The 114,340-nt window shown below is 69.6% G+C and carries 101 protein-coding genes, 1 pseudogene and 1 riboswitch (1 of these 103 cut by a window edge); of the genes and pseudogenes, 55 read left to right on the top strand and 47 right to left on the bottom strand.

What is annotated here, in order from left to right:
* Positions 1–424: 424 nt before the first annotated feature.
* From ACFY3V_RS35565 to ACFY3V_RS35645, 17 genes are all read left to right on the top strand, one after another.
* Positions 425–1,420, top strand: coding sequence for a YncE family protein (locus ACFY3V_RS35565; RefSeq protein ID WP_362907516.1), 996 nt, complete (start codon positions 425–427; stop codon positions 1,418–1,420).
* 256 nt (positions 1,421–1,676) lie between these two features.
* Positions 1,677–2,591, top strand: a complete 915-nt coding sequence (locus tag ACFY3V_RS35570) for a LysR family transcriptional regulator (protein ID WP_350945728.1) — start codon at positions 1,677–1,679, stop codon at positions 2,589–2,591.
* 338 nt (positions 2,592–2,929) lie between these two features.
* Positions 2,930–3,877 carry an ABC transporter permease gene (locus ACFY3V_RS35575; RefSeq protein WP_389779572.1) on the top strand — a complete coding sequence of 316 codons (948 nt, stop codon included), beginning with the start codon at positions 2,930–2,932 and terminating at the stop codon, positions 3,875–3,877.
* Between the two features lie 35 nt (positions 3,878–3,912).
* The gene (locus ACFY3V_RS35580) at positions 3,913–4,707 is read left to right on the top strand and encodes an ABC transporter ATP-binding protein (protein ID WP_362907510.1); all 795 of its coding nucleotides are present in this window, start codon (positions 3,913–3,915) and stop codon (positions 4,705–4,707) included.
* Positions 4,708–4,745: 38 nt separating this feature from the next.
* A complete protein-coding gene (locus ACFY3V_RS35585; protein WP_362907508.1) occupies positions 4,746–5,543 on the top strand; it encodes an ABC transporter permease in 798 nt (265 codons plus the stop codon).
* 45 nt (positions 5,544–5,588) lie between these two features.
* The gene (locus tag ACFY3V_RS35590) at positions 5,589–6,758 is read left to right on the top strand and encodes an ABC transporter substrate-binding protein (RefSeq protein ID WP_389779575.1); all 1,170 of its coding nucleotides are present in this window, start codon (positions 5,589–5,591) and stop codon (positions 6,756–6,758) included.
* A gap of 116 nt (positions 6,759–6,874) precedes the next feature.
* A complete protein-coding gene (locus tag ACFY3V_RS35595; RefSeq protein WP_362907504.1) occupies positions 6,875–7,678 on the top strand; it encodes an IclR family transcriptional regulator in 804 nt (267 codons plus the stop codon).
* A 34-nt stretch (positions 7,679–7,712) separates the two neighbouring features.
* On the top strand, positions 7,713–7,883 hold the full coding sequence (locus tag ACFY3V_RS35600; protein WP_362907502.1) for a hypothetical protein: 171 nt from the start codon (positions 7,713–7,715) through the stop codon (positions 7,881–7,883).
* A complete protein-coding gene (locus tag ACFY3V_RS35605; RefSeq protein WP_389779578.1) occupies positions 7,880–8,743 on the top strand; it encodes a nitrilase family protein in 864 nt (287 codons plus the stop codon). Before ACFY3V_RS35600 ends, ACFY3V_RS35605 begins: the two co-directional genes overlap by 4 nt.
* A gap of 120 nt (positions 8,744–8,863) precedes the next feature.
* Positions 8,864–9,427, top strand: a complete 564-nt coding sequence (locus ACFY3V_RS35610; RefSeq protein WP_362907498.1) for an amino acid synthesis family protein — start codon at positions 8,864–8,866, stop codon at positions 9,425–9,427.
* Positions 9,428–9,455: 28 nt separating this feature from the next.
* Positions 9,456–10,811 (top strand): aminotransferase class III-fold pyridoxal phosphate-dependent enzyme, encoded by a 1,356-nt coding sequence (locus ACFY3V_RS35615; protein ID WP_362907496.1) that lies wholly within the window; start codon positions 9,456–9,458, stop codon positions 10,809–10,811.
* A 49-nt stretch (positions 10,812–10,860) separates the two neighbouring features.
* Positions 10,861–12,276: a dihydropyrimidinase gene (hydA, locus tag ACFY3V_RS35620; protein WP_362907494.1), complete on the top strand. Its 1,416-nt coding sequence runs from the start codon at positions 10,861–10,863 to the stop codon at positions 12,274–12,276.
* Positions 12,277–12,302: 26 nt separating this feature from the next.
* Positions 12,303–13,310: an LLM class flavin-dependent oxidoreductase gene (locus tag ACFY3V_RS35625; RefSeq protein WP_350945739.1), complete on the top strand. Its 1,008-nt coding sequence runs from the start codon at positions 12,303–12,305 to the stop codon at positions 13,308–13,310.
* 3 nt (positions 13,311–13,313) lie between these two features.
* Positions 13,314–14,018, top strand: a complete 705-nt coding sequence (gene npdG / locus ACFY3V_RS35630; RefSeq protein ID WP_389779581.1) for an NADPH-dependent F420 reductase — start codon at positions 13,314–13,316, stop codon at positions 14,016–14,018.
* Positions 14,015–14,833: a carbon-nitrogen hydrolase family protein gene (locus tag ACFY3V_RS35635; RefSeq protein ID WP_389779583.1), complete on the top strand. Its 819-nt coding sequence runs from the start codon at positions 14,015–14,017 to the stop codon at positions 14,831–14,833. The genes npdG and ACFY3V_RS35635 overlap by 4 nt, the downstream gene beginning before the upstream one ends.
* A gap of 187 nt (positions 14,834–15,020) precedes the next feature.
* The gene (locus ACFY3V_RS35640) at positions 15,021–15,623 is read left to right on the top strand and encodes a winged helix-turn-helix domain-containing protein (RefSeq protein ID WP_389779585.1); all 603 of its coding nucleotides are present in this window, start codon (positions 15,021–15,023) and stop codon (positions 15,621–15,623) included.
* 587 nt (positions 15,624–16,210) lie between these two features.
* Positions 16,211–16,585, top strand: a complete 375-nt coding sequence (locus ACFY3V_RS35645; protein ID WP_350945743.1) for a nuclear transport factor 2 family protein — start codon at positions 16,211–16,213, stop codon at positions 16,583–16,585.
* A gap of 292 nt (positions 16,586–16,877) precedes the next feature.
* Here ACFY3V_RS35645 and ACFY3V_RS35650 read toward each other — a convergent pair whose 3' ends face one another.
* Positions 16,878–17,408 carry an ATP-binding protein gene (locus ACFY3V_RS35650; protein ID WP_389779588.1) on the bottom strand — a complete coding sequence of 177 codons (531 nt, stop codon included), beginning with the start codon at positions 17,406–17,408 and terminating at the stop codon, positions 16,878–16,880.
* Between the two features lie 255 nt (positions 17,409–17,663).
* On the opposite strand from ACFY3V_RS35650, the gene ACFY3V_RS35655 reads away from it, so the two are divergent.
* The 4 genes from ACFY3V_RS35655 (at position 17,664) to ACFY3V_RS35670 (ending at position 20,320) form a co-directional block, all read left to right on the top strand.
* Complete coding sequence (locus tag ACFY3V_RS35655; RefSeq protein WP_389779590.1) at positions 17,664–18,554, top strand: helix-turn-helix domain-containing protein; 891 nt, start codon at positions 17,664–17,666, stop codon at positions 18,552–18,554.
* Positions 18,542–18,754: a DUF397 domain-containing protein gene (locus ACFY3V_RS35660; RefSeq protein ID WP_389779592.1), complete on the top strand. Its 213-nt coding sequence runs from the start codon at positions 18,542–18,544 to the stop codon at positions 18,752–18,754. Before ACFY3V_RS35655 ends, ACFY3V_RS35660 begins: the two co-directional genes overlap by 13 nt.
* A gap of 27 nt (positions 18,755–18,781) precedes the next feature.
* Positions 18,782–18,994, top strand: coding sequence for a DUF397 domain-containing protein (locus ACFY3V_RS35665; RefSeq protein WP_389779594.1), 213 nt, complete (start codon positions 18,782–18,784; stop codon positions 18,992–18,994).
* A gap of 204 nt (positions 18,995–19,198) precedes the next feature.
* Positions 19,199–20,320 carry a glycosyltransferase family 2 protein gene (locus ACFY3V_RS35670; protein ID WP_389779596.1) on the top strand — a complete coding sequence of 374 codons (1,122 nt, stop codon included), beginning with the start codon at positions 19,199–19,201 and terminating at the stop codon, positions 20,318–20,320.
* A 171-nt stretch (positions 20,321–20,491) separates the two neighbouring features.
* Here the strand turns inward: ACFY3V_RS35670 and ACFY3V_RS35675 are convergent, their stop codons facing one another.
* The 6 genes from ACFY3V_RS35675 to ACFY3V_RS35700 form a co-directional block, all read right to left on the bottom strand.
* Positions 20,492–20,977 (bottom strand): hypothetical protein, encoded by a 486-nt coding sequence (locus ACFY3V_RS35675; RefSeq protein ID WP_350945749.1) that lies wholly within the window; start codon positions 20,975–20,977, stop codon positions 20,492–20,494.
* Positions 20,974–21,228, bottom strand: coding sequence for a hypothetical protein (locus ACFY3V_RS35680; protein WP_343974952.1), 255 nt, complete (start codon positions 21,226–21,228; stop codon positions 20,974–20,976). The genes ACFY3V_RS35675 and ACFY3V_RS35680 overlap by 4 nt, the downstream gene beginning before the upstream one ends.
* A 145-nt stretch (positions 21,229–21,373) precedes the next feature.
* The gene (locus ACFY3V_RS35685; RefSeq protein WP_389779598.1) at positions 21,374–21,904 is read right to left on the bottom strand and encodes a pyridoxamine 5'-phosphate oxidase family protein; all 531 of its coding nucleotides are present in this window, start codon (positions 21,902–21,904) and stop codon (positions 21,374–21,376) included.
* Between the two features lie 92 nt (positions 21,905–21,996).
* On the bottom strand, positions 21,997–22,185 hold the full coding sequence (locus ACFY3V_RS35690) for a hypothetical protein (protein ID WP_389779600.1): 189 nt from the start codon (positions 22,183–22,185) through the stop codon (positions 21,997–21,999).
* A 90-nt stretch (positions 22,186–22,275) separates the two neighbouring features.
* Positions 22,276–23,016 (bottom strand): aspartate/glutamate racemase family protein, encoded by a 741-nt coding sequence (locus tag ACFY3V_RS35695; RefSeq protein ID WP_389779602.1) that lies wholly within the window; start codon positions 23,014–23,016, stop codon positions 22,276–22,278.
* Positions 23,016–24,596, bottom strand: coding sequence for an NCS1 family nucleobase:cation symporter-1 (locus ACFY3V_RS35700; protein WP_350945753.1), 1,581 nt, complete (start codon positions 24,594–24,596; stop codon positions 23,016–23,018). The genes ACFY3V_RS35695 and ACFY3V_RS35700 overlap by 1 nt, the downstream gene beginning before the upstream one ends.
* Positions 24,597–24,820: 224 nt before the next feature.
* Here ACFY3V_RS35700 and ACFY3V_RS35705 point away from each other — a divergent pair, with 224 nt between their 5' ends.
* Complete coding sequence (locus ACFY3V_RS35705; protein WP_350945803.1) at positions 24,821–25,438, top strand: XRE family transcriptional regulator; 618 nt, start codon at positions 24,821–24,823, stop codon at positions 25,436–25,438.
* A gap of 135 nt (positions 25,439–25,573) precedes the next feature.
* On the opposite strand, the gene ACFY3V_RS35710 is transcribed toward ACFY3V_RS35705, so the two are convergent.
* The 3 genes from ACFY3V_RS35710 to ACFY3V_RS35720 all read right to left on the bottom strand — a co-directional run bounded on the left by ACFY3V_RS35710 (position 25,574) and on the right by ACFY3V_RS35720 (position 27,551).
* Positions 25,574–26,311 (bottom strand): SRPBCC domain-containing protein, encoded by a 738-nt coding sequence (locus tag ACFY3V_RS35710; protein ID WP_389779604.1) that lies wholly within the window; start codon positions 26,309–26,311, stop codon positions 25,574–25,576.
* 83 nt (positions 26,312–26,394) lie between these two features.
* Positions 26,395–26,538: a hypothetical protein gene (locus ACFY3V_RS35715; protein ID WP_389779606.1), complete on the bottom strand. Its 144-nt coding sequence runs from the start codon at positions 26,536–26,538 to the stop codon at positions 26,395–26,397.
* A gap of 206 nt (positions 26,539–26,744) precedes the next feature.
* Positions 26,745–27,551, bottom strand: a complete 807-nt coding sequence (locus ACFY3V_RS35720; protein WP_389779608.1) for a TetR/AcrR family transcriptional regulator — start codon at positions 27,549–27,551, stop codon at positions 26,745–26,747.
* A gap of 85 nt (positions 27,552–27,636) precedes the next feature.
* On the opposite strand from ACFY3V_RS35720, the gene ACFY3V_RS35725 reads away from it, so the two are divergent.
* From ACFY3V_RS35725 to ACFY3V_RS35740, 4 genes are all read left to right on the top strand, one after another.
* Entirely contained in the window at positions 27,637–28,617 is a 981-nt protein-coding gene (locus ACFY3V_RS35725; protein WP_389779610.1) for an ATP-binding cassette domain-containing protein, read from the top strand.
* Complete coding sequence (locus ACFY3V_RS35730; protein WP_389779612.1) at positions 28,614–29,432, top strand: ABC transporter permease; 819 nt, start codon at positions 28,614–28,616, stop codon at positions 29,430–29,432. Before ACFY3V_RS35725 ends, ACFY3V_RS35730 begins: the two co-directional genes overlap by 4 nt.
* 158 nt (positions 29,433–29,590) lie before the next feature.
* On the top strand, positions 29,591–29,815 hold the full coding sequence (locus ACFY3V_RS35735) for a hypothetical protein (protein ID WP_389779614.1): 225 nt from the start codon (positions 29,591–29,593) through the stop codon (positions 29,813–29,815).
* 2 nt (positions 29,816–29,817) lie between these two features.
* Positions 29,818–30,162: a DUF1036 domain-containing protein gene (locus ACFY3V_RS35740; RefSeq protein ID WP_362905387.1), complete on the top strand. Its 345-nt coding sequence runs from the start codon at positions 29,818–29,820 to the stop codon at positions 30,160–30,162.
* A gap of 207 nt (positions 30,163–30,369) precedes the next feature.
* Here ACFY3V_RS35740 and ACFY3V_RS35745 read toward each other — a convergent pair whose 3' ends face one another.
* The 8 genes from ACFY3V_RS35745 to ACFY3V_RS35780 form a co-directional block, all read right to left on the bottom strand.
* Complete coding sequence (locus tag ACFY3V_RS35745) at positions 30,370–32,790, bottom strand: penicillin acylase family protein (protein ID WP_389779617.1); 2,421 nt, start codon at positions 32,788–32,790, stop codon at positions 30,370–30,372.
* Between the two features lie 439 nt (positions 32,791–33,229).
* Positions 33,230–34,960, bottom strand: a complete 1,731-nt coding sequence (locus ACFY3V_RS35750) for a GTPase family protein (protein ID WP_389779619.1) — start codon at positions 34,958–34,960, stop codon at positions 33,230–33,232.
* A complete protein-coding gene (locus ACFY3V_RS35755) occupies positions 34,957–36,927 on the bottom strand; it encodes an ABC transporter (RefSeq protein WP_389779621.1) in 1,971 nt (656 codons plus the stop codon). Before ACFY3V_RS35755 ends, ACFY3V_RS35750 begins: the two co-directional genes overlap by 4 nt.
* A 262-nt stretch (positions 36,928–37,189) precedes the next feature.
* Positions 37,190–37,888: a response regulator transcription factor gene (locus ACFY3V_RS35760; RefSeq protein ID WP_386207601.1), complete on the bottom strand. Its 699-nt coding sequence runs from the start codon at positions 37,886–37,888 to the stop codon at positions 37,190–37,192.
* A 108-nt stretch (positions 37,889–37,996) separates the two neighbouring features.
* Entirely contained in the window at positions 37,997–38,554 is a 558-nt protein-coding gene (locus ACFY3V_RS35765) for a hypothetical protein (protein ID WP_389779624.1), read from the bottom strand.
* Positions 38,555–38,590: 36 nt separating this feature from the next.
* Positions 38,591–39,871, bottom strand: a complete 1,281-nt coding sequence (locus ACFY3V_RS35770; protein ID WP_362905397.1) for an ABC transporter permease — start codon at positions 39,869–39,871, stop codon at positions 38,591–38,593.
* A complete protein-coding gene (locus ACFY3V_RS35775; RefSeq protein WP_350945763.1) occupies positions 39,868–40,599 on the bottom strand; it encodes an ABC transporter ATP-binding protein in 732 nt (243 codons plus the stop codon). Before ACFY3V_RS35775 ends, ACFY3V_RS35770 begins: the two co-directional genes overlap by 4 nt.
* A complete protein-coding gene (locus ACFY3V_RS35780) occupies positions 40,596–41,741 on the bottom strand; it encodes an efflux RND transporter periplasmic adaptor subunit (RefSeq protein ID WP_389779627.1) in 1,146 nt (381 codons plus the stop codon). The genes ACFY3V_RS35775 and ACFY3V_RS35780 overlap by 4 nt, the downstream gene beginning before the upstream one ends.
* 147 nt (positions 41,742–41,888) lie before the next feature.
* On the opposite strand from ACFY3V_RS35780, the gene ACFY3V_RS35785 reads away from it, so the two are divergent.
* A complete protein-coding gene (locus ACFY3V_RS35785) occupies positions 41,889–43,790 on the top strand; it encodes an efflux RND transporter periplasmic adaptor subunit (protein ID WP_389779629.1) in 1,902 nt (633 codons plus the stop codon).
* Positions 43,791–43,986: 196 nt separating this feature from the next.
* On the opposite strand, the gene ACFY3V_RS35790 is transcribed toward ACFY3V_RS35785, so the two are convergent.
* The 4 genes from ACFY3V_RS35790 to ACFY3V_RS35805 all read right to left on the bottom strand — a co-directional run bounded on the left by ACFY3V_RS35790 (position 43,987) and on the right by ACFY3V_RS35805 (position 48,501).
* The gene (locus tag ACFY3V_RS35790; protein ID WP_389779631.1) at positions 43,987–45,387 is read right to left on the bottom strand and encodes an ATP-binding protein; all 1,401 of its coding nucleotides are present in this window, start codon (positions 45,385–45,387) and stop codon (positions 43,987–43,989) included.
* Positions 45,387–46,094, bottom strand: a complete 708-nt coding sequence (locus tag ACFY3V_RS35795) for a response regulator transcription factor (protein ID WP_362520582.1) — start codon at positions 46,092–46,094, stop codon at positions 45,387–45,389. The genes ACFY3V_RS35790 and ACFY3V_RS35795 overlap by 1 nt, the downstream gene beginning before the upstream one ends.
* Before the next feature lie 34 nt (positions 46,095–46,128).
* Positions 46,129–47,319, bottom strand: a complete 1,191-nt coding sequence (gene lhgO, locus ACFY3V_RS35800; protein ID WP_389779633.1) for an L-2-hydroxyglutarate oxidase — start codon at positions 47,317–47,319, stop codon at positions 46,129–46,131.
* A 156-nt stretch (positions 47,320–47,475) separates the two neighbouring features.
* Positions 47,476–48,501: an NAD-dependent epimerase/dehydratase family protein gene (locus ACFY3V_RS35805; RefSeq protein ID WP_350945772.1), complete on the bottom strand. Its 1,026-nt coding sequence runs from the start codon at positions 48,499–48,501 to the stop codon at positions 47,476–47,478.
* A gap of 426 nt (positions 48,502–48,927) precedes the next feature.
* Here ACFY3V_RS35805 and ACFY3V_RS35810 point away from each other — a divergent pair, with 426 nt between their 5' ends.
* The gene (locus ACFY3V_RS35810; RefSeq protein WP_362905414.1) at positions 48,928–49,305 is read left to right on the top strand and encodes an STAS domain-containing protein; all 378 of its coding nucleotides are present in this window, start codon (positions 48,928–48,930) and stop codon (positions 49,303–49,305) included.
* Between the two features lie 18 nt (positions 49,306–49,323).
* Here ACFY3V_RS35810 and ACFY3V_RS35815 read toward each other — a convergent pair whose 3' ends face one another.
* The gene (locus ACFY3V_RS35815) at positions 49,324–50,547 is read right to left on the bottom strand and encodes a hypothetical protein (RefSeq protein WP_389779636.1); all 1,224 of its coding nucleotides are present in this window, start codon (positions 50,545–50,547) and stop codon (positions 49,324–49,326) included.
* Between the two features lie 118 nt (positions 50,548–50,665).
* On the opposite strand from ACFY3V_RS35815, the gene ACFY3V_RS35820 reads away from it, so the two are divergent.
* Positions 50,666–51,634, top strand: coding sequence for an aldo/keto reductase (locus ACFY3V_RS35820; RefSeq protein WP_350945775.1), 969 nt, complete (start codon positions 50,666–50,668; stop codon positions 51,632–51,634).
* Positions 51,635–51,853: 219 nt separating this feature from the next.
* On the opposite strand, the gene ACFY3V_RS35825 is transcribed toward ACFY3V_RS35820, so the two are convergent.
* Together ACFY3V_RS35825 and ACFY3V_RS35830 are read right to left on the bottom strand one after the other, a co-directional pair.
* On the bottom strand, positions 51,854–53,398 hold the full coding sequence (locus ACFY3V_RS35825; protein WP_389779638.1) for an MFS transporter: 1,545 nt from the start codon (positions 53,396–53,398) through the stop codon (positions 51,854–51,856).
* Between the two features lie 92 nt (positions 53,399–53,490).
* The gene (locus ACFY3V_RS35830) at positions 53,491–53,946 is read right to left on the bottom strand and encodes a MarR family transcriptional regulator (RefSeq protein WP_350945778.1); all 456 of its coding nucleotides are present in this window, start codon (positions 53,944–53,946) and stop codon (positions 53,491–53,493) included.
* 451 nt (positions 53,947–54,397) lie between these two features.
* On the opposite strand from ACFY3V_RS35830, the gene ACFY3V_RS35835 reads away from it, so the two are divergent.
* Positions 54,398–55,054, top strand: a complete 657-nt coding sequence (locus ACFY3V_RS35835) for a hypothetical protein (RefSeq protein WP_389779641.1) — start codon at positions 54,398–54,400, stop codon at positions 55,052–55,054.
* Between the two features lie 306 nt (positions 55,055–55,360).
* On the opposite strand, the gene ACFY3V_RS35840 is transcribed toward ACFY3V_RS35835, so the two are convergent.
* Positions 55,361–55,531, bottom strand: a complete 171-nt coding sequence (locus tag ACFY3V_RS35840; RefSeq protein ID WP_389779643.1) for a hypothetical protein — start codon at positions 55,529–55,531, stop codon at positions 55,361–55,363.
* A 14-nt stretch (positions 55,532–55,545) separates the two neighbouring features.
* Between ACFY3V_RS35840 and ACFY3V_RS35845 the strand changes: the two genes are divergently transcribed.
* The 7 genes and pseudogenes from ACFY3V_RS35845 to ACFY3V_RS35875 all read left to right on the top strand — a co-directional run.
* Complete coding sequence (locus tag ACFY3V_RS35845) at positions 55,546–55,959, top strand: hypothetical protein (protein ID WP_389779645.1); 414 nt, start codon at positions 55,546–55,548, stop codon at positions 55,957–55,959.
* Between the two features lie 41 nt (positions 55,960–56,000).
* On the top strand, positions 56,001–56,879 hold the full coding sequence (locus tag ACFY3V_RS35850) for an AraC family transcriptional regulator N-terminal domain-containing protein (RefSeq protein ID WP_389779647.1): 879 nt from the start codon (positions 56,001–56,003) through the stop codon (positions 56,877–56,879).
* Positions 56,880–57,058: 179 nt separating this feature from the next.
* Positions 57,059–57,601, top strand: a complete 543-nt coding sequence (locus ACFY3V_RS35855; RefSeq protein WP_389779649.1) for a (2Fe-2S)-binding protein — start codon at positions 57,059–57,061, stop codon at positions 57,599–57,601.
* Positions 57,598–58,593 (top strand): FAD binding domain-containing protein, encoded by a 996-nt coding sequence (locus ACFY3V_RS35860; protein ID WP_389779651.1) that lies wholly within the window; start codon positions 57,598–57,600, stop codon positions 58,591–58,593. The genes ACFY3V_RS35855 and ACFY3V_RS35860 overlap by 4 nt, the downstream gene beginning before the upstream one ends.
* Entirely contained in the window at positions 58,590–60,716 is a 2,127-nt protein-coding gene (locus ACFY3V_RS35865; protein ID WP_389779653.1) for a xanthine dehydrogenase family protein molybdopterin-binding subunit, read from the top strand. Before ACFY3V_RS35860 ends, ACFY3V_RS35865 begins: the two co-directional genes overlap by 4 nt.
* Before the next feature lie 182 nt (positions 60,717–60,898).
* The gene (locus tag ACFY3V_RS35870) at positions 60,899–62,281 is read left to right on the top strand and encodes an MFS transporter (RefSeq protein ID WP_389779655.1); all 1,383 of its coding nucleotides are present in this window, start codon (positions 60,899–60,901) and stop codon (positions 62,279–62,281) included.
* Between the two features lie 105 nt (positions 62,282–62,386).
* A pseudogene (locus ACFY3V_RS35875) lies at positions 62,387–62,811 on the top strand (transposase); the annotation flags it as partial.
* Positions 62,812–62,848: 37 nt separating this feature from the next.
* Here the strand turns inward: ACFY3V_RS35875 and ACFY3V_RS35880 are convergent.
* Complete coding sequence (locus ACFY3V_RS35880; RefSeq protein ID WP_389779657.1) at positions 62,849–64,318, bottom strand: NCS2 family permease; 1,470 nt, start codon at positions 64,316–64,318, stop codon at positions 62,849–62,851.
* A gap of 131 nt (positions 64,319–64,449) precedes the next feature.
* Here ACFY3V_RS35880 and ACFY3V_RS35885 point away from each other — a divergent pair, with 131 nt between their 5' ends.
* Positions 64,450–64,710 carry a DUF2530 domain-containing protein gene (locus tag ACFY3V_RS35885; protein ID WP_350945781.1) on the top strand — a complete coding sequence of 87 codons (261 nt, stop codon included), beginning with the start codon at positions 64,450–64,452 and terminating at the stop codon, positions 64,708–64,710.
* Between the two features lie 157 nt (positions 64,711–64,867).
* Here the strand turns inward: ACFY3V_RS35885 and ACFY3V_RS35890 are convergent, their stop codons facing one another.
* Together ACFY3V_RS35890 and ACFY3V_RS35895 are read right to left on the bottom strand one after the other, a co-directional pair.
* Positions 64,868–68,143 carry a sacsin N-terminal ATP-binding-like domain-containing protein gene (locus tag ACFY3V_RS35890; RefSeq protein ID WP_389779659.1) on the bottom strand — a complete coding sequence of 1,092 codons (3,276 nt, stop codon included), beginning with the start codon at positions 68,141–68,143 and terminating at the stop codon, positions 64,868–64,870.
* A 190-nt stretch (positions 68,144–68,333) separates the two neighbouring features.
* Complete coding sequence (locus ACFY3V_RS35895) at positions 68,334–69,149, bottom strand: DUF3027 domain-containing protein (protein ID WP_389779661.1); 816 nt, start codon at positions 69,147–69,149, stop codon at positions 68,334–68,336.
* A 439-nt stretch (positions 69,150–69,588) separates the two neighbouring features.
* Here ACFY3V_RS35895 and ACFY3V_RS35900 point away from each other — a divergent pair, with 439 nt between their 5' ends.
* Positions 69,589–71,199 (top strand): MFS transporter, encoded by a 1,611-nt coding sequence (locus ACFY3V_RS35900; RefSeq protein WP_389779663.1) that lies wholly within the window; start codon positions 69,589–69,591, stop codon positions 71,197–71,199.
* Positions 71,200–71,227: 28 nt separating this feature from the next.
* Here ACFY3V_RS35900 and ACFY3V_RS35905 read toward each other — a convergent pair whose 3' ends face one another.
* The 3 genes from ACFY3V_RS35905 to ACFY3V_RS35915 all read right to left on the bottom strand — a co-directional run bounded on the left by ACFY3V_RS35905 (position 71,228) and on the right by ACFY3V_RS35915 (position 73,248).
* Positions 71,228–71,626 carry a cold-shock protein gene (locus ACFY3V_RS35905; protein WP_350945785.1) on the bottom strand — a complete coding sequence of 133 codons (399 nt, stop codon included), beginning with the start codon at positions 71,624–71,626 and terminating at the stop codon, positions 71,228–71,230.
* Positions 71,627–71,716: 90 nt separating this feature from the next.
* Positions 71,717–72,343, bottom strand: a complete 627-nt coding sequence (locus ACFY3V_RS35910) for an HAD family hydrolase (protein WP_350945786.1) — start codon at positions 72,341–72,343, stop codon at positions 71,717–71,719.
* A 392-nt stretch (positions 72,344–72,735) separates the two neighbouring features.
* Positions 72,736–73,248 carry a hypothetical protein gene (locus ACFY3V_RS35915; protein WP_350945787.1) on the bottom strand — a complete coding sequence of 171 codons (513 nt, stop codon included), beginning with the start codon at positions 73,246–73,248 and terminating at the stop codon, positions 72,736–72,738.
* Between the two features lie 1,688 nt (positions 73,249–74,936).
* Here ACFY3V_RS35915 and ACFY3V_RS35920 point away from each other — a divergent pair.
* The 4 genes from ACFY3V_RS35920 (at position 74,937) to ACFY3V_RS35935 (ending at position 82,498) form a co-directional block, all read left to right on the top strand.
* Positions 74,937–77,351, top strand: a complete 2,415-nt coding sequence (locus tag ACFY3V_RS35920; protein ID WP_389779666.1) for a helicase-associated domain-containing protein — start codon at positions 74,937–74,939, stop codon at positions 77,349–77,351.
* A 299-nt stretch (positions 77,352–77,650) separates the two neighbouring features.
* The gene (locus tag ACFY3V_RS35925; RefSeq protein ID WP_389779669.1) at positions 77,651–78,256 is read left to right on the top strand and encodes a hypothetical protein; all 606 of its coding nucleotides are present in this window, start codon (positions 77,651–77,653) and stop codon (positions 78,254–78,256) included.
* A gap of 97 nt (positions 78,257–78,353) precedes the next feature.
* Entirely contained in the window at positions 78,354–80,000 is a 1,647-nt protein-coding gene (locus tag ACFY3V_RS35930; protein WP_362905438.1) for a DNA repair helicase XPB, read from the top strand.
* Positions 80,001–80,473: 473 nt separating this feature from the next.
* Positions 80,474–82,498, top strand: coding sequence for a HelD family protein (locus ACFY3V_RS35935; protein WP_389779672.1), 2,025 nt, complete (start codon positions 80,474–80,476; stop codon positions 82,496–82,498).
* A gap of 40 nt (positions 82,499–82,538) precedes the next feature.
* Here ACFY3V_RS35935 and ACFY3V_RS35940 read toward each other — a convergent pair whose 3' ends face one another.
* The 7 genes from ACFY3V_RS35940 to ACFY3V_RS35970 form a co-directional block, all read right to left on the bottom strand.
* The gene (locus ACFY3V_RS35940; protein WP_389779674.1) at positions 82,539–83,585 is read right to left on the bottom strand and encodes a beta-propeller fold lactonase family protein; all 1,047 of its coding nucleotides are present in this window, start codon (positions 83,583–83,585) and stop codon (positions 82,539–82,541) included.
* A gap of 422 nt (positions 83,586–84,007) precedes the next feature.
* Positions 84,008–85,633: a chaperonin GroEL gene (gene groL / locus ACFY3V_RS35945; protein ID WP_350945793.1), complete on the bottom strand. Its 1,626-nt coding sequence runs from the start codon at positions 85,631–85,633 to the stop codon at positions 84,008–84,010.
* A 460-nt stretch (positions 85,634–86,093) separates the two neighbouring features.
* Positions 86,094–86,294 carry a cold-shock protein gene (locus ACFY3V_RS35950; protein WP_012895270.1) on the bottom strand — a complete coding sequence of 67 codons (201 nt, stop codon included), beginning with the start codon at positions 86,292–86,294 and terminating at the stop codon, positions 86,094–86,096.
* 358 nt (positions 86,295–86,652) lie between these two features.
* Positions 86,653–86,928 carry a MoaD/ThiS family protein gene (locus ACFY3V_RS35955; protein WP_350945794.1) on the bottom strand — a complete coding sequence of 92 codons (276 nt, stop codon included), beginning with the start codon at positions 86,926–86,928 and terminating at the stop codon, positions 86,653–86,655.
* Positions 86,929–86,950: 22 nt separating this feature from the next.
* Complete coding sequence (gene thrC, locus ACFY3V_RS35960) at positions 86,951–88,240, bottom strand: threonine synthase (protein ID WP_389779677.1); 1,290 nt, start codon at positions 88,238–88,240, stop codon at positions 86,951–86,953.
* A gap of 14 nt (positions 88,241–88,254) precedes the next feature.
* Positions 88,255–88,395, bottom strand: a riboswitch (SAM riboswitch).
* Positions 88,396–88,676: 281 nt separating this feature from the next.
* Positions 88,677–90,215, bottom strand: coding sequence for a S1 family peptidase (locus ACFY3V_RS35965; protein WP_389779679.1), 1,539 nt, complete (start codon positions 90,213–90,215; stop codon positions 88,677–88,679).
* A 309-nt stretch (positions 90,216–90,524) separates the two neighbouring features.
* Positions 90,525–91,082, bottom strand: coding sequence for an RNA polymerase sigma factor (locus tag ACFY3V_RS35970; RefSeq protein WP_350950281.1), 558 nt, complete (start codon positions 91,080–91,082; stop codon positions 90,525–90,527).
* 267 nt (positions 91,083–91,349) lie between these two features.
* Here ACFY3V_RS35970 and ACFY3V_RS35975 point away from each other — a divergent pair, with 267 nt between their 5' ends.
* The gene (locus ACFY3V_RS35975) at positions 91,350–92,774 is read left to right on the top strand and encodes a trehalose-6-phosphate synthase (protein WP_389779682.1); all 1,425 of its coding nucleotides are present in this window, start codon (positions 91,350–91,352) and stop codon (positions 92,772–92,774) included.
* 82 nt (positions 92,775–92,856) lie between these two features.
* Positions 92,857–94,050 (top strand): MFS transporter, encoded by a 1,194-nt coding sequence (locus ACFY3V_RS35980; RefSeq protein WP_389779684.1) that lies wholly within the window; start codon positions 92,857–92,859, stop codon positions 94,048–94,050.
* A gap of 13 nt (positions 94,051–94,063) precedes the next feature.
* Here ACFY3V_RS35980 and otsB read toward each other — a convergent pair whose 3' ends face one another.
* Together otsB and ACFY3V_RS35990 are read right to left on the bottom strand one after the other, a co-directional pair.
* A complete protein-coding gene (gene otsB / locus ACFY3V_RS35985; protein WP_350950278.1) occupies positions 94,064–94,843 on the bottom strand; it encodes a trehalose-phosphatase in 780 nt (259 codons plus the stop codon).
* A 261-nt stretch (positions 94,844–95,104) separates the two neighbouring features.
* The gene (locus ACFY3V_RS35990; protein ID WP_350950277.1) at positions 95,105–95,407 is read right to left on the bottom strand and encodes a DUF3263 domain-containing protein; all 303 of its coding nucleotides are present in this window, start codon (positions 95,405–95,407) and stop codon (positions 95,105–95,107) included.
* A gap of 119 nt (positions 95,408–95,526) precedes the next feature.
* On the opposite strand from ACFY3V_RS35990, the gene ACFY3V_RS35995 reads away from it, so the two are divergent.
* On the top strand, positions 95,527–96,333 hold the full coding sequence (locus ACFY3V_RS35995; protein ID WP_389779687.1) for an S-adenosyl-l-methionine hydroxide adenosyltransferase family protein: 807 nt from the start codon (positions 95,527–95,529) through the stop codon (positions 96,331–96,333).
* A gap of 499 nt (positions 96,334–96,832) precedes the next feature.
* Complete coding sequence (locus tag ACFY3V_RS36000; RefSeq protein WP_350950275.1) at positions 96,833–97,426, top strand: hypothetical protein; 594 nt, start codon at positions 96,833–96,835, stop codon at positions 97,424–97,426.
* A gap of 371 nt (positions 97,427–97,797) precedes the next feature.
* Here the strand turns inward: ACFY3V_RS36000 and ACFY3V_RS36005 are convergent, their stop codons facing one another.
* The 5 genes from ACFY3V_RS36005 to ACFY3V_RS36025 form a co-directional block, all read right to left on the bottom strand.
* Positions 97,798–98,811 carry an ABC transporter ATP-binding protein gene (locus ACFY3V_RS36005; RefSeq protein ID WP_389779689.1) on the bottom strand — a complete coding sequence of 338 codons (1,014 nt, stop codon included), beginning with the start codon at positions 98,809–98,811 and terminating at the stop codon, positions 97,798–97,800.
* Positions 98,795–99,832 (bottom strand): ABC transporter ATP-binding protein, encoded by a 1,038-nt coding sequence (locus tag ACFY3V_RS36010; RefSeq protein WP_350950273.1) that lies wholly within the window; start codon positions 99,830–99,832, stop codon positions 98,795–98,797. Before ACFY3V_RS36010 ends, ACFY3V_RS36005 begins: the two co-directional genes overlap by 17 nt.
* A 9-nt stretch (positions 99,833–99,841) precedes the next feature.
* The gene (locus tag ACFY3V_RS36015; RefSeq protein ID WP_350950272.1) at positions 99,842–100,786 is read right to left on the bottom strand and encodes an ABC transporter permease; all 945 of its coding nucleotides are present in this window, start codon (positions 100,784–100,786) and stop codon (positions 99,842–99,844) included.
* Positions 100,779–101,717, bottom strand: a complete 939-nt coding sequence (locus ACFY3V_RS36020; protein ID WP_350950271.1) for an ABC transporter permease — start codon at positions 101,715–101,717, stop codon at positions 100,779–100,781. The genes ACFY3V_RS36015 and ACFY3V_RS36020 overlap by 8 nt, the downstream gene beginning before the upstream one ends.
* A gap of 116 nt (positions 101,718–101,833) precedes the next feature.
* Complete coding sequence (locus tag ACFY3V_RS36025; protein WP_389779692.1) at positions 101,834–103,465, bottom strand: ABC transporter substrate-binding protein; 1,632 nt, start codon at positions 103,463–103,465, stop codon at positions 101,834–101,836.
* A 503-nt stretch (positions 103,466–103,968) separates the two neighbouring features.
* On the opposite strand from ACFY3V_RS36025, the gene ACFY3V_RS36030 reads away from it, so the two are divergent.
* The 4 genes from ACFY3V_RS36030 (at position 103,969) to ACFY3V_RS36045 (ending at position 106,789) form a co-directional block, all read left to right on the top strand.
* Entirely contained in the window at positions 103,969–104,910 is a 942-nt protein-coding gene (locus ACFY3V_RS36030) for an ABC transporter permease (RefSeq protein WP_362905459.1), read from the top strand.
* A 43-nt stretch (positions 104,911–104,953) separates the two neighbouring features.
* On the top strand, positions 104,954–105,760 hold the full coding sequence (locus ACFY3V_RS36035; protein WP_389779708.1) for an ABC transporter ATP-binding protein: 807 nt from the start codon (positions 104,954–104,956) through the stop codon (positions 105,758–105,760).
* Between the two features lie 225 nt (positions 105,761–105,985).
* Positions 105,986–106,507: a YbhB/YbcL family Raf kinase inhibitor-like protein gene (locus ACFY3V_RS36040; RefSeq protein WP_350950267.1), complete on the top strand. Its 522-nt coding sequence runs from the start codon at positions 105,986–105,988 to the stop codon at positions 106,505–106,507.
* Between the two features lie 102 nt (positions 106,508–106,609).
* Positions 106,610–106,789 (top strand): hypothetical protein, encoded by a 180-nt coding sequence (locus ACFY3V_RS36045; RefSeq protein ID WP_329086969.1) that lies wholly within the window; start codon positions 106,610–106,612, stop codon positions 106,787–106,789.
* A gap of 185 nt (positions 106,790–106,974) precedes the next feature.
* Here the strand turns inward: ACFY3V_RS36045 and ACFY3V_RS36050 are convergent, their stop codons facing one another.
* The gene (locus ACFY3V_RS36050; RefSeq protein ID WP_389779695.1) at positions 106,975–108,300 is read right to left on the bottom strand and encodes a KamA family radical SAM protein; all 1,326 of its coding nucleotides are present in this window, start codon (positions 108,298–108,300) and stop codon (positions 106,975–106,977) included.
* Positions 108,301–108,476: 176 nt separating this feature from the next.
* Between ACFY3V_RS36050 and ACFY3V_RS36055 the strand changes: the two genes are divergently transcribed.
* From ACFY3V_RS36055 to argS, 4 genes are all read left to right on the top strand, one after another.
* A complete protein-coding gene (locus tag ACFY3V_RS36055; RefSeq protein WP_389779697.1) occupies positions 108,477–109,049 on the top strand; it encodes a DUF1707 domain-containing protein in 573 nt (190 codons plus the stop codon).
* 99 nt (positions 109,050–109,148) lie between these two features.
* Positions 109,149–110,225, top strand: coding sequence for a phosphate acyltransferase PlsX (gene plsX / locus ACFY3V_RS36060; RefSeq protein WP_362905478.1), 1,077 nt, complete (start codon positions 109,149–109,151; stop codon positions 110,223–110,225).
* A gap of 236 nt (positions 110,226–110,461) precedes the next feature.
* A complete protein-coding gene (locus ACFY3V_RS36065) occupies positions 110,462–112,858 on the top strand; it encodes an HAD-IC family P-type ATPase (RefSeq protein ID WP_389779699.1) in 2,397 nt (798 codons plus the stop codon).
* Positions 112,855–114,340: the 5' portion of an arginine--tRNA ligase gene (gene argS / locus ACFY3V_RS36070; protein ID WP_389779701.1), read on the top strand. The gene runs 269 nt beyond the window's last position; the window shows 1,486 of its 1,755 coding nt (coding positions 1–1,486); the start codon lies at positions 112,855–112,857; the stop codon falls past the right edge of the window. Before ACFY3V_RS36065 ends, argS begins: the two co-directional genes overlap by 4 nt.

Here is a 114,340-nt window from a genome sequence, read left to right on the forward strand (position 1 = left end):
CCCCACCCCCCCCCGCCCACTAGTGTGGGGGGGGGGGGGGCGCCCCCACCCCCCCCCCCCCCCGGGGGGGGGGGGGGGGGGGGGACAAAAAGGCCCCCCCCCCCCCCCCCGAAACTCCGCCCGTTCATTCGGGCGAGCGGGGGCGGAGCACGATCGCGGAGGCGATTGACACGTGGCCTTAACAGGGTTTGGACCGCCCGGCCCGCTGCCGTCGAGCGATGAATCGATCAAGTGAATGATCGCAGGGGTTCAAATCGGCGTGTCGTTTTCCCGGGCGCGATGCCATATGGGCGTAGAACGAGACCCTGTGATGTCGATGGAGGTTCTGGTGCTTCGGCTTTGGATGAGAAACCCGATTGAGAATCACCGCCGGAAACCGTCCAGCCGATTCCCAAGGCACAGGCGATCCCAGATCCGTCCGTTCATGACCGCTGTGGCCGTCGCGGCGGGGTTGGCGGTAACGGCAGCCATGACCGTCCCGGCTGCGGCGACCACGCAACCTCCGAGGTTCGTCTATGTGGCCAACACGCAGTCGGACACCGTGTCGGTGATCAACACATTGACCAACACGGTCGCCGCCACCATCCCCGTCGGCCGCGCCCCTCTCGAGATAGCGATCTCTCCCAACGGCGCCCGCGCCTATGTGACGAACCAGGGATCGGTCACCGTGTCGGTGATCAACACTTCGACCAACACGGTCACCGCCACCATCCCCGTCGACGACTACCCGCTGGGGATCGCGGTCTCCCCTCGCGGCACCCGTGTCTACGTGACCAACACGCAGTCGGACATCGTTTCGGTGATCAACACATTGACCAACAAGGTCACCGCCACCATCCCCGTCGGCCACCACCCCTTCAGGATCGGGATCACCCCCAACGGCCTCCGTGCCTACGTGACCAACCAGGACTCGGACACCGTGTCGGTGATCAACACATTGACCAACAAGGTCACCGCCACCATCCCCGTCGGCCACCACCCCTTCGGGATCGGGATCACCCCCAACGGCGCCCACGTCTACGTGACCAACCAGGACTCGAACATCGTTTCGGTGATCAACACATTGACCAACAAGGTCACCACCATCCCCGTCGACCGGAGCCCCTTCAGGATCGCGATCACCCCCAACGGCCTCCGCGCCTACGTGACCAACCTGACCTCGAACACCGTGTCGGTGATCAACACCATGACAGGCGAGCTCACCGCCACCATCCCCGTCGGCCAGAGCCCCTTCGGGATCTCGATCGCCCCCGGCGGCACCCACGCCTATGTGAGCAACCTGAGCTCGGATTCCGTGTCGGTGATCAACACCACGACCAACACGGTCATCGCCACCATCCCCGTCGGCGACGGGCCTTTTGGGGTCGCAGCCGGAAACGCCGTCCACCGGGGTGGTGTCCCGACCATGACTCGCGAGTGAGAAGAAGTATCCGCACCGCTCGAACTCGCACCGGTCTCGGAACCGGACCGGCTCGCCGATCGCCTGCCTGCGAACCCCTGACGGACCCACGATCACCCGGCGCCGTCGATCCCGGCACACGAGTCGTCGGAGCGAGCACCGGGTAACGAACTTCGCGGTCGGTGGCTACGGCGTCAACGGTGCTCAGAGCTCCGTATCCCGGCCCTGTGCCGAACCCGCGTCACGGTTCGCGGGCGACCTCGGTGAGAATACGGAGGTGATAGACACGCGGCGGCTCAGGACCCTGCGTGCGGTGGCCGACCACCGCACGGTCACCGCGGCCGCCGCCGCGCTGCACCTCACCCCCTCGGCGGTCTCCCAGCAGCTCGCCGCCCTGGAGCACGAGGTCGGCCACCGGCTGTTCGACCGCGACGGCCGGGGCGTGCGGCTCACCGCCGTCGGGCGCATCCTCCTCGACCACGCCAACGAGATCCTCGCCCAGCTGGAACGGACGGAAGCCGACATCGCCGCCTACACGGCCGGTACGGCGGGCGAGGTGAAGGTGGCCTCCTTCGCCACCGCGATCGGGCTCGTCGTGGCTCCCGCGATCGGCACCCTGCGGGGCAAGGAGCCGGGCATCCGGGTGCGCGTCCTGGACGCCGAGGGCGACCAGAGCCTCACCATGGTCCTGGACGGCGCGGTGGACGCGGCCGTGGCCGTGGAGTATCGCGGAGCCCCCGCCGAGGACGACCGGCGGCTGTCGCGCATCCCGCTCTACTCCGAGCCGTTCGACCTGGTGCTCCCCCGGGGCCACCGCCTCTCCGGGAGCGAGGTGACGGTCGCGGACCTGTCGGGCGAGACGTGGATCGGCCCCTACCCCGGCAATCCCTGCCACGACGTGATCGCGCTGGCCTGCGAGCACGCGGGTTTCACCCCCGAGTTCGCCCACTCCTCCGACGACTTCAGCGCGGTGGTCGCGCTCGCCGCCGCCGGGGCCGGGGTGGCGATGGTGCCACGGCTCGCCCTGCGCGGCACCGACCCGTCCGGCGTGGTGATCCGCCCGGTGCCCGGCCCGGAACGCCGCGTCTTCACCGCCGTACGCCGGGGCGCGGAACGGCACCCCCTGCTCGTCCCGCTGCTGAACGCCCTCCAGGACGCCGCGACCACCCTGGACCGGCCCTCTCCGTCCTGACGACCGCTCCATCGGCCGGGACGGGCGACCGGTGTCGGTGACCCTGAGGCTCAGGACTCCCGGCGAGTGCCCGAAACGGCACGTCATCCGTTGAACGGATCCTCCGGATCAGGAGTGTGTGCAGCTCACAGGCGATTACCTTCCACCGGCCACGGGTTTCGGACAGGCTACTGAGGCACAAACAGTGAGACCTGAAGTTTTCATACGAACCATTGACGGCGGATGAACGCCACACCTACATTGAACCATCGGATCGCTGAGCGATCCGATGGTTCATTGCAGGCGATGAACACCGCACCGTGACATGTCTCTCCCCACGACTCGGAGAGTGGACCGGCATGACGGCCATGAAAACCCCCTCCACAGCACCCACCACCCCGGAGCCCCCTCCGAAGCGGGAGGTCGCGATCACGAGCACAGCCCTGGCGAGAACAACGGCCCTGAGATCCCGGCTCACAGGCGGGGTGGTCGGCCTTGCCGTCCTGGCCTTCCTCGCCGCCCTCTGGGAGGGCTACAAGGCGCTGGGCCAGGCGACAGGCGACCGACTGCTCGGAATACCGTTCCCGGTCGCGACCGACGATCTGTCCATGCCACACCTCGGCACGATCCTGGGCGCGCTGGTGGAACCCGCCCGCCGTGGGAACCCGACCAGCCTGGGCGTCTACCTGCTCGGGGAAACCTCCGTGACGCTGCGCGAGGCCGCCTACGGCCTGGTGGCCGGATCGCTCCTCGGACTGGCGCTCGCCATCGTCTTCCTCCACATCCCGCCGGTCTCGCGTGGCCTCATGCCGTGGCTGGTCGCCTCGCAGACCATTCCGCTGGTCGCCATCGCCCCGATGATCGTCATCTGGGGCGGCAAGGCAGGGCTGCCTCCGTGGGTCGCGGTCACCGGCATCGCGGCGTACCTGGCTTTCTTTCCCGTGACGATCAACGCGTTGCGAGGGCTCAAGTCACCGCCGAAGGTGCAGACGGAGTTCATGCGCAGCGTGGGTGCCGGGAGGCTCCAGTTCCTGCTCTGGCTCCGCATGCCCGCGGCGCTGCCGTACCTCTTCGCGGGGCTACGACTCGCCGCCACCGCCAGTGTCGTCGGCGCCATCGTGGGTGAGTTGTCGGCGGGCACGGGACGAGGAATCGGCCGAGCCATCCTCACCTTCGCCTACTACTACTCGAACGGCCCCGAGAAGCTGTACGCCGCCGTCCTTGTCGCGGCCGTCGCGGGGATCGTGTTCGTCCAGCTCCTCAGCTGGATCGAGCGATTCGCCCTCCGCAACCGGCACAGCCGATGACCGCCATCTCTCTTCCGATCCCTGGAGAGCCCACGATGCCTGAATCCGCAATCATCAGTGTCAGCGGTGTCACGAAGGAGTTCAACAGCGGGACGGACCGTTCCGTGACGGCGCTGACGGACATCGACCTGTCCATCGCCGAAGGCGAGTTCGTGTCGCTGCTGGGTCCGAGCGGCTGCGGGAAGAGCACGCTCCTGCGGATCATGGCGGACCTCACCCAACCCACCGGCGGTTCGGTGAGTTTGAACGGCAAAGCCCCCGGCGCCGCACGGCGAGACCGTGACTACGGGATGGTCTTCCAGCAGGCCGGCCTGTTCGACTGGCGAAACGTCCAGCGCAACGTGGAGTTGCCGCTCCAGGTCGCCGGTGTGGCCAAGGAGACCCGGCGGGCCAAGGCCACGTCCATGCTCGAACTCGTCCGCCTGTCCGAGTTCGCCCACCACTTCCCGTGGCAGCTCTCCGGCGGCATGCAGCAGCGCGTGGCGATCGCCAGGGCGCTGTCCGCGGACCCGAAGATCCTTTTCATGGACGAACCGCTCGGCGCACTCGACGAGATGAACCGGGAGCGCCTTCAGGGTGAGCTTCTGCGGATCTGGTCCGACACGAGGACGACCGTCGTCTTCGTGACGCACAGCATCTCGGAGGCCGTGTTCCTGTCGTCGCGGATCGTGGTGATGTCCTCTCGCCCCGGGCGGATCGCCACCAGCATCGACGTCGATCTGCCGTACCCGCGTTCCGCCGCCACGCGGACGACACCCGAGTACTTCAAGAAGGTCACCGAGGTCAGGTCCGCTCTGCACGGCACGTCGGCCGCCCAGGACGCGCCGTGAGCGTCCGTACCGAAAGCCGTACCGAAAGCAGGCGTTCGATGCCGATCACCGCCGGACGGGCCGGGACGGCTGCCAGGCGAGGACTGCCGGTCCTGGCCGCCGCGGTCGTCATCCTGGGCACCTGGCAGCTCGCGGTGCGGCTGTTCCAGGTCCCGTCGTTCATCCTGCCCGCGCCGAGTGAAATCGCCTCGGCACTGGCATCGGAGTTCCCGACGATCCTCTCCGCCTCGAACGTCACCGTCAGGGCGGTCCTGCTCGGCCTCGTTCTCGGGTCCGTCGCCGGCATCCTCGTGGCGCTGGTGGTCAGCCGCTTCCACAAGGTGGCGGGCCCGGTCCTGGCGATGGCCGTGATCGTCAACTGCGCTCCCATCGTCGCGCTGGCGCCGATCTTCAACAACTGGTTCGGCGTGACCAACCTCGCCTCCAAGGCCGGCGTCGCAGCGGTCATGGTGTTCTTTCCGGTCCTGGTCAACACGGCCAGGGGCCTGCTCCAGATCTCACCGCTGCACCTGGAGCTCATGGAGTCGCTGGCGGCACAACCGCGACAGATCTCCCTGATGTTGCGACTCCCCAACGCGTTGCCCTATCTCTTCAACGCGCTCAAGCTCGGGTCCACCCTGGCCGTCATCGGCGTCATCGTGACCGAGTACTTCGGTGGTCCGAGCAATGCGCTCGGGGTGTACATCGCCTATCAGGCAGCCCTGCCGCGCTTCGCCGAAGCATGGGCAGGGATCTTCGTAGCCAGCCTGCTCGGGCTCACGACGTTCGGGCTGATCTCGCTGCTGGAGCGGCTTCTGATGCCCTGGCACGAGTCGATTCACAGCGACGAGACGTGATCTCCGGTCATTTCCCCCCACGATTACTTCCTTGAAGGAGCCACAATGTTCCGCTCCCTTCGGCGCCTCCCGCGCCCACGGGTCAATCGCCGCGCCGTCGGCGCCGTGGTGGTCGCCGCCACGCTCTCCCTGTCCGCCTGTGGCATGTCGGAGGACACCACGGCCTCCGGGTCCGGCGCGGAGGACACCACCTCGTGTCAGACGCGAACCCCGGTCAGGCTCGTCCTCCAGTGGGTGGCGCAGTCGCAGTTCGCCGGCTACTACGCCGCCAAGGAGAAGGGCTACTACGACGCCGAGTGTCTCGATGTGACCATCCAGGAGGGTGGCGTCAACATCGTGCCGCAGCAGGTGCTGTCGGCGGGCAACGCGGAGTTCGCGGTCAGCCACGTCACCAAGACGATGGCCACCCGGGAGCAGGGGGCCGACCTCGTCAACATCGGCCAGGTGTTCCAGCGCGGCGCGTACCTGCAGGTCGCCTGGGCGGACTCGGGCATCAAGCAGCTCGCGGACCTCAAGGGCAAGAAGGTCGGCAGCTGGGGGTTCGGCAACGAGCTGGTGCTGTTCGCGGCGATGAAGGGCGCCGGCGTCGACCCGGCCAAGGACGTCACCGTCGTACAGCAGCCGTTCGACATGTCACTGCTGCTGAAGCGTGAGGTCGACGCGGCCCAGGCCAAGATCTACAACGAGTACGCCCAGCTTCTGGAGACCGTCAACCCCGAGACCGGCGCGCTGTACAAGCCGGAGGACTTCTCGGCCATCAGCCTTCAGGACGCGGGATACACGAGCCTTGAGGACGGTATCTACGCGCGTGGCGACTGGCTGGCCGAGGACGCCAACAAGGACGTCGCCGTGAAGTTCCTCAAGGCGACGTACAAGGGCTGGGGCTTCTGCCGGGACGACCTGGCCGGCTGTGTCGAGATCGTCCTCAACAACGGCAGCGCGCTCGGCCAGGGTCACCAGACGTGGATGCTGAACGAGGTCAACAAGCTCGTGTGGCCTTCACCCGACGGCGTCGGGACCGTCGACCAGAAGGCGTGGGACCAGACGATCAAGATCGCGATCGACGCCAAGGTGCTCAAGGCCGACCCCGGTGAGGGCGCCTTCCGCAGGGACCTCACCGAGAAGGCGGACCAGGAACTCAAGGCGGAGGGATTCGACATCACCGGCGAGGGCTACAAGCCGGAGACCGTGGAACTCACCGCCGGGGGCAAGTAGCAGATGATGTTCGTGCGTTATGCGGCATAAGTCGGTGTAAGGCACGGACAACACCCGGCGAGCCTGCCACGATGATGGCCGCAACCGTCGATCACATCACCTCAACGGAGGAGACAATGGCACCCAGCGAAGCGGGACTCGTCCGCCGGACTATCTGGCTGCTTCGTGCCGTGGCCGCCCACCCGGAGGGTGTCGGGCTCAGCGAGGTCGCCAGGGAGGCCGGCATCCCCAAGGCGACGTGCTACCGCGTGCTCACCGTCCTCGAACGGGAGAGCTGGCTGACACTCGATCCGGACACCCGCCGTTATCGGGTCTCACTCGGCCTCCTCTCGATCGTCGGAGGACTGCTGGACCGCGACGGCGCTTACGGCCACATGCGCGGCGTCCTGCGGCAACTCGCCGAGGAGACCAAGGAGACCTCCGGGTTCGACGTGCTCCTGCCACCCAACGTCATGGTCGTCGCACAGGTCGCCGGGCCCTCGCTGATCGGGCAGACGCTCAAACCCGTCCCGCGGACCCAGCCCGTGTGGGCGACCTCGACCGGCAAGGTTCTGCTCGCCGCCCTCGATCCGGAGGCGGTGCGGACGGATTTCGCGGCCGAGTTCTCGGAGAAGGCCCCCGAGGAGCTGGGCGGTCTGGACGCGTTCATCGAGTCGCTGGACTCGGTCCGCCGCAACGGCTTCGCCCTCGCCTACGACGAGCTCGAAGTCGGCGCGGCGTCCGTGGCCGCGCCGGTACGGGTCAGGGACTCGACGCCCTACGCGGTGTGGATCGGCGGCCCCACCTATCGCATCACGCGTGACCGCATCGATTCGGTGGCGGAATCGGTGATCGAGGCCGCTCGAAGGCTGAGTGAACTGCTGAGCGTCACGGACATCGTCCTGCCGAGTTCCCTGACCGGGGGCCAGGCCACCAACTGATCGGCGCCAAGGAGGCGCGACGAGGAGTTCGCCCATGACATCTCTTACCGACACGATCGCCGCGGCCGAAGGCATCGCCGGCAGTGTGCAGAAAGGCGGGTTCGTCGGCGGGGTCAATCAGTCCGGTCCGGGGCGTGAGGGCCGCCGGGCCGGGATGGCCGAGTATCCCGAGGTCGAGTACATGTCCGTCAGGGCGCCGTGGTGACCGGGTTCATCCTGGCGGGCGTGCAGTTACGCCCGCGCATCGGTGACGTCGCCGGCAACATCGAGCGATCGTCGAAGTGGATCACGAAGGCGGCCGAGGCCGGTGCGCGGCTCGTCGTCCTTCCCGAGGCGTCCTCCGCGGGGTACGTCTTCGCGGACCGCGCCGAGGCCCTTCGGTACGCCGAGGACGTCCCCGAAGGACCGGCCTGCTCGGCCTGGGCCGCACTCGCCAGGAGACACGGTCTCTGGATCGTCGCCGGTGTCACCGAACGCGAGGGCGACCGGGCGTACAACTCGGCCGTGCTGATAGGCCCTGACGGGCACGTCGGAACGTTCCGCAAGGCCCACCTCTGGAACGACGAGAAGGCCGTCTACCACCGCAACGAGGCGGGGTTTCCGGTCTTCGACACGCCTCTGGGGCGGATCGGGGTGGGGATCTGCTACGACGCGTGGTTCCCGGAGACCTTCCGCAGCGCGGCTCTCCAGGGCGCCGACCTGATCGTTCTTCCGTCGAACTGGGTCCCCGTGCCGGGCCAGCCGGCCGATGTGCCGGCCATGGCCACCCTCATGTGCATGACCGGTGCGCACAGCAACCAGTCCTACGTCGCGGGCGTGAGCCGGGTGGGTGTCGAGCGCGGTCAGGAGTTCGTCGGGAGATCGGTGATCGTCGGCCCCGACGGCTGGATCGTCGCGGGTCCCGCGAGCGACGACGGCGAAGAGCTGTTGCTCGCCGAGATCGACCTCATCGGGTCGCGAGAGGCCCGGCGCGGCAACCCGTTCAACCAGCCGCTGGCGGACCGCCGCCCCGATCTCTACGTCACCCACGACGCCCGGGATGCCCAGGACGGCCGACGGGACTGATCCCGGCGCCGCGGCCACGAACGGGCGCCCGGTTTCCATCCTCGAATCCCTTGACACAATCCCGGCCGTCCTCAAAAATTGAACCAACGGTTCATCAGATGAACCATAGAAGGAGACGAAGTGAGCATCCAGGTCCGCAAGATCATCAAGCATCTCGAGGAGACCGTGCTCGAGAACGGGCGGCCGGTCGAGCGCCCGCACCGGGTCGCGTTCGTCGGCGCGGTGATCGTCAACCCGTACCCGAGCGAGTACGTCCAGGACCTGGTGACGCTCGCCGACGAGCTGGGCGAGGAGATCGGGCAGCTCGTCGGCCCGGCCTGCGTGGAACTGCTCGGTGACGAGGTGGAGGCGTTCGGCAAGGCCGCGCTCGTCGGCATCGACGGCGAGGTCGAGCACGGCTCGGCGCTGATCCACAACCTCCGGTTCGGCAACGTCTTCCGCAAGGCGGCCGGCGGCACCGAACTCCTGCCCGCCGCCGAGAAGGTCGGCCTCCCCGGCAGCCCGATCGACATCCCGCTCAAGCACAAGCTCGACGCGAAGACCCGCTCGCACCACCAGACGGTGACCTTCCAGGTCGCCGACGTCCCCCGTCCCCGCGAGATCCTCGTGATCTGCGCGGCCGCCAACGCCGGTCGCCCGCTGGCCCGCCTGGCCGCGTTCGGCGCCGAGACGAAGACCCAGTGACACCCGCGGGACGAAGGAAGGCGATCCGATGACCGTCACCGACGCGCAGACATGGACCGGCCAGCGGGTGAAGGAGGCCGACAAGGAGTACGTCATCCACTCCTGGTCGGTCCAGGGCGCGCTCGACCCCATCCCGGTCGCCGGAGGCTCGGGCTCCTGGTTCTGGGACTACGAAGGCCGCAAGTACCTCGACTTCCAGTCGCAACTGGTCAACCTCAACCTCGGACACCAGCACCCGAAGCTGGTCGAGGCCATTCGCAGCCAGGCCGAACAGCTGTGCTACATCGGCCCCGGTTTCGCCGAGCGGTCCCGGGCGGAGCTGGCCGAGATGCTGGCCGGGCTGACGCCCGGTGACCTGAAGATGAGCTTCTTCACCACCGGTGGTGCGGCGGCCAACGAGAACGCCGTGCGCCTCGCCCGTCACGTGACCGGCCGCCAGAAGATCGTGGCCCGGTACCGCTCCTATCACGGGGCGACCGCGGGGGCGATGGCGCTGACCGGGGACCCACGTCGCTGGGCGGCGGAGCCGGGCATGACCGGCGTGGTGCGGATGCTCGATCCGTACACCTACCGCTGCCCCGCGGGCCACCCCGACCCGTGCCCCGTCTGCTCGGGGGGACCGCACCTGGAGGAGATCCTCCAGTACGAGAACCCCGACACCGTGGCCGCCGTGATCGTCGAGCCGGTGACCGGCACGAACGGGCTTCTGTACCCGCCTGACGGATACCTCCGCTCCCTGAGGGAGGTCTGCGACAAGTACGGCATCCTGCTCATCTTCGACGAGGTCATGGCGGGGTTCGGCCGGACGGGCGAATGGTTCGCCTGCGACCACTGGGATGTCACCCCGGACATCCTCACCACCGCGAAGGGGCTCAACTCCGGTTACGTCCCGCTGGGCGCGATGACCGTGTCGGAGAAGATCTCCGACTGGTTGCGGGACAACATGTTCTGGGGCGGTCTCACCTACGCGGGACACCCGCTCGCCTGCGCCTCCGGGGTCGCCTCTCTGCGCATCATGCAGGACGAGGGTGTCGTCGAGAACTCCCGGCTCATGGGCCGGCGGCTCGGCGAAGGGCTCGCGACCCTGGCCGGCAGGCACCCGAGCATCGGTGACATTCGTGGCCGTGGCCTCTTCTACGGAGTGGAACTCGTCAAGGACCGGGCCACGCGCGAACCGCTCGTGCCGTTCAACGCCAAGGGGCCCGCGGCCGCACCCGTGAGCCGCGTGCTCAAGGCGGCGATGGAGCGTGGCATGTACCTCACGGCGAACTTCAACGTGCTGCGCCTGACCCCGCCGCTCATCATCCGCGAGCCGGAGATCGACCTGGCTCTCGACGTGCTGGACGAGGTGCTCACGCTGGCCGACGAGCACTACGTCGGCTGATCAGACCGACCGTCCAGCTGGTGTGACCGGCCGTTCAGGAGGGGAAACGATGGGATCGACACTCATCAAAGGCGGTACCGTCGTCAACGCCGACGCCGCGATCCGAGCCGATGTCCTGGTGCGTGACGGTCTCGTCGTCGCACTCGGGCTCGGCGACGACTGGTCGGCCGACGAGGTCGTCGACGCGACCGGGAAGCTCGTTCTCCCCGGCGGTATCGACGTGCACACGCATCTGGAATATCCGATCGACGGCTTCACGACCCGAACGGCGGACGACTTCCACAGCGGCACGATCGCGGCCGCGCACGGCGGGACGACGACGGTCATCGACTTCGTGAAGAAGGAGCCCGACAAATCCCTCTTCGACTCATACATGCGTCGCCGGGATGTGGCCGCCGACAAGGCCGTCGTCGACTTCGGGCTGCACGCCATCGTGCCACCGCGCGACCAGCAGGAGAACGTGCTGGACGACCTGCGCCGCCTGGCCGGGGAAGGCGCGTCGAGCTGGAAGTTCTTCATGGCCTACCCCGGCACGCAGATGGTCGACGACGGCCAGCTGCTCGAAGGCCTCGAACTCGCGGTCGAGTACGGCGTGCTGCCGATGGTGCATGCCGAGAACGGCCACATGGTGGCCCGAGAGACCCGATTGCTGATCGAGAGTGGACGCACCGCCGAGAACTACCACGCCACGGCGCACGGCCACGAGTCGGAAGCCGAAGCGGTGCATCGGGCGATCGTCCTGGCGGACTCCGTCGGCAGTCCCGTCTACGTGGTGCACGTCTCCAGCGCGGCGGCCGCGGCGGAGATCGGCCAGGCGCGGAGCCGGGGCTCACTGGTGTGGGGAGAGACGTGCCCGCAGTATCTCGCGGTCGCGTACGAGGACTACGCCGAACTCGGTGAGAAGGCCGCCGCGTACATCTGCTCGCCGCCGATCCGGGAGCGCGGCAACCAGGAGGGCCTGTGGCAGGCGCTCACCACGGGGGCGCTGTCGACGGTGGCCACCGACCACGCGGGTTTCTGCCTGGAGCAGCCCAACGACCTCCCTCCGCAGAAACTGCGCAGCCCCGGCTATTTCCCGAAGGTTCCCAACGGGGTTCCGGGAGTCGAGGACCGGCTCATGGTCGTCTGGGAGACGGGAGTCAAGACGGGCCGGATCGACATGTGCAGGTTCGTCGACCTCATGGCGACGCGTCCGGCCAAGCTGTTCGGGCTCTTCCCGCACAAGGGTCTGGTGGCCGTGGGCGCCGACGCCGACCTCCTCGTGTGGGACACCGCGGCGGACCACGTCATCACCACGGCCGGTTCGCACATGCGCACGGACTACAACCTCTACGACGGCATGCGGGTGACCGGACGACCGGTCCACGTGTTCTCCCGCGGCCATCACCTCGTCAACGACGGAGCCTTCGACGGGAAACCCGGTCGCGGATCCTTCCTGACCCGGGGCAAGCCCCACCTCTTCTGACCCCGACTGATCGGAGTTCTCCGGATATGAAACTTCCCCTCGGCATCCACGTCGGCGAGAGGCTGAGCCTCGAACAGACCTACTGGCAGGCCGAATTCGCGGATCGGAACGGATTCGAGTCGGTCTGGGTGGCCGAAGGCCGCCTGGCCAGGGACGGAATCGTGCCCGCGGCCATCATCGCGAGCAGGACCTCCAACCTGAAGATCGGCACGGGCGTCGTCAACAACAAGAGCCGCAACGCGGCGCTGATGGCCGTGACCTTCAAGACCCTGGACGAGGTGGCTCCGGGTCGCGCGATCCTCGGCATCGGCGCCTGGTGGGAGCCGCTCGCCACGAAGGTCGGCCAGCCGCTCGTGAAGCCGCTCGCCTCGATGCGCGAGTACATCGCCGTCTGCCAGGCGTTCTTCCGCAACGAACTCGTCTCCTTCGAAGGCGAGTTCGTGCAGATGCGCGACGTGCGATTCGACAGCATGTACCGCGAGAACAAGCCGGTCGACATCCCCATCTACATCGGCGCGGTCGGGCCGAAGATGCTGGAGCTCGCCGGAGAGATCAGCGACGGCGTCCACATGGACTTCCTCCTGCCGCCGTCCTATCTGACCGGCGCCAAAGAGGCGATCGGCCGGGGCGTCGCCAAGCGCACCGACGGTCGCGCGGGGATCGACCTGACCCAGATCGTGGCATGCAGCGTCAACGACGACGACCCGCAGGAGGCCATCGACGCGTGCAAGGCGTTCCTCACCCTCTACCTCATGCAGCAGCCGCACATCGCCGAGCACTGTGGCGTGGAGCGCGAACTGGTCGACCGGCTGCAGGAGGTGGCGGGATGGCCCGCGACCCCCGAGGACATCAAGCGCGCGATGCCTCTCGTCTCGAACTCGCTGGTGCAGAGCGTCACCGCGTGCGGGTCCACGTCGCAGGCATTCGACAAGCTCATGTCGTACCACGAGGCCGGCGTCAGATGCCCGATCATCTCCACGCTCGGCGACAAGGAGCGGACGCTCACCAGCCTTGCCATGGCCGCGAAGGACTGAACGATGGATCACCACTCTCCCCGGACGACCATCGCCATCGTGGGCGGGACGGGACCTCAGGGCCGCGGCCTCGGATACCGGCTGGCCCGTGCCGGACACCAGGTCATCCTGGGATCACGTGACGGAGACCGGGCCGCGCAGGCGGCCGCCGACCTGTCGGAGCTTCCCGCCGTGGGAACGACCGTCCGCGGAGACACCAACGCGTCGGCGGCCGCCGACGCGGAGGTCGTCATCCTCGCCGTACCGTACAAGGGGCACGCGGACCTGGTCGGCGGTCTGGCCGCCGACCTCGACGGCAAGCTGCTGATCAGCTGTGTCAATCCCCTCGGCTTCGACCGGCACGGCCCGTACGGACTGGACGTACCGGACGGCAGCGCCGCGGAGGAGGCGGCGCGGATCGTACCCGGCACCACGGTCGTCGGCGCGTTCCACCATCTCTCGGCGCCGCTCCTCCTCGATCCCGGCGCGGACCTGTCCCACGAGGACGTGCTGGTGTGCGGTGACGACGCGGAGGCCAAAACGCGCGTGATGGCACTGGCCGTCGAGGTGACCGGCGGCCGGGGAGTCGACGCCGGCCGTCTGCGAACGGCGCGCCAACTGGAGCCGCTCACCGCCGTGCTCATCTCCGTGAACAAGCGTTATCGCACGCGGTCCGGCATAGCGGTGACCGGAATGCCGCAGCCCACTCCCGAGAAGGTGATCGTATGAAGCTCGCCGCGGTTCAGCTCCGCGCCACGGACGACCGGACGGAGACCATCGGCAGGGCCGGCGATCTCCTGGACGCCGCCGCCGATCAGGGCGCCGGCATCGTCCTTCTTCCCGAGCTGTTCGCCGTCCCGTTCGTGCAGCCTGACCCGGACCCGGATTACTTCGAGCTGGCCGAGCGTCTCGACGGCCCGTCGAACACGATGGCGGCCGACCGATCCCGTCGGCACGGGATCACGGTGGTCTCTTCGATATTCGAAGCCGGTGATGTTCCCGGCGTGTATTTCAACGCCGCCTGCACGTACGTCGCGGGCGAGCTGAAGTCGGTCTATCGAAAGTCCCACCTGCCGTTCTCCAACGGATTCCCGGAGAAGTTCTATTTCCGGCCGGGGGGCACCGAGCCCGAGGTCGTGCAGACGGGTGAGACCGGGGTCGGCACGATCATCTGTTACGAGAGGCACTTCCCCGAGCTGAGCAGGATCGTCGCCCTTCGAGGCGGTTCGGTGCTGTGCGTGCCGGTCGCGTCCGCGAGCGCGCCCATGCGTGAGGTCTTCCAGCTCGAACTGAGGGCACACGCCGTGTTCAACGGGCTCTTCGTGATCTGCGCCAACCGGGTGGGCAGCGAAGGCGTCAAGGACTACTTCGGGATGAGCGCCGTCTACGGCCCCGACGGCGACATCCTCGCCCAGGCGAGTGACGACGGCGACGACGTCGCGATCGCCGAAGTCGACCTGGAGCTGATCGCGAGTTCGCGCCGTCGCCGCCCGTTCCTCCGCGACCGGCGCCCGGAGCTGTACGACCGGCTGACGGCGATGTGACACCACCCGGAAAAACCCGCACGCCACGTGCCGGCATGAGATCTCCGTCGTTTCCCTCCGAACCGGGTCCCGGCACCGGGACAAAGCCCCCGGCGGGGTGCTCCAACCGGACCCCGCCGCCCTGACGACGGCTCCGTCGGCCGCCGCGATGATTGATATTCGGTATAACCGAAGATACATTCGGTTTATGCGAAGCGTCGCAGCGCCCGTCGTTCCCATCTTCAAGTCTCGGACTCAGGCGGAGATCCTCGCCGCCATCTATCTACGGCCCCGGCAAGACTGGACTCTCGCCTCTCTGGCCCGAGATCTGGGCACGGCACCCTCCACCCTGCACGCCGAGGTCCATCGCCTCATCGACGCACAGCTGATCACCACTACCGAGATCGGACGCTCTCACGTCCTGCGCGCCAATCCCGACCATCCCCTGTTCCGGCCCGTGACCGAGATCCTGAACTACATGTACGGACCTCGTACGATCATCAGCGAGGAGTTCGCCGGCATCCCCGGCACCGAGCGCCTGCTCATCTTCGGCTCATGGGCCGCCCGACATGCGGGAAACCCAGGACCTGTCCCCCACGACATCGACATACTTGTCGTCGGCGAGGTCGACCGGGCCGCCGTCTATGCCGCCGCCGACCGTGCTCAGGAACGCATCGGCATGCCGGTGAATCCCGTCCTCGCCTCCACCCACCGCTGGAACGCGGAGGCCGACGCGCTCATCAGACAGATCAAGTCAGCCCCCGTGATCGACCTGACCGCCACGTCTTCAGCGCCGCACGCCGAGGCATGAAACCGCATCCCTCGCCGGACGCCTTCCAGGACGCCGCGACGACACCGCGCAGGCCCCCGTCCCGGTGACGTGGACGCTCGTCGCGACCAAGGGCATCTTCAGCACGAACGAGGCATCGAGGTGGCCGTTGTCCTCACCGTCGGGTTTCCGAGGCGGGGGGGAGCTCCTCGTTGTCGTCCGCCCACGATTTCGACAGGAGGGGTAGCCGGTGCCGGCGGTGGCGCCAGTGATGACCCATCGCTCCTCCTACCAGGGCGACCGTGGCGATCAGTCCGGCGATCATCGCCTGAAGCACCGAGTACATATCCCCACCCCCATCCTTAAAGTTCTCTATGCGGCTTTTCGTGGGACAGGGAATGCATGGATGCATCAGGCTTAAATTTTCTTGAAAAGCGATTTACCTCACCATGTACCCCCAATTCCCTCTCCCGCCCCACATGGCTCGCACACCCCACACGACCCGGATGGGCACATCGGGAAGGTTCGGCTGTTCGGCGCCTTCAACGGGACCGGCCGCGCTCGTTCCTGCGGAACATCGAGGTGCGTCCGCGTCTTCGCGGCTCGGGTCGGCTGGCTATCATCGCGAAGTGACGGACGACGCTCTTCATGATCACGCCATTGACGCATTCATCGCGGCGGCCAACACCGCTGACCACACCCAGCGGGCCACACTTCTGAGCCGCGCTCTCACCGCCGACGTCGTCTTCTGGGGGCCGTTGGGCCGAGGCGTCGGGCGCAAGGCGGTCGAGGACTTCATCACCGAGGTGGTGCAGGGGCACCCGTCCGGCCCCTGCCGGATGGTCCGTACGACCCGGGTGGACGCACCGGACGAGTGGGCGCGTTTCGGGTGGCGCTACGAGGACGCCTCGGGCCGGAGCCTGCTGACCGGGATGGACGTGGTGCACGTCACCCCCGAGGGCGACATCGACGAAATAGTGATCTTCGCCGACTCCCCGGAATGACCTCCGGCTCACCCGGGTGCCGGACGCGCTCTGACACACCCGCGCCGGGTGCCCGCCGTCTTCGTGAGGTCGATATTCGGTATGACCGAAGACACATTCGGCTGTACCGAAGCGTCGCGGCGTCCCTCGTCCCCACGCGGTGATATCCGCTGATCGTCGCGAGGCCCCCGGCGGAGGCTCCAACGGGGGAGGTGGAGCCGGGGCGGCACAGGTCGCGGGTTCCTGGGGACGGGCCCGCGTGCCACTACCCGCCGGGGGCGGTTCAGGGTCCCGACCGCTGCCGGGCCTCCGTTCAGGCGGAGGCGGGCGGTCCAGGAAGGAGATCATCCGGAGCGGACGAGGCTGCCGGGACCGACGGATCTGACAGCTCGGAGAGGTTCTCATCGGGGAGCGGAACCGAGGGAAGCTCGCACCAGACGGTCCGGCCGGGCTGTCGTCCGTGGGAGCGGCAGCCCCAGTTCCCGCCCGAGAGCATGCCGACGATGGCCAGCCCTCGGCCGTTCTCCATCAGCAGCGACACCGGGTCCACCCGAAGGCGGGGTTCCTCGACGCTGAGGCCCGCGTCCACGACCTCGACGCGCAGCAAGCCACCGTACGCCAGCAGCCGCAGGATCAGCGGGTCGTCATCACCGGCCCCGGCCTGCCCGCTCACCCCGCGCCGAGCGTGCCGGACGGCGTTGGTCACCAGCTCGGACACGGCCAGCCGCGCGTTCTCGTAGGCCGGATGCCCCTCCCCCAGCCATTTACGAACCTCCTCCCGTGCCCTCGAAGCGGCTTCGACATTACCGAGCAGAAGTATTTCGCTAAACGTCTCCGGTTCCATGGGATTGCGCCTTCCGACCGAATTGAACCGACCCGTTCTCACGTGAGCCGTCGGCTGACATCCCGCGACAGCATCGGCCCGACGGGAAAACGGTCCCAAACACCGAGGCGCGAAGGAAGCAGATCCGCGCTTATCAGGGGTTCACAGTTCGAGAAGTAAGTTCACAAAACTGTGAACCCAAGAAAATCCCGTATTCCATTCCCTCCGCAATGCAAATGAAGGAGAATCCCCAGGAGACAGCGAGAGGAGAGCGAGATGAGCGTCATACCAGAACCGGATCCAGAGATGGAGCCCACACCCGAGACAGAGTCGGAGCCGGAGTTCGATACGGATTACCATGAATCCACGCGCGTTCAATTCGGTAGAGAGCTACGGAAATACCGGCTTTTGTCGAGATTTACCCAGAGGCAGCTCTGCCTCGCGGTCCCCCTCGCCGTGAGCCAGCTGAGCATGCTGGAGAACGGCCACCGTGCCCCCACCTGGAAGCTGGCCCGTCAGCTCGACGAGGCCCTCAACCTGGGCACGACGCTCGCCGACCTCCTGGACCACCTGGACCGCACGGCCACCCAGGTCCCCCACTGGTTCCGCCCCTGGCTGGAGTTCGAGCCCCTCTCGACCTCCCAGCGCATCTGGGAACCCCTGATGGTGCCCGGCCTCCTCCAGACGGAGCAGTACGCGGAAGCCATCCTCAGCCGCAGCCCCGGCGTCACTCCCGAGCAGGTGAAGCAGAACGTCGCGGACCGGATGGGCAGAAAGAGCATTCTGCACCGACCCGATCCCCCGATGCTCTGGGTCATCCTGGACGAGGGCATCCTGCACCGTCCCGTCGCCGATCCCGAGGTGATGAGGGGACAGTTCCACTACCTTCTGGAGATGTCGGAGAGCCGATGGCTCTCTCTGCAGGTGCTCCCCCACAGCGCGCGCAACGTGCTCGGCCTGCTGGGCGGCTTCACCATCGCCGACATGCCAAAAAACGCACCGCCCGTGGCATACATCGATTCCCAGAGCACCGGGGACCGGACGAGCGAGCGGGCCGAAGAGATAAAAAGGCTAGAATTCCTATATGACCTGATCCGTGCGGACGCCCTATCCCGGAGCGATTCACGCGACAAGATCAAGGAGGCGATCCAGCGATGGACGACCTGACCCAACAGCTTCACACCGCTCACTGGCGCAAATCCACCCTCTCCGGCCACGACGCGAGCAACTGCGTGGAAATCGCCGACCTCTCCCACGGCCACCGAGGCATCCGCGACAGCAAAAACCCCACCGCCCCCGCCCTCGTCCTCACCCCCACCGCATGGAACACCTTCATCACCAGCGTGAAGAACGGCCACTTCGACTGACCATCCACCCAAGGAAACGCCACAGCAATGGACATCCCCGCCCAGGAGCTCCACAGCGTCCACTGGCGTAAATCCACCCTCTCAGGTGGAGACGGAAGCAACTGCGTCGAGATCGCCGACCTCTCCCACAGCCACCGAGGCATCCGCGACAGCAAAAACCCCACCGCCCCCGCCCTCATCCTCACCCCCACCGCATGGAACACCTTCATCACCAGCGTGAAGAACGGCCACTTCGACTGACCACCCAAGGAAACGCCACAGCGACGACCTCTTTTCGTCCCGCTGAGGACCGCTCCCCGTTCACTGCATGATCGGAAAGCCAGGCGTTCGCCTGATGAAGCAAGAGGGCTCCTGGTAGACGGGTCCATCACCGTCACGACCAGGAGCTCTGGGTGCTGCCCTACCGTGCCACGGTCGTTTCGTCGCCCATTCACAGGAGGTTTCGTGAAGGTCAGCGTCGTCATTCCCGCCTTCAACGTGCGGAGCAAGTTACGCCTGTTGCTGTACACCCTCGCGCACAGCGTGCTCGATCCGGAGGACTCCTTCGAGATCGTCGTCGCCGACGACGGCTCCACCGACGGTACCGGCGAGATGGTCGCCGAGCTGGCGGGCCGTGACAACCTGACCTACCTCTACCTTCCGCGCACCGACCGGTCGAGCCGGGCGGCCGCCCGTAACGCGGGCATCGCCAAGGCCGACGGGGAACTCATCGTCATGGTCGACGCCGATACGGTGGTCGGGCCGACCTATCTCGCCGAACACGTCCGTTATCACCGGCTCAGGAATGATCTCGTGGTGATCGGCTCCCGCCCGGACCTCGGAGACGGAGACTTCGACGAGGAGCGCCTCAGCCGCGAATTCACCTTCGACGCCATGCCCGCCGTTGCCTGGGGTGATCCGCGCGAGCGGGTGCTGGCCGAATTCTCGGGCAACATGAACCGGCTCGCCATCTGCTGGCATTTCCTGTTCACCTGCAACGCCTCGGTACGCGTCGAACACCTACGCCGGCTCGGTGGTTTCGACGAGGCGTTTCTCGGCTGGGGACTTGAGGACACCGACCTGGGATATCGGCTGCGGCAGGCGGGACTGGCCTTCGCCTTCAACGTCTCGGCCGTGGCCTACCACCAGCGGCGCCGGGAGATAGACGCCGCGATGTACGACGACTGGGTCCACAATCTCTCCTACATGATGGCCAAGCATCAGGCGCCGGAAGTGGCGATCCAGTCGATCGTCGGCCCGGCGATGAACCCCACTGACCGGCGGATCGGCTGGGTTGAGGCGATGCGCTGCTTCGAGTTCGCCGCGCGGGCCCTCGACGGCCGGCTACCGGTGTCCACCACCTACCGGCTCGTGGTGGTCGAGGAGGACACGGTCGACGCCGCGACGGCGGAGTTGGCGGCCCACGGCGCGACGAGCGATCTTCTCGTCATCGACGAGACCCCCGGCGCCGAGCTGTCCGGCCCGGTCCAGTGCGTGGACACCTCCGGCGAACTGCTCTACTTCCACCGGCCGTCGGCGACACAGCGAGCCGAGATCCTCAGCCGCTACCCGGTGGCCGACGGATGAGCTGAACGTATTTCACCCCGTTTCGCGGGCCTGAAGAACGACGACCTCGACTGATTTCACATGCACCTTCACCAAGAAACCCCCCGATCACATGGCGAATTCGGGGGGTTTCTCTGTTTGGCGAGAGAACTCAGTCACTCCGATCGACTGGATCGTCGACGCCCAGCACAATCAGCTCCAGTTTTCGGGCGGACCGTCCTGTAGGTCTTCGACGCTCACTCCCGGCAGGTCGTTGAGCAACCGCCCCCACACCTGCTTTCCTGCGAGCGTCAGTACAGTACGGTCAGTCCGATTACCCCAGTAGGCGGCCTCTGCCACGTCGATCGGCACCACATCGACCCCAAGGTCCGCCCAGGTGCCGGAGATCCCTCGCTGGGCATCACCGTCAAGATCGATTTTGACAGGGTCGTATCCAACGCCGAGTTTCACGACAATCTCATCGAGACCCAGTCGGGGATTACGGGCCAGAAGTTCCGCGTCCAGATATTCTCGCTGGTCCACGGTGAGGTGTGCTCGTGCGGTGATCACTGATATGGCAGGCAGAAGAAGACCGTCAGGGACACGACGTTTGATCGCATGCACCACGCCGACCGCTTGGTCGTGTCCTTGGGCATAAGCGGTGATGAGCGAGGTGTCGAGAATGAACTTGGCGCTCACGCCGTGGCCCGGCCGGCGTACTTGGCGATCAGTTCTTCGGCTCGACGCTCACCGGCGGCGAACCCCTCAGGGTTGGAGGTGCGGATCGCCTCGATGCGACGCGCTTCTCGCTCCTTGGCAGCCCGGTAATCCTGCTGCATCTGTCGGTGAACGGCCTGAGCGATGTACTCGGCAGGCGTGATGTCCTGGCCGGTCTCGGCAATCCACTGCCTGGCCTCGGCAAGCAGATCGGCGGGAAGTTCGTTGCTCATGTCCCGAGCGTAGTGCAGGCACCTCGCACAGGCGGGGAATCAATGGAGAGCTTCGCGGTATGGAACATCGACAACACCCACAGAGGTTCACAATGGCCCCGTCTGGAGGCATGGCCTCGCTGAAGGCTGAGGACTGTGCCACGGATCAGGGCCGGGGCGGCGCGGTGAGTTTCGCGACGTCGGAGGCGTAGACGGTCATCCAGTGCGGATGCAGCCGGTAGTAGACCACCTCGTTGGTCCAGTCGAAGGCGTCGTCGCCGTAGAAGTCCTTGAAGTACGCGAGCAGGTCCGGCCAGTCCGCGGCCGGCTCGCCGTCCTGGGGGTTGAGGATCTCCACGGTGCCGTGGGTGAACACGCCCAGTTCCTCACCGCGCATGTACGCGGCGCTGACGGCGGGCCTGGCGGCGAGGTGGCGGGCCTTGGCGGCGTTGAGCGCCGTGCCGAAGTGCCACTTTCCGTGCAGGAAGTGCCCGTCCACCCCGCTGATCCGCGGCTCACCCTTCGCCGTCACGGTGGACAGCGCGAGGGGGCACATACCGGCGAGGACCTGGGTGAGCTGCTCTGCGCCCAGGGTGCGCTCGCCGCTGATGACCGAGCGGAGGTACGAGTTGGAGCGGAAGAGAGAGGCGTCCAGGAGGGCCTGGAGCTCTTTGAGCTCTTCTGGCGTTTCGCGCATCGAAATCCTTGTCTATCCGTAGGGCCCGGTCCACGCCCACCATCGACGCCGACCGGGGAACCCATGCTCGACCCAAAACCCGACACCTTGTGTCATGTTTCTTCCCTGGTCTTTGAGGCGACGTCGTCGGTCGTGGTCACCTTGAGCGCCTTGAGCGTCTCCGTGAGCTGCTCATCCGTCGCGACGACCGCGCCACCCCCGGCACCCGGCTTCTGTTGTTCGGTGCCGCCGGCTTCATGCCCCAGCTCCGGGAAACCGTGCGGGAACGCGCGGACGTACAACTCGTCGACCTGACCCGCCTCTACGAGGGTTCCTGAGCAGCCGGTGCCCTGTCCCGCGATGCTGAGGGACAGGGCACCGGATCTCGTACGTCAGACGGAGAAGTCGCGGAGCAGGCCGGTGTATTTCTTGGAGCGGGGAGGGGCGAACTCGCCTCGGGTGCTCGTCCGCAGGCCGAGGGAGACGAGCGACTCGACGAGCTTGGTCGCCACGGTGACGCCGTCGATCACCGGGACGCCGACCGCGCGGGAGACGTCCGCGCAGAAAGAGGCCATGCCCGCGCAGCCGAGCACGATCGAGTCGCATCCGTCCCGTTCCACAGCCTCCGCGCACAGGGCGGTCACCACCTTGCGCGCGTCCGAGGAGGGGTCGTCTAGCTCGAGTACGGGGATGTCGCAGGCGTGCACCCCCCGGCACGCGCCCGCGAAGCCGTACCGGGTGGCGAGGTCCCACGCCCGGCCCGTGGTCCTGGCGAGGGTCGTCACGACGCTGAAGCTCCGGCCGACCAGGGTGGCGGCGTGCATGGCCGCCTCGGCGATCCCGACCACCGGCCCCGAGGCGAGCTCGCGGGCGGCGTCGAGGCCGGGGTCTCCGAAGCAGGCGATGACGTATCCGTCCGCTCCCGCCGCCTCGCCCGCCGCGATCTCCGCCAGCAGGCCGGGCACGGCGAGGGCCTCGTCGTAGTGGCTCTCGATCGACTCCGGGCCCATCGCCGGGTTCACGGCCGTGACGACGGTGGACGGCGCCGCGACCGCCCGGGCGCATCGGCCGATGTTCTCGGTCATGGTCCGGGCGGTGTTGGGGTTGATCACCCGGAGGTCGACGCGGGTCATCAACCGACCAGGGTCGTGCCGTCCGACACCCGGTCGGTGTCACGGTCGAGACCGCCGATCCTCGGCGACATCCGCTCCAGCACGGTGAACGCCACGAACCCGAGCCCGCAGCCGACGAACCAGCTGTAGTCGGCGATCCAGGTCACGTCGATCGTGGTGAGCTCCAGGTCGAGCAGCATCTTCGGCACGAGCACCGACACGATCGCGGGGACCCCGCTGAGCACCGTCGCCCAGACCGCGTTCGGGTTGTAGCCGCCCTGGAAGAAGTAGCGGCCGGTCGCCTCCAGGGTGAACATGTCGTCCACCCAGATCCGCTGGCGGCTCACGATGTAGTAGCCGGAGATCAGGATCCCGAACAGCGGCCCGATCAGGGCGCCGAGGATGCCGAGCGTGTAGTGGATGGCGTCGGGGTTGCTGTACCAGTTCCACGGTGTGAGCAGCACGGAGCCGACCGCCGCGATCATGCCGCCGGTCCGCCAGCTGATCTTCTGCGGGTTCACGTTGGAGAAGTCGAACGCCGGGGAGATGAAGTTCGCGACGATGTTGATGCCGATCGTCGCGATGACGAAGGTGAGCCCGCCCAGCAGGATCGCGAACGGTGTGTCGATGCGCTCGACCGTGTGGATGGGGTCGGTGATGAGCTCGCCGAACACGGGCACGGTCGCCGACGCGGTGATCACCGTGAGCAGCGAGAAGAACAGGAAGTTGATCGGCAGCCCGAGGAAGTTGCCCTTCTTCACCGCCGCGAACGACTTCCCGTACCGGGAGAAGTCACCGAAGTTCAGCATCGGCCCCGAGAAGTACGAGACGACGAGGGCGATCGCGCTGAGCATGACCGGGATGGACGCGCCGAAGTCGAGGTTCTCGCCCTCGGAGAGGTCGAGGCTGATGTTCTCCCAGCCCGCCTGGCTGACCAGGTAGACGGCGAGCACGACCATGACGACGTAGACGGCGGGTCCCGCCCAGTCGATGAACCGCCTGATCGCCTCCATGCCCTTCCAGAACACGGCCGCCTGTGCCACCCAGAGGATGGCGTAGCAGATGTAGCCGAGCGCGGACAGGCCGAGGAAGCCGCCCTCGTTCAGCGACGCCGACGCGGGCCAGAACTTGAGGAAGATGATGATGAGCGACTGGGAGGCGAGGTAGGTCTGCACCCCGTACCAGGCGATCGCGATGAGCCCGCGGATGATGGCGGGGATGTTCGCGCCACGCACCCCGAAGATCGCCCGGTTGATGACCGGGTACGGCACACCGGTGACCTGGCTCGGCTTGGCGACCAGGTTGCAGAACACGTTCACGATGACGATGCCCACGATCAGGGCGAGGAGGACCTGCCAGCTCGCCAGCCCGAGGGCGAACAGGCTGCCCGCGGTGACGTAGCCGCCGACGCTGTGCACGTCGGACATCCAGAAGGCGAAGATGTTGTACGAGGACCATCTCTGCTCGCGGAGCGGGGCGAGGTCCTCGTTCGCGAGCCGGGGGTCGTAGTCGGGTTTGACGAGGCCGTCGCCGACGGGCATGCCCGCGGCCTCGACGACGTCGTGTAGTTTCGGCTGGGACGGTGCGCTGTGTTCGGTCATGTCGGCTTCCGTGGGGGGTACGGTGCGGGAGACCGGTGTGTCCCGCGCGCGGGTGTGCCAGGGCGGAAGGTGCTCGGGATTGACGCAGTTGCCCCCGCAGGGGCTGTGGCGTGGGCTGTTAAGTGGTCACTTAACAGCTGCCGTCAATGTATGCCTTGACACCCGACCCCTAATTTCGGCCGCGTAAAGGCCTTGTGACAATTGGCGTGGAGGCCGTGACAGCCATGACCCCGGAACCCGGCGCGGAGATCGAGGCGATCACGAACGAGCACCTCGGCCGCAGGCTCCGCGAGCTGCGGCTCCGGTCGGGGATGTCGCTGCGTGCCCTGGCGCGCGAGCTCGGCATCTCGCCCAGCGCCGTCTCCCAGATCGAGCTCGGCACGATGCGGCCGTCCGTCAGCAGGCTCATCGCCTTCGTCTCCGCGATCGGCGTGCCCCTCGCGGCCGTGTTCGACACCGCGGAGGCGGCCGACGCCGACCCGGCGGGGCCGAGCGCGCCCCCCGGGTTCGCCATCCGGCGCTCGTGGGAGGTCGCCCCCATCCGGCTCAGCGGCGGCATCACCTTCCGCAGGCTCTCGCCCGCCCCCTCACCCGACGTCGAGTTCTTCGAGTCGACCTATCCGCCGAACTCGATCTCCAACGCGCACGGCCACTTCCTCAAGCACGAGGGCTACGAGGTCGGGACCGTGACCAGGGGCGAGCTCACCATCGACTTCGAGTCCGAGGTCGTCACCCTCGCCGAGGGCGACTCCATCACCTTCCCGTGCAGCCGCCCCCACATCATCGGCAACCGCTCGGAGACCGTCACCGCCGTCGCGACCTGGCTCATCGTCCACCACTGACGGAGACGACGCGACCGTGTGAACGCCCGTGGCCCACCGGGCCTTCGGCGGAAGGTCCGGTGGGCCACGGTTCGCGGCCGGCGGCCGAGGTGAGTGTTTCCACGATCGTCACGGCCGGATGAGCGGTCGGACGGCTCAGGCGTAGACGGACGCGAGCCACTCACCCCAGGTCCGCTCGGCGTCGGCCTGGTCGACCTCGGTGAAGAGGTGGTGGCCGGTCATGATGACGCCGTCGCCCCCGACGAACCGCAGCAGCGCGTCGTCGGTGCGTACGCCCAGGAAGCTGGGGGCGAGCACCGTGTCGACCACCCCGTCGACGCCCTGGCCCGCGACCGCGAGATGCACCTTGTCGCCCTCTTCGACCTGCTCGGACAGGCCCAGGGCGTGGGTGAGGCCGGCCCAGGCCAGGTCCTGGTCGGGCTGCTGCGGGGCGAACGCGGTGACCGGCACGGCGGTGCGTCCGCCGAAGTGCTCCAGATACTGGGCGAGGGTCCGCAGGTAGAGCGGGTTGCCCTTGCGGAGCGCGTCGTACTCCGCCTCCCAGTCGCCGGTCAGGACCCCGCTGTGCACGAACCGCAGCACGGCGCCACCGCCGTCACGGCCCTCGACGAGATATTCGAACGCCATGAAGGCGCCGTCCTCGTCGGGCTCCGAAGCGTAGGCGAACCGGTGCGGCGGCTCCCAGGCGGTGACCGTGGAGTCACCGCTCACCCCGGGCATCGTCATCGACGCCCTGCCACCTTCGCGGGGCTCGATCTCGTTCTTGCCCATGAACCACGCGTCGACGCCGGGGCCTGTCGCGATCGCCTCCCAGACCTGCTCGGGGGTCGCCTGGAGGTCGACATCGTGGGTGAGGCGGAATTCGTGCGACATATCAGGACTCCTTGATGTCGTTGGTGTCGTTGCCCCGCCTCGCTCCTCGACGAACTTCACGAGGCCGTGGCGCTGGAGGGTCTTCAGCTCTGCCGGGACGACCCGGTGACCGCCGCGCGACCGGTCGCCGGGTGCCGCTCGACCGGCGCCTCCGGCGGCCGCACCCGGATCGGATCGAGCGCCGCCTCGGCGACGCCGACCTCTTCGGCCGCCCCGCCTTCGAACATGTTCTCTACAATATCGACCGACGACTCACACCGTCAATACAAAAAAAGTTGTCGGTACTGGACGGGCTCCACGACACCGGAACAACCGGGGCGTCACCGGTCCACCGCTCGCCTCGACCTGTTCACGACTCGACGCAGCCCGGCCCTTCGCCCGACACCCGACGTGAGGCCGGGCCACCACATGTCCTGTTCGCCCGTTTCACTTCTCACGCCCTCTTAAATGGTCGACGACCGGCTTGCCCTGGCCCGTCTTGTTCTTCCCGCCCTTCTCGGTGCGCCGACACCGGAGACTCGGCCGTTGACGGGAGGGCCGCGGCGATGCAGTCGAGGACGCGCTGGAGCCCGTACCGGAACTGTTCGTCGCGGCTCAGGTGGGGGTGGCGCGCCTCCATTACGATCTTGGTGAAGATCGGGTACTCACCGCTCTTCACCAGCCGGTCGACGTACGAGTGGCTCCGCGCCATCCACTCCGACTCACTGAGCCCGCTGCGGCGGAACTCCCCGGCCGAGCTGATCTCCTCGCGGACGTTGCCCTCGATGTAGCTGTTCAGCATGGCCATGAGGGCGAGGTTCTCGTCGATGGAGACGAAGGCGTCGAGCACTCCCATCAGCCGCTCGATCAGAAGCAGCTGGCTGGGGCCGAAGCCGGGGAGTGACCGCTGCACGGCGGCGATCCACGGGTGCCTCAGCCACATGGCCCGCCACTCGTTGGCGTAGCGGGTCAGGTCGGCGCGCCAGTCGCCGGAGGGCATGCCCTCGACGTCGATCTCGCCCATCAGCCGGTCGGCCATGAGCTCAACGAGGTCGTCGCGGCTCGGGACGTACCGGTACAGGGACATCGCGCCGGCGCCGATCTCGGCGGCGATCCGCCGCATGGTGGCGGCCTCCAGCCCTTCGGCGTCGGCGATCCGGATCGCCGCCTCGGTGATCTGCGCGCGGCTGTAGACCGGTTTCGGCCCGCGGGCCGGGCGCTCGGGCCGCATCCAGATGCTCACATGCTCGGCGTCGGGCACCGCCCCACCTCCTTATTGCGTACATGGTACCCAATGGCTTAGCGTGACCACCACAACCGCGTACAACGTACCCAGTGGAGGGATCGTGAACGACCCGATCGTGGTCGCCGAAGGGCTGCACAAGTCCTTCGGCGACACCCGTGCCCTGCGAGGGCTGGACCTGAGTGTTCCGAGAGGAACGGTCTGCGGCCTGCTGGGGCCGAACGGCGCCGGCAAGACGACCGTGGTGCGCATTCTGACGACCCTGTCCGACCCCGATGCCGGGCACGCCCGCATCGCCGGATACGACGTCGTCCGCGAGGCCGGCGAGGTGCGCGCCAGGATCGGGCTCGCGGGCCAGTACGCCGCCGTGGACGAGAAGCTCACCGGCCGCGGCAATCTGCGCATGTTCGGGCGCCTCTACCACCTGCCCCGGCGCGAGGCGCACCGGCGGGCCGATGAGCTGCTGGAGCGCTTCGGTCTGACGGACGCCGCCGATCGGCCGGTTCTCGGCTACTCCGGCGGCATGCGCCGCCGGCTCGACCTGATCACCTGCCTCATCCTGCGCCCCGAGGTGCTCTTCCTTGACGAGCCGACCACCGGCCTGGACCCGCGCAGCCGCGGCGAGATCTGGGACGGCATCCGCGAGCTGGTGGCCGACGGCACCACGGTGCTGCTCACCACGCAGTACCTGGACGAGGCCGACCGGCTGGCCGACGACATCGCCGTCGTCGACCACGGGCAGGTGATCGCCACCGGCACGCCCGACGAGCTGAAGGCCACGATCGGCGACCGCCTCGACGTCACCCTCGAAGACCCCGCCGCCCTGCCCGCGGCGATGACCGTCCTGAACACCCTCACCGGGACCGATCCCACGACGACGGGCGCCGACCGGCTCAGCGTCGTACTGCCCGGCGCACCGCCTGTCGCGTCACCCGGCGCACCGCCCGACGGCCGCCTCCGGCTCGCCGACGTCGTGCGCGAACTCGACCGCGCCGAGGTCGCCGCCGCCGACGTGAGCCTGCGCCGCCCCACCCTCGACGAGGTGTTCCTGCGCCTCACCGACCGCAAGGAGACCGTGCGATGACCGTCCTCACCTCACCGCTGGGCCGCCTGCGCTGGACACTCACCGACGGGCTGACCCTGGTCGGCCGCGAGCTGGGCCGGCTGCGGCAGGAGCCCGGGCAGATCGTCGCCGCGCTGGTCTTCCCGGTCGTCATGGTGGTGCTGTTCGGGTACGTCTTCGGCAGCGCGATCCAGGTGCCGGGCGGCGGCGACTACCGCGAGTACCTCATGCCGGGCCTGTTCGCCATGGTGACCTTCACCGCCGCGCAGGGGACCATGGCGCGGATGGCCGCCGACACCTCCCGCGGCGTGATGGACCGCTTCCGCTCCATGCCGATGGCGCGCCTGGCGGTGCCGTTCGGGCAGACCGGCGCCGACTCCCTGGTCGGCGTACCGCTGCTGGCCGCCATGGTGACCACGGGCCTGCTGGTGGGCTGGCGACCGCACCACGGCCTGATCCCCACCGTCGAGGCGTTCGCGCTGATCATACTGCTGCGCTACGCGCTGAGCTGGGTGGGCGTCTACCTGGGCCTGGTGGTGAAGGACGAGCAGGTCGCCGACGCGATGGTGCCACTGTTCCTGCCGATCACGATGCTGTCCAACGCGTTCGTCCCGACCGACGGCATGCCCGCCTGGCTGCGATTCGTCGCCGACTGGAACCCGGTGAGCGCGCTCACCGCCGCCTTACGGGAGCTGTTCGGCAACCCGGGGGCCCCGGCAGGGAACGTGGCCTGGCCACTCGCGCATCCGGTGACCACCGTCCTGCTCTGGTCGGCCGTGCTGCTGGCGATCTTCGTCCCCCTGTCGCTCCGCGCCTACACGCGCAGCGGGCGCTGAACGCTCCAGGCGTCCTCCAGCGGTCGTCCGTGGAACGGTGACAGTCCTGTGGCCGTCATGCCGCAGGGCTGCCACCGAAAATGAAAACGATTCTTTACATGACCTTGAAAGTGACTGTATGTTGTCAACCAATCACTCTACGAACTCAACGAATGTAGGTGAGCACCATGCCGGAAAACGGCACAGAGCGCCCCCCCGACCCCCGGGTGGCGTTCGTGGACGCGGAGTCGGCCCAGACGGGCGAGACGAGCGAGCGGCCCGGGACGGCCGACCGTGCCGCCGTCGCCGCGAAGACCGATGACCATCTCCCTCCCCTCGCCGATCAGCCGATCGACGACAAACCTCTCGCCGCGCGATTCACCGAACCGGAAGAGGAGGAGTAGAGATGCAGCTGCACTTCCGCAACCGCTACACCTCCAAGGTGTGGGTCGCGATCATGTTCTACAGCCCCGTCGGCTGCCGCGACTACGGCCAGTGGGGCACCCGGGGCTGGTGGGCCATCGACCCGGGCGGTGAGGCGTTCGTCCTCAACACCGACAACCGCTACGCCGCCTTCTACGCCGAAGCCGCCAACGGAGCCGTCTGGACCGGTCCCTACGGCCCGATGTACGTCTACCAGAACGCCTTCGACTCCTGCATCAACATCGGCAGCACCGCCGCGAGGCGCGTCGGCACCCGACTCGTCGACATGAACGGTTATGCGCGCTACTACGTGAATCTCACCGCCTGACGCGCTCCCCTCACCTGACGCGCCGCCCGGCCCCGACCGGCCCCGCGCCACAGTGAGAGCGGACGCGGGTGAGCGCCTCCTGAGAGACGGATACCAAAATTCCCTTCTCAAGGTCCGTCCCCCCTACGCGCAGGAGGCGCTCGATCCCAGCCGGGCGACCCGCGTCAAGCTCCGGGCTCAGATGTCGAGCATCCCGGCTCCGAGGATTCAGCGACGCGGGGTGAGCAGGAAACGATCCTTCGCGTTGAGTTCCACGGCGGCGCGGCTGTAGAGCAGCGGGAAATACTCCCCCTTCTGCCAGGGTTCCGCCAGGTCGCGATAGTGCGGGCTCCGGGGGTCACCCGACTGGCCGGGAGCGTTGATCGCCTGCGACCTGTCCCAGTCGCCGACGTCGAGCACCATCTTGAACGTGGGGCCCGACAGGGGAGCGTAACTGCCCGGCAGATAGTTCGACGCCTCCACGGTGTTCCACGAGCCACCGCGCGGGAAGGGGCCCACGTCCTTGCCCGTCGGATGCCCGAACGTGAGCCGCTGGATGTCGCCCCACTTCCAGGTGGCGGGATCGGGGCCGAGCCGACCGACCAGTTCGTCGTAGGCCGCCGCGAGCGAGGTCTTGAGAATGCGGTCCCGCACCGCCGTTCCCCCGGCGCCGAACCACCGGTCAGGGTTGTCCATCGCGTCGAAGAGCAGCAGCGGGTCGTGGATGAAGATCTGCCTCGCCACGTTCTCCGGCAGGACCTCGCGGGCGAACGCCGGCTCCAGATGGCCACTGAACCACGTCTCGAACAGGGCGGCCCGTCCCGAGTCCGCGCTCGTGACCGCGTCGTAGGTACGCAGCAGTTCGAGCGCCCGCGCCGTCGACGGCTGGTCGCTCGTGATGCCCGCGAGCAGCCGCACCAGTCTGCGGGCCGGGATGGAGACCTTGTCGCTCTGCAGCGCCGCCGAGTCGGCGGGCGAGGTGCGCGACCGGGAGGAGAGCACCTCGACGATGCGCTCGTGCCGGTACGGGGAGGCCCACGAGTCGAACCCGACCTTCAACGGGTGGTCCTTGGGCATGTTGAACTCGTTGGCGGAGGCGACGATCCCCTTGGCCGGGTTGTAGGAACGCGGCAGGCGGGCGCCGTCGTGGAAACCGGCCCAGTCGTAGCGGCCGTCCCCCGGCACGGGCAGCAGGCCGTCGTACCCGATCCTGTTCGGTGCCAGACCGCCCGGAACCCACCCGATGTTGCCCGCGACGTCGGCGTAGATCTGGTTCTCCGGCGGCCCGCCCCAGGTGCGCATCGCCGTCGCGAACTCGTTCCAGTTACGCGCCCGCATGTACTTCATGCTGCCGAAGTAGGGCGTCGTGCCCGGTTGCAGCCAGGTCGTACGCAGGGCGTAGGCGAGATTCCGCTCCCGATCCACCTTGATCACCGGACCGTGGCGGGTGAACGAGAGCTCGGTGCGCTGTGCCCGCTCGCCTGCGACCGGCACGTTCTCCGTGACGGTCCTGAAGCGTTCCCACCCCTTGCCGTACCGGTAGCGTCCCGGGTCGCCGGGATCGAGCTGATAGACGTAGAGATCCTCCTGGTCGACGCCGAAGATGGTGAGCCCGAACGCCACGGTCCCGTTGTGCCCGATGGAGATGCCGGGCAGGGCGGGCTCCCCCGCCCCGATCACGTCGAGGCCGGGTGCCGACAGGTGGGTGATGTAGCGCAGCGCGGGCGCCTTCATCACCCGGTGCGGGTCGCTGGCCAGGATCGGACGACCCGTCGTGCTGCGCGCCGGCGCGACGGCCCAGGCGTTGCTGCCCTCGGAGAGGGCGGGCCCCGGTGGCTCGGGGACCGCGCGGACCTGGCCGTTCTGGAAGACGACGCTCTGGGTGGCGAGCTGGTAGGTGCCGAGCACGTCCGGAGGAATCGCGCACGGGTCGAGCCCGTCGGGCACCACGGTCTTCCACTCGGGCTCAAGCTTGCGCATGAGCGGGTCGACAGCGATGCCGCCCGCGCAGACCGCGCGGGCGCGGTCGACCTCGGAGGTCAGATTGATCGCCAGGCTGTGGCTGCGGATCCGCACGACGTCCTCGGGAGACCATCGCGCGGGCGCGTACCCCAGCTCGCGAAACTCCTGCGGCATCGCCTCCGGGGTGCGCTTCAGCCAGTCGACGTAGGCGTTGATCCCCTCGGCGAACCGGGTGGCCGCCTTCTTCGCGTCGGGACCGTAGCTCTGCCACTCCTTCTCCATGTCCCCGCGGTAGAGGAACAGCCTGGCCGCCTGGTCCTGCTTGAGGTAGGCGGGGCCGAGCACCTCGGACAGAAGCCCGAGGCCGCGACGGCGCCACAGGTCGATCTGGAACAGGCGATCACGGGCCGCGTTGAACCCCTGCGCGAGATACAGGTCGGCGGTGTTCTCCGCGTAGATGTGCGGCACACCCCACCGGTCCACCAGCATCCGCACCGGCCGCTCCAGCCCGGCGACCGAGAAGACCGAGTCCGCGCCCGTCACCCCTTTCGCGCCCGCCGGTCCCGCCCGGCCCGCCGGACTCTCCGCCCCCGTCGGCCCCTCCGCGCCCGCCGCCTGCGGTAACAGGCCGGCGCCGAGGGCACCGCAGACGGCCAGCAACGAGGCCGTCCTCCTCCATCGCCGCATGTCGCTCCTCTCGTCGGCCGGCAGCACGAGGCATGCCGGCGATGTGGGGCTCGCCCAGGCCGCACATCGAGCGCGGACGCGCGTTCCCGCGTCCCATCGCCCCCGCGAAGGATCACGACGCCGTCATCACAGCCGCGGCTCCCCAGCCCCCGTCACCGCAACTGTGGCGCGCCCTCAGTGCCCCGTCAGCCCTTGTTCGCCCCCTTAGAGCCCCTTCAAGGGAGCCCTTTCACGAGGAAGCGCCGTCCACGAGGAAGCCTCCGCGCAAGAGCGCGCCGGATCACGACAAGCGCCATCAGAGCCGCCGTACGTCGACAGCCGAGGACCGTCCGCCGCCCGTGACCACCCGCCTGCTCGCGCGCTCCGTCAGGACTGTCCGCCACCCGCGGGCTCCGTAGGGACCACCCGCCTGCTCGCGCACTCCGTGAAGAGCGCCCGCCTACCCGCGGGCTCCGTCCCCGGCCACTGTGACCGCCTCGGTGAAGTGCCGATACCTGGTCAGCTCCTCTTCCACCGGCTCCAGCACCAGCTCGCGGCCGACCCGGTCGACGCTCGACCGCAGTGCCTTCGCCGCCTTGCGTGCTCTGCGCCGTCCGCCGAACCAGGCGGCCGCCCGGGAGAGCAGCGCGATCAGCAGGCCGAGCAGCACGCCCCCGACCAGCAACGTGGTGGGCCAGGGCAGTTCCCCTGCGGTCGGCAGGTAGAGCTGCGGGAGCCGGAGATAGTCGATGGCGACCAGGGCGAGCAGCCAGATCCCTCCGGCGACCACCGTCGCGAGCGCCAGCCACTGCGCCAGCCCGGCCAGCCGCCACCACAGGGGGCGCTTGGAGACTCCGAGCGAGGTGGTGGCCACCGCCCGGTCCAGGCTGTCCTCCAGCTCGTCCCCGCGTGACCTCGCCGCCTGCCGCACGGCGGCGGCCCACGGCGCGGGAAGCCCGGCGGAGGCGGCCCCCGCAGCCTCGCGAATCGCGGTGTCCATCCGGGAACGCTGGACGACGGTCGCGACGGGGATGGACGTCCTCCCGACGACGCCCTGCGGCTCTCCCGGCTCCCCCGCACCCCCGGCGGTCCTGCTCGCGGTGTCCAGGCGGAGGCGGCGAAGCGGATCGGGCCGCAGGCGGCGGACCCATCGGGTGGGCGGCCATCCGGTGGCGGCGACCGAACGGTGCCGGTGGGACTTGGCCACGGCCTCGACGACGGCCGGCACCCCTGCGGCCTGCGACAGCGCGTCCCTCAACGGCCTCGCCAGGCCGTCAGGCCCGCCCGCGACGCCCGGAGGGGTCTCGCCGGGGGCGACGCCGGACGCCCGGAGGAGCGCGTCGGCCGCCATGCCCGCGTCGGCGGCGAGGCGGGCGGACCAGGACCGCCGGTCGGCGACCCGGGAGGTGAGCAGCGAGCGCAGCTCGGGGATGCCCGCCCCGGTACGGGTGGACACCCCGACCACCGGGACACCGGTCAGGCCGTCCTCGTCGAGGAGCCGCCGGAGGTCCTTCAGGCAGCGCTCGGCGGCGGCCGGTGAGAGCCGGTCGATCTGGTTCAGGACGACGACCATCACCCCCCGGTGCCTGGCCAGCGGCCGGAGGTAGCGGTCGTGGACGGCCGCGTCGGCGTACTTCTGCGGGTCGAGCACCCACACCAGCAGGTCGACCAGCTCGACGAGCCTGTCGACCTCCAGCCGGTGCGACGGCTCGATCGAGTCGTGGTCGGGCAGGTCGAGCAGGATCAGCCCGGCGGCCGCCTCGTCCATCCTCGCCACCTGCCCCGAGCCGTCCGACGGCCGGTCGGCGGAGGGCGAAGAAGCACCGGATGCGTCGAGGAGCTCGTGGCGGCGGGGGATCTCCAGCCAGTCGAGCAGCGGCCCCGCCCCGGCGCCCTCCCAGAGGGCGGCCTGGGCGGTCGAGGTGGTCGGGCGGGTGACGCCGACCGTGGCGAGCGAGGTGCCGGACAGCAGGTTGAACAGGGAGGACTTGCCGCTGCCCGTGGCACCGGCCAGCGCGACCGCGGTGTGGTCGACCGACAGGCTCGCCCGTACCCCGGCGCGGGAGATCACCGAACGGGCCGCGCTCACCGCCTCCGCGTCCAGCCTCCCGTCGGCCAGATCGGCGGCGCGCGCCAGCGCCGTCAACCGGTCGTCCAACGAGACGGCCTTCTCCCTTCGCAGCAGCTTCACGCCTGGCCCGCCTCTCCCTTACCGGTGGTTCGCGGAACACCGCCGGGCGCACGGGGGTCGCCGGGCCTGCCGGACGCGTTCGGGGCGTCGTCATGCGCGTGCGGGACGTCGCCGTGGACGCGGGGGACCTCGCCGGGCGCGCGGGGGAGACCGCCGGGCGCGTGCGGGAGTGCGTCGGACGGCCTGCGTGATTCCTCCACGGTCCTCGGGACGGAGCCGGCGGGCAGGGCGGCGCGGCGGTCCGCGACGGGGAGCTCGCGCAGGTGCTCGCGTACGGCGTCGGAGGCGGCACGCAGGGCGGGGGCGGTGCCCTCGGGAGGCTGGGCGGCGTCCAGCAGGTCGGTGAAGCGGTCGGCGTCCTCACTGAGGAGGATCGCGACGCGGGCACGCAGGTCGGTGCGGGCCTTGACGGTGAGGTCACGGACGGCCTGGTCGCCGAAGACGGCCTCCAGGACCTTCTGGCTGAGCACGCCGGTGCCTCCGGCGATGCCGACCTCGATGCCGGTCAGGCCGCCGGTCGAGGCGAACACCGCGATCATCAGCAGCAGCCCGGCCCCGTTGAGCCCGAAGGAGGTGATGCGGGCGGTCGTGCGCTTGTCCGCCCCCTCCTCGCGGACCAGGTCGAGCACGTACGACTGCCAGCCCCGCACGGCCTCCTCCGCCTTCGCGGGCAGGTCGGCGGAGGCCCGGCCGAGACGTCCGGCCACGGCGACCCCCTCGCGTTCGAGGAGTGCCCGCCCCGAGGGGTGCGACGACCAGGACTCCAGGAGGCGCTCGGCGGCGCCGTCGGCCGAGGCCCTGATCAGTGCCTCCACGCCGCTCTCCAGCGCGGTCCGCAGCTCGCTCTCCGGCGCGGGCCGCCCGGTGACGAAGGCGACCACCCGGTCTCTGAACCTGCCGACCCGGCTCTCCAGGGAGCGCATCAGGTCACCGGTACCGACGAAGTCCTGCCAGCGGGCCAGAACCTCGCCGCGCAGCAGCGACCCGTCCCGCATGCCCTCGTCGAAGGAGGCGAGGCCCACCGCGTAGGCGGCGTCCGCCATCGAGCGGAGCTCCTCGGCCTCGGTGTGCTGACGGTCGACCGCGGCCGCGAGCGCGGGCACCCGGGTGGAGAGGCTCTCCAGCGCGCCGGACAGGGTCTGGCGTACGACCTCGGCGCGGGAACGGGAGTCGGCGGCGATGGTGGTGAGCCAGTCGGCGATCGGCTGAACCGCCTGGCGCGGCAGGCGGGCGTTCTCGTCGGGCAGTGTCAGCTCGGGCACCTCGAAAAGGCGCGTTCCGCCCAGGCCGTTCGCCTCGAGCAGCCGGTTCAGGTCCTTGCGCACCACGCCCATCGCCTCGGGGGGAACCCTGGACAGGACGACGGCGAGGGCCGTGCTACGTTCCCTGGCCGAGCGCAGGAAGCCCCAGGGAACCTCGTCCGCGTACCGGGCGGCGGTCGTGGTGAACAGCCACAGGTCGGCGGCGGCGAGCAGTTGGGCGGCCAGTTCGCGGTTCGCGGCGACGATCGAGTCGATGTCGGGGGCGTCGAGCAGGGCGAGGCCGGGCGGGACGGTGGCGGCGGTGACGATCCGGAGCGTGCCGGGCTCGCCCCTGCCGCTCCCGGTGACGCGCGGCAGGCCGGGCAGGACGTTCTGGGCGGTGAACCACTCGCGGTCGACGGGGCTGGTGACGAGGGTGGGTGCCATCGTCGTGGGCCGCAGCACCCCCGGCTCGGAGACGTCCTCGGCGACCAGGGAGTTCACCAGCGTGGACTTCCCCGCCCCGGTGGATCCGCCGACGACGGCGAGCAGCGGAGCGTCGATCGCGCTCAGCCGGGGGATCAGGTAGTCGTCGAGCTGGCCGGTCAGCTCGCGCAGCGCCCGGCGGTCGGCCTCCACGTCGCCGATCGCGAGGGGGAACAGCTCGCGGTCGAGGTGCCGCCGCAGCTCCCGCAGCGTCTCCAGAAGACCGTCGTTGTCACCCATACGGTCGATCCTGCCCTGCCGAGGCCCCTCTAGACGTGTTTGGCCCCACCGCTGGACCGGGTTACGGGGGCGAACTCGGTAAAGCGGTGGGGCCCAGCCCTCGGATCTCACCCGGGGGTCATGCCGAGCTCGTCTCCCCCGCAGCTGGAGGCGAGCTCGAACCCGCTCGGATGCTTCCGAGGTGATCGGGGGTCGTGCAATGCCTATTTGAACACACAAACCTCAGAAACGGGTCATGTAGAGCTGAATATCAGCTGAAAATTCAATCACTGTGGGGCGGTCGCAGCACATAGCCGACCCCGCGAAGGGTGTGGATGAGCCGGGGCTCGGCCGTGTCGACCTTCCGGCGCAGGTAGGAGACGTAGGACTCGACGACCCCCGCGTCACCGCCGAAGTCGTAGTTCCAGACGTGGTCGAGGATCTGCGCCTTGGACAGCACCCTGCCGGTGTTGACCATGAAGTAGTGCAGGAGCTTGAACTCGGTCGGCGACAACCGCACCGGGATGCCGGAGCGCCAGACCTGGTGCGCCTCCTCGTCCAGCTCCAGGTCGCCGACCTGGAGGCGTACCGGCAGGTCGAGATCCCCCCTGGTACGGCGGAGCACGGCCCGGATGCGGGCCAGGACCTCCTCCAGGCTGAAAGGCTTGGTCACGTAGTCGTCGGCCAGCCGCAGCCCCGCCACCTTGTCGTCGGTGCCGTCCCGCGCGGTCAGGAAGAGCACCGGCATCTGCCCGCTCATCTCCCGCAGCCGTCCCGCCACGGCGAAACCATCCATGTCGGGCAGCATCACGTCCAGCACGACCAGGTCGGGACGGATGCGCTCGGCGAAGTGCACGGCCTCCCTGCCGTCCACCGCGGTCACCACCTCGAACCCCGACAGGCGCAGGCTGGCCGAGAGCAACTCCCTGATGTTCGGTTCGTCGTCCACGACCAGCAATCGGGCTTCCACTCTGTCCAGCACACTCCGAGACTCGCCCACCTCTCTGGAACGCAGCTCAGCCGGGGCTGAACGTTTCCTGAGAGACCTCTCAGTACCTTTCCCGGAGAAACGCGGCCGTCACGACCGGGTTCACCGGCGCCCGGCGCCCTCGTTGATGTCGGTCGCGGTCACCGAGCCGTCATCGGCCGGTGTCCCCCGCACGACGACCGTGCCTCCGGGTTCGAGGTCGGTGACCTTCCCTTCCTTCGTGACGCGTACGGACGTCTCGTCGGTGGTGTTCACGGTCACGACCGAGCCGTCGACCGTCTGGACGTAGACCTTGCCACCCTCGACCCGCTGCACCGTACCGACGGTCATGCCGCCCCGGCCACCGCCCTGACCCCCTTGGCCGCCCTGACCCCCTTGGCGCCCCTGGCCGCCGCCGAAGCCGCCGGGGCCGCCGGGGCCGCCGGGGCCCGCCTGCCGCATCACCGCCTCGGCGATACCGGACGGGCCGCCCATCGCCTTCTGCGCCTGAATGCCCACGATCACCCCCGCCACGAGCATCACCCCGGCGCCCAGCACGAGGGTGAGCGTCGACAGGCGGCGCCGCGGCCGGGCCGCCAGTTCACCGTCCAGGTCTCCCCGGAACGGGGAACTCTCCAGATCCCTGCCCGCCGGGACCGTCTCGTCGGCGTTGCCGCCCATGTGTCTCTCCTTCCTAAGTCGCGTGAGCCGTGCGGGTCATTCGTGACGCAGGGCCTCGATGGGCCGGAGCTTGGCGGCCCGGTTCGCCGGGTAGCCGCCGAAGAACAGTCCGATGCCCACGGAGACGCCGAGGGCGAGCGCGATCGAGGACGGTACGAGCACCGGTGAGATGCCCGCGATCGTGAAACGGGTGCCGACGAACGCGACCGCGACGCCCGACAGACCGCCCACCAGGCTCAACACCGTCGCCTCCAGCAGGAACTGGCCGAGAATGGCGCTCCTGGGCGCGCCGATGGCCTTCCTGATGCCGATCTCCCTCGTCCGTTCCGTCACGGTGACGAGCATGATGTTGGTGATGCCGATGCCGCCCACCAGCAGGGAGATGGCGGCGACCGCGCCGAGCAGGGCGGTGAAGATCCCGATGGTCGAACCGATCGTCTCCTGCAGGGTGGCCTGGTTGAGGATCCGGTAGTCCGCGACGCCCGCCGGGGTGATGCCGTGCCGCTGGTCGAGCACGGCGGTCACCTCGGCCTGCGCGGAGTCGGTCGTGTCGGCGCCGGTCGCCTGCACGATGATCGAGCCGAGCGCGCCGAAGCCGGTCAGGCTCTGCTGCATGGCGGGCAGCGGCACGACGGCCACGTCGTCGGCGTCCTGCATGCCCGACGAACCCGACTCCTTGAGCACCCCGACCACCGTGAACGGCACCCCGGAGACGCCGACCTGCCTGCCGACCGGATCGGCGGCGCCGAACAGTTCCTCGGCCACGGTCCGCCCGATGACCATGATCTTCCTCGCGGCGAGCACGTCGTCGTTGACGAAGTAGGTGCCGCTCTCCACGGGCCTGTTCGTGGCCTCGAAGTAACTGGGGTAGGTGCCCACGAGCTGCGCGATCGTGTGACTCGCGCCCTCGTGGACGGCGGTGGCCGCGTTCGCGGTCACCACGGGCGACACGCTCCGCACCGAGGGAACCCGCTCGCGGTCGGTGAGCGCCCTCGCGTCCTCCAGGGTGAGCGGCCTGGCCTGGGTACGCGGTCCGTCGTTCTGGCCCCCGGCCACCCGGCTCCCACCACCTCCCCCTCCCCCGAAGGCACCGCCACCGCCACCACCGCCTCCGGCGAAGGACGCCGAGACGGTGAGGGTGTTGGCGCCGAGCCGCTGGATGGACTGCTGGATGCTCTGCGAGGCCCCCTCGCCGAAGGCGACCAGCAGGATCACGGCCGCCACCCCGATGAGGATGCCGAGGGTGGTGAGGAAGCTGCGCAGCTTGTTGGCGGCCAGTCCCCGGAGTGCGAACCTCAGGATTTCGAGCCGGCTCACGCGGTGACCTCCGGCACGCGGGGCGGAGGGCCGTCGACGGGGGCCTGACGGCGGTCCTCGACGACGCGACCGTCCACCAGGCGGATGACCCGCTTGGCGTGGGCGGCCACGTCGTCCTCGTGGGTGATGATCACGATCGTCCTGCCCGCGACGCTCAGGCGGTCGAAGATGCCCAGTACGTCCCCGGTGGAGGCGGTGTCGAGGTTGCCCGTCGGTTCGTCGGCGAGCAGGAGGGCGGGCGCGGTGACCAGTGCCCTCGCCACGGCCACCCGCTGCTGCTGGCCGCCGGAGAGCTCGTTCGGCTCGTGGCCGACCCGGTCGGACAGGCCCACCTGCTCCAGGGCCGCCAGGGCGCGGGCCCTCCGGTCGGCGGCGCCGACCCCGCCGTACGCCATGGGCAGCTCGACGTTGGCGAGCGCGCTCATCCGGGGGATGAGGTTGAACGACTGGAAGACGAATCCGATCTTCCGGTTGCGGAGTACCGCGAGCCTGCGCTCGTCCAGCGAGCCGACGTCGGTGCCGTCGATGCGGTAGTCGCCGGAGGTGGGCACGTCCAGGCAGCCCAGGATGTTCATGAGCGTCGACTTGCCGGAGCCCGAGGCGCCCATGATCGCCACGTAGTCGCCTCGGTCGACGCCGAGCGACACCCCGCGCAACGCCCGGACCTCGGCGTCTCCCCTGCCGTACACCTTGGTGATGTCCGTGAGAGACAGGACGGGAACGGTCATCGGCCGATACCTCCCCCGCCACCGCCGTTGCGGCCCCCGCCACCGCCGAGGCCGGGGAAGCCGCCGCCCTGCCGGGTGGTCTCCGTGGCCGTCGGGCGGACCACCTGGTCGCCTTCCGCGAGCCCCGATCTGATCTCGGTGAGTGTGTCGCCCTTGATCCCGGTCTCCACCTGCACGGGCACCTGTCGGCCGTCCCGCAGTACGGTCACCGTGCTTCGCCCGCCCGTCGTGGAGATCACCGTGGAGGAGACCGCGAGCACGTCCTCCGCGCGCTCGACGACGATCCCGACCGTGGCCGTCTGGCCGAGCCTCACCTCCTTCGGCACCTCGGTGAAGGAGATCGTCACCGGGTATCTGACCACGTTGTTGCCGATGGTCGCGGTCGGCTGGATCTGGGTGACCTTCCCCGAGGCGGTGACGCCGCTGAGCGCGTCGAACCCGATGGAGGCCGCCTGGCCGACCTTGAGCCTGGTGACGTCGGTCTCGGTGAAGGTGCCGACGAGTTCGAGTCTGCGGGTGTCGGCGAGGTCGATGAACCCGCCCGAGGCGTTCGCCGCCCCGTCCGCGTTCGCGGAGGCCCCGGAACCGGCCGCGGTGGTCCCGGTGGTCGCGGTGGTCCCGGTCCTGGAGGCGCCGCCCGAGGATCCGCCGACCGTGCCGTTGACGGCGGTGACCGTACCGGCGAACGGCGCCTTGATGACGGTGCCGTCCACCGCGCGCTTCGCGGCCCGGTAGGTGTTCCTCGCCGTGACGTACTGGGCGTAGGTTTCGGCGGTCGAGGTGTCGTCGTCCGCGGTGTCGAGAGCGGCGGCGGCCGCGTCCAGGCTCTCCTGCGCCGACTCGTCGTCCAGCCTGGCGAGGATCTGTCCCGCGGTGACCTTGTCCCCGGCCTTGACGTAGATCTTCTCGACGGTGCCGTTCGTCCCGAAGGACAGCGATCGCGCACGGGCACTGGACACGGTCCCCGACGCGGATACGGAGGCGGAGACCGTGGCCCTGGTCACCGGAACGGTCCGCACCGCGACGTCCGCGGACGAGGTCTCACCGCCGAGAGAGGAGTAGGCGATCACCACTCCGCCCAGCAACAGGACCCCCAGGGTCCCGTTCACGATCAGCGCTCCGCGCTTGGTCGACAGCTTCACAGCGCCTGACCCTGGCGCACCAGGCTTGGACCTACCCCGGCGAAGGCTGAAGGTTTCCTGCAGACTTCGTCGTACCGCCGGTGATGCACAGCAAACCTTCAGGGACCTGTGAGCATGCTGTGAATCAGACGGTCCAGGATGTCCGCCATGAGACCGACCCATCTCCCGAAGCGCCTGCGCGCGGGAGGACTCGCCCTGGCCGCCCTCGTCCTCGTGGGCGCGGGAGCGATCGTCGCGCTGGACAGCGGCTCCGACGAGGCCCCGCGGACAGAGCCGGTGTCCGCCAGGCGCGGGACCGTGACCGCCGCGGTGTCGGCCGCAGGCAGCACCGTGGACGACGGCACCCGCGAGCTGGCCTTCGGCGGATCGGGGACGGTCACGAAGGTCTACGTCAAGGCCGGGGACAGGGTCGGCAAGGGGGACGTACTCGCCAGGATCGGTCCCGAGCCCGCGCGCGAGCGCCACGCCGCCGCGAAGGCGCGGCTCGCGGCGGCCGAGGAGGCACGGGAGGCGGCGGAAAGCACGGGCACGACCGGGACCGGGCAGCAGAGCGGAGGCCAGGCAGGGGCCGAGCAGCCGGGTGATCAGACGACGGATCAGACGAGCGATCAGGCAGGGTCCGACCGCTCGGGTGGTCAGACGGGAACCGACCGCTCGAACGATCGGGCAGGGTCCGACCGCTCGGGGGGTCGAACCGGTTCCGACCGGCCGGGGCCCGCCACGCGGACCGGCTGCGAACCCACGGCGACGCGACCCCCTGGAGCGGGCGCCACCGCCACCCCTTCCGTCCCCGCCGAGGCTCCGGAGCCCGTACGCACGATCTCGCCGCCCCCGGCACCCGCGCCGACCGAATCGACGCGGACCGTACAGATCGCTCCCGCGGGCGGGATCGTCCCCGCCGGATACCGCCTCACGACGGCACCCGCCCTCACCCCCACCCCCGTGCCCGTACGGGACTCCATGTCCGTACCGGCGCGATCCTCGGCCGCGACGCCCGCGCCCACCTCGACCGCGACACCGACGGTGACGGCGCGTCCGGATGACGGTTCTCCCTGGCCCGCCCCGACGGTCACCGTCACCGTGACGGCCGCCCCGACGGTGACCGTGACGGCCACCGCCACGGTCACCGTGACCGCGAGGCCCGAAGGGAACGGACCGCCCACCATTCCCACCGGCCCCTCGGCCGGTCCCGGCGAGCACCCCGGACCGACGGCGAGCCCCACCCGCCCCACCGGGACGGCCGTACCGACCGCCAGGCCCACCGCCACCGCGTGCCCCACCCCGAAGCCGAGCGCGAGCACGGGAACGGGGGCCGACCGGGGCACGTCTCCGAACAGGGACACCGGACAGAACACCCGGCAGGGTCCTCAGCAGAGCGGCGGAACCGGGCGGGGGGCGCTCACCGTGGAGCAGGCCGATGCTCGTGTGAAGGAGGCGCGGGCGGAGCTGACCGACGCCACGAAGGAACTCGCGGGCGTGCGAATCGTCGCCCCCGTCGACGGCACCGTCATATCCGTCGCCGGAGCGGTCGGCGACCGCGTGGGCACCGGCACCTTCCTCACCCTCGGGAACCTGGACGAACTCCAGGTGGAGGCGCTGTTCACCGAGTCGGACATCGGCAGCCTGAAGCCGGGACAGCAGGCGGCGATCACCCTCGCCACGCGACAGGGAGAGAAGTACCCGGGCAGCGTGACAGCCATCGCCCCCACCCCGACCACGAGCGACCGACTGGTGCGGTACGGCGTCACGATCGCGTTCGACGCCCCTCCGCCGAACCTCCTCGTGGGCCAGACCGCCTCGGTCACCGTGACCGTCGCCGAGTCCGCGGAGACGCTCTACGTCCCCGCACAGGCCGTACGGACCGGAGACGGAGTCTCCAGGGTCACCGTGCGGGGCGGCGCGGAGCGGGTCGTGGAGACGGGGGTCCGCAGCGACCGCTACGTCGAGATCACCTCCGGGCTGTCCGAGAACGACCAGGTGATACTGCCCGGCGCGACCGAGGGGGAGTTCCCCGACAGCAGCTGGCCGGAGGCCGACGCCCCCCGGTAGGGGCCGACCGGAGCTGTCAGACATCGACAGGACTCCGGAAACCTCTCGCGGCCACCGCGGCCACCCCAGGACCGGCTCGGAGCCGTCAGACATCGACAAGGGGGGCGTTCGGCGGGGCAGGTCGTACCCGGCAGGACGCCGGCCACCCCACCCGTACGACCGGGCCAGAAGCCGACGGCTTCGTACCGGAGGGAGATCAGTCGGATTCCGAGGCGAGGGGGAGGACCACCCGGAACGTCGCCCCCTTGCCCGGGTCGGACTCCACGGCGACACGGCCGCCGTGGGCCTCGACCATCGCGGCCACGATGGCGAGGCCGAGACCGCTCCCGCCGTCCTCGGGAGCGCGCCGCCCCCGGGCGGAGTCGGCGCGGTAGAACCGTTCGAAGACGCGCTCGCGCTGCTCGGTGGTGAGGCCCGGCCCCTCGTCCGCGACCTCGATGACGGCCATGTCGCCGTCGCCGGAGCCGTCGCTGGAGAGGAGCACCCGTACGGGGGTGCCCTCGGGGGTGTGGGTGAGCGCGTTGGTCATGAGGTTGCCCACGACCTGGCGGAGCCGTACCTCGTCGCCGGAGACGATGAGCGCGGAGCCGTCCACCGAGAGCGTGACATCGCGCTCCGGGGCGAGGATGCGGGCGTCGTGGACGGCGTCGGCGGCGATGGCGAGCAGGTCGACCGGGCGCATGACCATCGGTCGCTGCTGGTCGAGCCTGGCCAGCATGAGCAGGTCGTCGACGAGCAGGCCCATCCTGACCGCCTCGGACTCGACCCTGCGCATCAGCGGCGCGGCGTCGATGCCGGGCGCCTGCCGGTAGAACTCGGCGAAGCCCCTGATGGAGGTGAGCGGCGTGCGGAGTTCGTGCGAGGCGTCCGCGACGAACCGGCGCATGCGCTCCTCCGAACTGCGGGCCGAGGACTCCGACTCGGAACGGGCACGGAAGGCCGCCTCGATCTGGGCGAGCATGCCGTTCAGCGACCGGCCGAGGCGGCCCACCTCGGTGCGCGGGTCGGCGTCGGGGACGCGGCGGCCCAGGTCTCCGGCGGCGATCGCCTCGGCGGTGCGCTCGATCTCCTCCAGCGGGCGCAGGCTCCTGCGGATGATCACTACACCGGCTCCGGCGAGCATCAGCACCAGGCCGCCTCCGCCGAGCAGTTCCACCAGCGCGAGCTGGCCGACGATCTGCCGTACCTCGCTCATGTCCACGGCCACGATGAGGCTCTCACCGGTGTCCAACGAGGTCACCCGGACCCGCCAGTCACCGTTCTCGAAGAGCTCGCCGACCCGGCCGTGGGAGATGTCCGGCCCCGGCTTGCCCTCCACGTCGATGCCGCTGAGCAGGACGAGGGTCCTGTTGTTCTTGTCGCGGAGCTCCAGCCTGGCGTCGGAGGGCATCAACTTGCCCCCCAGCGCGATGATGCCCCGGTTGTTCATGCGGCGCAGCGCGGAGTCGGTGGTGATGTCGATCTGGCTGTCGACGCGGTCGATCAGGTAGCCGCGCATGATCGAGACGCTGCCGACGCCGATGAGGGCGAGCGCGACCGTGAGCAGGAGCAGGATGACGCCGATCAGCTTCACCCGCAGCGGGGTCGCGTTGAGCATCACGGAGCCGGTGGCAGGCGCAGCACGTATCCGACACCGCGCAGGGTGTGGATCAGCCTCGGGTCGACATTGTCGATCTTGCGGCGGAGCACGGAGACATAGGACTCCACGATCCCGACGTCGCCCCTGAAGTCGTAGTCCCATACGTGGTCGAGGATCTGGACCTTGGACAGCACCCGTCCCGCGTTCGCCATGAAGTAGCGCAGCAGCTTGAACTCCGTCGGCGACAGCGCCACCGCCTGGCCCTTGCGCCACACCTCGTGGCTCTCCTCGTCGAGTTCGATGTCGGCGAAGGTGAGCCGGGGCGGCCTGGGGCTGAGCTCGCCGGAGTTGGTACGGCGCAGCACGGCCCGGATGCGGGCCACGACCTCCTCCAGGCTGAACGGCTTGGTCACGTAGTCGTCCCCGCCCATGGTCAGCCCTCGGATCTTGTCCTCGGTGGCGTCACGCGCGGTGAGGAAGACCACGGGGGTGTCGCTGCCGCCGCCGCGCAGGCGCCGTACGACGTCGAAGCCGTCCATGTCGGGGAGCATCACGTCGAGGACGATGAGGTCGGGCCGGTGCCGCTGGACGGCGGCGACGGCCTCCGTGCCGTTACCCGCCGTGTTGACGCCGAACCCGGCGAACCGCAGGCTCGCGGCCAGGAGTTCGAGGATGTTGGGCTCGTCCTCGACGATCAGCAGACGTGCCTCGGGTGAGTCGGTCACTGGTCTATTTTCACCGGCCCACATGAGAAAGCAGTTAACTGGTCAAGACAGAGGCTAACCCCACAATATGCCTGGCTATCGCCAAACTCGATGTGGCCGCCGGTGAGGGGGCGTTGCGCACGAGGGCGACGCGGCCGTGTACGTCGATCGCGAAGTCGTCCAGCATGCCGCCCTGTCTGTCCACAGCCTGTGCGCGGACGCCTCCCGAGGTCCTCACCAGGTCGGCGGCGGTGAGGGCCGGGACGTAACGGCGCGCGGCCCTCAGGAACGATCCTTTACCCATCGAACCGGCCACCTCCCGCACCCCGGTCCTCCAGTGCCTCGCCGCCAGCCGCCGGGTGCCCCGCCAGGCGAGGGTCCGGCCCAGGTCGGCGAGGTCGACGTTTCGCCAGGAGTAGCCTTCCAGCGCCAGCGCCATGACCGCGTTGGGGCCGACCAGCACCTCGCCGTCGATCCTGCGGGTCAGGTGCACGCCGAGGAACGGGTACCGGGGGTCGGGAACCGGATAGATGAGCCCGCGGACCAGGTCTTTCGCCTCCCCGGCCAGCGCGTAGTACTCGCCGCGGAAGGGGACGATCCGCACGTCGCCGGGGACCCCCGCCATCCGCGCGACGGTGTCGGTGCCGAGCCCGGCGCAGACGATCACCCGGTCGAAGTCGAGCGTCCGCTCCCCCGCCAGGACGTTCACCCCGCTCGCGGTCTCCCGTACGGCACGCACCGGATGGGAGAGCAGCACCGAGCCGCCGCTCTCCTCCACGTCCAGGGCGAGGCGCCGGGCGACGGCGGGGAAGTCGGCGATCGCGGTGTGCGGGGAGTGCACGGCGCCCACGCCGACGGCGTGCGGCTCGATCTCGCGCAGGGCGAGCGCGTCGAGTTCGGCGATGCCGGGAACCCCGTTCGCGCGGGCCCGCTCGGCGATGCTCCGCAGTTCGGGGCGCTCGGAGCCGATGGAGGCGACGACGAGCTTGCCGACCTCGTCGTACGGGATGCGGTGCTCGGCGCAGTACTGCCGAAGCAGCGCGACGCCCTCCCTGCAGAGCCTGGCCTTGAGCGAGCCGGGGCGGTAGTAGATCCCGGCGTGGACGACTCCGCTGTTGTGCCCGGTCTGGTGGGCCCCGACGCGGTCCTCCTTGTCGAGGACGGTCACGGTGGCCCCGTGGGTCAGCGCCGTCTCCCTGGCCACGGCCAGCCCGACGATTCCCGCACCGACGATCCCGACCTTCATCGCCGGTTCCTCCCTTCTCCTTACGGGTCCCCACGGATTTCCCTCGGGGCCCCCTGTGGAGCGATCATGCGGTGATCCGAGGTGGTCTGAGTGATCTGGGCAGCCCGAGCGATCTGGGTGATCTGGGTGATCGCGTCCGTTGGGACGAAAGACGCGTCATCGCGTGACACTACCCGCCAGCCTCCCGACCTTGTCGACGGTGAGATGTCCTTCCTGGGCCAGCCAGCGCAGCGAGTCGGCGACGGTCTCCTGGACCGGCCGCAGGCTCACGCCGAGCGCCTCCAGGGTCGGGGTGTCGTACGTGCGGACCATCGTGACCATCATCTCGACGGCGTCCCTGGTCAGCGGGTAGTCGATCTCCTTGATCAGCTTCATCACGTCACCCACGGCCGCCGCGCCGCGCAGCACCGAGCGGTGGATACGGAACCTCCTGCAGCGGTTCCCCGTCACCTCGTCGCAGACGTCGGCGAGCTGCGCCCAGGTGAGGTAGTGCCCGCCCAGCATGAACCGGCGCGGCCCCCGCCCCGGTTCGAGGCAGCGGGCGAGCACGACGGCCAGATCCCGTACGTCGACGATGTTGGCGCCGCCCGCGGTGATCGGCCAGCCCTGTTCCAGCCCGGCGCGCAGGCCCTCCACCATCGCGTCCAGCGAGGGCTGGTACGGCCCCACGACCCCGGCCGGGTAGACGATCGTGATCGGCATCCCCTGGTCCTGGAGCCTCCTCGCGTAGCGTTCGGCGGAGATCTTGCTCCTGCCGTACTCGTTCCTCGGCGTGGAGAGCGGGCTCTCGGTCGTGATGACCGGCCCGGCCGGGGGCACGAAGACGCCAATGGTGGAAATATGCACGATCGGGTCGAGACCGAGTTCCACGGCCTGTCCAAGGACGTTCTTCGCCCCGGTCACATTCGTACCGCCCAGATCTCCGGCCTGGCCGATGATCCCGATTTCCGCGGCGGCGTGAATGACCGCGTCGCACCGTTCGAGCCCGTCCCGCACGGCCGCCGCGTCGCGGATATCGGCCGTGTGCAGGGGGACCTCCTCCGTCACCCCGACGGCGGCGAGCACCTCGCGTGTTTTCCGGGGATCGCGTATGAGAAGAAGCGGTTCATGCCCGTCGGCGAGGAGCGCGGCGACCGCATGCGAGCCGACGAAACCTGACGCTCCGGTCACCAAAACGCGCATGCCTGAAAGTTATCGGCAACCATCACCGCAGGAGAAGGGATAACCGGCCTGGTTCTTAACCGTCATTGCCAATGCGGGAAACAAGCCCAGGCCGGTCAAGGAATACGCGAATATGTCGGGGCAATAAATCGTTATGCGGTCATTCATTTTCGCCACGAGATCACGACCCGCACCACCTCCCGAGCCGTGAGATCACATCTCGTGCCGCCTCCCGGGGGCGGCACGAGACCACGAGCCCACCGATTTCCGAGGCCGGCGCGAGATCCCCGGACCGGCTCCTGGGGGGAAGGGCGGCCGGCGGGTTCCCACAGCCGTTACGCACATGTCTCCCGACCGTCGCCCACCCCGGTGGCACGGAGGGGTATACCTTGATCAGGCCGGATGGCGGCCAGAACCGACCGCGTCACCGGGTGGAGATACGAGGCGATGAGCAGAGAACTCTCCATCGACGTCGATCGCCAAGAACACGCGGACTGCGCCGTGATCACGGTCGTGGGTGACATCGACCACAACTCCAGCGAGTTGCTCAGGGAGACGATCGAACGACTGGTCGCCGACCACCGACCGCGGATCGTCATCGACGCGGAAGGCATCACCTTCTGCGACTCCACCGGGCTGCGGGTGCTCCTGAGCGGTGCGCGGGTGGCCTCGGAGGCGGGCGGGTGGCTGCGTCTCGCCGGAATCTCGGACGTCCTCAGCCGCCTCCTGCGGATGACCGACCTCTCCACCTGGTTTCCCGTCGATCCCGATGTGACGACCGCCCTCGACCGTGCCGCCCGCCGCGACACCCAGTCCCCCGGCTGAGTGAGCCTCCGAGGTCCCTCAGCGGGTCTTGCGGGCGATCAGGGTGATGGTGCCGATCGCGCCCGTCGCGATGACCAGCCAGAGGAGCACGGCCAGGACCGGCACCCCGGCCTCCGCGCCGTCGCCCGCTGTTTTCGCGTCCTCACCGTCCTCACCGCTCCTCGCCCCGGCGACCGGGGTGGGCACCGGCTCGCCGGTGGTGTCGGAGGTCGGTGTGGGGGCCGCCTGGCGTAGGGCGGAGGCGGGTTCGGAGGCGCCGAGGGCCGCCGCGGGCAGCGGCACCCGGTAGACCGGGCTGCGGCTGCCCTCGCTGCCGGTCAGCAGGTATCTGCCGTCGCGGGTGTAGGTGATCGACTCGGCCTGTCGCAACTCCGGCATCGTCACCCGGGCGATCTGCTCTCCCGGGGCGCGGTAGACCGTGGCCGAGAAGTAGGTGCGGATCACGAAGCTCGATCCGTCGGGTGCGTAGGCGGCGTCGGTGGCCATGATGGGCGCGGGCCCGACCTTGCGGAGGACGTTGACCCTGTCGGTGCGCAACCGCTTCGGTGCCTGGTAGACGGCACCGGCGAACTGCTTGGTCACGATGTAGAGGCGGCCGGTGTGGGGGTGCACCATGATTCCCTCGGCGTTGCGCCCGCCGTCCTCGTACCGGAACCGGTAGCGCACCGCAGGGACGACGGCGTCCCTCATCACGGCGGGTTCCGCCACCTTGTATACGGAAATATCAGGCCATGCCCCTTCCAGGTTGTCGCCGATATCGGCGAACCAGAGCACCCCCTGACCGGTCCGCGGGTCGGTGGACGCCGCCATGCCCTCCCAGTCGCGGGACTCCGCCCCTCGCAGGGTGAAGGTCGCGCGGGTCCGCCCGTCGGGGCCGACCGCGTAGAACACCGGGCCCGCGGAGCTGTCGTTGTGGGTGTAGTAGATGTCCTTGCCGGTCGGCGAGACCGCCAGCCCGCTCGACTCGGTGATCCGGCTGTCCTTGAAACGGAAGAGGATCCGCGCCCCGTCGTCCGCCCCCGCCTCCCGTTCGTCGCCGGCCCTCGTGCCCTCCCCGCCCTCGGCCTCCCGCGCATCCGCCCGTACGCCGTCCCCCGTGTCCGCCCGTACGCCGTGTCCCGCGTCCTCCCGAACGCCCTCACCGTCGCCGGCCCGCGCGCCCTGGCCCGCGAGGACCGTGGCCACGGTCAGGCAGGCCACCGCGAACACGCGAACCACGACTTCCCCCCGCTTACTCAGCATTCAGCCATCATGCCCCGGCCGTGCGTACGGGCGGCACAGACGTGGCGGGTCCGATCGGCGCCGATTTCTCACGCAATCCACTCGCCTGGAGTGCACTCCAGGTACCTAGGGTGGACACATGGACTATACGCAGCTTGGCCGTACCGGCCTGAAGGTCAGCCGCCTCTGCCTGGGCACGATGAACTTCGGCCCCCTGACCACGGAGGACGACTCCTTCGCGATCATGGACCACGCCCACGAGCTGGGGATCAACTTTTTCGACACGGCCAACGTCTACGGCTGGAAGAAGGGCGAGGGCGTCACCGAGCAGATCATCGGCCGCTGGTTCGCGAAGGGTGGCGGGCGCCGCGAGAAGACGGTGATCGCCACGAAGCTCTACGGCTCGATGGGCGACTGGCCCAACGAGGGCCAGCTGTCCGCGCTCAACATCCGCCGCGCCGCCGACGCCTCGCTGAAGCGGATGCAGACCGACTACATCGACCTCTACCAGGCGCACCACGTCGACCGGAACACCTCGTTCGACGAGTTCTGGGAGGCGATGGACATCCTCAAGCAGCAGGGCAAGATCCTGTACGTGGGGTCGTCCAACTTCGCGGGCTGGCACATCACCAAGGCCCAGGAGAGCGCGCGGCGTCGCAACAGCCTCGGCCTGGTCTCCGAGCAGTCCCACTACAACCTGATCGTCCGTGAGCCCGAGCTTGAGGTGATCCCGGCGTCCGAGGACTACGGGGTGGGCCTGATCCCGTGGAGCCCGCTCGCGGGCGGCCTGCTCGGCGGCATCCTGCGGAAGATCGACAAGGGACGTTCGGCCTCGGAGCAGATCACCAAGCAGCTGGACAAGCACCGCGACAAGATCGAGCGCTACGAGGAGTTCTGCGACGAGCTGGGCGAGGACCCGGCGAACGTCGGCCTGGCGTGGCTGCTCCACCAGAAGGTCGTCACCGCGCCGATCATCGGGCCGCGCACACTCGACCAGCTCGACGGCACCACCAGGGCGCTGGAGATCGTTCTGGACGAGAAGGCCCTCGCCCGCCTGGACGAGATCTTCCCCGGCTTCAAGACGGCGCCCGAGCACTACGCCTGGTAGCGCCGGGAGGCTAGGACACCAGGGCGCCGATCACCACGAGGAGCACGAGCAGTGCGAGCACCGTGGGCAGCAGCCAGCGACGGGGACGATCCACGCCCTGGAGCCTAGCTCTGCCCACGGGGTGCGCGCGCCCCCGGGCGCCGTTCCTCGACCGTCTCGTGGCGGTCCCCGGCCCCGCAGCGGGTCCGGCCCTCGCGTTCGACGGCGAGAACGGGCTCGTCACGCACCGGTGGCGGCGGGGATTCCACGGACGGCCGCACGCGACCTCCTGCCGATCACCCTCGTCAGCATTATGGCCACACCGCAGCCGATCAGGGTGAGCGCACCGCCCACCATGACCCCCGCGCGCGGGCCGCCCAGCTCGGAGATCCAGCCGAGCAGCGGCGCGCCGATCGGGGCTCCGCCGGTGAACACGAGCACGTAGATCCCCATCACCCGTCCGCGCATCTCCGGCGAGGTGGCGAGCTGCACGCTGGCGTTGGCCGCGGTGTTCACCGAGATCAACGCGATGCCCGCGGGCACGAGGGAGAGCAGGTACAGCGGGTACCACGGGGCCAGGCCACTCGCGATCTGGAACAGGCCGAACGCGACCGCGCCGCCGACCAGCAGTCTCCGGCTGGGTCGTACCCGCCGTGCCGCCATGAGCGCACCCGCGAGAGCACCGACCGCGAACATGCTGGAGGCGAGCCCGAACGAGGCCGCGCCCGCCCCGAAGACCTCACGCGCCATGAGCGCGATCGACATCGAGAACGACTGCGTGAACAGCGAGACGAAGGCGACCAGCAGTATCGGCATGAGCAGCTCGGGCCGCGCCATCACGTACCGCAGGCCCTCGCGGAGCTGCCCCTTCGCCCTCGGCACCGGCTCTGGGGTGGTCAGCTCGGAGGTGCGCATGAGCAGCAGACCGGCGAGCACGCCCGCGAAGGACAGGGCGTTGATCAGGAAGATCGGGCCGGTGCCGCCGAACGCGTAGATCAGGACACCCGCGACGGCCGGGCCGACCACGCGGGCCAGGTTGAAGCTCGACGCGTTCAGCGCGATCGCGTTGGACAGGTCCTTGCGGCCGACCATCTCCACGACGAACGACTGCCGGGTCGGCACCTCGACGCAGGCGATGAGGCCGAGCAGGAACGCCATCGCGAACACCTGCCAGACCTGGGCCGAGCCGGTCACGACGAGCACGCCCATGGTGAGCGCCAGCAGGCCCATGAACGACTGGGCGACGATCAGCAGCAGCCGCTTGGAGTAGCGGTCGGCGAGCATGCCGCCCCACAGGCCGAAGAGCAGCAACGGCAGGAACTGCAGCATGACGGTCACGCCCAGCGCGAAGGCGCTGCCGTTGGTCAGGTCGAGCACGAGCAGGTCCTGCGCGGTGCGCTGCATCCACGAGCCGACGTTGGAGACCACGCCTCCGGCCGCGAACAGCCGGTAGTTGTAGACGCGCAGGGAGCGGAACATCCCGCCCCGCGTCTCGGGCACGGGCTGGGCCGTCCCGCTCTCCGTGGCCTGCAACTCGCTCGCGGCGGCGGCCCGCGCGGCCCGCCGCCGCCTCATCCTCGCCCTCAGCCCGATCTTCTTGCGTGGGCTCCCGCCCGGCTCACCCGCCGGATTCGCGCCGGTTTCCCCGCTCGACTCTCCGGCCGGACTCGCGCCGGACTTCCCGCTCAGCTCTCCAGCCGAACTCGCGCCGGACTCCTGGCCCGGCGCGTCGTCCCGCTCCCCCTGTGACCCCTGCGACCGCGTTCCCGCCTCGCCCCCGGGCACGGCGGAGACCCCGGCGCCGTGTGGGATTCCGGTGTCATGTGGAACCCGGGCGTTGTGTGGGACCCCGGGTTGCTCGGGTTCTTCCGGTTCGGCTAGATCCGGCTGAGCTTCTCCAGTATCGGAGCCGCCTGCCGGAGCGTCGCCCTCTCCTCGGGTGTCAGCTCCTTCAGCCGCTGTGTCAGCCACGCCTCCTTGAGGCGCCGCTCCTCCCTCAGCAGCGTTGAGCCCTGCTCTGTCACGCTCACGGTCACCTGGCGCCGATCGGTCGGGTGCGGTGTGCGTGACACCAGCTCCCGCTCGGCCAGCACGGCGATCACGCGTGTCATCGAGGGCGGCTGCACCTTCTCCAACTCGGCCAATTCGCCGGGGGTTATCGCGGAATGCCGTTCTACGGCGGCGAGCGTCGCGAGCTGGGTGGGCGTCAACGAGTGCACCGCGGCCTGCCTGCGCAGGCGTCTGTTCAGTCGTGCCAGCGACACGCGCAGAGCCGAAGCGAGACCGGCGTCGCTGCGCAGGCTCGCGACGTGGTCCTTCCTGGGGTGGTTCATTAGCGTAAGTCATTACCTTTGCTAACTATATACGGATGCACGTGATTCCCTCCAGAGGGTTTTCTTCTTGGCGCGGGGCCGTACAGCGTGCCAGACGGACGGGAGATCGCCAACCCGCCCGGAGCACCCGGGGTTCCTCGCCGGGAACCCCGGGGAGAGCTCGACACCCAGTGGAAACGCCGGCGGGTCCGGCCGTACTCCCCCTGCGGAAGCCGAGGTCCTTCGAAGGAGCGACCTCTCACACCAGGATCTCACCGCCCGCCTCGCCCCTCGAAGCCGCCGTCGCACATCCCGAAACGCCGGCGGAAGGGCGGCGGGGTGCCACCCGGCTTCTCGTCCTCACGCGGCGCCGGATCTCATGGAATTCTCAGTTCGGGATGAGGGAGGTCTCAGATGCTCAGCCGACCATCGGTCCGGTAAGTGCCATGCCCTTCATCGGACAAGGAGTTACATGAACCGCACCAAACGCATGATCATAATCGCCGGCGCCGGCACCGCTCTCGCCGCCGGACTGACCGTCCCCGTGGCGGCCTGGGCGACCAGCCCCACCCCCGCGCCGTCGTCCTCCTCCTCGGAGACCCCCGGCACCGCCACCGACGGCCCGCGCGGCCTACGTGGCCCGCACGGCGGTCCCGGTGGTCCCGGTGGTCACGGTGGTCCCGGTGCTCTCCATGGCCCCGGCCACCACGAGGAGATGGCCGCCAAGCTCGCCGAGATCCTCGGGGTCGACAAGGACAAGGTCACCACGGCCCTGGAGGAGATCAGAAAAGAAGGCGGCCCCGGCCGACCGCCCAAGGCCCCCGAGCAGGACGAGGCGGAGAAGGCCGCCCCGCAGGACGAGCCGAACGCCCCGCAGGATGAGCCGAAGAAGGCCGCCCCTCGGGAACGACTGGCCGAGGCCCTGGCCGGCAAGCTCGGGATCAGCGCGGACAAGGTCGTCGCAGCGCTGGAGACGCTCGATCAGCAACACCGCGCCGAGGCTGAGACAGCCTTCGCCGAACGGCTGAAGGAGGCCGTCACCGCCGGCACGCTCACCCAGGCCGAATCCGACGCCGTCCTCAAGGCGTACCGCGCGGGTCTGATCCCCGCCGGCCCTCGGGGACGCTGAGCACAACGGCACGGGAGCACGTACGGCCGTCACGGTGATCGCCTTCCAAGGCCCACCGTGACGGCCGTACCTCGTCCTTGGGAGTTCACCACGGTGTACGGGACGGCGCTCACGAGCAAGGCGGGGTGAGCGATCCATACACGGCCGCTACCTGATTTGAAGCCGGGAAATCCCTGGTCTTGGACCGCGGACACCACTACCGGTGCGCCGCTGGCCGCCCCTCGGCTCGCCACGGCGTACGAGAACGCGGAAGGCCGTCGCGGTGCCCACGTTCTCGGATCACCGTGACGGCCTTCCGCGCGTCGCTCAGCCGAGGCCGAACATGGCCTTGATCGGGCCGAGTGCGAAGTAGACGACGAACAGGCCCGCGACCGTCCACATCAGCGGGTGGACCTCACCGGCCTTGCCCTTGATGGCCTTGATCAGCACGAAGGTGACGAAGCCCGCGCCGATGCCGTTCGCGATCGATTTCACCATCAAGTCAGGTAACCATGGAGTGTACGACATGGACTCCCCGCCGTGTCGGCGGTCGCACCGAACTCGACATCAACCCTGACCTGCTCGTTTGGGCTCTCTACGCCCGCGAGTCCGAGGACGCCGACCGAGAAGCCGAGCAGGTGACGAACCAGCTCGACGACCTACGAGGCTTCGTCGCCGACATCGGCGGACGCATCGGCAAGGAGTACGCGGAGAACGACATGTCCGCGTTCAAGAAGATGCGCGCCCGCCTCGAAGACGGGACGATGGCCTACCGCGTCATCCGACCTGTCTGGGACACCCTCATGCGGGAGCCGCGGCGCGGGACCCACAACGCTCTGGCGCTTCCGAACATCGGTCGCGGCATGCGCACCCCTGACCGCGTCGAGATCAAGACGCCGCCCGAGCACCCGGTGGCCGGCTCGTAAGCTGAGCGTCAGTCCGTCCGGCCGGTGGTTCAATCGGTGCCGTGCCTCTCGACGAGTTACGTGATCTGATCAACAGACATGCCCGGCCCGATCTGAGCTGCGCCATCGGCGACGTGCTGATCTTCCGGGCCGAACAGCCCTACCCGCCGACGCCGACCACGTACGGCAAGGTGCTCACCGTCGTCGCGCAGGGCGTCAAGCGATTCGCGCTGGGCAACCGCCTGTACGAATTCCGTGCCGGGCAGTACCTCATCGCCTCCGTCAACCTGCCGGTGACCAGCCATTTCACCGAGGCCAGCCCGGAAGCCCCGGGGCTGGGGGTCGGGCTGACCCTGCACCCGGCGGCCGTGGCCGAGATGTTGCTGCTCGCGAAGCCCGGTGAGCTGCCGGAGATCGAGCCCGCCGCCCCGCCGGGGCTGGCCGTCAGCGACGCGCCGGCCGAGCTCGTCGACGCCGTGCTGCGGTTGTTGCGGCTGCTCGACATGCCTCGGGACATCACCGCGCTCGCGCCACTGATCAAGCGGGAGATCCTCTGGCGGCTCATCACCGGGGAGCAGGGGGCCATCATCCGCCAGTTCGGGCTGCCCGACAGCGAGCTCAGCGGCATCGCCCGCGCCGTGCGGTGGATCCGGGACAACTACGCGCGGCCGTTCCGGGTGGAGGAGGCGGCCCACCAGGCGGGCATGAGCGTCTCCGCCTTCCACCGCAGTTTCCACGCCGTCACGGCGATGAGCCCCATTCAGTTCCAGAAGCAGATCCGATTGCAGCAGGCCCGGCTGCAGCTCGCCGCCCAGCCCAACGACATCACGGGAGTCAGCCGCCGGGTCGGTTACGACAGCCCTTCTCAGTTCAGCCGCGAATATCGCCGCCAGTTCGGCGAACCACCCAGTCAGGACGCCGCCCGCCTGCACGCCTGGTGATTTGCACAAAGCTCGCGTTCTCCTGCCCGATCCTGCTCATTTCGCCTCTCCGTACTTGAAAAAGGCGGGTACGAAGAGAATTAGGCAAGGAGTCGCAAGTATCGGACAAGCGTTTTCCAGCCACCCGCTGGTTGCATGGAACCCCGTTCGCATCTGTCGGGTGGCGAGAGGAAAACGCGATGACCGACGACTTCTCCAGTGAGATCTCGCTGGAGGTCAACGACGTGACGCACCGCCTGCCGGTGGACAACCGCAGGACCCTGCTCGACGCCCTCCGGGAGGACGTCGGGCACACCGGCCCGAAGAAGGGCTGCGATCACGGGCAGTGCGGCGCGTGCACCGTGCTGGTCGACGGCCGCCGGGTGGTGTCCTGCCTGACGCTGGCGGTCGCCACCGAAGGTGCGCGCGTCACCACGGTCGAGGGGCTCGCCGGTGACGGCGGGCTGCGGCCGCTCCAGGAGGCGTTCGTCCGGCTCGACGGGTTCCAGTGCGGTTTCTGCACACCGGGGCAACTCTGCTCGGCGGTCGGCATGCTGACCGAACACGCGGCGGGCTGGCCGAGCGCCGCCACCGCCGAGTTCTCCCCCGACCTGCCGACGGCCGAACTGGACGCCGCCGAGGTACGCGAGCGCATGAGCGGCAACCTGTGCCGCTGCGGCGCGTACCCTTCGATCGTGCGCGCGGTGCTGGAGACCGCCGCGCGCGAGGCGGTGAACGGATGAGGCAGTTCTCCTACCGGCGCGTGACCGAGGTGCGCGACGCCCTCACACTCGTCGCCGGGCACGACGACGCCCACTACCTGGGCGGCGGCACGAACCTCATCGACCTGATGAAGAACGGCGTCGAGACGCCGGGCCGCCTGGTGGACGTGCGCCGCCTCCCGCTCGACGGGGTGCGCCCGACGCCGGACGGCGGCCTGCTCATCGGCGCGACCACGACCAATAGCGACGCCGCCGCCGATCCCGAGGTGCGCCGCCGGTATCCGGCGCTGAGTCAGGCGGTGCTCGCGGGCGCTTCGGGCCAGTTGCGGAACATGGCCACGGTCGGCGGCAACCTGCTCCAGCGCACCCGATGCGGTTACTTCGCCGACCTGTCGCAACCGTGCAACAAGCGCACCCCGGGCAGCGGCTGTGCGGCGATCACCGGAGCGCACCACAACCACGCCGTCCTGGACTGGACCGGCCACTGCGTGGCCACGCACCCCTCCGACATGGCGGTGCCGCTGGCCGCCTTCGACGCGGTGGTGCGATACGAGACGCTCGAAGGCCCCGGTGAGATCCCGCTGACGGACTTCTACCTGCCGGTCGGCGACCGCCCGGACCGGGAGACGGCGCTGCCACCCGGCGCGCTGATCACCGCGGTCGTCCTCCCCCCGTCCACCACCGCGCGGCGCTCGTGTTACCGGAAGGTGCGCGAACGCGCGTCGTACGCCTTCGCCACCGTCTCCGTCGCGGTGGCCCTGGACGTCGAGGACGGCTTCGTGCGTGACGTGCGGATCGCGCTCGGCGGGGTGGCCTCGCGTCCGTGGCGGGCGCGGAGCGCCGAGGAGGTCCTCCGGGATGCACCCGCCACCGCCGGCCGGTTCCGGGAGGCGGCCGAGGCGGAACTGGCCGCCGCCGAACCGTTGCGCGACAACGCCTACAAGGTGACCTTGGCCGTCAACCTCATCGAGGCCGTGCTGACCGAACTGTCCGGAAAGAAGGGTGAGCGATGAGCTCGGAACCGACCACCGCCGCAGTCGGCAGCGCGCGCCCCCGGATCGAGGGCCGTCTCAAGGTCACCGGCGCCGCCCGTTACGCCGCCGACGAGCCGCGACCGGACCTCGCGCACGGCTGGATCATCACGGCCACCGTCGCCCGGGGCCGAATTCGCGACATCGACGTCTCCGCCGCGCTCGGCATGCCCGGGGTGCTGGGCGTGCTCGACCACCGCCACGCGCCCCGGCTCAACCCTCAGGCGGGTAACTACTTCGGCCCCGACGGCAGCCTGCTGCTGTTGCAGGACGAGGTCGTCCCGTACGCCGGCCGTCCCATCGCCCTGGTGGTGGCGGAGACACCCGAGCAGGCACGGGCCGCCGCCGAGGCGGTCCGGGTGACCTACCGGCCCGAACCGCACGACGTGGACTTCCGGCTCGACCACCCCGCCGCCCGCCCGGCATCCACCGCCTTCGGCCCGGAGGCCGACACCGGCGATGTGGAGGCCGAACTGGCCGCGTCCGCGATCGTGGTGGACCAGCGCTACCGCACGCCCGAGGAGAACTGCGGCGCGATGGAGCCGCACGCCGCGACCGCGTGGTGGGAGGACGACCACCTGCACGCCGTGGATTCCAACCAGGGGCCTTTCAGCGTCTCGCAGGTGCTGGCGACGTTGTTCGAGATGGACCGCGATTGGGTGCACATCCGGGCCGAGCACGTCGGTGGCGGTTTCGGGGCCAAGGGTATGTGCGGCCCGCAGATGATCCTCGCCGCGATGGCCGCCCGGAGATTCGGGCGTCCCGTGCGCGTCACACTCACCCGCGAGCAAGTGTTCCTGTCCACCGCGCTGAGGCCTCCGACCGACCAGTGGCTGCGCGTCGGCGCCGACACCGACGGCCGCCTGCGCGCCATCCACCACCGGCCCGCGTTCGCGCTGTCCCCGCTCGCCGAGTACATCGAGTGGTGCAGCGAACAGGCCATGACCCTCTACGCGGCCCCGGCCATCCGCACCGAGCTCACCGCCGTCCCACTCGACATCCTGCCGCCGAGCCCGATGCGCGGGCCCGGCGCGACGCCCGGGTCCTTCGCCCTGGAGTCGGCGATGGACGAGGTGGCCGAGCGGCTCGGCCTCGACCCACTGGAGCTGCGGTTGCGCAACCAGCCGGCCGTGGGCCCCGTGTCCGGTCGGCCGTTCAGCAGCCGCCGCTCGGTCGCCTGCCTTCGGGAGGGTGCGCGCCGGTTCGGCTGGGCCGGCCGCGACCACCGCCCCCGGACTCGGCGCGAAGGGCACCTGCTCATCGGCACCGGCATGGCCACCACCTCCTTCAGCGCCGGGGTGTTCCCCTCGTCGGCGTCGATCACCGCCGAGGCGGACGGCACGTTCACCGTCGCCATCGGCGCGACCGACATCGGCACCGGTGCGCGCACCGCCCTGACCGCCGTCGCGGCCGACGCACTGGGAGTCGGTACGGAGCGCATCCGCATCCGCATCGCCGACAGCGACCTCGGCATGGCCTGGAACGCCGGAGGCTCCCGGGGCACCACATCGTGGTCGTTCGCGATCACCGAGGCCGCCAAGGCGCTGCTCGAACGGCTGGAGGAGCCGGTCCGGCCGGTGACGGCGACGGTGGACACCAGCGCCCTGATCGACTACCGGCCGGAGAAGGAACGCCACACCTACAGCGCGGTGTTCGCGGAGGTGAGCGTCGACCCCGCCACCGGCGAAGTCCGGGTACGCCGGATGCTCGGCATGTTCGCCGTCGGCCGGGTGATCAACCCGCTGCTGGCGCGCAGCCAGGTCGTCGGGGGAATGATCATGGGTCTGTCGATGGCGCTGCACGAGGAAGGCCTCCGCGATCCCGCGACCGGCCGGCAGGTCAACGCCGACTTCGCCGGCTACCACATCGCCGCGCACGCCGACGTTCCCGACATCGAGGCCGACTTCGTGCCCGACTACGAGCCGGACGACCCGCTGGGCCTCAACGGCCTCGGCGAGATCGGCACGGCCGGCACGGCGGCGGCGATCGCCAACGCCGTCTGGCACGCCACGGGGACCCGCCAGCGCATTCTGCCGATCCGTCTCGACCGCGTGCTGGAGACGGTGACGTCCGGCGTCCGGGCCGGAGGCCTCGGTGTTGCCTGAGGTGTGGCCGTTCCTCGCCGCCCGGCGCCGGGCGGGGCGGCGGGGCGTCTTGGCTGGACCGGCCGCCCTCTTCGCCACGGCGACCTGCCGATCCGTGCCGCTGAGGTGATGGCACATGCCTGAACGGCACGAACGACCGGAGGCGGAGCCGGCCGCCGCCCCGGGCCGTTGGGTGACCGCGCATGCTTGATCTGCGCGAACGGTCCAGGCCGTTGTCGCCTGCCGGGTCCACGCTCATGGTGCTGTCCCTGTCACTCGGAGGTCTGGCGTTCGCGGTGCTTCAGTCGCTGGTCGCGCCCGCGCTGCCGACGATCGCCCGTGATCTGGAGGTCTCCACGGGCGATGTCAGCTGGGTGGTCACCGCCTATCTGTTGTCCGCCTCGGTGCTGACGCCCGTGCTGGGACGGCTCGGCGACATCGCGGGGAAGCGGAAGGTGCTGCTGGCCGTGCTCGCACTACTGGCCGGGGGGACCCTGCTGGCCGCGCTGGCCCCGAACCTGGCGACGCTCGTCGTGGCCCGTGCCCTTCAGGGCGCCGCCGGGGCGATCATGCCGCTGTCCATCGGCATCGTGCGGGACGAGCTGTCGCGCGAGCGGGTCTCCGTCGTCATCGGCCTGCTGTCGGCGATGGTCGGGGCCGGGGCGGGCGTCGGCATCGTGGCCGCCGGCCCGGTGGTGGATCACCTGTCCTGGCACTGGCTGTTCTGGCTGCCCCTCGTCGTGATCGTCGTCGCGTTCCTCGTCGCCGCCTGGTGCGTGCCCGAGTCGATCACAAGGACGCCCGGCCGTCTCGACCTGCCCGGCGCCGCGCTGCTTTCCGTGGCACTCGTGTCGCTGCTGCTGGCGATCAGCAAGGGCGGCGACTGGGGCTGGGCGCATTCCGCGACCGTGACGCTGCTCGCCGTCGGGCTGGCCACCCTGGTGCTGTTCGTCCAGGTCGAACGGCGGGTCCACGAACCGCTGGTCGACATGCGGCTGATGACCGTCCGCGGCGTCTGGGCCACCGATCTCGTCAGCCTGCTGCTGGGCTTCGCGATGTTCGGCACCTTCCTGCTGGTGCCGACGCTGCTCCTACTCCCGGTGACCACCGGGCCCGGCTTCGGCCTGACCGTCACCCAGGTAGGCCTGTTCCTGCTCCCCACCACGCTCATGATGCTGGTCTTCGGGCCCCTCGCCGGGCTGCTGGTACGCCGCGCGGGGCCACGCCCGCCGATGATCCTCGGCGCCGCCGCCGTCGCGGCCGCGTTCGTGCTGCTCGCGTACGTCCATGACGCGGCCTGGCCCATCCTCACCGCGGGAGCGCTGACCGGTGCCGGTATCGGCCTCGCGTTCGCGGCCATGCCCAACGCCCTCATCGAGAACGTCCCGCCGAGTCACACCGGCGAGGCGACGGGCGTCAACAGCATCGCCCGCACCATTGGCAGCGGCGTCGGCACCGCCGTCATCGCGCTGGTGCTCTCCCTGGACGCCGGCCGCGCCTTCACCGTGGGCTTCTCGGTCTGCGCCGGGGTGGGCATACTCGCGGTCATCGCCTCGGTTCTCGTGCCAGCACGTCCGCGGACATGACCACACGACGGCGCATTTCCCCATCGGCGAGCCGCGGCGACACCTGGCGCACTTCTCGTTGGCTCTTGGCGGCGTCACCAAGACCGTGACTCATTCGAATCGTGGCCGCCGGATCGCGCGAAGATCCACTTGATCACCGATCGGTCCGGTCTGCCGATCTCTGCCGCGATCGGTGCCGCCACCACCCACGACAGCAAAGCACTGGAACCGCTCATACGGGGGATTCCGCCGATCCGCTCCCGGCGAGGACCACACCGCCGCCGACCGGCAAGCTTCACGGTGACAAGGGCTACGACCGTCCGCGCCTGCGAGCCTTTCTGCGCGGCCGGGGCATCGTCCCCCACATCGCCCGCCGGGGGATCGAGGCCGGCGCGCGGCTGGGCCGCCCCTCCCGGGTCGTCGAAAGCGCCGTCTCCTGGCTGACCGGCTGCCGTCGCTCACAGCGTGGCTACGAACGCCGTGCCGACCGTTTCGCGTCCTTCGTAGCCATCCGCGGCCCTCATCCGCTACCGCCGAGGGCCGCCAGGTGATCCTGGACAGATCACCTGGCGGCCCTCGGCTTGGTTCTCAGCCCAGGTTGAGCAGGGCCTTGATCGGCCCAAGGGCGAAGTAGATCACGAACAGGCCCGCGACCGTCCACATCAGCGGGTGGACCTCACGGGTCTTGCCCTTGATCGCCTTGATCAGCACGAAGGTGACGAAGCCCGCGCCGATGCCGTTCGCGATCGAGTACGTGAACGGCATCAGGACGATGGTGAGGAACGCCGGGATCGAGATCTCGTAGTCGGTGAAGTCGATCTCGCGGATGGCGGTCATCATCAGGAAGCCGACCACGACCAGGGCGGGAGCCGCGGCCTCGTAGGGGACGACGGCGACGAGCGGCGAGACGAAGATGGCCAGCAGGAACAGCACGCCGGTGACGACGCTGGCGAGGCCGGTGCGGGCGCCCTCGCCGACACCCGCGGCCGACTCGATGTAGGTGGTGTTGGAGGAGACGGAGGCCGCGCCTCCGGCCGCCGCGCCGATCGAGTCGACGAGGAGGATCTCGCGGGTCCTGGGCAGGGTGCCATCCTCCTTGATCAGCCCGGCCTGCCCGCCGACGCCCACGATCGTGCCCATGGTGTCGAAGAAGTCGGTGATGAGGAGGGTGAAGATGAGCAGCAGGGCGAGGACGACCGAGACCGAGCCGAAGGCGCCGAGCGGGTCGAACTCCCTGAAGAGCACCAGCGGGTTGTTGAAGCCGAAGATCTGCTCGGGCAGCTGGGGGACGACGAGCTGCCAGCCCGCGGGGTTCGGCTGCTGGCCGGGCGTCACCGAGGCCCCGACGTTGGTGACGGCCTCGACGATCACCGCGAGGACGGTGGTGGCGATGATGCCGATCAGGATGGCGCCCTTGGTCTGACGCGCCACCAGCAGCACGATCAGCAGCAGGCCGACCACGAAGACCAGGATCGGCCAGCTGGTCAGCGAGCCCCCGATGCCGAGTTCCAGCGGCGGCCCGGCGGCCACGCGGCGGACGAAGCCGGCGTCCACGAAACCGATCAGCGCGATGAACAGGCCGATGCCGACGCTGATCGCCGTCTTCAGCTGGGGCGGGATGGCGTTGAACACCGCGGTACGGAACCCGGTCAGCACCAGGAGCCCGATGATCACGCCTTCCAGGAACACCAGGCCCATCGCCGACTCCCAGGACATCTGCGAGGCGATGCCGTAGGTGACGAAGGCGTTCAGGCCGAGGCCCGCGGCCATCGCGAAGGGGACCCTGCCGACGATCCCCATCAGGATGCTGAGCAGTCCGGCCACCAGGGCGGTGCCCGCCGCGACGAGCGGGACGTTGGGCGCGCTCCCGTCTCCGATGAACTGGCCTTCGACGTCCGGGACGGTGGCGATGATCAAGGGGTTGAGCACGACGATGTAGGCCATCGTGAAGAACGTGGCGAACCCACCGCGCACCTCCCTGCCCACGGACGAGCCACGGTCGGAGATGAAGAAGAAGCGGTCAACTTTACTTAATTCAGGATTTTTAACATCGCTCACTCGCGCAGAGTGACAGCGAGCTTTCCTTCTCGGAAGGCCCGGCCGTCGATGGTGATGGTTTCGAGATGGATTCGCGCCTTCACGTGACCCGTTTTGCGAATAGTGAGAGGTCGTCACCTAGTCTGGAGCGCGTGAACCAGCCACGACCTCCGGATCTGCAGCCGTTGAAGACCAACGACACGCTCACGATCCTCACGGGTACCGGCCTGTGGGCCGTCGCCCTGGTCGTCCTTCTCGTCGCGCAGCCGGGCCCCGAGCACCGCTGGTGGATCTGGACCTGTGTCTCGGGCATCTGCGGCGGCCTTTTCGGCCTCTGGTACGTGCGCCGCCGCAACCGCCGCCCGCCGCCCGAGGCCGAAGGGCCGATCGAGCCGACCACCACGATCACGTAAACCCCCGGGCCGCGCCCGGGGGTCCGCCCGCCCGTGGTTTCCCCACCCCGTCGTCGCCGTACTTCACCGTGGGACGCCCCCGAGCGCGCCCAGGGATCATCGCCCACGGTTCCGCCTCGCGGCGCCGTCGGCGTCCCCCGAGCGCCCAGGTGATCGTCTAGGTCGAGGCGGTCCAGCTGTCCAGGTCGGCCTCGGCGAGCAGCAGCGGCACCGCCGCCGGGTCGCGCAGCAGCGCCGCCACCGCGAGCCGGTCGCCCCACTGGCCGGACGCCCAGGCGAGCCCGCGCGCCAGCCCCTCCACACCCGAGGCGTGCACCGTGCCCTCGAAGAACCTCCAGGCCGCCGGGACACCGTCCACCAGCAGCCTCTCGTGCTCCACGTAGCCGCTGGGCGCGGTCGGCAGCAGCGACCGTACGGCGGGCGGGACGTCGCGCTTCTCGCCGGAGGACGTCACCTCACCCGCGGCCTCCTCACCGGCGAGCGGCAGGTCGAGCAGCTCCGACAGCGCCTCGGCCAGGTCGAACGGGGCCAGGATCAGCGGCCGGCCCGCGACGAGCGGCAGCAGGTCCGGCGCCTCGACCACGACCGGCTCACCCGCCGCCTCCGCGTCGCCCTCGGAGTCGGCGCCGACGGACAGCACGCGGCCGTCCTCGGCGTCGACGGCGACGATCGCGTCACCGAGGACGGCGCGTACGGCGCGCGGGGGCCCGACACGGGCGGGGTCGACGCCGGCGAGCGCCACCCACAGGGAGCGGAGCTGGGCGCGATCGACCTCCACGGAGGGGTCGCCCAGCAGGTCGAGCAGCTCGTCGGGACCACCGTGGGAGGCGAGCAGGTCGGCCAGCGTACTCCGGACCCCGATCATCGCCAGCGCGGCCTCGTCGACGACGGCGGGGGCGTCCCCGTACAGGCCGAACAGCAGCGGGTCGCCCGCGGGGAGCCGCAGCTCCGTGGGGCGCCTGCCGGCGAGTACCGGGTGCGTGGAGAGCCACCAGGCGGTGTAGGAGGGCACCTCCACGACCTCCCCCGCCACCAGGACCCGCAGCGGGTGCAGGACCGAACGGAGCGGCGGGCGCGACAGCAGGGCGAGGGCGGCGGGCCAGTCGGCGACGTACTCCAGGTCGCGTACGGCGGAGAACTCCCTCGCGACCGGCGGTACGGCCGTCTCGGGCAGCAGGTCGAGGACGACCTCCAGCCACTCGTCCTCGCGGTCCAGGTCGTGGTCGCACTCGTCGGGATCGATCATGACGTCGGAGTCGTTGACCACGGCGAAGCCGTCGAGCACCCCCGCCGCCGCGAGCACCCTGGGGCCGTACCGCTCCACCAGCTCCGGTGCGGCCGTGCCGAAGTGCGTCTCGCGGTCGAGCAGCCCGGCGAGCGCCCCGTCGGCGAGGAGCAGCTCGCCCGCCGGGTACAGCTCGCCGTCGGCGCCGCGCAGCGCCAGCTCTGACAGCCAGGGGGCGTCGCCCGCGGTCAGCCCGGCGGCGTCGACCAGCGCGAGCACCGCCTTGGCCACCGGTTCGGAGTCGGGGCTGTCCAGCGACTCCGAGACGGCGGAGCGGGTCAGCGGGTCCTCCAGGACGGTACGGGGCGTGGCCTCGCCCGCGCCGAGCCTGAGCAGGAGGGGATGGGCCGCGTCCGGGTGCACGACGCGCAACCCGAGCGGCGCGAGGACCGCCGGGTCCAGCCTGGAACCGTCGGTGAGCAGCAGCGTGCCGCGCGGCCCCCTGACCAGGCGGCCGTCGGCCAGCGGCACCGGCAGCGCGCCGAGGGCCTCGGGGTCGTCGGCGGGCAGCACCTCGTACAGCGACCGCCACCAGGCCGGGTCCCTGTCCTTGACGGCGTCGCCGGAGAGCATGTCCACGATGTCGGAGAGCTGCACCCGGTTCACGCCGAGTGCGGTGATCGCCGGATGCCGGGACGGCCATCCCGCGGGCAGCAGTCCGGGGATCATGGGGGCGACCCTCTCCAGCAGCTCGGCCGGGGCCGCGACGACGGACGCCTGCCGCCCGGAGACGACCGGCTCCGCACCGGCGGAGAGCGCGTCCGGGGAGGCGTCGCCCGCCGCGCCGGAGCCGACCCCTGCCGCGTGGAGACCGGCTCCGGCGTCGGCGGGACCGTCGGCGGGGTCGGGGAGCAGGAGCGAGGCACCGGAACCGCCCGGCCTGCCCGACGAGGCCGGGTCGGCGGGCGGCGAGAGCGCGGGAAGCAGCGGGGCGTCGGGGAGCCTGCGCAGGATCGCCCGGCGGATGCGGGCGTCCAGCTCACCCTTGCCCATCATGCCCGGGACGAGGTCGAGGAGCCGGGGAGTGCGAGGCAGCCCGGCGAGCAGTTCCAGGTAGGTGTCGGCGGCACGCTCGACCAGGAAGTCGGTGAGCGGGCCCGGCGCGACATGCCGCCGGTCGGTGGCCATCGGGAACGAGGCGATCAGCAACGCGGGCAGATCCAGCGGCTCGTCGCTCGGCGTGGGCGCGTGCACCACGGGCGGTACCAGCGCGGGCAGCGGCCGAGGCTCCCCGCCCGCCCCGACGAGCCTGGAGGACCCGGACCTGACAGAGCCGCCCTCGACAGAACCGGTCCCGGCGGCCTCGGACCCGGTGGCGGGCACGGGAGCGGTGACGGGCACCGCCCAGCGGACCAGCCAGTGCGGACGGGAGCGCTCCTCCGTCGGGCGGTCGGCGAAGAGCTCAGCCACCTGCTCGGGAGTGAACCGCCCGGAGTCCGAGACGACCTTCCAGCCCTCGGAGGTGACGGTCCGCGTCTCGCCGTCCACGTCGATCTCGATCGACTCCAGGGCGGGCAGGCCGAGCAGCAGGGCGGGGCTGGTCTCCCGCAGCATCGCCCGTACGGCCTCCTCGGCCGCCTCGTCACGAAGCGGCAGCCGCACGAGCGTGTCGAATCCCGCGGGGATCTCCACCGGGCCCGCGGGGAAGGGGAGACGCAGCAGCGGTACGTGCCCGCCGCGCTCGGCGAGCTCCTTGGCCAGCTCGGGCTCCGCGGCCACCAGGGCGGCGGTCTGGTCACGGGACCAGCGGACGACCCCGGAGCCGAGCGAGCCGATCACCGGCTCGTCACAGACCGACACCACGGCCGCGAACCCGACGCCGAACCGGCCGGCGGCGTGGGCGTCGTCGCGCTTGGCGGAGACACGCAGCGTGGACAGACCCTCGATCCCGGACCTGTCGACGGGGGCGCCGACGTTGGCGGCCGACAGCACGCCCTCGCGCAGCGAGAGGCGGAGCCGTCCGGGCACCCCGGCGCGGAGCGCGGCGTCCGCGGCGTTCTGGGCGAGCTCGACGATCAGCCGGTCGCGGTAGCCGCCGAGTGCGAAGTCCTCCTCCGCGTTGGCGTCCTCACGGAAACGGGCGGGCGAGGCCGTCCAGGCGGCCAGGACGGCGGAACGCAGTCGTTCGGTGCCGAAAATGTCAGTCAAGACGATGCTTCCAAAGGTCGAAGCCCCGCGCGACCAGGTGCCCCGGCCGCGACGGCCAGGACGACCAGTACGGCCAGGACGCCACGGAAGCGGCTCCCGGCCGCGACGGCCGGGTGTGCCGCGGGGGCGGGCGGCGGGGCGGGATGGACCCGGTGGTGCCCCGGGTTGGGAGCGGCCCGGCGACGCCGGGTCAGGAGTGACCGAGCGGCTCGGAGGCGGTGTCGTCCACCGATCCGGCCAGGTCTGGTTCCGAGACGTGCTCGGCGGTGTCGTAGGAGAGGTCGTCGAGGATCGGCGAGGTCGGCTCGACCTGGTGCGGCAGCACGGCGGCCTCGGAGTGGGCGCCGCAACCGTGGTCGGCGGCGACGACCCGCCCGTCGTCGGGAGCGTACTCGTTCGCGCAGACCCCGAAGCCGGTGCGCAGCGCGCCCGCGAGCGGCCAGTAGAAGCCGCAGGTGGAGCACTGGGCGGGCGCGGCGTGCGCGAGCGGGGTGTGCGGTCCCGACTCGCCGGAGTGCCAGCGCCGCACGGCGCGGTCGCGGCCGATCGGGGAGAGCACCCTGGCCCGGCCGAGACCGTACTCGAAGATCATCTGACGGTCGGAGTCGTCGTCGGTCTCGGTGAAACCGGGCGCGAGCCTGTCGTCGTCGTCGGAGGTGGGCAGCAGGTCGCCCACACCGAGATCGCCGGGACGCAGCCTCTCGCTCCACGGCACCCACTGCGGCGGCATCAGGGCCCCCGAGCCGGGCAGGAGCACGACCTCGCTCACCGTCACGTTGCGCGCCCGCGAGGCGCGGGCGACCGTGACGGCCCAGCGCCAGCCTCGGTAGGCGCGGTCGAGACAGGCGAAGTAATGGGTGACGACGCGGTCGCCCTCACCCTCGACCCCGAGGTGCTCGCCCACCTCTCCGGGCCTGACATTCTCCTCGACCGCGGCTCTGGCCAGGTCGACGGCCGCGACGCACGCCTGGTCAAGGACCACGGCGCGGGATCGAGTCCGACTCATGAGTCGCCTCCCGTCAGCCTCGCAGCACGACGGCTGCCGTCCCTACCGGCTGGCTCGCTCACTGCGCTCACAGTTCATTCTCGCCCATGCCCGGAGCGAACGGCACCGTGGACATCTAATCACCCGGGAAGTGATCCGGCGCCCCGGAGACCGGCCGTCATGGCGAGCCCGGGCGAGGTGGCGGACTCCGATCGCCCCAGGAGTGATCTGACGCACCCCGGATCCCCATGAGCAGACAGGCCCGCGGACCCTCTCCGATCATCCCTGGAGTGACGTGACGCCCCCCCGGAAGAGAACCCGGCCAGGCCGGTGGAGCCCGATCCCCCGGAGTGACCAGCCACCCCCTGAGAGCGCCCCGGCCGAGGCGGTGGCTTCGATCGCCAGGGGAGTGACCAGGCGCACCGGACAACTCACCCGCCCTTCGGGTATGACTGGATACGTGGCAGCTGGGTGGGAACGGGCGCGGAAGACGGTGGGCGATGCCTCCCGGTGGGTCGGCGAGGCCGCCTCCGCCGCGGGCAGGACCGCCGCGCGCGCGGGCCGCGGCACCGGCCGGGTGACGGCGAAGGCGGGCAGGGGGGCGGTCAGCGGCACCCAGCGGGCGGGCAGGGCCGCGCGGCGGCTGACCCACGCGCAGGGCGCGGGCCGCACCGGGCTGGGCCAGCTGATCGAGTTGACCGCCGCGCACAGCGTGGGCGACGCCCTGGTCACCGCGGCCCTGGCCGGGACGCTCTTCAAGCTCCCGGTGAACGAGGCACGCGGCCAGGTCGCCCTCTACCTGCTGATCACGATGATCCCGTTCGTGGTGGTCGCGCCGTTCGTCGGCCCGGTCCTCGACCGGTTCCGCTCCGGGCGGCGTTTCGTGATGGCCGGGACCCTCTTCGGCCGCGGGCTGCTCTGCTTCGCGATGGCGGCGGCGATCGTCCCCGGCGACGTGTTCACGATCTTCCCCGCGGCGCTCGCCGTGCTGGTCCTGTCGAAGGCGTACAACGTCTCCCGCGCGGCGATCATGCCGAGCGTGCTGCCCGCCGACATCGCACTCGTCACGGCGAACGCGAGGGTCGCCCTGTTCGCACTGGTCGCGGCGGGCGTCGCGGTGCCGATCGGCGCGGGCGCCAGCGCCTGGCTGGGCGCCGAGTGGGTGCTGCGCGGGGCGACGGTGCTCTTCCTGTTCCAGGGCGTGCTCGCCGTACGGCTCCCGCGCCACATCGACTCCCCCGATCTGGACGAACTGGACGACGAGGGCGAGGAGCGGCCACCCCGCTGGCGCACGATGCTGAACGTGGGTCCCGTGGTGACCGAGGCGATGCACGCCAACGTCGCCATCCGCCTCTACTCCGGGTTTCTGCTCTTCTACCTGCTGTTCCTCGTCCAGGACAAGAACCTGCCCGGCCTGCCGCCGGTGGTCGCCATCGGCGTGCTGGGAGCGGCCGCCGGGATCGGCGGGCTGGCGGGCACGGCCGTGGCCTCGTGGGTGCGCAACCACTCCCCGCAGGTCATCGTGCTCGGAACGCTCGCCCTGACGACCGCGATCACGATACTGGCGGCCGTCGTCTTCCAGTTGTGGAGCGCGGTGGCGGTCGCGCTCGCGGCCGCGTTCGCCCAGGGCCTGGGCAAGCTCGCGCTGGACGCGATCGTGCAACGGGAGATCGGCGAGGAGGTGCGCTCGTCCACGTTCGGGGTGGTGGAGGCCTTCCTCCAGATCGCGTGGGTGCTGGGCGGCCTGGTCGGGCTCTGGCTCTCGCTGTTCGCGAGCGGGACGGCGGGACTGGCCGTGATGTCCGTGGTGCTGGCGGGTTCGCTCGGCTGGCTGCTGGTACGCCGCCGAGGACGGGTCAAGGAGGTGGACGCCAGGGTCGAGGCCGCGAGAGGTCCGCGCCACTCCCCGTCAGGGCCGCACCCCACGGCGAACGGAGAGCGGCCCTCATCTGACGGCACGCCGGAGGAGCGGGTCGGGTCGTGGCCCGCCGGGACGACCACCGCGGTCGTACACCACGGGGATCCACCGACGGAGAAGCGGACCAGACCGCTCACCAACCCGCACGGCTGAGCCGCGAGGGTCTTCCGGCGGGTTCGGATCAGTCGTCGAGGTCGTCGGCGACGGCTCGGAGCACGGCGGCGATCTTCTTCGCGTGCGCGGCCTCCGGCTGCTTGCCCCTCTGGTACGACATGGAGACCGTGTCCAGGAGCTTGATCAGATCCTCCACGATGACGACCATCTCGTCGGGCTTCTTGCGCTTGCCCTTGGGCTTGGCGGTCTTGGCGAGTGTGGGCGGCTGATCGATCACTCGGACCGAGAGCGCCTGCTGGCCGCGGCGCCCCTCGGCCACACCGAATTCGACCTTCTGTCCGGGCTTGAGGGAATCCACGCCGGACGGCAGCGCGGAAGAATGCACGAAGACCTCACCGCCGTCGTCGCGGGTGAGGAAGCCGAATCCCTTGTCGGCGTCGTACCACTTGACCTTGCCACTCGGCACAGGGGTGACCTCGTTCAGACTGTCGTGAAAAGGAATGGATGTAGGTTATGCCCCGCAGGCGCCGGGAGCGACCGCGTATTGAGACCCGAATTACACGAGAACGGGGGTTCGCCAGTCGTCGAACCATTCGACGAACTCGGTCAGGTCACCCAAGATCACATCGGCTCCGTGATCACGCAGTTCTCCCGCCGGATAGACACCTGTCGCCACCGCCACGCTGACGACTCCCCCCGCTCGTGCCGCGTCGATGTCCGCGACATGATCCCCAACATATGCGGCGGCGCCGAAAGCCGCGAGGGCCGGACCCTTGGCCGCCCCGAAAACCGATCCGGCGACCTCGTCCACCTCCAGCCCGAGGAACTCGACCGTCCTCGCCGCGTCGCGGGCGTTCTTGCCCGTGACCACGGCGACCCTGCCTCCCACCCGCCGTACGGCCTCGACGGCCTCGCGCGCACCGGGCATGAGGGTGGTGACCGGGACGGCGATCGACGGATACAGCTCCCGGTAGACGTCGGCGGCGGCGGGAACCTCCTCGACGGGCATCCAGTTGGCCAGTTCCCACTCCAGCGGCGGCCCCAGTCTGCCCAGCACGGTGACGGTGTCGATAAAGATGCCGGTACGCAGCGCCACCTCCTCGTAAACGGCGGCGATGCCCGCACGCGTGTCGGCGAGCGTCAGATCGAGGTCGAATCCCACAGAGTTCACCAGGTCACTCACCGCTCCTTGTCCGCTCCGCGAAGAGATTCACGGAGAATCCCTCAAAGAATGCCAAATCCCCCCAAACATTGCTAATCCAGAGCGTTGTCCGTGACGCATCCCACCGCGGAAGCCTTCACGAAAAGATTCGCCTATCCGGAAGACGCGCCGACGCCTCCCCATCGGTTCTCCGGTGTTCGCGGAGACCGTGGGCGAGCCCTCGGGACCGCGTGGAGCGCGACCGCTTCTCCACCTCCCTGATGTGCCTCACCCTCGGCCCGCCGCCCCGGCTGATGGTCCGGACCATCCGCCGACAGACCCGGCGGCCGACGCGCCACCGGACGGTCACCCCGCGAGAGCGGAGGCCGTGACCACCCCGTGCGAGGCCGGAAGCCGTGAGGACTCCGATGGCGTCACCCGGGTCGGCGGGCTCCCCTTCCCACCGGCATCGGAGGATTGAGCAGGCGGTAGGCGAGCCAGAAGACGGCCCACGCCGTACCCAGCATGAACATGAGCCCGCTGATGGTGAAGAACTCGTCCACCACCGTGCCGAGGTCGTTCCTGGCCCGTACGAGGGCGACCAGGGCACCGCCGAAGGTGTAGCTCACGAGCGGAGCGGCCAGTCCCAGCGCCTTGTCGGAGGTGTGCCAGTTCTCGCAGGCGACCACGACGAGAGCCGCGACGGCCCAGACCAGCACCGGGATCGTGAAGATCGCGATCGGGGCGAACGGGAAGGGGATCAGCAGGCCGGCCAGGGCGAGCAGGACCATGCCGGCCGTCTCGCGCCGATGGCTCAGCAGGATCGTCCGGGTGTCCTGGGTGCCGGGGACGACGTCCTCCCTGGAACGGACCGGACGCCGTCGGCGCAGCCAGTCGGGACGGTTGCGCGCCCGCCTCCTGGCCAGCCGCTCCTCGGCCTCCCGCATGCCCCTGGCCACCCCGGGCGGAAGCTCCGGACGGCCCTCGGCGTCTCCCCGGACACCCGTCTCTTTTCGGACTCCGGTGTCTTCCTGAGGTCCCGTGTCTTCCTGAGCCCTCGCGTCTTCCTGAGGTCCCTGGGCTCCTTGGGGTCCCGGTTCCCCTCGCGACGCCTCCAAGCGCTCTCCTCCCCGGACCTCCCCGTCTTCCTGCTCTTCCCCCGACTCCTGTGGCGCGTCCGGTGTCGACCGCCGTGCCGCCGACGGCGGGAAAGGATCCCGCACGGCTGGGATCTCCTCGGTCGGCGGGTCGTTCTCCACCGCGTCCTCCCACTCGTCGACCCGATCCGGCTCGGGCCGACCCCGCGTGGGCCGGTCCAACTCGGGGCGATCCGACGCGGGCCGGTCCGACTCAGGGCGATCCGGCTCCGGGTAATCCGACACAGGAGCGGCCGATTCGGGACGGTCCGCCTGGGAGTAATCCGAAGCGAGACGGTCCGAGGCGAGACGGTCCGGCTCGGGGTGATCCGACGAGGGATGGTCCGACGAGGGATGGTCCGACACGAGGCGATCCAGCTCACGGCGCTCCGAAACGGGGCGATCCGACTGAGGTTCACCGGCATCGGGATGAGCCCCCATCACGGCGTACGGATGCCCTCGCACGGGTCGGCGGGGAGACGGGGAGACGGGGGGATCTCCGGAAACGGGCTCCTTCGATGTGGGAGCCGATCCCTCGGGGGAGGTTGAAGCGGAGCTCTGGGGAACGTCCCCCTCCGAAGGCTCCTCGGGAACGGCCCTTTTCGAGGGACCCTTGGGCGCCGCACCCTCCGGGGTGGGGGCCGGGTCATCGGGGGTGGGGGCGGCGAGAGGCACGAGTGCCACGGAAGGGATGGGGGTGACACCGCCGACGCCCGTGGCGGGATCAGCGCGGTCGGGGCGATCAATGCGGTCAGCACGGCCTGGACGGTCAGCATGGCCGGAGCGATCGACGCCATCAGCACGGTCTGGACGGTCGAAGCGATCGGCACGGTCAGGATGTGCGGTGTCGAAGCGATCGACATGATCAGCACGGTCAGCGTGGCCGGTACGTGTGCTGTCAGGACGATCCACATGACCAGCACGGGCGGCGCCGGGGAGCCCGGCGGCCCCCTCCCCCCGCGGCCTGGGGACCGTACCGGAGTCATCACGCCGGGATCTCCACAGATCCCGCAAGCCCCGCAAACTCGGAAAGCCCTCCTCGGAGACCCGTGGCTCGGGACGCCCCGGTGAAGTCTCCGGGGATGGGGACGGGGACGGTACCTCCCCACTCAGACGGCGTAGCTCGTGCTGGACCAGTGCGGCGGGGTCGCCGAACCGGGCCAAAATCCTCTCCACGGCGACCGGGTCGTCCGTCCCCGCGCGCTCGGCGTCGATCCGCCTGCGCAACACCGCCACGAAGTCGATCCGCTGCCTGGGCCTCATCACACCGTGCGCCGCGTCGGCCGCCTTGCTGACGTAGTCCAGGACGAGCTGGTCCGCACGCTCGATCACACTGACCATCCTCTCTCGGCATCGCCTCGCTCGTGAGCTTCTTCCCTTATTCGCTGCCCTTCACGTGATCTGTTCGCCGCCCTTCACATGATCGTTTTCCCTCTTCGGTCGATCACGGAATTCCCCCAGGCCGCGCGATGTCGGTCAAGCCTCCTACCATTGGCGGAATGAGCACGGAGTTCACCGAGTGGTTGCGCGGCCGGAGCGATGACCGGCTGCGGGCTCTCGTCTCCGTACGTCCCGAGCTCATCACCCCCGTGCCCGCCCATCTGGAAGGGCTCGCCGGGCGGGCGAGCAGCCCGTCGGCGGTGGGCAGGGCGCTCGACAGGCTCGACCGGTTCACGCTCGCGGTCGTGGAGACGCTGGCCGTGCTTCCCGGCCCGATCGCCTACAGGTCGCTGCGCGCCCAGATGGCCCGTTCCCTTGCGGGGACGGCCGATCCACAGTTCCAGAGCGCCCTCAAGGAGACGGTCGAGCGGCTGCGCACCATGGCCCTCGTCTACGGCCCTGACCGCGCCCTGGCTCCGGCGCCCGGGGTGCGGGAGGTGCTCGACGCTCCCGCGGGGCTCGGTCCGCCCGCCGTGGAGGCGTTCAGGCACCATCCCGCCGAGCGGCTGGCCGAGCTGGTCCAGGACGTCGCGGGCGAGGGCGGCGAGACGGGGAGCGCGACCAAGGAGACGCTCGCCGCGCTGCTCGGCGACGCGGAAATCGTCGGACGGCTGATCGAGGAGGTCTCGCCGCAGGCGCGGTCCGCGCTCAACGAGCTGGTCTGGGGTCCGGCCAGCGGCCGGGTGCCCAACGCCCGCCGTGAGGTGCGGGCCGCCACCGCCCGGTCGCCGATCGACCAGCTCCTGTCCCGGGCACTGCTCGCCGCCACCGGCGAGGAGACCGTGGTGCTGCCCCGCGAGGTCGCCCTGTTCCTGCGCGGCGGCCGCGTCCACCGGGACCTGTCCCCTCTCCCTCCCGCCGCGGAGGGCACCGAGCGCGACCGCGGGCTCGCCGACCGCACGGCGGCCGGGCAGGCGTTCACCTTCACCCGCGTGGTGGAGGAGTTGTGCGAGCGCTGGAGTGTCGACCCGCCCGGCGTGCTCCGCAGCGGTGGCCTGGCCGTGCGCGACCTCAAGCGGACGGCGGGCCTGCTCGACCTGCCCGAGTGGGTGACGGGACTGATCGTCGAGGTGTCGTACGCGGCGGGGCTGATCGCGGCGAGCGGCACGGTCGACGGCGACTGGATGCCCACCCCCGGCTACGACGGCTGGAGGGTGAAGGCCACCGAGGACCGCTGGGTGGTGCTGGCCACGGCCTGGCTCACCATGGACCGGGTGCCGGGGATCATCGGCGAGCGCGACGAGCGCGACCGGCTGCTCAACGCCCTTCATCCCGACCTGCGCCGTCCGGCCGCCGCGGAGGTCCGCGCCACGACCCTGGGCGTGCTCGCCTCGACGCCGGGGGTGGCGCCCACCCTCGACGCGGTACGCGAGCGCCTGGCCTGGGAGCAGCCCCGCCGTCGCGGTGGCTACCGCGACCAGCTGGTGGAGTTCACGCTGCGCGAGGCCGAGCAGATCGGCGTCACCGGGCTCGGGGCGCTCGCGGGCCACGGTCGCGCCCTGCTCCCCGACTCCTCCGGCGGCTCCGGCACCCCGGCCGGTTCCGCCGGCGGCCGCGCGATGCCCGCCGCCCACCTGCTGCTCCCGCTGCTGCCCGAGCCGCTCGACCACGTCCTCCTCCAGGCCGACCTGACCGCCGTCGCCCCGGGGCCGCTCACCGGCGACCTGAGGCGATGGCTCGCGCTGACGGCGGAGGTGGAGTCGACCGGCGGCGCGACGGTCTACCGCTTCGACGAGCGCTCGATCCGGCGGGCCCTGGACGCGGGTCAGGGCGCCGACGAGCTGCTGGCCATGCTGGAGCGCCACTCGACCACGCCCGTGCCGCAGCCGCTCAGCTACCTGGTCACCGACGTGGCCAGGCGCCACGGCCGGATGCGCGTCGGATCGGCGAGCGCGTACGTGCGGTGCGACGACTCCTCCCTGCTCGACGAGGTGATGGCCGACAAGCGGGCGATCCCGCTGCGGCTGCGGCGGCTCGCCCCCACGGTGATCGCCTCCAAGTCCTCCCGTCCGACGCTGGTCGACGCGCTGCGCGCGATGGGGTACGCACCGGCGGCGGAGTCGCTCGACGGTGACGTGATCATCGCCCAGATCGACGTCCGCAGGACCGAGGGCACGTCGGCGGGTCGTTCCCCGGTCACGTTCAACGGCCACGAGGCCGACGTGGTGGCCGCCGCGGTGCGCGCGGTGCGCGCGGGTGACGCCGCGCTCCAGGCCCGTCGTGCCCCGGTCGCCGTCCCCGGCGGCGAGGTGCCGCGCTCCCCCGCCACCGCCACGATCACCGCCCTGCGCGAGGCCATCCGGCAGGGGTCGCAGGTCTGGATCGGCTACCTCGACTCCCAGGGCAACGCCACCAGCCGGATCCTCGAACCCGCCCGGATGGAGGGCGGTTATCTCACCGCCTACGACGAGACGCGAGCGGCGGTGCACCGCTTCGCCCTGCACCGCATCACCGGCATAGCCGACATCGTCTGAGATGCCTCCCGCCGACAGCACGAGGGGCGGAAAGGCCGCGCCGGCCCGGCGTGCCGTAAGGGGCCAAGGGGTAGTCTCGGTTGCGGGACGGGCCCACCACGAACTCGGCCGGCGGTCCGATGATCCGGCGACGGCGCGTCGTTCGCCCCGCCGCTCACCGGGGTGCGAGGGTCCCTTTCCGGGTCCCCTCCGGGCTCCGCCCCCGGGACGCGACCGAGTCCATCCGCCCATGGCCCACGACCTACGCCCCATATCGTGTCAGTTGACGTTCTGAGCTCCACAGAAGCGAGAGATCCCCATTGAGCAGCGGTCACTCAGAAGGCCCCAGCACCAACCCGGACGACTGGAAGAGCCCCTACACCACAGGCCCCGGCCAGACTCCGGGCCACGAGCGGCAGCCGTACGGCTACGAGCAGACCCGGCAGGATCACCAGCCCGGCTACGCCCAGCCCGATTACGCCCAGCCGGATTACGGTCAGCCTGACTACGGTCAGCCCGGCTACAACCAGGCCCCGGCCTACGGCGAGCCCTCCGGTTACACCGACCCCGGATACGGACAGGGCTACGGACAGGGCTACGGCGAGCAGCCTTACGGGCAGAGCTACGGACAGGGGTACGGAGGTTACGGATCCCCGCCGCCTCGCAACGTCGAAGGTGTCAGGACGCACGGGATCGTCGCCCTGGTCATCAGCATCACCCTCGCGCTGAGCTGCTTCGTGAGCCCCGGCGGCATCGTCGGCACCATCCTGTCGGGCATCGCGCTGGGCAAGGTCGACGCCGATCCGCAGGGCGCGAGAAACCTGCTCAAGTGGACCTGGATCAGCATCGGCGTCAACATCGCGCTGCTCGCCCTGGGCATGACCTTCTTCATCGTCGCCGGCGTCAACGGCGCCTTCGACTCCTGAGCGGGCCGGGGCCGTACGCGACGAGCCGGTGGGCGTTCACGGGTGCGACCATGAGCCGAACCGCCGTAGCCTGTGGTAACCGAGGGAGAAGGCCGCTGTGACTGACGGACCATTGATCGTCCAATCGGACAAGACCCTGCTCCTTGAAGTCGATCACGAGCGGGCCGGGGAGTGCCGCAAGGCGATCGCGCCGTTCGCGGAGCTGGAGCGCGCCCCCGAGCACGTGCACACCTACCGGATCACCCCCCTGGCGCTGTGGAACGCGCGGGCCGCCGGGCACGACGCCGAGCAGGTGATCGACGCGCTGATCGCGCACAGCCGTTACCCCGTGCCGCACGCGCTGCTGGTCGACGTCGCCGAGACGATGTCGCGCTACGGCAGGCTCCGCCTGGAAAAACACCCCGTCCACGGCCTCGCCCTGACCAGCACCGACAAGGCCGTGCTGGAGGAGGTCCTGCGCGCCAAGAAGATCCAGCCGCTGCTGGGCGAGCGCCTGGGCGACGACGGCGTGGTGGTGCACCCGAGCGAGCGCGGCAACATCAAGCAGCACCTGCTCAAGCTGGGCTGGCCCGCCGAGGACCTGGCCGGATACGTCGACGGCGAGCACCACCCGATCGTGCTCACCGAGGAGGGCTGGGAGCTGCGCACCTACCAGCGGGAGGCCGCCGAGGCGTTCTGGCACGGCGGCTCCGGCGTGGTCGTGCTTCCCTGCGGGGCGGGCAAGACGATCGTGGGCGCGGCGGCGATGGCCCAGGCGAAGGCGACGACGCTGATCCTGGTGACCAACACGGTCTCCGCGCACCAGTGGAAGCAGGAGCTGCTCAGGCGGACCTCGCTGACCGAGGACGAGATCGGCGAGTACACCGGCACGAAGAAGGAGATCAGGCCCGTCACCATCGCCACGTACCAGGTGATGACGACCCGCAGGCAGGGCGTCTACCGGCACCTGGAGCTCTTCGACGCCCGTGACTGGGGTCTGGTCGTCTACGACGAGGTGCACCTGCTGCCCGCGCCGATCTTCCGGATGACCGCCGACCTGCAGGCGAGGCGGCGGGTGGGCCTGACCGCGACGCTCGTGCGCGAGGACGGCAGGGAGGGTGACGTGTTCTCCCTGATCGGCCCCAAGCGGTACGACGCGCCGTGGAAGGAGATGGAGAACCAGGGCTGGATCGCCCCGGCCGACTGTGTCGAGGTGCGGGTGACGCTCACCGACGAGGAGCGGCTGGCCTACGCGATGGCCGAGTCCGAGGAGCGCTACCGGTTCTGCGCGACCACGCCGTCCAAGACGCGGGTGACCGAGGCGCTGGTCCGGCGGCACCCGGACGACCAGGTCCTGGTCATCGGTCAGTACATCGACCAGCTCGACGAGCTCGGCGAGCACCTGAACGCACCGGTGATCAAGGGGGAGACGAAGGTCAAGGAGCGGGAGCGCCTCTTCCAGGCGTTCCGCGACAGGGAGATCCAGGTCCTCGTCGTCTCCAAGGTCGCCAACTTCTCCATCGACCTGCCGGAGGCGGCGGTGGCCATCCAGGTGTCGGGCACCTTCGGGTCCCGGCAGGAGGAGGCTCAGCGGCTGGGCCGGGTGCTGCGGCCGAAGGCGGGCGGGGGCGGGGCGCGCTTCTACTCCGTGGTGAGCCGTGACACCGTGGACCAGGATTTCGCCGCCCATCGGCAGCGGTTCCTCGCCGAGCAGGGGTACGCGTATCAGATCATCGACGCGGACGACGTGCTCGCCGGAGATTGATCTCACACAGCGAACACGTCGTCAATTTGTGTCAGGTCCACGAAATCCCGCGGGCTTTCGACAAACAAACCACCCCCTCGCTAGGCCTCAGGGCCACTGGCGACATACCCCCATGATCTGCGGGAGTCACCAGGTTCGCCTCGCTTTTTCGCCATTTCCACGGAGAATTACAGAGAGTGTCAGGGCGATTACGGAACGATCGGATCGCCGACGAAGAGAACGCTCTCTTCGATCATCGGACGCCCACCTCAGCGACCGTTGGAACGGTAAAACGATTTTTGTCTCCGCGCGCCGCCGGCACCGGAGCAGCGCCCGCCGTGTTTTGTCGCCGCGTGTCCCCGGCGCCCGCGCGGCATCCGCCGTATCCTCGTTCACCGTTAATCCTTTTGAGACTCCGCGGGGCCGTCGCTAAGCTGGTCGATTCGCTGCCCGATGACCACCACCTCCGTTTATCGAATGGGAGGCGCTTCAGCGTGCCCGCACATCAATTGGCCCCCGACATAACCGACGACTCCGCCCGGATCCTCGCCGCCGAACGCGAGCATCTGGCCGTCTCCAGAGCGGCGCTGCGCGCGATGCGCGAGCACGCCCGGTCCCTCTCCTCCGACGCCGCCGGAGACTGGGTCTCCCAGCAGATCCTGCAGGCGCTGCTCGACCAGCGCGTCGAGGCGCTCGCCGACCACTCCGGCACGCCCCTGTTCTTCGGCCGCCTCGACCGCGAGGCCGGAGACGACCTTCCCAGCACGGTCTACGTCGGGCGCAGGCACGTCCACGACGACAGCAGCCGTCCCCTGGTCATCGACTGGCGGGCACCGGTCTCGCGGGCCTTCTACCAGGCGAGCCCGTCCGACCCGATGCGCGTCGCCCTGCGCCGCAGGTTCGGCTACCGGGGCGGCGACCTGACCGCGTACGAGGACGAGCACCTCGACCAGGGCGGAGCCGCCCTCGCCCAGAGCAGGATCCTCACCGAGGAGATCGAGCGCCCCCGCTCGGGGCCGATGCGCGACATCGTCGCGACGATCCAGCCCGACCAGGACGAGATCGTCCGCTCGGACCTGGGACGGACGGTGTGCGTCCAGGGCGCCCCCGGCACGGGGAAGACCGCGGTGGGTCTGCACCGGGCCGCCTACCTGCTCTTCACCCACCGCGAGCGGCTCGCGAGGTCGGGTGTGATGATCGTCGGTCCGAACCGGGCGTTCCTCTCCTACATCTCCTCCGTCCTGCCCGCCCTGGGCGAGGTCAAGGTCGACCAGACCACGGCCGCCGGGATCCTCGGCGACCACTCCGCCCCCGAGGACCCCGCCGTCGCCACCGTCAAGGGCGACGCGAGGATCGTCCCCGTGCTCCGACGCGCCCTGTGGGCGCACGTCGTCAAGCCCACCGAGGGCGTGCTGTTCACCAAGGGGATCAACCGCTACCGGGTGGCCGACCACGAGGTCCGCGAGATCGTCGCCTCACTGCGCGGCACCGTCCGCTACGGCCCGGGGCGCGCCACGCTCGCCCAGCGCCTCGCCCACCTGGTGCTCGTCCGGATGGAGCAGCGCGGTGAGTCTCCCGACGACCGGGTGCAGGACGCGGTGGCCAGGTCCAAGCCGGTCAGGGCGCTCGTGGACGCGGTCTGGCCCAAGCTGACCCCGCAGCAGGTGCTCCACCGGCTGTTCAGCGACCCCGCCTTCCTCGCCGCCGCCGCCAAGGACGACCTCACGGCCTCCGAGCAGTCGCTGCTGCTGTGGGCGAAGCCCTCCAAGTCCTTCCGCTCGGCGAAGTGGTCGGCGGCCGACGGCGCGCTGATGGACGAGCTGGCCGACATGATCGAGCGGACCGTCCCGCTGGGCCACCTGGTCGTGGACGAGGCCCAGGACCTGTCGGCGATGCAGTTGCGCGCCCTCGGCAGGCGCTGCCGCACCGGCTCGGCCACCGTGCTGGGCGACCTCGCGCAGGGCACCACGCCCTGGTCCGCCCGCTCCTGGACCGAGGTCCTCACCCATCTCGGCTTCGAGGACGGCGCGGTCACCGAGCTCACCCTCGGCTTCCGCGTGCCGCGCGAGGTCCTCGACTACGCGGCCAGGCTGCTGCCCTCGGTCGCCCCTGACCTGGCCGCCCCCCGGTCACTGCGTCCCGGCGCGGGCTCCCTGTCGGTGCGGCCGGCCTCCGACCTCGCCGCGGCGCTGGCCCGTGCCGCCGAGGAGGCGCTCGCCCGCGAGGGCTCGATCGGCGTCATCGTCCCCGACGCCCTGGTGGGCGCCGCGTCCGAGGCCCTGTCCCACCTGGATCACCGGGTGCTGAGTCCCGACACGGTCGAGGACCACCGTCTCCTGGTCGTGCCGGCGTCCCTGGCCAAGGGCCTGGAGTACGACCACGTGATCGTGGCCGAGCCCGCCGACATCGTGGAGGCGGAACCGCGAGGGCTGGCCCGGCTGTACGTCGTCCTGACCCGGGCCGTCACCTCGCTCACCGTCCTGCACACCGGGGAGCTTCCCTCCCAGCTCGCCGGGTGACCCTCTCCGGTCGGCGGCTCCGGGAGTCCGGTGCCAGGCGCTACGAACGGTTTCTCGGCCTGGGCACGAGGTGCGCCGCTTTGATCCCGAAAGGTCTGTCGCCGACCGGGATGGTGCCGATGACCTTGTGGGTCTTGATGTCGATCACCGACACGCTGTTCGTCTCCAGGTTGGCCACGTAGAGCCGGGCGCCGTCGGCGGAGATCGCGACCCCGAAAGGAGAGGACGCCTCGACCGGGATCACGTCGATGACCTCGTTCGTTCTGGCGTCGATCACCGCTACGCTCTCCGCGAGCAGATGGGTCACGTAGACGCGGGAACCGTCGGCGGAGACCGCGATCCTGGCAGGCTCCTTACCGACGGGGACGGTGGCGATGACCCTGTTGGTCTTGGTGTCGATCACCGATACGGTGCCGGAGACCTGGTTGGCCACGTAGACACGGTGACCATCGGGGACGAAGCCGATTCCGAGCGGCCCCTTGCCGACAGGGACGGTGGCGATGACCCTGTTGGTCCCGGTGTCGATCACCGATACGGTGCCGGAGGCCTGGTTGGCCACGTAGACGCGACGATAGGGAACGGCGGTGACTATGAACGGGCGGTGGCCGACCGGGACGGTGGCGATGACCCTGTTGGTCTTGGTGTCGATCACCGACACCAGGTCCGAGAGCACATCGGCCACATAGACACGGGTCCCGCCGTAGGAGACGTCGATCCCGATGGGGTTCTTACTGACGGGGATGGTGGCGACGACCTTCTTGGTCGTCGTGTCGATCACCGACACGGTACTCGACTGCGCGTTGGCCACGTAGACACGCGCGTTGTTGGGAGTCACCGCCAGCTGGATGGGGTTGTCGCCGACCGGGACGGTGGCGATGACCCTGTTGGTCTTGGTATCGATCACCGACACGGTGTCCGACTGCGTGTTGGTCACATAGACGACGTCCTTCGGTGGCGTGACGGCCTCGGCCGTGACCGTCGGCGCCATCACGGCCGCGATGAACAGCGCCGCCAGGGCGGGAAGGACGCGCGACCGCCACCTGCCCTTGGACGACCAGCCGGGCGGTTTCCAATGGTTATGATCCATCGTTCCCCTCACCTACCGCTGTATGGGCAATGGCTCCATTGCCGCCCCATGGACCCGTTCTATGGCGGTTCGGCATCGCGCCCGGGAAATGACACTCCGGCTTTAACTCCTGTTCCGGCAGACCTGCCCATTCATTGCCTGACACATCGCGAGGCCGCCCTGGCGGCATGGGGGCGAGCGCGCCTCCTCGTCCCCGCTCGGCGGGTCCGGACCGGCATCGGCTTTCGAACCCCCGACGACCCCGCACGGGCCTGCGCCGGATCGAACCCCGCGGTTCGCGGCGTCCCCGGGAGCACCCGCCAGGGGGCGGCCTTTCAAGAAGGTCGACGGCGGATGGCGGACAACGCCTGGGGAAAGCGCACAAAAAAAGAGGCGACCCCGAGATCCTCGGGGTCGCCTCTTTTACCTGAAAGCGGTTGGACTCAGAAGTCCATGTCGCCGCCGCCGGGCATGGCGGGGGCGGCCGCGGCCTTCTCGGGCTTCTCGGCGATGACGGCCTCGGTGGTGAGGAACAGCGCCGCGATGGACGCCGCGTTCTGCAGCGCGGAACGCGTCACCTTGGCCGGGTCGATGATGCCCGTCTCGAACAGGTTGACGTACTCGCCGGTGGCGGCGTTGAGGCCCTCACCCGCGGGAAGGTTGCGCACCTTCTCCACGACGACGCCGCCCTCAAGGCCGGCGTTCACCGCGATCTGCTTCAGCGGCTCCTCCAGAGCCTTCTTCACGATCGCGGCACCGGTGGCCTCGTCGCCGGAGAGCTCCAGCTTGTCGAACGCCTTCGCGCCGGCCTGCAGCAGCGCCACGCCACCGCCGGGGACGATGCCCTCCTCGACGGCCGCCTTCGCGTTGCGAACGGCGTCCTCGATGCGGTGCTTGCGCTCCTTGAGCTCGACCTCGGTCGCGGCACCGGCCTTGATGACGGCCACGCCGCCGGCCAGCTTGGCCAGACGCTCCTGGAGCTTCTCGCGGTCGTAGTCGGAGTCGGTGTTGTCGATCTCGGCGCGGATCTGGTTGACCCGGCCGGCGATCTGCTCGGCGTCACCGGCACCGTCGACGATGGTGGTCTCGTCCTTGGTGACGATGACCTGGCGGGCGCGGCCGAGCTGGTCCAGGGTGGTGGACTCCAGCTTCAGGCCGAGGTCCTCGCTGATGACCTGGGCACCGGTCAGGATGCCGATGTCGCCCAGCATCGCCTTGCGACGGTCACCGAAACCGGGCGCCTTGACCGCGACCGAGCGGAACAGGCCACGGATCTTGTTCACGACCAGGGTGGCCAGGGCCTCGCCCTCGACGTCCTCGGCGATGATCAGCAGCGGCTTGCCGGCCTGCACGACCTTGTCGAGAACCGGGAGCAGGTCCTTGTTGGCGGACACCTTGGAGTTGACGACGAGGATGTACGGGTCGTCGAGGACGGCCTCCATACGCTCCGGGTCGGTGACGAAGTACATCGAGGTGAGGCCCTTGTCGAAGCGCATGCCCTCGGTGAGCTCAAGCTCGAGACCGAAGGTGTTGCTCTCCTCGACGGTGATGACGCCTTCCTTGCCGACCTTGTCCATCGCCTCGGCGATCATCTCGCCGATCTGCGGGTCGCCCGCGGAGATGGACGCCGTGGAGGCGATCTGCGCCTTCGTCTCCACGTCCTTGGCGAGCTTGGACAGCTCCTCCGACACGCGCTCGACGGCGGCCTCGATGCCCTTCTTCAGGGACATCGGGTTCGCGCCGGCGGCGACGTTGCGAAGACCCTCGCGTACGAGAGCCTGGGCGAGCACGGTGGCGGTGGTGGTGCCGTCACCCGCGACGTCGTCGGTCTTCTTCGCGACCTCCTTGACGAGCTCGGCCCCGATCTTCTCCCACGGGTCTTCGAGCTCGATCTCCTTGGCGATGGAGACACCATCGTTGGTGATGGTGGGGGCGCCCCACTTCTTCTCCAGCACGACGTTACGGCCCTTGGGGCCGAGGGTCACCTTGACGGCGTCCGCGAGCTGGTTCATGCCGCGCTCGAGACCGCGCCGGGCGTCCTCGTTAAACGCGATCATCTTGGCTGCCATACGGCTAACCTCCCAGAGAAAGGGTGGCTTACACCGGACCGAGCCGACGCCCGCGACGGCATGTGGGCCCACGACTCCGTTCGGCGGGCCCCATCGCCTCGATCCAGGATTGGCACTCTCTATGCGTGAGTGCCAAGAATCTGTTTAGCACTCTACCCCGACGAGTGCAAGCCGCGCCCCGTTGACCTGGGCCGCGCGTGGGACGATCTTCAGCTTCTCGTCATGTCCGCGAAGATCCCGCGCCACGTCGGCGTACGCGATGGGTCATCATCGGGGCCTTTGGGAGGCATTGGCGCCTTTGGGGTCACTGCCGTCATTGCCGTCGTTGGCGGATGCCCGAACGACACGAACGCCCGGCTCGCCGGATGAGGGCGAGCCGGGCCTGGGCGGTGGGGGTTCAGCGGACCGCGACACCTCGGGACCCGCCGACTCCTCCCTGCGAATTCATGAAACGGCCGCGTCAGACCGCCCGGACGGATTCCGCCTGGGGACCCTTCTGCCCCTGGGTGATCTCGAACTCGACCCGCTGCCCCTGCTCCAGGGCGCGGTAGCCATCCATCATGATCGCGGAGTAATGGACGAACACATCCTTACCACCGTCTACCGCGATGAAGCCGTAGCCCTTGTCCGCGTTGAACCATTTGACGGTGCCCTGCGCCACTTGCGACTCCTCTTACTGGTCTTAAAGGACGACGCCCATTCCTCTCGCGAAGTCCCCAATCTCCGGGGCGGACTTCGCCACGTCGATCGTTCCGACCATACCTGTGGGAAGCGGTCGGGCAACAGAGTCAAGCACCAAACTACCTCTTTACGAGAGCTTTTATCACGAGGAGAAAGTTTCATCATCACTGCTGGTTAGTCAGGGGTTACATTATTCGTGCACGCGACAAATATGAGCTTCTGTCATAAAACACGGCACCCGCCCGGCCGGAGCCGGGCGGGTGCCGTGGATTCGCGGGTGCCCCTGGGGATGACGCGGTGCGACGCGAGGCGGTCAGGGCCGCGTCAGGGCGAAGGAGTCAGCCTCCGGCCACCGCCGGGATGATGGAGATCTGAACACCGGAGGGCGTCGCCGTGTCGAGGTTGTCGGCGAAACGGACGTCCTCATCCCCAACGTAGACATTGACAAAACGTCGGATCTTTCCCGATTCATCGAGAATCCGGGCACCGATCCCCGGGAAGTCCGCGTCGAGCTTCTGAAGAACATCGCGCAGGGTCTCGCCTTCTCCGTTCACCTCGGCGGCACCATCGGTGTAAGTCCGGAGAATCGTCGGAATCCGCACAGAAACGCTCATAATTCAGTACCTTTCACGATTTCTAGGCGATAGCCGCACGGAATGCGTCAAGAGAGGGTCGAATCACTGCGGTCGGGCGCGCCTCCGCGGCCACCGCGTCCAGGGTCTTGAGACCGTCACCGGTGTTGAGGACCACGGTCTCGGCGTCGGGGTCGAGCGTGCCCGAGGCGACCAGCTTGCGCAGCACCCCGACGACGACGCCTCCCGCCGTCTCGGCGAAGATGCCCTCGGTCCTCGCCAGCAGCCGGATCGAGTCGACGATCTCGGCGTCGGTGACGTCCTCGACCGCGCCGCCGGTGCGGCGGGCGATGTCCAGGACGTACGGTCCGTCGGCCGGGTTACCGATCGCGAGCGACTTGGCGATCGTGTCCGGCTTGACCGGCCGGATCACGTCGTGGCCCGCCTTGTAGGCGGAGGAGACCGGGGAGCACCCCTCGGCCTGGGCGGCGAAGATCTTGTACGGCCTGTCCTCGACCAGGCCGAGCGCGATCAGCTCCTTGAAGCCCTTGTCGATCTTCGTGAGCTGCGAGCCGGAGGCGACCGGAATGACGATCTGGTCGGGAAGGCGCCAGCCGAGCTGCTCGGCGATCTCGTAGGCGAGCGTCTTGGAACCCTCCGCGTAGTACGGGCGGAGGTTGACGTTGACGAAGCCCCACTGGTCGCCCAGCTCGTCGCCGATGAGCTCAGAGCAGAAGCGGTTCACGTCGTCGTAGGTGCCCTCGATGCCGATGAGCCTGCCGCCGTACACGGAGGCCATGACGATCTTGGCCTGCTCCAGGTCGGAGGGGATGAACACGCAGGCGTCCAGCCCGGCCCGCGCGGCGGCGGCGGTCACGGCGCCGGCGAGGTTGCCGGTGGAGGAGCAGGAGAGGGTGTGGAAGCCGAAGTTGCGTGCCGCCTCGACGGCGATGGCCACCACGCGGTCCTTGAAGGAGTGGGTGGGGTTGCCGGAGTCGTCCTTCACGTGCAGCGAGCGGATGCCCAGCTCGCGGGCGAGGTTGCCGGCGTTGACGAGCTTGGTCCAGCCGGGTGCCATGTTGGGCTTGGCGGCCACGTCCTCGGGGACGGGCAGCAGCGAGCGGTAGCGCCAGATGTTGGTCGGCCCCTCGGCGATCCGCTCCCGGGTCACCCGCCCGAAGTCGTACGCGATCTCAAGGGGCCCGAAACACTCGGTACACGCGAAGCTGGGGCCGAGGTCGTAGCGGGCACCGCACTCCCGGCAGGACAGCGCCACGGCGGGGCCGAAGCGCCGGTCGCGCGCGCCGTCGGCACGAGCGGAGGAGGTGGTGTTCTCAGTGGTTGCGAGCGCCATGAAGCGAGGCCTTTCCCTCATCTTCGTCTGGACCACCCTGGTCACAGACCGGAATTGGCACCTGTCCCGGTCGACCTCGTTCAGATCACGGGTCGTGAACCGGGATGGTTGCCGGGGCTTCGCAGGGCCGGTCCCTCCACCCCTCTGGATGAGCAGATATTCAGTTGGAAACCTGACGCGCAGGTCTTGAGCACTCTACCCCGCCCTGCCGCCCTCCTGACTTCATGTCTCACTGTGCGAGATAAGGCGTGTTATCCAGCGGACAGCCGGATCCGTTCCTCCGCCCCCGAGACAGGCGGCGTGGCTGGAAAAACAGGTGAAAGGACAGGTGAGGCCCCCGCCGGACGGACGATCCTCGGTGATCGTCCGCCCTGCGGGAGCCTCACCCCTTCCGGTCGTCGCCGGACGCGCCCCGCGGGCGGCGTCCGGTCGGCGGTCACGGCGCCTTGAACCCCAGGGTGTACGCGCCGACGCCGGACGAGGAGACCACCCGGTAGCGGTAGTAGCCGGGCGTGCCGGTGTAGGAGATGCTCTCGTCGGTCCTCGGGCCGTCGGAGGTGGCGACGACCGACCAGTTCCCGCCGTTCCACTTCTGGAGATACAGGTCGAAGTCGACGCCGTCGTCGGCGTCCAGGCAGCCCTTGTGGATGCCCCCCTTGGTCGACCTGTAGTAGCGGCCGTTCGGCTGGTAGGCGGACGCGCCGTTGGCCAGGGTGCCGGTGTAGGTGTTCGGGAAGCCGGTGCAGGTGCCCGAGACCGGCGGTGGCCGATTGCCCGCGACGGTCCTCAAGGTCAGGCCATAGGCGGTGAGGATCGGGCCGATCGGCTGGAAGTAGGTGGTGCCGCCCTGAGTGCAGTCGCCGGAGCCGCCCGAGGTGACGCCCTGGGCCTGGTCGATGGAGATGAAGGAGCCGCCGGAATCCCCGGGCTCGGCGCAGACGCTGGTGCGGGTCAGCCCGGAGACGGTGCCCTGGGGATAGGTGACGCTGGCGCCGCGCTGCTGGATGAGGCCGCAGTGCCAGTCGGTGGTGGAGCCGGACCGGCAGACCGACGCCCCCTCGATGGCGACCGTGGCTCCGGCGACGGGCACGGTGCCGCCCTGGCCGTTGTCCACCGCGGGAGTGGGCGTCCAGTTGGAGTTGACCGCGACCCAGGAGTAGTCGTTGCCGGGGAAGGTGGACCCCTGGAAAACGCCCTGGCCGACTCGGTTGTAGCCGGTGGTGACGTCGCCGCTCTTTCCACAGTGGCCCGCGCTGACGAAGCCCGGCTGGGTGCCCTTGAGCACGGAGAAGCCGATCGAGCATCGGCTGGTGGCGCCGATGTAGTAGGCGTTACCGCCCACCAGGTCGTACAGGGGCAGGGGAGTCTCGGCACTGGGCAGCACGACCACTGCCTCCTCGTCCACACCGGTGCTCTGGACGAGGTTTTCAGCCGCATCGGGTTTCGGGGAGAGGACGACCACCTTGTTCCTCTTCACGTCGATAAGACGCACACTCGACACGAGCGACGATGCGCTGGAGTGGTTGATCTTCTCCTGGATCCCAGTGAGTTCCTCCAGCGATCTGGCGACGACCTCGGCCTCGGCACCCGCCGCGAGGATCACGGGAATGTCGGTAACACTGGTGGTGGCCGCCACCAGGGTGCTCGCGGTGTTTCCCCGAAGCCAGGTGCCGCCATAACTGGAGCCGAGTCTTCTGTTCAGCTGCGCCGCGACCGAGGATAGGCGGGCCTCGTTGAGCAGGCGTACCTGGGCCTCGGCCGGGGTGAGGCGCAGGTCGCGTACGAGCGCCCTTATCATTCCGGGCGGCGGCTTCAGCGCGACCGACGCGACCGGCACGGCCATCTCCGCGGACGGGACGACGTGCGTGGCCGGGGCGTCCGCCGCCTGAGGTTCGGCGCCGGCCGGTACGGCGGCCAGGGCGAGCGCGGTTGCGGTCAGGGCGCATGATGCGATGAGGACGTGTCTGCGGGACATGTGGGTTCTCCTCGACCTTTGCCTGTGAAGCGCGAGGGGAGGTCACTGCATGTCACCCATTGATCACGTGACGTGGGCAACGCCACTCTAGATCAGACAAGGCCGCCGAAGCCGCGCGCCACGCGGAAGGTGTTCACGAACGGTTCCCACCGGCCCTGGCCCCTCCAGAACCATCCGGCCCTTCCCGAACCGGGCTGCCCCTCTCGAACCGGACGGCCGAGATCAACCTCGGAGCCGGACGACCAGGACGAACCCGGACCGGGCTCCCGAGAGCGAAATCGAGCCGAGCGGCCGGGATCGAAGTCGGGATCAGAAGCCGTAGGCGTCGCCCAGGGCGCCCTGGACGTATTTGCGCGCCTGGTGGATGCGCGACTTGGCGGTGCCCAGCGGGATCCGGAGCTGCTCGGCCACCTCGTTGTAGTCGAGCTGGCAGATGTCACGCAGCACCAGCGCCTGGGCGAGCTCCGGCTTCTCGGCCTCCAGCGCCTCCATCGCGTCGAGCAGGTCCAGCCGGGACCCGGCGATCACGCTCACCCGGGCGACATCCGGCTTCTGCAGCGGCAGCTCGTCCGAACTCTGCTCGGCGGCGCGGCGCTTCAGCGAGCGATAGGTGGTCCTCGCGCAGTTGGCGGTCACGATGTGCAGCCAGGTGCTGAACCGGGCACGCCCTTCGAAACGGCCGATGTTGCGCGCCACCGCGAGCAGGGTGTCCTGGCAGGCCTCCTCGGCGTCCTGCCTGAAGGGAAGGATCCGGCCGCAGTGCCTGAGCACGGCGGGCTCGATCCGCCTCAGCAGCTCACCGAGCGCGCGGTGGTCGCCCTGGGCGGCCGATCGGGCCAGGTCCTCGGTCGTCTCGTCCAGCGCCATCACGGGCCCCCATCAGCGGTCACGGTCGCTGGACATCCTATGGTCCGGCCCTCGGACGGCGCCCCTCCCCTTCTCCCTGCCAAAGCCCTCCCCTTCTTGCCGCCAAAAGGGTGATACGTCGAGCCTCATCACTTCACCTGCCGACAAGAGCTGACACAATTCGTTGAACACCGTTCTTTCGTTGACCCGAAGGGCGAGGACACCCCGCTGCGGTGCCGGTTAACCTTCGAAAACAGGCGTGTCCCCAGCCAGTGAAGAAGGGATCTCATGAGCGCGATCCTGGTGGCCTCCAACCGCGGCCCCGTCTCCTTCACCCTCTCCGAGGACGGCTCACTGTCCATGCGCAGGGGAGGTGGCGGCCTGGTCTCCGGCCTGTCGGAGGTCGCGAGGGACGTCAACGCGCTGTGGGTCTGCGCGGCGCTGTCCGACGGCGACCGAAGCGCCGTGCGGCTCGCGCCCGGCGGCCGGCTCGACCAGGCGGGCTACGACACCGGGACGGTGCGGATGCTCGACATCCCCCCGGCGACCTTCCACCGCGCCTACAACGCGGTCGCCAACTCCACCCTGTGGTTCGTCCACCACCTCCTCTACGACACCCCCAACCGGCCGCACTTCGACGCCAGGTTCCGCAGGGAGTGGGAGTCGTACCAGGCCTACAACGAGGCGTTCGCGATGGCGCTGGCCGAGGAGGCCCCGCACGGGGCGCGGGTGATGGTGCAGGACTACCACCTGAGTCTCGCCCCGGCGATGCTCAGGGGGGAGCGCCCCGACCTGCGGGTGGCGCACTTCTCGCACACGCCGTGGGCCCCGCCGGAATACTTCAGCCTGCTCCCCGACGACGTGGCGACCGAGCTCCTCGAAGGCATCCTCGGCGCCGACCACGCGGGCTTCCTCACCGACCGCTGGGGCGGGGCGTTCATGGACTGCTGCGAGGCGGTGCTCGGGGCGCGGGTCGACCGCGGGGAGCGTACGGTCACGCACGCGGGCAGGACCACCAGGATCGGCACCCACAGCCTGGGGGTGGACGGCAAGGCGCTGTGGACCCGGGCCTCCGAGCCCGACGTGGAGTCGCACATGGCCGCGCTCCGCGACCAGGTGGGCGACCGCAGGCTGATCGTGCGGATCGACAGGACGGAGCTGTCGAAGAACATCGTGCGGGGCCTGCTCGCCTACAAGCAGTTCCTCGCCACCTACCCGGAGTGGCACGGCCGGGTCACCCACCTCGCCTTCGCCTACCCCTCCCGGCACGACCTGCCCGAATACCGCGAGTACACCGCGGCGGTGCAGCGCTGCGCGAAGGAGATCGAGGACGAGTACGGCACCGAGGACTGGGATCCGCTCATCCTCAACGTCAACGACGACTACCCGCGCTCGCTCGCCGCCTACCGGCTGGCGGACGTGCTGCTGGTGAACCCGATCCGCGACGGCATGAACCTGGTGGCGAAGGAGGGGCCGGTCCTGTCTCCGCACAGCGCGCTGGTGCTGTCGCGGGAGGCGGGTGCCGCCGCCGAGCTGGGCGAGCACGCGCTCACGGTCAATCCCTACGACGTCTCGGCCACGGCCGCCGCGCTGCACGAGGGCCTGACGATGCCTTCGGCCGAGCGTTCCAGGAGAGGTGTCCTGCTCGCCGCCGCGGCGACCGCGCTCCCCCCGCACCGGTGGTTCGCCGAGCAGCTCGACGCCCTCGGGTGACGATCAAAATCGTTGGCCGGTTTTAGCCCCACATGAGATAATTTTGGCGGCTATTTCACTTTTTGGTGCACGGGAGACCGAGTTGACCGCGACCGCGCACGTCCGGCTGATCCGCGACCGCGCGACCTGGCTGATCTACCTCCAGTTCGGCGTCTTCGCCACCTACCTGTACGGCCTCAGCTCCGCGCTCCCGCTGCTCCGCCTCGACCAGGGCGTCTCCCAGGCGGTCGCCGGGCTGCACGGGACCGCGATGGCCGCCGGCGGCATCGTCACCGGTCTCGTCCTGCCCTGGGTGGTGGGAAGGATCGGGCGGCGGGCCGCCATCTGGACCGGGATGGCCGGGATAAGCTCCGGCACGCTCATGGTCGCGGCGGCCCCCACCGTGCTGCCGGTCACCCTTCTCGGGTACGGCGTCGCCGGCGCGCTGTCCGCGCTCGTCCTGTTCCCGGGCATGGCCGCGCTCGACGATCGGCACGGTCCCGCGGGTCCGGCGGCGATCAGCGAGGCCAACGCCGTCTGCGTGATCGTCGGCATCGGGGTCCCTTTCGTGGTCAGCACCGCCGCGCAGAGCGCCCTCGGCTGGCGGGCCGCGCTGCTGGTGACCTCCGTGCTGGCCGCGCTGCTCGCGCTGGCCATGGGTCGCGTACGGATCCCCGAACCGGAGAAGACCGTCGGCGGTGCCGCCACGGACGGCGGTGCCCGCTTCGGCTGGCGGTTCTATCTCGCCGCGACCGTGCTGTTCTGCTGCGTCGCGATGGAGTTCTGCTTCAACCTGTGGGCGGCCAAGCTGTTCTCCGACCAGACGGGACTGCCTGCGGCGGTGGCCGCGACCGCGGTCGCGGCGTTCACCGCCGGGATGGCGGCCGGGCGGATCGCCGGGGCGTGGCTCGCCCTGCGCATCCCGCCGACCGCGCTGTTCCTCGGCGCCCTCCTGGTCGCGGCCGTCGGGTGGGCGATCTTCTGGTTGAGCACGGACCCGATCTTCTCCTACGCGGGTCTCGCCGTCTCCGGGCTGGGGGTGGCGCTGCACTTCCCGATGGCATTGTCGCGGCTGCTCGCCACCTCCGGCGGGCGGCGGGACCGCGCGTCGGCGATGGCCGCGATCTTCTCCGGGCTCGCGGTGGGAACCGGGCCGTTCCTGCTGGGCGCGCTGGCCGACGGGTTCGGCACCCAGCGGGCGTTCCTCATGGTCCCCGCCCTGATCGGGCTCGCCGTCGCGGGACTGCTCGTCACCGCGGGCGAACGTTCCCTGAGGAGCGTGGGCGAACCGGCCTGAACGGGCGTTCCTCCTACGCCTCGCGCTCGACGGCGTCGGCGATCGAGGTGAGAAGCTCCAGGACCCCCGGGGGTCCCTCCACCACGATGTCGGCCTCGACCTCGATCTCCGGCGATCCGCTGAACACCGTCACGCCCGGCAGACCCGAGGCCCGCACGGCCGCGAACGCCGCGAGATCTCCCAGGTCGTCCCCCGCGAACAGCACCGACCGAGCGGCCCGCTCGCCCAGGAAGGCGCTCAGCGCCACCCCCTTGTCCGTCCCCGGCGGGCGCAGCTCCAACACGAACTTGCCCGGCTCCACCGTGAGCCCCGCCCCCGCCGCCAGCGCGGCGACCGGCTCGCGCAGCGCGTCGAGCGTCGCCCACGGATCGGCCGCCTGCCTGGTGTGCACGGCCACCGACCGCTCCTTGTCCTCGATCCGCACCCCCTCGATCCCCGCGACGAGCGAGACGAGCCCGCCTTTGGCCAGGTCGAGACCCGGGTGCACGGGCGGGGCGGCGAGCGCGCCCGCCTCCCAGCGTTCGAGGCCGTAGTGCCCGAGTACGACCAGCCCGGGGACCTCGGTCAGGGAGCCGTACTCGACGGCCGTGGCGGCGGGGCGGCCGGTCACGATCACCACGGCGCCGACCAGGCGGCCGAGCCTGCCCAGCACCTCGGCCCCGCCGGGGTGGATCCTCGCCGCCGCGGGATCGGGGACGATCGGGGACAGCGTGCCGTCGAAGTCGAGCCCGATCACCGCCCCCGCCGGGTCGGCGACGATCGCCTTCAGCCCTTCGGACGTGTTCGTCGTCATATCCGCCTCGCCCTGTCGAGTGTGGTCACCGTCATCCTCGTCCCAGCCCGACGAGTCCCATCAAGCCCCCGTCGAACTCTCGCCGAACTCTCGCCGAACCCCCGTCCGACATGGCCCGGCCGAACCTCGCCCGGTCCTCTTCGAATCCCCTCAAGCGTGTTCGGGCGTCATGCTCGCCCGGCCCTCACCGCCTTCGAGGTTTCGCCCGTCCTGTCGGCCCGGCTCTCGCGATCGCCCGCCGCGACCGGTCGTACCCGGAGATCAGGGTCGCAAGCCCATTTTTCGGGCGGAACGGTCGCGACGGCGGGTCTCGCGGAGCCGGCGCAGGCGCTTGACCAGCATCGGATCGTGGGCGAGCGCAGCCGGGAGGTCGATGAGCTCGCTGAGCAACTGGTAGTAGCGCGTCACGGAGATGTCGAAGACCTCGCGGACCGCCTGCTCCTTGGCGCCCGCGTAACGCCACCACTGGCGCTCGAAGGCGAGCAACTCGCGCTCCCTGTCGGTGAGAGCCCTCTGCGCGGGCTCCGGAGCGGCGCCGTCACCGGAACTCGGCGCGGTGTCCATTGCTTCCTCCTCCGTCGGGGGGCACGCGGCGGTCACACCGCGCACGCGCGGCCCGAAGTCAGGATAGTCCGGAATTTCGCGCTGTTCATGACGGATGTGGCGACGTACAGTCACCTGATGTGACCTCTGTCATCAGCCTTCTCAGCGACTACGGACTGGAAGACGGCTACATCGCCGCATGTCACGGCGTGATCGCCGGAATCTCTCCCGAGTCGCGGATCATCGATGTGTGCCATCTGGTCCCCTCGGGGGACGTACGCCGCGGTGCGGCGATCCTGGCCCAGACGATCGCCTATCTTCCCTCCGGCGTGCACGTCGCCGTGGTGGATCCCGGCGGCGGCGGCTCGCGCAGGGCCGTGGCGGTCGAGGCCGGCGAGCATGTGTTCCTGGGCCCGGACAACGGGCTCCTGTCGTGGGCGATCCACGCCAGCGGGGGCGCGCGTGCCGCCTACGAGCTGTCCAACACGGACCTCTTCCTGAAACCGGTCTCGCCGACCTTCCATGGGCGCGACCTCTTCGCCCCCGTCGCGGCGCACCTGGCCATCGGGCGCCACCCGTCCGAGCTGGGGCAGGAGATCCCGCTGGAGCGGCTGGTCTCGCTGCCCGCGCCCACCTCCGTGCTGCAGGAGGGCTGTGCCGAGGGCGAGGTGCTCTCGATCGACCGGCACGGCAACGCCCAGCTCTCGATCGGCTCCGGCGACCTGGCGACGCTGGGCGTCGCGCTGGGAGAGACGCTGGTGGTCTGGCTGGGCAGGCGGCGGCTCTCGGTGCCGTTCAAGGAGAGCTTCGCCTCCGTGCCGCCCGGGGAGATCGTGGCCTTCATCGACTCGGCCGGGCTGGTCGCGCTCGCGGTCAACTCGGGCGATGCCTCCCAGCGGCTCGGCCTGCCGCCCGGAGCCCACGTACGCCTCTCTCCCTGCCCATGAAAAACACAGAAAAAGCGACTTAGGGAGAAGTCTCCCAACACGTTATGCCGTTTACCGAATTATCGTTGTAGCCGAAGGATCGTTCCACCTGTAAATACGCATGCCGGAATTCCGATGACGTGTCCACATTCCCCCGGACAATGACCCCTTTTCGTTCTCTCGCTCCCCCCGGCCCGGCCTCCGACCTCGGTGTCGTCGAGGCTCACCGTCCTCGCCGCCCGCGAGCGGCCTGCCCTCCACCGGATATACGAGCTGACCTGGCAGTTAAGGAATCCGCAGGGGTGTGGCAGGTCGGACGCGCCCGGATCGAAACAGTGATCGGCCATTATTCGTTCAATCACGGATCCGCGATCATTACCACAAGCTGACCATTCTTGACCCTCCAGAAAGCATGTCGCTGGATAGTCTCACTCCCGTTACTTTGAGTAGCCGCGCGCAGACGGTCCTTTCAAAAGGCCTCATACACTGCCGCGACGATTTCCTTCCAGGGGGAACCACAATGATTCGTCGTCTTCTCATCACCTCCGCGTGCGTCGGCGTCGCCGTCCTCGCGCCGGCCGTGGCCGCCTCCGCGTCCACGTCCTCCACCAGCTCCGCGACCAAGGTCACCGCCGCCTCGGTCGTCAAGGCCGCCGCCCAGGCCAAGGCCGCCAAGAAGGCCGCCGACTGCTGCGGCGTCGGCGTCGGCGTCGTCAGCGCGGCTCCCGCCTTCATCCCGACGAGCACCGTCACCTACGGCACCACCGTCATCCCCACGGCCGTGACCACCGGCTGCGGCGGCGGCGTGTACGGGGGCGGCATCTACGGGGGCGGCCTCTACGGCGGCGGCGTGTACGGCGCCGGCTGCTACGGCGGGGGCGTCTACGGGGGCGGCGTGTACGGCGGCGGCTTCTACGGCGGCGGCGTCTACGGGGGCGGCGTGTACGGCGGCGGCTTCGGCGGGGGCGGCATCCTCGGCGGTGGCCTCATCGGCCGTGGCGGCAACACCATCGGCGGCGGCGGCAACATCATCAGCAGCGGCAGCGGTGTCGGCCACGGCGTCGGCATCGGCGGCCTTGTCGGCATCGGCGGCGTCGGCGTCGACATCCTCTAGCAGGACGGACGTCCCTGCAGCGGATGTCCTGCGGTAAAGACGTCTCGCGGTAAAGACGTTCTACGGTAAAGCGGGCAGGGCGTGGCCTCCACAATTCCATGTGGGGGTCGCGCCCTGTCGTCGTTCCCGGGGTCCGCTCGCGAAATCCCCGCTTCGGCCCCTCGCCGTTCCCGGCCCGCTCGCGAAACCCCGCTCTCGCGACTCCACGCGGAGATCGCACCGTTCCCGGCCCGCTCGCGAAGCCAGGCCCTACGGCCCTACAGCCCTCCGCGACTCCACGCGGGGATCGCACCGTTCCCCACCCCGCCCGCGAGACCGCTCCGCCGGTCCTTCGCCGTCCTCCCGGGGCCTCCGGTCTCCGCGACGCCCTCCTAGGCGTGGATCACGTCGTGGGTCTCGGCGAAGTGGCACGCACTCGCGTGCGCGATGCCCGGCCTGACCCGCAGCGGCGGCTCCTCGACGGCACAGATCTCCTGGGCCTTCCAGCAGCGCGTACGGAACCGGCACCCCGACGGCGGACTGGCGGGAGACGGCGGGTCGCCCTGGAGGATGATCCGCTCACGGCGCTCGCGTCCCTCGGGGTCGGGCACGGGAACGGCCGACAGCAGCGCCTGGGTGTAGGGGTGCGCGGGCCGGTCGTAGATCTCGGTGTCCTTCCCGATCTCCACCATCTTGCCCAGGTACATCACCCCCACCCGGTCGGAGATGTGCCGGACCACCGACAGGTCGTGGGCGATGAAGACGTACGCGAGGCCGAACTCGTCCTGCAGCCGCTCCAGCAGGTTCACGACCTGCGCCTGGATCGACACGTCGAGCGCGGAGACCGGCTCGTCGCAGACGATGATCTCCGGCTGGAGCGCGAGCCCGCGGGCGATCCCGATGCGCTGACGCTGACCGCCGGAGAACTGGTGCGGGTAGCGGTTGATGTGGTCGGGGTTGAGGCCGACCACCTCAAGGAGCTCCTGGACCCTGCGGCGCCGGTCGCCCTTGGGTGCGACCTCACCGTGGATCTCGAACGGCTCGCCGATGATGTCGCCCACGGTCATCCGGGGGTTCAGCGAGGTGTACGGGTCCTGCATCACCATCTGGATGTTGCGGCGGGCCCGCTTGAGCTCGCCGCCCCTCGCGTCGGCGATCTCCCGGCCGTTGATCCTCACCGAGCCCGAGGTCGGCCGCTCCAGCGCCATCAGGAGCTTGGCCAGCGTGGACTTGCCGCACCCCGACTCGCCCACGATGCCGAGCGTCTCCCCCCGGCGCAGGTCGAAGGAGACCCCGTCGACGGCCCTGATCGCGCCGACCTGCCTGCGCAGGACGATGCCCTGGGTGAGCGGGAAGTGCTTGACCAGGTCGCGAACCTCAAGGATCGGCTCACCCGTGGCTGCCATCGAGGACCTCCCTCCAGTAGTGACACGCGCTGGCGCGCGTCGGGCCGATCTCGTACAGCGGGGGCGCGTCGACGACGCAGTCGTCCTGACGGTACGGGCACCGGGGGTGGAAGGCGCAGCCCGTGGGCATGTCGAGCAGGTTCGGCGGCATGCCCTTGATGGCGTACAGCTCCTGGCCCTTCTGGTCGACCCGGGGGATCGAGTCGAGCAGGCCCTTGGCGTACGGGTGGGCGGGCCTGCGGTAGATGTCGTGCACGAGGGCGTTCTCCACGATCCGCCCGCCGTACATGACCGCGATCTTGTCGGCGACGTCGGCCACCACGCCGAGGTCGTGGGTGATCAGAATCAGGCCCATGTCGCTCTCGCGCCGCAGCTCGCCGAGGAGTTCCATGATCTGAGCCTGCACCGTCACGTCGAGGGCGGTGGTCGGCTCGTCGGCGATCAGCACCTCGGGGTCGAGCGCGATCGACATCGCGATCATGATGCGCTGGCGCATCCCCCCGGAGAACTGGTGCGGGTAGTCGTGCACCCGCTGCCTGGCTGCGGGGATGCGGACCCGGTCCATCAGCTCGATCGCCTTCTTGGTGGCGTCGCGCCTGGAGGCGCCCCGGTGCACCCGGAACATCTCCCCGATCTGGTCGCCGACGGTGAACACCGGGTTCAGCGCGGAGAGCGCGTCCTGGAAGATCATCGCGATCCGACGGCCGCGCACCTGGGCGCGGGCCTCCTCCGACAGGCCGAGCAGGTTCGTGCCCCGGAAGCGGATCTCGCCCCGGGTGACGCGGGCCGGTGGGGAGTCGAGGATGCCCATGATGGCCTGCGCGGTCACCGACTTGCCCGAGCCGGACTCGCCGAGCACGGCGAGCGTCTCCCCGGGGTTCAGCGAGTAGCCGACCCCGTTGACCGCCTTGACCACGCCCTGCCTGGTCGTGAACTCCACGTGCAGGTCGTCGACGACGAGCAGCGGCTCGCCGCCCGGCGTCTCTCTGGAGGGCACCACCTGTGTCGAGGTCTTCTTCACGGCTCCCCCTCACCGCAGCTTCGGGTCGAGGGCGTCGCGGACCGCGTCGCCCAGCATGATGAAGGCGAGCACCGTCAGGCTCAGGAACAGCGCCGGGAAGAGCAGCGCCCACGGAGCCTCCAGGAAGCGCTCCCTCGCGTCGGAGATCATGAGTCCCCACGAGATGTCCGGCGAGCGCAGGCCCACGCCGAGGAAGGACAGACCTGCTTCGGCGGCGATGAAGTAGCCCAGGTTGATCGTGGCGACCACGATCACCGAGGCGATCGCGTTCGGCAGGATGTGCCGGAACATGATCCGCGACGCGGAGGCGCCGAGCGCCCTCGCCGCGAGCACGTAGTCCTGGCTCTTGGCGGTGATCACCGCCGCCCTCATGATCCGGTACGTCATCGGCCAGGTCAGCACGGCGAGCGCGAGCATGACGGTCCACACGTTGCCCGTGCGGAACACCGCCAGGATGAGCAGGGCGCCCAGGATCGACGGGATCGCGAAGAAGATCTCGGTGATCCGCGAGAGCAGGGTGTCCAGCGCGCCGCCGGTGAACCCGGCGAACAGGCCGAGCAGGCCGCCCACCAGCGCGGTGACGATCGTGGTGGCCAGGCCGACCACGATCGAGTTGCGGGCGCCGTAGACGGTGCGGGCGTAGATGTCGCAGCCCAGGTTGTCCGTGCCGAACCAGTGGGCCTCGCTCATGCCCAGCCGGGCGTCGCCAAGTTGGCAGCTCCTGGCGTCGAACGGGTTCACCGAGGTGAACAGCGAGGGGAACGCCGCCATCACGACCAGGACGGCGATGAGGATGGACGCTCCGATGAAGAGCGGGCGGCGGCGCAGGTCGTACCAGGCGTCGCCCCACAGGCTCGCGGCCTTGGGCGCCTTCGCGCCTCTGGCGCCCCTGCGCGGTTTGCCGTGCTTGGGGCCCCCGGTCTTCCCTCCGGCCGGGACAAGGGTGTCACTCATAGCGGATCCTCGGGTCGAGCACGGCGTAGAGCAGGTCGACGACCAGGTTGGCCAGGATGTAGATCAGCACCAGGACGGTCACGATGCCGACGACCACGGGCTGCTCGCGCAGATATACGGAGCTGAACAGCTGCTGGCCGATCCCCGGCAGGTTGAAGATCGTCTCAGTGATCACCGCGCCGCCCATCAGCACGCCGAGATCGGCGCCCAGGTAGGTGACGAGCGGGATCAGCGCGTTGCGCAGCGCGTGCCGCCCGACGATCCGCTTCCGGGGCAGGCCCTTCGCGACCGCGGTGCGGATGTAGTCGGCGCGCAGGATCTCCACCAGGCTGTTCCTCGCGAGCCGGGTGAGGTAGGCGATCGACGTCCCCGCGAGCACGAAGCCGGGCAGCAGGTAGCTGCGCCAGCCCTCCGTCACGCCCGCGACGGGGAAGAGGTCGATCCCCGCCTGCTTGAGCTTCACCCCCAGCAGCAGCTGGAGCACGAAGCCGGTGACGAGGGTGGGGATGGAGATCAGCACCAGGGTGGAGGCGAGGATCATCGAGTCGCCGGCCCTGCCCTGGCGCAGCGCCGCGTACAGGCCGAGCCCCACGCCGATGACGGCCTCCATCACCAGGGCGGTCGCCGCCAGGTTGATGGTCACCTGGAACTTGCCGGCCATGATCTCGCCGACTCCGACACCGGCGAAGGTGGTGCCGAAGTCACCGCCGAACAGGCCGGTGATGTAGTACCAGTACTGCACCAGGAACGGATCGTTCAGGTGATACTGCTCGCGCAGGATGGCGACGATGTTGGGGTCTATGCGCTTCTCGCCGGCCAGCGCCGCGATGGGGTCGCCGGGCAGCGCGAAGACGATGGCGTAGATGAGCAGGGTGGCGCCCAGCAGCACCGGTATCGACTGGATCAGGCGCCTGAGGATGTAACGGCCCATTCGTGTCTCCCGTAGGTGCCCGGGACGATCTCGCGGACCGGCGGGTCGCGCGGTGCCGCGAGATCGTTCCGGGCGGCCGGTGGGGCCGGGCTCCCGCCCGGCCCCTCAGCCGTTCGTCAGCCGGTCTTCTCGACCTCGGCCCACTCGATCTGGTTGAGAAGGTTGATCTTGACGCCCTTGACATGCTGGGAGAACGCGGCGTTGGTCCGGTAGAAGTACACCGGAATGTAGGGAAGTTCCTTGATCAGGATGTCGTCGGCCTGCTGGTAGAACTTCAGGCCCTCCTCCTGCGTCGGGGCGGTGTCACCCTTGGACAGGAGCTCGTCGAACTCCTTGTTCGACCAGCCGGCGTAGTTGGAGCCGGTCTTGATCGCGACGGTGGAGAAGATCGGGGTCAGGTAGTTCTCCGCCGACGGGTAGTCGATCGCCCAGCCCATCCGGAACATGCCGCCGTAGGTCTTCTTGTCGAGCTCGTCGAGGATCGAGGCGAACTTCTCGAAGGGCTTCACCGTCACCTCGATGCCCAGGTTGGCGCGGAGGCTGTTCGCGACGGCCTCGATCCACTCCTTGTGCGGGCCGTCGGTGTTGTAGCCCAGCTCCAGCGTCTTGGGACCGTTGTTCTCCGCGTACTGCGCCTTGGCCTTGTCGGGGTCGTAGCCGCAGGCCGCGCAGGCGCCGGCGCGGTAGCCGTCGAGGAGGGGGTTGATGAAGTCGTCGGCCGGGGCGCGCGTGCCGGAGAAGACCTTCTCCGCGATGGTCTTGCGGTCGATGGCCATGGAGATGGCCTCGCGGACCTTCACGTTCGCGTACGTCTTGTTGTACTGCATCGGGAAGCCGATGTAGCCGACGCCGGCGTCCGCCTCGTCCATGTAGCGCTCGCCGAGCTCGGACTTCGCCCTCGCGATCGCCGACGGGGGCAGCGAGTCGTGGATGTCGAGGTTGCCCGCGGCCAGGTCGTTGAACGCGGTCTCCGGGCTCGTGTAGAGCTTGAACTGAAGCTTGGCGAACTTCGGCTTCGTCCCGGCGAAGGCGTCGTACCGGGTGAGGTCGATCGTCTGGTCGGTGCCCTTGTTGTAGGGCTTGTCGATCTGGAAGTAGCCCTGGCCGATCGGCTTCCTGGCGTACTCCTCGGTGATCTTACCGTCGGGGCCGAAGGCCGCCTTGGGCAGCGGGTAGAACGCCGTGTAGCCCAGCATCGTCTTGAACTGCGAGAACGGCTTGCTGAGAGTGACGGTGAAGGTGCTCTCGTCGACGACCTTGAGGCCCTTCATCTCCTTGGTGGAGACGGTCTGGCCCTCACCGGGGTTCAGGTCGGCCCAGCCGTCGATCCGGCTGAAGAAGCCGTTGGCGCCCTGGACGTTGTCCTGGTTGGCAGCGTAGTTCCACGCGTCGACGTAGTTCTGCGCGATCAGCTTCTCGCCGTTGTGCCAGGTGTAGCCCGGCTTGAGCTTGATCGTCCACACCGTGTTGTCCGGCGACTCGATCGACTCGGCGACCTCGTCCACGACCTGCTTGTTCTCGTCGTAGCCGACCAGCGGGGCGAAGATGGCGGCGAGGACCTCGGAGCCTTCGGACTCGGTGGTGTCACCGGGATAGAAGAGCTTCTGCGGCTCACCGAGCTCCATCCGCACGGGCTGGTCGGCCCCTGCCGCCCCACCGTCCGGGGACGTCGAACCACCACACGCGGTCAGCGCGAGGGCGAGCAACGCGGCGCCGGCGGTGACCCGGGCACTCTTGGTAACACGCATTGCGGTAAATCCTCCCTTTGCAGGCTTGCGTCGACACTGAACTCCGTGACCCCGAGCACCGCGAAGGAGGATCTTGTGGTCCCTGCTTCCCGCTGCCGCTGTCCGGGTGCTGACGCCACACCGATCGCTCGCGACTATCCTCTACCGCTCCACACCGACTTATATCTGTGATGTTGCAGTTCGGTTACGCATTGACTGACTCACTGTCATATGTCCGTCAACTCAACGAGACCGAGACCTCGGATGTCCATGAAAACGACATCCAGGCACACGTAGGACGTGAACGGTCACGCCAAAATACCCCCGCGCCGACACTGATCGCATCCGTTGCCCTCCCATGACCCTGACCTGGGCCTGCGCTGACCTGACCGCGAAGGGCCTGGTGTCCCGCGGAAGAACCGCACAATTGCCCTGGAACCTGTTGCCCGGAGATCCCGTCCAATGTGTGCGGCGAACCCCCGCCGCAGGCACTTCATCCACTCGCATCCAATAGAGTCCTTGCCATGAGCCAGCCGGAATCCGCGATCGCGGACGCCCAGGCGGGCGGCCCGAGTAACGGCACCTCCGCCCAGGGGCAGGAGCCGCTGGCCAAGCTCGCCGCGCGCCACGGTCTTCGGCGTGCCATCGCACGCCCGAGTCTGCCCGTATACCTGCGTCAACTGTGGGAACGACGCCACTTCATCACGACGTACGCCACGTCGCGCAACGTCTCGAAGTACAGCAACTCGGCCCTGGGCCAGCTGTGGCAGGTCCTCACCCCGCTGATGAACGCCGCCATCTACTTCCTGATGTTCGGCGTGATCCTGGGCGCGAACAAGGGCATCGTGAACTACCCGGCCTTCCTCATCACCGGGATGTTCGTCTTCACCTACACCCAGCGCTCGGTGAGCAGCGGCGCCAAGGCGATCTCCGGCAACCTGTCGCTGATCCGCGCGCTGCACTTCCCGCGCGCCTCGCTCCCGCTCGCCTACACGATCCAGGAGTTCCAGCAGCTGCTCATCTCCATGGGCGTGCTGTTCGGGCTGGTGCTGATCACCGGTGAGGAGATCACCCTGCTGTGGCTGCTCATCCCGGTCGCCCTGGCGCTGCAGACCATGTTCAACGTCGGCGCGAGCCTGGTGCTCGCCAGGGTCGGCTCCACCTCCCGCGACCTGAACCAGCTGCTCCCCTTCATCATGCGGACCTGGCTCTACGCCTCCGGGGTCTTCTTCTCCATCGAGGACAGGGTCGTGGGCCCCAACGGCGCCGGCCTCCCCCAGTGGGTCGCCGACATCATGTACTTCAACCCCGCCGCCGCGTACATCGAGCTCATGCGGGACCTGCTCATGCAAACCCACCCGGCCCGCCCCTACATCTGGGCGGTCTGCGTATTCTGGGCGGTGTTCGCTCTGCTCGGCGGCTTCTGGTACTTCTGGCGAGCCGAGGAGAAGTACGGCCGTGGCTGAGTTGACCGAGGAGCTGTCCCGAGTGAAGGCCGAGGAGCCCGCCGTGCCGAGCACGGACGTCAGGGTGCACCCCAACCCGGAACCCGCCCCCACCCCTGCACCCGAGGGCGCCCCCACGGTCATCGTGGACGACCTGCACATCATCTACCGGGTGTACGGCGCGGCGAGCGACGCGGAGAAGGGCAACGCCGTCAACGCCCTCATGCGCCTCGTCAAGCGCCAGGGACGGCCGCAGATGAAGGAGGTGCACGCCGTGCGCGGCGTCTCCTTCGTGGCCCGCCACGGCGACGCCATCGGCATCGTCGGCCGTAACGGCTCCGGCAAGTCCACGTTGCTGCGCGCCATCGCCGGGCTCCTGCCCCCGCACTCCGGCGCCGTCTACACCGACGGCCAGCCCTCCCTGCTCGGCGTCAACGCCGCGCTGATGCGCGAGCTCACCGGCGAGCGCAACATCGTGCTCGGCTGCTACGCGATGGGCATGAACCCCAAGCAGGTCAAGGAGAAGTATGACGACATCGTCGACTTCTCCGGCATCGGGGAGTTCGTGCAGTTCCCCATGTCGACCTACTCCTCGGGCATGGGCGCCAGGCTCCGCTTCGCCATCGCCTCGGCGAAGTCCCACGACGTGCTGCTCATCGACGAGGCCCTCGCCACCGGTGACCGCGAGTTCCGGCGCAAGAGCCAGGACCGCATCAAGAAGATGCGCGACGAGGCCGGCACCGTCTTCCTCGTCGCCCACAACCTCGACGTGATCGAGGAGACCTGCAACCGGGTCCTCTGGCTGCACAAGGGCAAGATCAAGATGGACGGCGACCCGAAGACGGTCCTCGCCGCCTACAACAAGGTCTGATCACACCCGCGACAGGAGACCGATCACGCGGCTGATCGGGCGAATCCGAGCCACGAGCTCGATCGGCGGCCTTCGATGCCACCGGTCCGATCGGCGATCACGCACGCCTTGACCACAGCTCTCCGATCAGGCGGTCTTCGATCACAGGGGCGTTGATCGCTACGCGGTCCGCGGGCAGGGCAGGATGAGAAGCGACCGACAAGACGCTTCCATCGGAGGTGAATCGTGTCCACGCGGCCACCGATTCCATATGACTTCCTGCCCCAGGTCCCCGCGCTGACCGTCGAGAGCGACGACGTCCGCGACGGCGAGCGCATGGCGGAGACCCACGTGTTCAACGACTGGGGCTCCACCGGCCAGAACGTCTCTCCCCACCTGCGCTGGTCCGGCGCTCCCGAGGGCACCCTCAGCTACGCCGTGACGTGCTTCGACCCCGACGCGCCCACCGGCAGCGGGTTCTGGCACTGGCTGCTGTTCGACATCCCGGCCGACGTGACCGAGCTGCCCGCCGGCGCGGGTGCCGGTGACGGCGGCGTGGGCGTGCACGGGCGCAACGACTACAGCCACAACGCCTACGGCGGCGCCGCACCGCCGCCCGGCGACCCGCACCGCTACATCTTCGCGGTGCACGCCCTCGACGTGGAGAAGCTCGGTGTCGGCGCCGACGCCCCGCCCGCCGTGGTCGGTTTCAACATCACCGCCCACACCCTGGCCCGCGGATACGTGACGCCCGAGTACCAGAACTAGCGATACGGCGCGCTCCCGGGCGGGACACGAGGGGCAATGAACTGACAGCGTGTTCGGTGTTCCGGTATGATTCGAACGTTGTTTCGATCCAAGGAAGCCGTCATGGAGTGGGGGCGCGCGATGCGAGAGCTGTCCACCGCGATCGACCACCTGTCCGTCGAGGACCCGTCAGAGATTCCGCGTCTCCAGCTGACCGAGCAGCTCATCGAGCTGCACTGGCAGATGGCCAGACTCCAGGCCGAGATCGCCCGTCGCACCTCCGTGCGAGGCCCGGGACGCTGAGGCGACGGGGAGGCCGGGTCGGTGCCCACCGATCCGGCTCCCCGTCGTCTCATGGGCCTTCGACTCACAGCCCTTCGACTCATGCCCCTTCGCCGATGCCGACCAAGCCCCGCGAGACCACCACGGAACCCACCAGGAGGCAGGTGGACGGCGGTTCGCCGAGAGGAAGGCCCGCGGAGAGCGGGTCAGGCCGAGAGCCGCTGGGGGGTGGCGGTGGCGAGCTCGAAGGGGAAGCGGTCGGCGAAGGCCGGGCGCAGGTCGGTGAGCCACACCGCGTTCGGGTCGTACCTCGCGAAGAAGGGGCGCCCGACCAGCTCGGGATCGCGCGCCTGGATGAGGTGGAGCACGAAGACCTTCTGCCCGGCGACCTCGGCGACGCCGTCCAGGCAGACCTTGCCCGGCGTGGCGGACATCGACGGGCCCCGCACGGTGCGGCACAGCCCGGAAACGCTCGCGTAGGCGTCCCTGAAGATCTCGTAAGCCCTCGCGAGCGGCACCGCGAAGTAGTCCTGCGGTCCGGTGTCGCGCTCGACGAACATGTAGTACGGGATCATGCCCATGGTGAGCTGCCTGCGCCACATGGACGCCCAGGTTTCGGGAGTGTCATTGATCGACCGGATCAGCGGCGCCTGCGTCCTGACCACCGCGCCGGTGGCGGTGATCCTCGCGACGGCGGCCTCGACGATCGGGAGTTCCAGCTCCCTGGGGTGCGAGAAGTGCGCCATGAAGGCGAGGTTCTTGCCCGCCTCGACCACGGAGGCGAACAGGCGGAGCGTGTCGTCGCTGTCGGGGTCGGAGACGAACCGCTGCGGCCAGTAGGCCAGTGACTTGGTCCCGATCCGGATGGATTCGAGCTGCTCGACGTCGAGTAACGGCTCCAGATAGCGGCGGAGCACCGGCTCACCCATGATCATGGGATCCCCGCCGGTGAACAGCACGCTGGTCACCTCGGGGTGGTCCTTGAGATAGCGGAGGAGGGCGTCGACGTCGTCGGAGGCGAACTTCAGGTCGGGCTCCCCGATGAACTGGGCCCACCGGAAGCAGTAGGTGCAGTAGGCGTGGCACGTCTGCCCCTGCTTGGGGAAGAAGAGCACCGTCTCAGGGTATTTGTGCTGCATGCCGGGCACCGCCTCCCCGGCGACGCGCGGGACGTTGAGGTCGAGCTGTCCGGCGGGGTGCGGGTTGAGCCCCGCCCTCACCCTGTTCGCGGCCGCCTGGATCTCCGCGTTCCCCGCCCCGGCCTCCAGGAGACCCGCCAGCGTGGTGACATCCGCCTCGGGCAGCATGTCCTCCTGGGGGAAGACCAGCCGATAGATGGGATCCTCGGGGATGGCGGACCAGTCGATGAGCTGATCCACCACGTAGGCGTTGGTCCGGAAGGGCAGCACCGTGGCCACCGCTCTGATCCGGAGCCGCTCGGCGTCGCCCAGACCGCCTCTGCGCAGCAGGTCGTCGAGATGTTTCACGGTGTAGGCACGGAACCCACGCTTGGCACCTTCGTTCAAGATCACCAGTCCTTTGCCGAGATTTTTGTCGCTGTCGCGGTAAACCCTGCCAGCCTTTCGCGCGTCACGGGCACGTTACATACACGACGTAAACCGACCTACGGTCGGTTCCATATCTCGGCAATTTCTTCTGTCCACGATGGATATCGCGATATATCTTGAATAGCCGTACACTCGCAGTCATGACGTCCTACGACCCCGTTCTGCGCACCTCGGACGCCGACCGCGACCATGCGGCCGCGGTGCTGAGCGAGGCATTCGCCGCCGGCCGCCTGACCAGCGTCGAGCACGCCGACCGCCTGGAAGCCACCTACGCCGCCGTCACGATGGACGACCTCGCCCCCCTCACCCGCGACCTGCCCGACGCCGCCGCTCCCACCCGCGTGGCCACCGTCGAGCGGCAGGAGGTCTCCGCCGTCTTCAGCAAGGTCGTGCGCGGCGGACGCTGGATCGCCGGGCGGCACACCGCGCTGAGCGCCACCTTCGGCGCGCTGATCGTCGACCTGTCCGAGGCGGTTCTCCCCGGCAGGGAGATCACCCTTGAGGTCAACTCCTACTGCGGCAAGCTGATCGTCAGGGTCCCCCGCAACGCCCACGTCATCGACGAGGTCGACGCCCTGTTCGCCAAACGCGCCGTCTCCGGTGGCACGGGCGACGGAGACGGACCGGTCATCAGGGTCGTCGGCCGGGCCGCCTTCGGAAAGATCATCGTCTCGCGGGAGAGAAGCGACTGGAATCTCCCCGGCACTCCCTGATCGACCCGACGGACCGACCAGGTCCTGGGCACGCCTACGATGCGGACAAACCATCCCGCACGAGGTGACCGCTTGCCTGAGACCCTTGCTCCCGGCGTCATGCCCATCGCCCTGGACGCGATGGGCGGCGACAACGCCCCCGACGAGATCGTGGCGGGAGCCGTGCGGGCGGTACGAGAGCACGGGATCTCCATCGTGCTCGTCGGCGCTCCCCGCCCCCTCGCCGAGGCGCTCTCCCAGCACGACGCGACCACCGAGATCCCGATCGTCCGGGCCGAGGAGGCCCTCGCCATGGACGAGGGCGCCCTCGCCAGCCTGCGCCGCCCGCGCTCCAGCATCGCCGTCGCCTGCCACCTCGTACGGCGAGGCGACGCCTGCGCCGTGGTCTCCGCGGGCTCCACCGCCGGGATCGTGGCGACGGGAAAGCTCCGGCTACGCGGCCAGCCGGGGGTGCTCAGACCCGCCATCGCCGTCGCCCTGCCGACCAGGCCCACCCCGACCGTCCTGCTGGACGCCGGGGCGAACGCCGAGGTCAAGCCGGAGATGCTGGTGCAGTTCGCCCACCTCGGCGCCGCCTACGCGGAAACCGCCCTGGGCATCGAGAGCCCCAGGGTCGGCCTGCTCACCATCGGCAGCGAGCCGGAGAAGGGCAACAAGCTCGTCAAGCGAGCCCACGAACTGCTGTCGGCGGCCCCCGGCCTCGACTTCGCGGGCAACATCGAGGGGCACGACCTGCTCACCGGCACCGTGAACGTCATCGTCACCGACGGCTTCACCGGCAACGTGGCGCTCAAGACCATGGAGGGCAGCGTCCGCTACGCCTTCTCGGAGCTCCGCGAGACGATCAACGAGAGCCGGACGGCCAGGGTGGGCGGCCTGTTGCAGAGGAGGCGCATCAGGGAGCTCTACCGGCGGCTCGACCCCGAGGTCCACGGCGGGGCCGTGCTTCTCGGCCTGAACGGCACCGTGGTCATCGCGCACGGCGCCTCGCAGGCGAAGGGAGTGAGCGCGGCCTGCGTGCTCGCGGCCACGCTGGCCCGGGAGGGCGTGGTCAACCGCATCGGTGAGCGCCTCGCCTCGGCCTCCCGCCCGCACCGCCTCTGGGGACACCCGCGCGTGGTGCCGTCTCCGGTGACACCCACCCACGGCACCGTCTCCGGCGACACCCAGGCATGACACCGTCTCCGGCGACACCCGCACCCGGCAACCGCAGCCTCTCCGGCGACACCCACGCCGGTCCCATCCGCCACACCGACATCCGCACCGAATCCCCAGCGAGACACCGGCTCCGATGACACCCGCGTACGAGCCGCCTACCTGGGGTGATATTTCCGATGTATCTGCACACACCTTCCACCGAATTTTCCGGCCCCGCGTACCCTGAGTCCCAGTCGATCGGGCGGGGGGACTGCGTGGAGCAGGTGGCGGAGCGGGGACTGACCTCGGCCGAGGTCGCCGAGCGGGTGGCCGCGGGGCAGGCCAACGACGTCAGGCGCCGGTCGAGCAGGTCCGTCTCGGCGATCCTCAGATCCAACGTCCTCACCCTTTTCAACGGGGTGATCGGGGCACTCTGGGTGCTGATCATGATCTTCGGAGAGTGGCAGGACGGCCTCTTCGGACTGGTGATCGTGGCCAACGCGGGCATCGGCATCATCCAGGAGCTCCGCGCCAAGCGCACCCTCGACCGGCTCGCCATCGTCAACGAGTCCCCGGTCAAGGTCCGCAGGGACGGCGTCGACACCGACATCCCGCCCCAGCGGGTCGTACTCGGCGACCTCGTCCTGCTCCGCCCCGGCGACCAGGTGCTCGTCGACGGCGAGGTGGTGGACGCCGACGGGCTGGAGGTCGACGAGTCACTGCTGACCGGCGAGGCCGACCCGGTGCACAAGCGTCCCGGTGACCCCGATGACCCCGGCGACGAGGTCCTCTCCGGCAGTTTCGTGGTCGCCGGGAGAGGCGCCTACGTCGCGACCAGAGTCGGCCGCGACGCCTACGCGGCCAGACTCGCCGAGGAGGCCAGCGCGTTCAGCCTGTCCCACTCGGAGCTGCGCGAAGGCGTGACGCGATTCATCAAGTACGTCACCTGGCTGGTCATCCCGATCGGCGCCCTGCTCACCTGGAGCCAGGTGAGCAGGCAGACGAGTGTCGGAGAGGCCGTCACCGGCACGGTCGCGGGTATCGTCACCATGATCCCCGAGGGCCTGGTCCTGATGACCAGCATCGCCTTCGCCGTCGGCGTGATCCGGCTGGGCAGGCGCCGCTGCCTGGTCCAGGAACTGCCCGCGATCGAGATCCTGGCCCGGGTCGACACGCTCTGCCTCGACAAGACCGGCACCCTCACCTCGGGCGGGATGGAACTCGACGAGATCCGCCCGCTCCGCGACGACCTGCCCGTGCACGAGGCACTCGCCGCGCTGGCCAACATCGATCCTCACCCCAACCCCACCGCCCTCGCCGTCCAGACCCGATACCCCGACTCCCCCGGCTGGACCGCCCTCACCAAGGTCCCCTTCTCCTCGGCCCGCAAGTGGAGCGGAGCCGAGTTCGACGGCCACGGCGGCTGGGTCCTGGGCGCTCCCGACGTCCTCCTGCCGCCCGGCAGCCCGGCGTACGAGGAGGCGGGGGCGCTCGCCGCCACCGGCCTGCGGGTGCTCGCCCTGTGCCGGGTCGCCTCGCTGCGCGACCCCGACGACCTCGGCGCCGTCGAGGCCGCGGCCGTCGTCGTGCTCAAGCAGCGGATCCGCCCCGACGCGGCCGAGACCCTCGCCTACTTCGCCGAGCAGCGCGTCACCCTCAAGGTCATCTCCGGCGACAACCCCGAGTCGGTGTCGGCGATCGTCACCTCTCTGGGCATTCCCGGTGGGGAGCGCGCGGTGGACGCCCGCACCCTGCCGGACGACGACCCCGAGAAGCTCGCCGAGATCATGGAGACCCACACCGTCTTCGGCAGGGTCAGCCCGCACCAGAAGCGGCTGTTCGTCGGCGCGCTCCAGTCGCGCGGGCACACGGTCGCGATGACCGGCGACGGCGTGAACGACGTGCTCGCGCTCAAGGACGCCGACCTCGGCGTGGCGATGGGCTCCGGCAGCGGCGCCACCCGGGCGGTCGCCCAGATCGTGCTGATGGACGACGGCTTCGCCGGTCTCCCCTCCGTGGTGGGCGAGGGCCGCCGGGTGCTGGCCAACATCGAGCGGGTCTCCGGGCTCTTCCTGACCAAGACCTTCTACGCGATCGTGCTCTCCCTGCTCACCGGGGTCATCGGGCTCGCGTTCCCGTTCGCTCCCCGGCACTCCACGCTCATCAACGCGCTGACGATCGGCATCCCCGCCTTCTTCCTCGCGCTCGCACCGAGCAACGAGCGCGCCAGAAGCGGCTTCGTACCCCGTGTCCTGCGCCTGGCGGTCCCCGCCGGGATCGTCTGCGCCACCGCCGTCTACCTGTCGTACTGGATCGCCCAGAGCGGGTCCGCCACCCTGGAGGAGAGCCGCACCTCGGCGGTGATCACGCTGTTCGTGGCCGCCTGGTGGGTGCTGGCCCTGGTCGCCCGCCCGTACGTGTGGTGGCGGGTCGCGCTCGTCGCCTCCATGGCCGGAATGTTCGCCCTCGCCCTCGCCATCCCGTTCGTCCGCGAGTTCTTCGCGCTCACCGTCGCGAGCCCCGCCGCCGGTCTCACCGCGGCCGGACTCGGCGTCGCCGCCGGGGCCGTGCTGACGGGCGTCTTCATGATCACGCGATCCCGTCGAAGCGCGCCGATCCAGGGTGATATCCAATCGGTTCAGGACCGGCCAGCCGATACCCTTGGGACATGACCGACCCGCAGCTCGCACTGACCGAGCGCGTCCAGCAGGCGCTGGCCGCCGCCTTCGGTGCGGAATACTCCGAAGCAGACCCGCTGATCCGCCCCTCGCAGTTCGCCGACTACCAGGCGAACGTGGCGATGAGCCTGAGCAAGCGACTGCGAAGGGCCCCGCGGGAGGTCGCCCAGGAGATCGCCGAGCACCTCACCGGCCGGGCGGGAGACGCCCAGGACGACCCGTTCCCCGGCAGCGTCGAGGTGAGCGGCCCCGGCTTCCTCAACCTCACCCTCTCCGACGAATGGATCGCGGCGCGGGCCTCGGAGATCCTCGCCGACCCTCGCGTCGGAGTGGGTCTGTCCGGCTCTCCGCAGACCATCGTGATCGACTACTCCGCGCCCAACGCGGCCAAGGAGATGCACGTCGGCCACCTGCGCACGACGATCGTGGGTGACGCGCTCGCCCGGGTCCACGAGCACCTGGGCAACAAGGTCATCCGGCAGAACCACCTCGGCGACTGGGGCACGCCGTTCGGCATGCTCATCGAGCACCTCCTCGACATCGGCGAGGAGGCCGCCGTCGCCCAGCTGGAGGCCGGAGAGGGCAACGCCTACTACCAGGCGGCCCGCCTGAAGTTCGACACCGACCCCGAGTTCAACGCGCGCGCCCGCGCGCGGGTCATCACCCTGCAGGCCGAGGAGCCGGAGACGATGCGCCTGTGGCGCATCTTCATGAACGCCACGCTGCGTTACTTCAACAAGGTCTACGTCCAGCTCGGGGTGACGCTGACCGACGACGACATCGCCGGCGAGAGCATGTACAAGCACGTGCTCGCCCAGGTCTGCGACGAGTTGCAGGAGCGCGGCGTCGCCGTCCTCAGCGACGGCGCGCTCTGCGTCTTCCCGCCCGGCTACACCGGCCGCGAGGGCCAGCCGCTGCCCCTGATGATCCGCAAGAGCGACGGCGGGTACGGCTACGGCACCACCGACATGGCCACGATCCGCTACCGGGTCCAGGACCTCAAGGCCGACCGCATCCTCTACGTGATCGGCGCGACCCAGTCGCTGCACATGTCGCTGGTGTTCGACTCGGCCAGGATGGCGGGCTGGTTGCCCGACCACGTCAGGGCCGAGCACATCCAGATCGGCAGCGTGCTGGGCTCCGACGGCAAGATGTTCAAGACCAGGAGCGGTAAGTCCATCAAGCTCATGGAGCTGCTCGACGAGGCCGAGACCAGGGCCGCCGAGGTGCTCAGGGACAGCGACTACACCGACGCCGAGCGCACGAGGATCGCGCACGACGTCGGCATGGGCGCGGTCAAGTACGCCGACCTGTCGGTCAGCCACGACAGCGAGTACGTCTTCGACTTCGACCGGATGCTCGCCCTCACCGGCAACACCGGCCCCTACCTGCAGTACGCCCAGGCCCGCATCCGCTCGATCTTCCGCAAGGGTGGGGTGGACCCTGCCGAGACGACCGGCCCCATCGTGCTCGGCC

Source organism: Streptosporangium sp. NPDC000095 (assembly GCF_042899335.1).
Taxonomy (GTDB): domain Bacteria; phylum Actinomycetota; class Actinomycetes; order Streptosporangiales; family Streptosporangiaceae; genus Streptosporangium.

What these genes read in the sequence shown, in the direction of transcription:
- ACFY3V_RS35565 (WP_362907516.1), top strand. Translation starts at nt 425, where the DNA reads ATGACCGCTGTGGCCGTCGCGGCGGGGTTGGCGGTAACGGCAGCCATG.
- ACFY3V_RS35575 (WP_389779572.1), top strand. Translation starts at nt 2,930, where the DNA reads ATGACGGCCATGAAAACCCCCTCCACAGCACCCACCACCCCGGAGCCC.
- ACFY3V_RS35580 (WP_362907510.1), top strand. Translation starts at nt 3,913, where the DNA reads ATGCCTGAATCCGCAATCATCAGTGTCAGCGGTGTCACGAAGGAGTTC.
- ACFY3V_RS35585 (WP_362907508.1), top strand. Translation starts at nt 4,746, where the DNA reads ATGCCGATCACCGCCGGACGGGCCGGGACGGCTGCCAGGCGAGGACTG.
- ACFY3V_RS35590 (WP_389779575.1), top strand. Translation starts at nt 5,589, where the DNA reads ATGTTCCGCTCCCTTCGGCGCCTCCCGCGCCCACGGGTCAATCGCCGC.
- ACFY3V_RS35595 (WP_362907504.1), top strand. Translation starts at nt 6,875, where the DNA reads ATGGCACCCAGCGAAGCGGGACTCGTCCGCCGGACTATCTGGCTGCTT.
- ACFY3V_RS35600 (WP_362907502.1), top strand. Translation starts at nt 7,713, where the DNA reads ATGACATCTCTTACCGACACGATCGCCGCGGCCGAAGGCATCGCCGGC.
- ACFY3V_RS35615 (WP_362907496.1), top strand. Translation starts at nt 9,456, where the DNA reads ATGACCGTCACCGACGCGCAGACATGGACCGGCCAGCGGGTGAAGGAG.
- hydA (WP_362907494.1), top strand. Translation starts at nt 10,861, where the DNA reads ATGGGATCGACACTCATCAAAGGCGGTACCGTCGTCAACGCCGACGCC.
- ACFY3V_RS35625 (WP_350945739.1), top strand. Translation starts at nt 12,303, where the DNA reads ATGAAACTTCCCCTCGGCATCCACGTCGGCGAGAGGCTGAGCCTCGAA.
- npdG (WP_389779581.1), top strand. Translation starts at nt 13,314, where the DNA reads ATGGATCACCACTCTCCCCGGACGACCATCGCCATCGTGGGCGGGACG.
- ACFY3V_RS35635 (WP_389779583.1), top strand. Translation starts at nt 14,015, where the DNA reads ATGAAGCTCGCCGCGGTTCAGCTCCGCGCCACGGACGACCGGACGGAG.
- ACFY3V_RS35640 (WP_389779585.1), top strand. Translation starts at nt 15,021, where the DNA reads ATGCGAAGCGTCGCAGCGCCCGTCGTTCCCATCTTCAAGTCTCGGACT.
- ACFY3V_RS35650 (WP_389779588.1), bottom strand. Translation starts at nt 17,408, where the DNA reads ATGGAACCGGAGACGTTTAGCGAAATACTTCTGCTCGGTAATGTCGAA.
- ACFY3V_RS35655 (WP_389779590.1), top strand. Translation starts at nt 17,664, where the DNA reads ATGAGCGTCATACCAGAACCGGATCCAGAGATGGAGCCCACACCCGAG.
- ACFY3V_RS35660 (WP_389779592.1), top strand. Translation starts at nt 18,542, where the DNA reads ATGGACGACCTGACCCAACAGCTTCACACCGCTCACTGGCGCAAATCC.
- ACFY3V_RS35665 (WP_389779594.1), top strand. Translation starts at nt 18,782, where the DNA reads ATGGACATCCCCGCCCAGGAGCTCCACAGCGTCCACTGGCGTAAATCC.
- ACFY3V_RS35680 (WP_343974952.1), bottom strand. Translation starts at nt 21,228, where the DNA reads ATGAGCAACGAACTTCCCGCCGATCTGCTTGCCGAGGCCAGGCAGTGG.
- ACFY3V_RS35685 (WP_389779598.1), bottom strand. Translation starts at nt 21,904, where the DNA reads ATGCGCGAAACGCCAGAAGAGCTCAAAGAGCTCCAGGCCCTCCTGGAC.
- ACFY3V_RS35695 (WP_389779602.1), bottom strand. Translation starts at nt 23,016, where the DNA reads ATGACCCGCGTCGACCTCCGGGTGATCAACCCCAACACCGCCCGGACC.
- ACFY3V_RS35700 (WP_350945753.1), bottom strand. Translation starts at nt 24,596, where the DNA reads ATGACCGAACACAGCGCACCGTCCCAGCCGAAACTACACGACGTCGTC.
- ACFY3V_RS35705 (WP_350945803.1), top strand. Translation starts at nt 24,821, where the DNA reads ATGACCCCGGAACCCGGCGCGGAGATCGAGGCGATCACGAACGAGCAC.
- ACFY3V_RS35710 (WP_389779604.1), bottom strand. Translation starts at nt 26,311, where the DNA reads ATGTCGCACGAATTCCGCCTCACCCACGATGTCGACCTCCAGGCGACC.
- ACFY3V_RS35715 (WP_389779606.1), bottom strand. Translation starts at nt 26,538, where the DNA reads ATGTTCGAAGGCGGGGCGGCCGAAGAGGTCGGCGTCGCCGAGGCGGCG.
- ACFY3V_RS35730 (WP_389779612.1), top strand. Translation starts at nt 28,614, where the DNA reads ATGACCGTCCTCACCTCACCGCTGGGCCGCCTGCGCTGGACACTCACC.
- ACFY3V_RS35740 (WP_362905387.1), top strand. Translation starts at nt 29,818, where the DNA reads ATGCAGCTGCACTTCCGCAACCGCTACACCTCCAAGGTGTGGGTCGCG.
- ACFY3V_RS35745 (WP_389779617.1), bottom strand. Translation starts at nt 32,790, where the DNA reads ATGCGGCGATGGAGGAGGACGGCCTCGTTGCTGGCCGTCTGCGGTGCC.
- ACFY3V_RS35755 (WP_389779621.1), bottom strand. Translation starts at nt 36,927, where the DNA reads ATGGGTGACAACGACGGTCTTCTGGAGACGCTGCGGGAGCTGCGGCGG.
- ACFY3V_RS35765 (WP_389779624.1), bottom strand. Translation starts at nt 38,554, where the DNA reads ATGGGCGGCAACGCCGACGAGACGGTCCCGGCGGGCAGGGATCTGGAG.
- ACFY3V_RS35775 (WP_350945763.1), bottom strand. Translation starts at nt 40,599, where the DNA reads ATGACCGTTCCCGTCCTGTCTCTCACGGACATCACCAAGGTGTACGGC.
- ACFY3V_RS35785 (WP_389779629.1), top strand. Translation starts at nt 41,889, where the DNA reads ATGAGACCGACCCATCTCCCGAAGCGCCTGCGCGCGGGAGGACTCGCC.
- ACFY3V_RS35790 (WP_389779631.1), bottom strand. Translation starts at nt 45,387, where the DNA reads ATGCTCAACGCGACCCCGCTGCGGGTGAAGCTGATCGGCGTCATCCTG.
- lhgO (WP_389779633.1), bottom strand. Translation starts at nt 47,319, where the DNA reads ATGAAGGTCGGGATCGTCGGTGCGGGAATCGTCGGGCTGGCCGTGGCC.
- ACFY3V_RS35805 (WP_350945772.1), bottom strand. Translation starts at nt 48,501, where the DNA reads ATGCGCGTTTTGGTGACCGGAGCGTCAGGTTTCGTCGGCTCGCATGCG.
- ACFY3V_RS35810 (WP_362905414.1), top strand. Translation starts at nt 48,928, where the DNA reads ATGAGCAGAGAACTCTCCATCGACGTCGATCGCCAAGAACACGCGGAC.
- ACFY3V_RS35815 (WP_389779636.1), bottom strand. Translation starts at nt 50,547, where the DNA reads ATGCTGAGTAAGCGGGGGGAAGTCGTGGTTCGCGTGTTCGCGGTGGCC.
- ACFY3V_RS35820 (WP_350945775.1), top strand. Translation starts at nt 50,666, where the DNA reads ATGGACTATACGCAGCTTGGCCGTACCGGCCTGAAGGTCAGCCGCCTC.
- ACFY3V_RS35830 (WP_350945778.1), bottom strand. Translation starts at nt 53,946, where the DNA reads ATGAACCACCCCAGGAAGGACCACGTCGCGAGCCTGCGCAGCGACGCC.
- ACFY3V_RS35835 (WP_389779641.1), top strand. Translation starts at nt 54,398, where the DNA reads ATGAACCGCACCAAACGCATGATCATAATCGCCGGCGCCGGCACCGCT.
- ACFY3V_RS35840 (WP_389779643.1), bottom strand. Translation starts at nt 55,531, where the DNA reads ATGGTGAAATCGATCGCGAACGGCATCGGCGCGGGCTTCGTCACCTTC.
- ACFY3V_RS35845 (WP_389779645.1), top strand. Translation starts at nt 55,546, where the DNA reads ATGGAGTGTACGACATGGACTCCCCGCCGTGTCGGCGGTCGCACCGAA.
- ACFY3V_RS35855 (WP_389779649.1), top strand. Translation starts at nt 57,059, where the DNA reads ATGACCGACGACTTCTCCAGTGAGATCTCGCTGGAGGTCAACGACGTG.
- ACFY3V_RS35860 (WP_389779651.1), top strand. Translation starts at nt 57,598, where the DNA reads ATGAGGCAGTTCTCCTACCGGCGCGTGACCGAGGTGCGCGACGCCCTC.
- ACFY3V_RS35865 (WP_389779653.1), top strand. Translation starts at nt 58,590, where the DNA reads ATGAGCTCGGAACCGACCACCGCCGCAGTCGGCAGCGCGCGCCCCCGG.
- ACFY3V_RS35870 (WP_389779655.1), top strand. Translation starts at nt 60,899, where the DNA reads ATGCTTGATCTGCGCGAACGGTCCAGGCCGTTGTCGCCTGCCGGGTCC.
- ACFY3V_RS35895 (WP_389779661.1), bottom strand. Translation starts at nt 69,149, where the DNA reads ATGAGTCGGACTCGATCCCGCGCCGTGGTCCTTGACCAGGCGTGCGTC.
- ACFY3V_RS35915 (WP_350945787.1), bottom strand. Translation starts at nt 73,248, where the DNA reads ATGCGGGAGGCCGAGGAGCGGCTGGCCAGGAGGCGGGCGCGCAACCGT.
- ACFY3V_RS35920 (WP_389779666.1), top strand. Translation starts at nt 74,937, where the DNA reads ATGAGCACGGAGTTCACCGAGTGGTTGCGCGGCCGGAGCGATGACCGG.
- ACFY3V_RS35940 (WP_389779674.1), bottom strand. Translation starts at nt 83,585, where the DNA reads ATGGATCATAACCATTGGAAACCGCCCGGCTGGTCGTCCAAGGGCAGG.
- groL (WP_350945793.1), bottom strand. Translation starts at nt 85,633, where the DNA reads ATGGCAGCCAAGATGATCGCGTTTAACGAGGACGCCCGGCGCGGTCTC.
- ACFY3V_RS35955 (WP_350945794.1), bottom strand. Translation starts at nt 86,928, where the DNA reads ATGAGCGTTTCTGTGCGGATTCCGACGATTCTCCGGACTTACACCGAT.
- thrC (WP_389779677.1), bottom strand. Translation starts at nt 88,240, where the DNA reads ATGGCGCTCGCAACCACTGAGAACACCACCTCCTCCGCTCGTGCCGAC.
- ACFY3V_RS35965 (WP_389779679.1), bottom strand. Translation starts at nt 90,215, where the DNA reads ATGTCCCGCAGACACGTCCTCATCGCATCATGCGCCCTGACCGCAACC.
- ACFY3V_RS35970 (WP_350950281.1), bottom strand. Translation starts at nt 91,082, where the DNA reads ATGGCGCTGGACGAGACGACCGAGGACCTGGCCCGATCGGCCGCCCAG.
- ACFY3V_RS35975 (WP_389779682.1), top strand. Translation starts at nt 91,350, where the DNA reads ATGAGCGCGATCCTGGTGGCCTCCAACCGCGGCCCCGTCTCCTTCACC.
- otsB (WP_350950278.1), bottom strand. Translation starts at nt 94,843, where the DNA reads ATGACGACGAACACGTCCGAAGGGCTGAAGGCGATCGTCGCCGACCCG.
- ACFY3V_RS35990 (WP_350950277.1), bottom strand. Translation starts at nt 95,407, where the DNA reads ATGGACACCGCGCCGAGTTCCGGTGACGGCGCCGCTCCGGAGCCCGCG.
- ACFY3V_RS36000 (WP_350950275.1), top strand. Translation starts at nt 96,833, where the DNA reads ATGATTCGTCGTCTTCTCATCACCTCCGCGTGCGTCGGCGTCGCCGTC.
- ACFY3V_RS36005 (WP_389779689.1), bottom strand. Translation starts at nt 98,811, where the DNA reads ATGGCAGCCACGGGTGAGCCGATCCTTGAGGTTCGCGACCTGGTCAAG.
- ACFY3V_RS36015 (WP_350950272.1), bottom strand. Translation starts at nt 100,786, where the DNA reads ATGAGTGACACCCTTGTCCCGGCCGGAGGGAAGACCGGGGGCCCCAAG.
- ACFY3V_RS36020 (WP_350950271.1), bottom strand. Translation starts at nt 101,717, where the DNA reads ATGGGCCGTTACATCCTCAGGCGCCTGATCCAGTCGATACCGGTGCTG.
- ACFY3V_RS36025 (WP_389779692.1), bottom strand. Translation starts at nt 103,465, where the DNA reads ATGCGTGTTACCAAGAGTGCCCGGGTCACCGCCGGCGCCGCGTTGCTC.
- ACFY3V_RS36030 (WP_362905459.1), top strand. Translation starts at nt 103,969, where the DNA reads ATGAGCCAGCCGGAATCCGCGATCGCGGACGCCCAGGCGGGCGGCCCG.
- ACFY3V_RS36045 (WP_329086969.1), top strand. Translation starts at nt 106,610, where the DNA reads ATGGAGTGGGGGCGCGCGATGCGAGAGCTGTCCACCGCGATCGACCAC.
- ACFY3V_RS36055 (WP_389779697.1), top strand. Translation starts at nt 108,477, where the DNA reads ATGACGTCCTACGACCCCGTTCTGCGCACCTCGGACGCCGACCGCGAC.
- plsX (WP_362905478.1), top strand. Translation starts at nt 109,149, where the DNA reads ATGCCCATCGCCCTGGACGCGATGGGCGGCGACAACGCCCCCGACGAG.